This is a genomic window from Sphingomonas yantingensis (assembly GCF_014199325.1).
Lineage (GTDB): Bacteria > Pseudomonadota > Alphaproteobacteria > Sphingomonadales > Sphingomonadaceae > Sphingomonas > Sphingomonas yantingensis.
Genome location: NZ_JACIJJ010000001.1, coordinates 223,859 through 335,432, shown reverse-complemented (window position 1 = coordinate 335,432; position 111,574 = coordinate 223,859). Strand labels below are relative to the sequence as shown.

112 protein-coding genes and 1 tRNA gene (2 of these 113 cut by a window edge) are annotated in these 111,574 nt (G+C 67.7%); 60 read left to right on the top strand and 53 right to left on the bottom strand.

What is annotated here, in order from left to right:
- The 5 genes in view from FHR19_RS01655 to FHR19_RS01635 are tightly spaced (each overlapping or abutting the next) and all read left to right on the top strand, a layout consistent with a single transcriptional unit that may run on beyond the window.
- Positions 1-362: the 3' portion of a hypothetical protein gene (locus FHR19_RS01655; RefSeq protein ID WP_184023594.1), read on the top strand. It extends 271 nt beyond the left edge of the window; the window shows 362 of its 633 coding nt (coding positions 272-633); its start codon lies beyond the left edge, outside the window; its stop codon occupies positions 360-362.
- Positions 359-1,156: a hypothetical protein gene (locus FHR19_RS01650; RefSeq protein ID WP_184023592.1), complete on the top strand. Its 798-nt coding sequence runs from the start codon at positions 359-361 to the stop codon at positions 1,154-1,156. Before FHR19_RS01655 ends, FHR19_RS01650 begins: the two co-directional genes overlap by 4 nt.
- On the top strand, positions 1,153-1,743 hold the full coding sequence (locus FHR19_RS01645; protein ID WP_184023590.1) for a hypothetical protein: 591 nt from the start codon (positions 1,153-1,155) through the stop codon (positions 1,741-1,743). Before FHR19_RS01650 ends, FHR19_RS01645 begins: the two co-directional genes overlap by 4 nt.
- Positions 1,740-2,408, top strand: a complete 669-nt coding sequence (locus FHR19_RS01640; protein ID WP_184023588.1) for a hypothetical protein — start codon at positions 1,740-1,742, stop codon at positions 2,406-2,408. Before FHR19_RS01645 ends, FHR19_RS01640 begins: the two co-directional genes overlap by 4 nt.
- A complete protein-coding gene (locus FHR19_RS01635; protein WP_184023586.1) occupies positions 2,408-2,848 on the top strand; it encodes a DUF6950 family protein in 441 nt (146 codons plus the stop codon). The genes FHR19_RS01640 and FHR19_RS01635 overlap by 1 nt, the downstream gene beginning before the upstream one ends.
- A gap of 6 nt (positions 2,849-2,854) precedes the next feature.
- On the opposite strand, the gene FHR19_RS01630 is transcribed toward FHR19_RS01635, so the two are convergent.
- Positions 2,855-3,190 carry a hypothetical protein gene (locus tag FHR19_RS01630; RefSeq protein WP_246359247.1) on the bottom strand — a complete coding sequence of 112 codons (336 nt, stop codon included), beginning with the start codon at positions 3,188-3,190 and terminating at the stop codon, positions 2,855-2,857.
- Between the two features lie 55 nt (positions 3,191-3,245).
- On the opposite strand from FHR19_RS01630, the gene FHR19_RS01625 reads away from it, so the two are divergent.
- The 10 genes from FHR19_RS01625 to FHR19_RS01580 all read left to right on the top strand — a co-directional run bounded on the left by FHR19_RS01625 (position 3,246) and on the right by FHR19_RS01580 (position 15,794).
- Entirely contained in the window at positions 3,246-6,080 is a 2,835-nt protein-coding gene (locus FHR19_RS01625; RefSeq protein WP_184023585.1) for a gp53-like domain-containing protein, read from the top strand.
- Positions 6,070-6,624: a hypothetical protein gene (locus FHR19_RS01620; protein ID WP_184023584.1), complete on the top strand. Its 555-nt coding sequence runs from the start codon at positions 6,070-6,072 to the stop codon at positions 6,622-6,624. The genes FHR19_RS01625 and FHR19_RS01620 overlap by 11 nt, the downstream gene beginning before the upstream one ends.
- On the top strand, positions 6,621-9,065 hold the full coding sequence (locus FHR19_RS17935; protein ID WP_184023583.1) for a cellulase family glycosylhydrolase: 2,445 nt from the start codon (positions 6,621-6,623) through the stop codon (positions 9,063-9,065). Before FHR19_RS01620 ends, FHR19_RS17935 begins: the two co-directional genes overlap by 4 nt.
- 1,155 nt (positions 9,066-10,220) lie before the next feature.
- Positions 10,221-10,757 carry a hypothetical protein gene (locus tag FHR19_RS01610; RefSeq protein WP_184023581.1) on the top strand — a complete coding sequence of 179 codons (537 nt, stop codon included), beginning with the start codon at positions 10,221-10,223 and terminating at the stop codon, positions 10,755-10,757.
- Positions 10,745-11,146, top strand: coding sequence for a hypothetical protein (locus FHR19_RS01605; protein WP_184023579.1), 402 nt, complete (start codon positions 10,745-10,747; stop codon positions 11,144-11,146). The genes FHR19_RS01610 and FHR19_RS01605 overlap by 13 nt, the downstream gene beginning before the upstream one ends.
- A 19-nt stretch (positions 11,147-11,165) precedes the next feature.
- On the top strand, positions 11,166-11,693 hold the full coding sequence (locus FHR19_RS01600; RefSeq protein ID WP_184023577.1) for a TIGR02594 family protein: 528 nt from the start codon (positions 11,166-11,168) through the stop codon (positions 11,691-11,693).
- Positions 11,690-12,121 carry a hypothetical protein gene (locus FHR19_RS01595; RefSeq protein WP_184023575.1) on the top strand — a complete coding sequence of 144 codons (432 nt, stop codon included), beginning with the start codon at positions 11,690-11,692 and terminating at the stop codon, positions 12,119-12,121. The genes FHR19_RS01600 and FHR19_RS01595 overlap by 4 nt, the downstream gene beginning before the upstream one ends.
- A 138-nt stretch (positions 12,122-12,259) precedes the next feature.
- Entirely contained in the window at positions 12,260-12,739 is a 480-nt protein-coding gene (locus tag FHR19_RS01590; protein WP_184023573.1) for a hypothetical protein, read from the top strand.
- Entirely contained in the window at positions 12,739-14,853 is a 2,115-nt protein-coding gene (locus FHR19_RS01585; RefSeq protein ID WP_184023571.1) for a hypothetical protein, read from the top strand. Before FHR19_RS01590 ends, FHR19_RS01585 begins: the two co-directional genes overlap by 1 nt.
- A gap of 11 nt (positions 14,854-14,864) precedes the next feature.
- Entirely contained in the window at positions 14,865-15,794 is a 930-nt protein-coding gene (locus tag FHR19_RS01580; protein WP_184023569.1) for a hypothetical protein, read from the top strand.
- On the opposite strand, the gene FHR19_RS01575 is transcribed toward FHR19_RS01580, so the two are convergent.
- From FHR19_RS01575 to FHR19_RS01565, 3 genes are all read right to left on the bottom strand, one after another.
- Positions 15,791-16,549, bottom strand: coding sequence for a class I SAM-dependent methyltransferase (locus FHR19_RS01575; protein ID WP_184023568.1), 759 nt, complete (start codon positions 16,547-16,549; stop codon positions 15,791-15,793). The genes FHR19_RS01580 and FHR19_RS01575 overlap by 4 nt on opposite strands.
- Before the next feature lie 330 nt (positions 16,550-16,879).
- Entirely contained in the window at positions 16,880-17,158 is a 279-nt protein-coding gene (locus FHR19_RS01570) for a hypothetical protein (protein ID WP_184023566.1), read from the bottom strand.
- Positions 17,155-17,391 (bottom strand): hypothetical protein, encoded by a 237-nt coding sequence (locus FHR19_RS01565; RefSeq protein WP_343053120.1) that lies wholly within the window; start codon positions 17,389-17,391, stop codon positions 17,155-17,157. The genes FHR19_RS01570 and FHR19_RS01565 overlap by 4 nt, the downstream gene beginning before the upstream one ends.
- A 172-nt stretch (positions 17,392-17,563) precedes the next feature.
- Between FHR19_RS01565 and FHR19_RS01560 the strand changes: the two genes are divergently transcribed.
- Entirely contained in the window at positions 17,564-17,767 is a 204-nt protein-coding gene (locus tag FHR19_RS01560) for a hypothetical protein (protein ID WP_184023564.1), read from the top strand.
- 506 nt (positions 17,768-18,273) lie between these two features.
- Positions 18,274-18,669, top strand: coding sequence for a hypothetical protein (locus FHR19_RS01555; RefSeq protein WP_184023562.1), 396 nt, complete (start codon positions 18,274-18,276; stop codon positions 18,667-18,669).
- A gap of 185 nt (positions 18,670-18,854) precedes the next feature.
- Here the strand turns inward: FHR19_RS01555 and FHR19_RS01550 are convergent, their stop codons facing one another.
- Positions 18,855-19,763 carry a hypothetical protein gene (locus FHR19_RS01550; protein ID WP_184023560.1) on the bottom strand — a complete coding sequence of 303 codons (909 nt, stop codon included), beginning with the start codon at positions 19,761-19,763 and terminating at the stop codon, positions 18,855-18,857.
- 1,099 nt (positions 19,764-20,862) lie between these two features.
- On the opposite strand from FHR19_RS01550, the gene FHR19_RS01545 reads away from it, so the two are divergent.
- Entirely contained in the window at positions 20,863-21,309 is a 447-nt protein-coding gene (locus tag FHR19_RS01545) for a hypothetical protein (protein WP_184023558.1), read from the top strand.
- Here FHR19_RS01545 and FHR19_RS01540 read toward each other — a convergent pair.
- From FHR19_RS01540 to FHR19_RS01530, 3 genes are all read right to left on the bottom strand, one after another.
- Entirely contained in the window at positions 21,291-21,818 is a 528-nt protein-coding gene (locus FHR19_RS01540; RefSeq protein ID WP_184023556.1) for a hypothetical protein, read from the bottom strand. The two genes, FHR19_RS01545 and FHR19_RS01540, sit on opposite strands and share 19 nt — an antisense overlap.
- Before the next feature lie 133 nt (positions 21,819-21,951).
- Positions 21,952-22,779: a hypothetical protein gene (locus tag FHR19_RS01535; protein ID WP_184023554.1), complete on the bottom strand. Its 828-nt coding sequence runs from the start codon at positions 22,777-22,779 to the stop codon at positions 21,952-21,954.
- Positions 22,776-23,408: a hypothetical protein gene (locus FHR19_RS01530; RefSeq protein WP_184023553.1), complete on the bottom strand. Its 633-nt coding sequence runs from the start codon at positions 23,406-23,408 to the stop codon at positions 22,776-22,778. The genes FHR19_RS01535 and FHR19_RS01530 overlap by 4 nt, the downstream gene beginning before the upstream one ends.
- A 190-nt stretch (positions 23,409-23,598) precedes the next feature.
- Between FHR19_RS01530 and FHR19_RS01525 the strand changes: the two genes are divergently transcribed.
- Positions 23,599-25,185, top strand: coding sequence for a hypothetical protein (locus tag FHR19_RS01525; RefSeq protein ID WP_184023552.1), 1,587 nt, complete (start codon positions 23,599-23,601; stop codon positions 25,183-25,185).
- A 102-nt stretch (positions 25,186-25,287) separates the two neighbouring features.
- Here the strand turns inward: FHR19_RS01525 and FHR19_RS01520 are convergent, their stop codons facing one another.
- Entirely contained in the window at positions 25,288-26,514 is a 1,227-nt protein-coding gene (locus FHR19_RS01520) for a DEAD/DEAH box helicase (RefSeq protein WP_184023551.1), read from the bottom strand.
- Positions 26,515-26,801: 287 nt separating this feature from the next.
- On the opposite strand from FHR19_RS01520, the gene FHR19_RS01515 reads away from it, so the two are divergent.
- Positions 26,802-27,323, top strand: a complete 522-nt coding sequence (locus tag FHR19_RS01515) for a restriction endonuclease (RefSeq protein WP_184023550.1) — start codon at positions 26,802-26,804, stop codon at positions 27,321-27,323.
- A 140-nt stretch (positions 27,324-27,463) separates the two neighbouring features.
- Here the strand turns inward: FHR19_RS01515 and FHR19_RS01510 are convergent, their stop codons facing one another.
- Genes FHR19_RS01510 through FHR19_RS01500 form a run of 3 tightly spaced genes read right to left on the bottom strand, consistent with a single transcriptional unit; the run spans position 27,464 to position 32,564 of the window.
- Positions 27,464-28,162, bottom strand: coding sequence for a VIT1/CCC1 transporter family protein (locus FHR19_RS01510; protein ID WP_184023549.1), 699 nt, complete (start codon positions 28,160-28,162; stop codon positions 27,464-27,466).
- The gene (locus FHR19_RS01505; protein ID WP_184023547.1) at positions 28,159-31,317 is read right to left on the bottom strand and encodes an efflux RND transporter permease subunit; all 3,159 of its coding nucleotides are present in this window, start codon (positions 31,315-31,317) and stop codon (positions 28,159-28,161) included. The genes FHR19_RS01510 and FHR19_RS01505 overlap by 4 nt, the downstream gene beginning before the upstream one ends.
- Positions 31,314-32,564, bottom strand: coding sequence for a TolC family protein (locus tag FHR19_RS01500; RefSeq protein ID WP_184023545.1), 1,251 nt, complete (start codon positions 32,562-32,564; stop codon positions 31,314-31,316). The genes FHR19_RS01505 and FHR19_RS01500 overlap by 4 nt, the downstream gene beginning before the upstream one ends.
- Positions 32,565-32,689: 125 nt before the next feature.
- On the opposite strand from FHR19_RS01500, the gene FHR19_RS01495 reads away from it, so the two are divergent.
- Positions 32,690-33,367 carry a response regulator transcription factor gene (locus FHR19_RS01495; RefSeq protein WP_184023543.1) on the top strand — a complete coding sequence of 226 codons (678 nt, stop codon included), beginning with the start codon at positions 32,690-32,692 and terminating at the stop codon, positions 33,365-33,367.
- Positions 33,345-34,700 (top strand): sensor histidine kinase, encoded by a 1,356-nt coding sequence (locus tag FHR19_RS01490; protein WP_184023541.1) that lies wholly within the window; start codon positions 33,345-33,347, stop codon positions 34,698-34,700. The genes FHR19_RS01495 and FHR19_RS01490 overlap by 23 nt, the downstream gene beginning before the upstream one ends.
- Here FHR19_RS01490 and FHR19_RS01485 read toward each other — a convergent pair.
- Positions 34,697-35,167: a group I truncated hemoglobin gene (locus tag FHR19_RS01485; protein ID WP_184023539.1), complete on the bottom strand. Its 471-nt coding sequence runs from the start codon at positions 35,165-35,167 to the stop codon at positions 34,697-34,699. The genes FHR19_RS01490 and FHR19_RS01485 overlap by 4 nt on opposite strands.
- Positions 35,167-36,045: a DUF3034 family protein gene (locus tag FHR19_RS01480; RefSeq protein ID WP_184023537.1), complete on the bottom strand. Its 879-nt coding sequence runs from the start codon at positions 36,043-36,045 to the stop codon at positions 35,167-35,169. Before FHR19_RS01480 ends, FHR19_RS01485 begins: the two co-directional genes overlap by 1 nt.
- Before the next feature lie 105 nt (positions 36,046-36,150).
- Here FHR19_RS01480 and FHR19_RS01475 point away from each other — a divergent pair, with 105 nt between their 5' ends.
- Together FHR19_RS01475 and FHR19_RS01470 are read left to right on the top strand one after the other, a co-directional pair.
- Positions 36,151-36,753, top strand: coding sequence for a cupredoxin domain-containing protein (locus tag FHR19_RS01475; RefSeq protein ID WP_184023535.1), 603 nt, complete (start codon positions 36,151-36,153; stop codon positions 36,751-36,753).
- 4 nt (positions 36,754-36,757) lie between these two features.
- Positions 36,758-39,043: a putative bifunctional diguanylate cyclase/phosphodiesterase gene (locus FHR19_RS01470; RefSeq protein WP_184023533.1), complete on the top strand. Its 2,286-nt coding sequence runs from the start codon at positions 36,758-36,760 to the stop codon at positions 39,041-39,043.
- A gap of 195 nt (positions 39,044-39,238) precedes the next feature.
- Here FHR19_RS01470 and FHR19_RS01465 read toward each other — a convergent pair whose 3' ends face one another.
- The 3 genes from FHR19_RS01465 to FHR19_RS01455 form a co-directional block, all read right to left on the bottom strand.
- The gene (locus FHR19_RS01465; RefSeq protein ID WP_184023531.1) at positions 39,239-40,000 is read right to left on the bottom strand and encodes an ABC transporter permease; all 762 of its coding nucleotides are present in this window, start codon (positions 39,998-40,000) and stop codon (positions 39,239-39,241) included.
- Positions 39,997-40,932, bottom strand: a complete 936-nt coding sequence (locus tag FHR19_RS01460; protein ID WP_184023529.1) for an ATP-binding cassette domain-containing protein — start codon at positions 40,930-40,932, stop codon at positions 39,997-39,999. Before FHR19_RS01460 ends, FHR19_RS01465 begins: the two co-directional genes overlap by 4 nt.
- 78 nt (positions 40,933-41,010) lie before the next feature.
- On the bottom strand, positions 41,011-42,372 hold the full coding sequence (locus tag FHR19_RS01455) for an MATE family efflux transporter (RefSeq protein ID WP_246359246.1): 1,362 nt from the start codon (positions 42,370-42,372) through the stop codon (positions 41,011-41,013).
- A 127-nt stretch (positions 42,373-42,499) separates the two neighbouring features.
- Between FHR19_RS01455 and FHR19_RS01450 the strand changes: the two genes are divergently transcribed.
- Positions 42,500-42,586: transfer RNA gene (locus FHR19_RS01450), tRNA-Leu, on the top strand.
- Positions 42,587-42,811: 225 nt separating this feature from the next.
- Here FHR19_RS01450 and FHR19_RS01445 read toward each other — a convergent pair.
- The 5 genes from FHR19_RS01445 to FHR19_RS01425 form a co-directional block, all read right to left on the bottom strand.
- A complete protein-coding gene (locus FHR19_RS01445) occupies positions 42,812-44,158 on the bottom strand; it encodes a glycoside hydrolase family 27 protein (protein ID WP_425505918.1) in 1,347 nt (448 codons plus the stop codon).
- A gap of 61 nt (positions 44,159-44,219) precedes the next feature.
- The gene (locus FHR19_RS01440; RefSeq protein WP_184023525.1) at positions 44,220-46,073 is read right to left on the bottom strand and encodes a CocE/NonD family hydrolase; all 1,854 of its coding nucleotides are present in this window, start codon (positions 46,071-46,073) and stop codon (positions 44,220-44,222) included.
- A 167-nt stretch (positions 46,074-46,240) separates the two neighbouring features.
- Positions 46,241-46,903: a calcium-binding protein gene (locus FHR19_RS01435; protein ID WP_184023523.1), complete on the bottom strand. Its 663-nt coding sequence runs from the start codon at positions 46,901-46,903 to the stop codon at positions 46,241-46,243.
- Positions 46,904-47,201: 298 nt separating this feature from the next.
- A complete protein-coding gene (locus FHR19_RS01430; RefSeq protein WP_184023521.1) occupies positions 47,202-47,762 on the bottom strand; it encodes a DUF3617 family protein in 561 nt (186 codons plus the stop codon).
- Positions 47,759-49,105: a M20 metallopeptidase family protein gene (locus tag FHR19_RS01425; RefSeq protein ID WP_184023519.1), complete on the bottom strand. Its 1,347-nt coding sequence runs from the start codon at positions 49,103-49,105 to the stop codon at positions 47,759-47,761. The genes FHR19_RS01430 and FHR19_RS01425 overlap by 4 nt, the downstream gene beginning before the upstream one ends.
- A 96-nt stretch (positions 49,106-49,201) precedes the next feature.
- On the opposite strand from FHR19_RS01425, the gene FHR19_RS01420 reads away from it, so the two are divergent.
- A complete protein-coding gene (locus tag FHR19_RS01420; RefSeq protein WP_184023517.1) occupies positions 49,202-50,236 on the top strand; it encodes a bifunctional transcriptional activator/DNA repair enzyme AdaA in 1,035 nt (344 codons plus the stop codon).
- On the opposite strand, the gene FHR19_RS01415 is transcribed toward FHR19_RS01420, so the two are convergent.
- From FHR19_RS01415 to FHR19_RS01400, 4 genes are all read right to left on the bottom strand, one after another.
- Positions 50,233-51,753, bottom strand: a complete 1,521-nt coding sequence (locus tag FHR19_RS01415; protein WP_184023515.1) for a hypothetical protein — start codon at positions 51,751-51,753, stop codon at positions 50,233-50,235. The two genes, FHR19_RS01420 and FHR19_RS01415, sit on opposite strands and share 4 nt — an antisense overlap.
- 63 nt (positions 51,754-51,816) lie before the next feature.
- Positions 51,817-53,346, bottom strand: coding sequence for a S1C family serine protease (locus tag FHR19_RS01410; RefSeq protein ID WP_343053118.1), 1,530 nt, complete (start codon positions 53,344-53,346; stop codon positions 51,817-51,819).
- 58 nt (positions 53,347-53,404) lie between these two features.
- Positions 53,405-55,576: a primosomal protein N' gene (locus FHR19_RS01405; RefSeq protein ID WP_184023513.1), complete on the bottom strand. Its 2,172-nt coding sequence runs from the start codon at positions 55,574-55,576 to the stop codon at positions 53,405-53,407.
- A gap of 37 nt (positions 55,577-55,613) precedes the next feature.
- Positions 55,614-57,050 (bottom strand): sensor domain-containing diguanylate cyclase, encoded by a 1,437-nt coding sequence (locus tag FHR19_RS01400; RefSeq protein WP_184023511.1) that lies wholly within the window; start codon positions 57,048-57,050, stop codon positions 55,614-55,616.
- Positions 57,051-57,163: 113 nt separating this feature from the next.
- On the opposite strand from FHR19_RS01400, the gene fsa reads away from it, so the two are divergent.
- Positions 57,164-57,817, top strand: a complete 654-nt coding sequence (fsa, locus tag FHR19_RS01395) for a fructose-6-phosphate aldolase (RefSeq protein WP_184023509.1) — start codon at positions 57,164-57,166, stop codon at positions 57,815-57,817.
- A 54-nt stretch (positions 57,818-57,871) separates the two neighbouring features.
- Here fsa and FHR19_RS01390 read toward each other — a convergent pair whose 3' ends face one another.
- The 8 genes from FHR19_RS01390 to FHR19_RS01355 all read right to left on the bottom strand — a co-directional run bounded on the left by FHR19_RS01390 (position 57,872) and on the right by FHR19_RS01355 (position 62,555).
- Entirely contained in the window at positions 57,872-58,279 is a 408-nt protein-coding gene (locus FHR19_RS01390) for a hypothetical protein (RefSeq protein ID WP_184023507.1), read from the bottom strand.
- Positions 58,280-58,374: 95 nt separating this feature from the next.
- Positions 58,375-58,770 (bottom strand): hypothetical protein, encoded by a 396-nt coding sequence (locus FHR19_RS01385; RefSeq protein ID WP_184023506.1) that lies wholly within the window; start codon positions 58,768-58,770, stop codon positions 58,375-58,377.
- Positions 58,771-58,779: 9 nt separating this feature from the next.
- Positions 58,780-59,199 carry a hypothetical protein gene (locus FHR19_RS01380; protein WP_184023505.1) on the bottom strand — a complete coding sequence of 140 codons (420 nt, stop codon included), beginning with the start codon at positions 59,197-59,199 and terminating at the stop codon, positions 58,780-58,782.
- Between the two features lie 88 nt (positions 59,200-59,287).
- A complete protein-coding gene (locus FHR19_RS01375; protein WP_184023504.1) occupies positions 59,288-60,064 on the bottom strand; it encodes a crotonase/enoyl-CoA hydratase family protein in 777 nt (258 codons plus the stop codon).
- A 20-nt stretch (positions 60,065-60,084) separates the two neighbouring features.
- A complete protein-coding gene (locus FHR19_RS01370) occupies positions 60,085-60,693 on the bottom strand; it encodes a winged helix-turn-helix domain-containing protein (protein ID WP_184023502.1) in 609 nt (202 codons plus the stop codon).
- Positions 60,694-60,715: 22 nt separating this feature from the next.
- The gene (locus FHR19_RS01365) at positions 60,716-61,615 is read right to left on the bottom strand and encodes a transposase (protein WP_184023500.1); all 900 of its coding nucleotides are present in this window, start codon (positions 61,613-61,615) and stop codon (positions 60,716-60,718) included.
- A complete protein-coding gene (locus tag FHR19_RS01360) occupies positions 61,603-62,403 on the bottom strand; it encodes a hypothetical protein (RefSeq protein WP_184023498.1) in 801 nt (266 codons plus the stop codon). Before FHR19_RS01360 ends, FHR19_RS01365 begins: the two co-directional genes overlap by 13 nt.
- 14 nt (positions 62,404-62,417) lie before the next feature.
- Complete coding sequence (locus tag FHR19_RS01355) at positions 62,418-62,555, bottom strand: hypothetical protein (RefSeq protein WP_184023496.1); 138 nt, start codon at positions 62,553-62,555, stop codon at positions 62,418-62,420.
- Between the two features lie 124 nt (positions 62,556-62,679).
- On the opposite strand from FHR19_RS01355, the gene FHR19_RS01350 reads away from it, so the two are divergent.
- On the top strand, positions 62,680-63,111 hold the full coding sequence (locus tag FHR19_RS01350) for a PaaI family thioesterase (RefSeq protein WP_184023494.1): 432 nt from the start codon (positions 62,680-62,682) through the stop codon (positions 63,109-63,111).
- Positions 63,108-63,485, top strand: a complete 378-nt coding sequence (locus FHR19_RS01345; RefSeq protein WP_184023492.1) for a PaaI family thioesterase — start codon at positions 63,108-63,110, stop codon at positions 63,483-63,485. Before FHR19_RS01350 ends, FHR19_RS01345 begins: the two co-directional genes overlap by 4 nt.
- Positions 63,486-63,532: 47 nt before the next feature.
- Here the strand turns inward: FHR19_RS01345 and FHR19_RS01340 are convergent, their stop codons facing one another.
- Complete coding sequence (locus FHR19_RS01340; protein ID WP_184023490.1) at positions 63,533-64,702, bottom strand: PQQ-dependent sugar dehydrogenase; 1,170 nt, start codon at positions 64,700-64,702, stop codon at positions 63,533-63,535.
- Positions 64,703-64,904: 202 nt separating this feature from the next.
- Here FHR19_RS01340 and rimP point away from each other — a divergent pair, with 202 nt between their 5' ends.
- From rimP to rbfA, 5 genes are read left to right on the top strand one after another with little or no spacing between them, the layout of a single operon-like run.
- Complete coding sequence (gene rimP / locus FHR19_RS01335; RefSeq protein ID WP_184023488.1) at positions 64,905-65,444, top strand: ribosome maturation protein RimP; 540 nt, start codon at positions 64,905-64,907, stop codon at positions 65,442-65,444.
- A gap of 9 nt (positions 65,445-65,453) precedes the next feature.
- Positions 65,454-67,079, top strand: coding sequence for a transcription termination factor NusA (gene nusA, locus FHR19_RS01330; protein ID WP_184023486.1), 1,626 nt, complete (start codon positions 65,454-65,456; stop codon positions 67,077-67,079).
- Between the two features lie 57 nt (positions 67,080-67,136).
- Entirely contained in the window at positions 67,137-67,892 is a 756-nt protein-coding gene (locus FHR19_RS01325) for a DUF448 domain-containing protein (protein ID WP_184023485.1), read from the top strand.
- Entirely contained in the window at positions 67,889-70,639 is a 2,751-nt protein-coding gene (infB, locus tag FHR19_RS01320; RefSeq protein WP_184023484.1) for a translation initiation factor IF-2, read from the top strand. The genes FHR19_RS01325 and infB overlap by 4 nt, the downstream gene beginning before the upstream one ends.
- 22 nt (positions 70,640-70,661) lie before the next feature.
- Positions 70,662-71,078, top strand: coding sequence for a 30S ribosome-binding factor RbfA (gene rbfA, locus FHR19_RS01315; RefSeq protein WP_184023483.1), 417 nt, complete (start codon positions 70,662-70,664; stop codon positions 71,076-71,078).
- On the opposite strand, the gene FHR19_RS01310 is transcribed toward rbfA, so the two are convergent.
- On the bottom strand, positions 71,063-71,620 hold the full coding sequence (locus tag FHR19_RS01310) for a YceI family protein (protein ID WP_184023482.1): 558 nt from the start codon (positions 71,618-71,620) through the stop codon (positions 71,063-71,065). The genes rbfA and FHR19_RS01310 overlap by 16 nt on opposite strands.
- Before the next feature lie 55 nt (positions 71,621-71,675).
- Here FHR19_RS01310 and FHR19_RS01305 point away from each other — a divergent pair, with 55 nt between their 5' ends.
- The gene (locus tag FHR19_RS01305; RefSeq protein WP_184023481.1) at positions 71,676-72,260 is read left to right on the top strand and encodes a thymidine kinase; all 585 of its coding nucleotides are present in this window, start codon (positions 71,676-71,678) and stop codon (positions 72,258-72,260) included.
- On the opposite strand, the gene FHR19_RS01300 is transcribed toward FHR19_RS01305, so the two are convergent.
- A complete protein-coding gene (locus FHR19_RS01300; protein WP_184023480.1) occupies positions 72,257-73,105 on the bottom strand; it encodes a hypothetical protein in 849 nt (282 codons plus the stop codon). The genes FHR19_RS01305 and FHR19_RS01300 overlap by 4 nt on opposite strands.
- Before the next feature lie 188 nt (positions 73,106-73,293).
- Here FHR19_RS01300 and truB point away from each other — a divergent pair, with 188 nt between their 5' ends.
- From truB to FHR19_RS01275, 5 genes are all read left to right on the top strand, one after another.
- On the top strand, positions 73,294-74,184 hold the full coding sequence (gene truB / locus FHR19_RS01295; RefSeq protein WP_184023479.1) for a tRNA pseudouridine(55) synthase TruB: 891 nt from the start codon (positions 73,294-73,296) through the stop codon (positions 74,182-74,184).
- A gap of 22 nt (positions 74,185-74,206) precedes the next feature.
- Positions 74,207-74,476 carry a 30S ribosomal protein S15 gene (gene rpsO / locus FHR19_RS01290; protein WP_184023477.1) on the top strand — a complete coding sequence of 90 codons (270 nt, stop codon included), beginning with the start codon at positions 74,207-74,209 and terminating at the stop codon, positions 74,474-74,476.
- A 224-nt stretch (positions 74,477-74,700) separates the two neighbouring features.
- Entirely contained in the window at positions 74,701-77,031 is a 2,331-nt protein-coding gene (gene pnp / locus FHR19_RS01285; RefSeq protein WP_184023475.1) for a polyribonucleotide nucleotidyltransferase, read from the top strand.
- Positions 77,032-77,158: 127 nt separating this feature from the next.
- Positions 77,159-78,169 (top strand): histidine kinase dimerization/phosphoacceptor domain -containing protein, encoded by a 1,011-nt coding sequence (locus FHR19_RS01280; protein ID WP_184023473.1) that lies wholly within the window; start codon positions 77,159-77,161, stop codon positions 78,167-78,169.
- A gap of 75 nt (positions 78,170-78,244) precedes the next feature.
- Positions 78,245-78,607 (top strand): DUF4440 domain-containing protein, encoded by a 363-nt coding sequence (locus tag FHR19_RS01275; RefSeq protein ID WP_184023471.1) that lies wholly within the window; start codon positions 78,245-78,247, stop codon positions 78,605-78,607.
- A gap of 4 nt (positions 78,608-78,611) precedes the next feature.
- Here the strand turns inward: FHR19_RS01275 and FHR19_RS01270 are convergent, their stop codons facing one another.
- Positions 78,612-79,790 carry an MBL fold metallo-hydrolase gene (locus tag FHR19_RS01270; RefSeq protein WP_184023469.1) on the bottom strand — a complete coding sequence of 393 codons (1,179 nt, stop codon included), beginning with the start codon at positions 79,788-79,790 and terminating at the stop codon, positions 78,612-78,614.
- A gap of 123 nt (positions 79,791-79,913) precedes the next feature.
- Here FHR19_RS01270 and gor point away from each other — a divergent pair, with 123 nt between their 5' ends.
- Together gor and era are read left to right on the top strand one after the other, a co-directional pair.
- Positions 79,914-81,263: a glutathione-disulfide reductase gene (gene gor, locus FHR19_RS01265; protein ID WP_184023467.1), complete on the top strand. Its 1,350-nt coding sequence runs from the start codon at positions 79,914-79,916 to the stop codon at positions 81,261-81,263.
- Positions 81,264-81,307: 44 nt separating this feature from the next.
- On the top strand, positions 81,308-82,216 hold the full coding sequence (era, locus tag FHR19_RS01260; protein WP_184023465.1) for a GTPase Era: 909 nt from the start codon (positions 81,308-81,310) through the stop codon (positions 82,214-82,216).
- A gap of 54 nt (positions 82,217-82,270) precedes the next feature.
- On the opposite strand, the gene FHR19_RS01255 is transcribed toward era, so the two are convergent.
- From FHR19_RS01255 to FHR19_RS01245, 3 genes are read right to left on the bottom strand one after another with little or no spacing between them, the layout of a single operon-like run.
- On the bottom strand, positions 82,271-82,984 hold the full coding sequence (locus FHR19_RS01255) for an NAD-dependent deacylase (RefSeq protein WP_184023463.1): 714 nt from the start codon (positions 82,982-82,984) through the stop codon (positions 82,271-82,273).
- Positions 82,965-83,597, bottom strand: coding sequence for a hypothetical protein (locus FHR19_RS01250; RefSeq protein ID WP_184023461.1), 633 nt, complete (start codon positions 83,595-83,597; stop codon positions 82,965-82,967). The genes FHR19_RS01255 and FHR19_RS01250 overlap by 20 nt, the downstream gene beginning before the upstream one ends.
- Positions 83,598-84,074, bottom strand: coding sequence for a winged helix-turn-helix transcriptional regulator (locus FHR19_RS01245; protein WP_184023459.1), 477 nt, complete (start codon positions 84,072-84,074; stop codon positions 83,598-83,600). It lies immediately after the preceding gene.
- A gap of 138 nt (positions 84,075-84,212) precedes the next feature.
- On the opposite strand from FHR19_RS01245, the gene FHR19_RS01240 reads away from it, so the two are divergent.
- From FHR19_RS01240 to FHR19_RS01220, 5 genes are all read left to right on the top strand, one after another.
- Positions 84,213-84,509 (top strand): CC_3452 family protein, encoded by a 297-nt coding sequence (locus FHR19_RS01240; protein ID WP_184023457.1) that lies wholly within the window; start codon positions 84,213-84,215, stop codon positions 84,507-84,509.
- 98 nt (positions 84,510-84,607) lie between these two features.
- Entirely contained in the window at positions 84,608-86,695 is a 2,088-nt protein-coding gene (locus FHR19_RS01235; protein ID WP_184023455.1) for a RelA/SpoT family protein, read from the top strand.
- A gap of 59 nt (positions 86,696-86,754) precedes the next feature.
- The gene (locus FHR19_RS01230) at positions 86,755-87,267 is read left to right on the top strand and encodes a DUF2306 domain-containing protein (RefSeq protein WP_184023453.1); all 513 of its coding nucleotides are present in this window, start codon (positions 86,755-86,757) and stop codon (positions 87,265-87,267) included.
- A 41-nt stretch (positions 87,268-87,308) separates the two neighbouring features.
- Positions 87,309-87,689 carry an acyl-CoA thioesterase gene (locus tag FHR19_RS01225; RefSeq protein ID WP_184023451.1) on the top strand — a complete coding sequence of 127 codons (381 nt, stop codon included), beginning with the start codon at positions 87,309-87,311 and terminating at the stop codon, positions 87,687-87,689.
- 64 nt (positions 87,690-87,753) lie between these two features.
- Positions 87,754-88,068, top strand: coding sequence for a hypothetical protein (locus tag FHR19_RS01220; RefSeq protein ID WP_184023449.1), 315 nt, complete (start codon positions 87,754-87,756; stop codon positions 88,066-88,068).
- An 11-nt stretch (positions 88,069-88,079) separates the two neighbouring features.
- On the opposite strand, the gene FHR19_RS01215 is transcribed toward FHR19_RS01220, so the two are convergent.
- The 4 genes from FHR19_RS01215 to FHR19_RS01200 all read right to left on the bottom strand — a co-directional run bounded on the left by FHR19_RS01215 (position 88,080) and on the right by FHR19_RS01200 (position 90,859).
- The gene (locus FHR19_RS01215) at positions 88,080-88,601 is read right to left on the bottom strand and encodes a hypothetical protein (RefSeq protein WP_184023447.1); all 522 of its coding nucleotides are present in this window, start codon (positions 88,599-88,601) and stop codon (positions 88,080-88,082) included.
- A gap of 85 nt (positions 88,602-88,686) precedes the next feature.
- The gene (locus tag FHR19_RS01210) at positions 88,687-89,142 is read right to left on the bottom strand and encodes a GNAT family N-acetyltransferase (RefSeq protein WP_184023445.1); all 456 of its coding nucleotides are present in this window, start codon (positions 89,140-89,142) and stop codon (positions 88,687-88,689) included.
- Positions 89,142-90,254 carry a M14 family metallopeptidase gene (locus FHR19_RS01205; protein ID WP_184023443.1) on the bottom strand — a complete coding sequence of 371 codons (1,113 nt, stop codon included), beginning with the start codon at positions 90,252-90,254 and terminating at the stop codon, positions 89,142-89,144. Before FHR19_RS01205 ends, FHR19_RS01210 begins: the two co-directional genes overlap by 1 nt.
- Positions 90,251-90,859, bottom strand: coding sequence for a DUF4136 domain-containing protein (locus FHR19_RS01200; protein ID WP_184023441.1), 609 nt, complete (start codon positions 90,857-90,859; stop codon positions 90,251-90,253). The genes FHR19_RS01205 and FHR19_RS01200 overlap by 4 nt, the downstream gene beginning before the upstream one ends.
- 192 nt (positions 90,860-91,051) lie before the next feature.
- Here FHR19_RS01200 and ykgO point away from each other — a divergent pair, with 192 nt between their 5' ends.
- The 3 genes from ykgO to FHR19_RS01185 are packed head-to-tail and all read left to right on the top strand — an operon-like array spanning position 91,052 to position 93,486.
- A complete protein-coding gene (gene ykgO, locus FHR19_RS01195) occupies positions 91,052-91,177 on the top strand; it encodes a type B 50S ribosomal protein L36 (RefSeq protein WP_066575973.1) in 126 nt (41 codons plus the stop codon).
- A 41-nt stretch (positions 91,178-91,218) separates the two neighbouring features.
- Entirely contained in the window at positions 91,219-91,833 is a 615-nt protein-coding gene (locus FHR19_RS01190) for an HAD family hydrolase (RefSeq protein ID WP_184023439.1), read from the top strand.
- 42 nt (positions 91,834-91,875) lie between these two features.
- On the top strand, positions 91,876-93,486 hold the full coding sequence (locus FHR19_RS01185; protein ID WP_184023437.1) for an alkaline phosphatase family protein: 1,611 nt from the start codon (positions 91,876-91,878) through the stop codon (positions 93,484-93,486).
- A gap of 56 nt (positions 93,487-93,542) precedes the next feature.
- Here the strand turns inward: FHR19_RS01185 and pyk are convergent, their stop codons facing one another.
- Entirely contained in the window at positions 93,543-95,006 is a 1,464-nt protein-coding gene (gene pyk / locus FHR19_RS01180; protein ID WP_184023435.1) for a pyruvate kinase, read from the bottom strand.
- An 81-nt stretch (positions 95,007-95,087) separates the two neighbouring features.
- Between pyk and FHR19_RS01175 the strand changes: the two genes are divergently transcribed.
- A complete protein-coding gene (locus FHR19_RS01175; RefSeq protein ID WP_184023433.1) occupies positions 95,088-95,456 on the top strand; it encodes a DUF1244 domain-containing protein in 369 nt (122 codons plus the stop codon).
- Positions 95,457-95,463: 7 nt separating this feature from the next.
- Here the strand turns inward: FHR19_RS01175 and glmM are convergent, their stop codons facing one another.
- Complete coding sequence (gene glmM, locus FHR19_RS01170; RefSeq protein ID WP_184023431.1) at positions 95,464-96,804, bottom strand: phosphoglucosamine mutase; 1,341 nt, start codon at positions 96,802-96,804, stop codon at positions 95,464-95,466.
- Between the two features lie 84 nt (positions 96,805-96,888).
- On the opposite strand from glmM, the gene FHR19_RS01165 reads away from it, so the two are divergent.
- Positions 96,889-98,142: a dicarboxylate/amino acid:cation symporter gene (locus FHR19_RS01165; protein ID WP_343053116.1), complete on the top strand. Its 1,254-nt coding sequence runs from the start codon at positions 96,889-96,891 to the stop codon at positions 98,140-98,142.
- 39 nt (positions 98,143-98,181) lie between these two features.
- Here the strand turns inward: FHR19_RS01165 and FHR19_RS01160 are convergent, their stop codons facing one another.
- On the bottom strand, positions 98,182-99,117 hold the full coding sequence (locus tag FHR19_RS01160; protein ID WP_184023427.1) for an L-threonylcarbamoyladenylate synthase: 936 nt from the start codon (positions 99,115-99,117) through the stop codon (positions 98,182-98,184).
- 46 nt (positions 99,118-99,163) lie between these two features.
- Between FHR19_RS01160 and FHR19_RS01155 the strand changes: the two genes are divergently transcribed.
- From FHR19_RS01155 to aguB, 3 genes are all read left to right on the top strand, one after another.
- The gene (locus tag FHR19_RS01155; RefSeq protein ID WP_184023425.1) at positions 99,164-100,876 is read left to right on the top strand and encodes an acyl-CoA dehydrogenase family protein; all 1,713 of its coding nucleotides are present in this window, start codon (positions 99,164-99,166) and stop codon (positions 100,874-100,876) included.
- Between the two features lie 83 nt (positions 100,877-100,959).
- The gene (locus FHR19_RS01150; RefSeq protein ID WP_184023423.1) at positions 100,960-101,937 is read left to right on the top strand and encodes an agmatine deiminase family protein; all 978 of its coding nucleotides are present in this window, start codon (positions 100,960-100,962) and stop codon (positions 101,935-101,937) included.
- A complete protein-coding gene (gene aguB, locus FHR19_RS01145; protein WP_184023421.1) occupies positions 101,934-102,782 on the top strand; it encodes an N-carbamoylputrescine amidase in 849 nt (282 codons plus the stop codon). Before FHR19_RS01150 ends, aguB begins: the two co-directional genes overlap by 4 nt.
- Positions 102,783-102,966: 184 nt before the next feature.
- Here the strand turns inward: aguB and holA are convergent, their stop codons facing one another.
- From holA to FHR19_RS01125, 4 genes are read right to left on the bottom strand one after another with little or no spacing between them, the layout of a single operon-like run.
- Positions 102,967-103,983, bottom strand: a complete 1,017-nt coding sequence (gene holA / locus FHR19_RS01140; protein WP_184023419.1) for a DNA polymerase III subunit delta — start codon at positions 103,981-103,983, stop codon at positions 102,967-102,969.
- Complete coding sequence (lptE, locus tag FHR19_RS01135; RefSeq protein ID WP_425505916.1) at positions 103,980-104,486, bottom strand: LPS assembly lipoprotein LptE; 507 nt, start codon at positions 104,484-104,486, stop codon at positions 103,980-103,982. Before lptE ends, holA begins: the two co-directional genes overlap by 4 nt.
- Complete coding sequence (gene leuS / locus FHR19_RS01130) at positions 104,483-107,128, bottom strand: leucine--tRNA ligase (protein ID WP_184023417.1); 2,646 nt, start codon at positions 107,126-107,128, stop codon at positions 104,483-104,485. Before leuS ends, lptE begins: the two co-directional genes overlap by 4 nt.
- 54 nt (positions 107,129-107,182) lie before the next feature.
- Positions 107,183-107,608: a DUF3576 domain-containing protein gene (locus tag FHR19_RS01125; protein ID WP_184023416.1), complete on the bottom strand. Its 426-nt coding sequence runs from the start codon at positions 107,606-107,608 to the stop codon at positions 107,183-107,185.
- A 199-nt stretch (positions 107,609-107,807) separates the two neighbouring features.
- Here FHR19_RS01125 and FHR19_RS01120 point away from each other — a divergent pair, with 199 nt between their 5' ends.
- Positions 107,808-108,527 carry a hypothetical protein gene (locus FHR19_RS01120; protein ID WP_246359245.1) on the top strand — a complete coding sequence of 240 codons (720 nt, stop codon included), beginning with the start codon at positions 107,808-107,810 and terminating at the stop codon, positions 108,525-108,527.
- On the opposite strand, the gene FHR19_RS01115 is transcribed toward FHR19_RS01120, so the two are convergent.
- Entirely contained in the window at positions 108,524-109,051 is a 528-nt protein-coding gene (locus FHR19_RS01115; protein ID WP_184023415.1) for a thiamine phosphate synthase, read from the bottom strand. The two genes, FHR19_RS01120 and FHR19_RS01115, sit on opposite strands and share 4 nt — an antisense overlap.
- A 22-nt stretch (positions 109,052-109,073) precedes the next feature.
- Between FHR19_RS01115 and FHR19_RS01110 the strand changes: the two genes are divergently transcribed.
- The 4 genes in view from FHR19_RS01110 to FHR19_RS01095 are tightly spaced (at most 30 nt apart) and all read left to right on the top strand, a layout consistent with a single transcriptional unit that may run on beyond the window.
- Positions 109,074-109,742, top strand: a complete 669-nt coding sequence (locus FHR19_RS01110) for a YggS family pyridoxal phosphate-dependent enzyme (RefSeq protein WP_184023414.1) — start codon at positions 109,074-109,076, stop codon at positions 109,740-109,742.
- Positions 109,739-110,404, top strand: coding sequence for an HAD family hydrolase (locus FHR19_RS01105; RefSeq protein WP_184023413.1), 666 nt, complete (start codon positions 109,739-109,741; stop codon positions 110,402-110,404). Before FHR19_RS01110 ends, FHR19_RS01105 begins: the two co-directional genes overlap by 4 nt.
- Positions 110,405-110,434: 30 nt before the next feature.
- On the top strand, positions 110,435-110,977 hold the full coding sequence (locus tag FHR19_RS01100; RefSeq protein ID WP_184023412.1) for a PH domain-containing protein: 543 nt from the start codon (positions 110,435-110,437) through the stop codon (positions 110,975-110,977).
- On the top strand, positions 110,977-111,574 hold the 5' portion of the coding sequence (locus FHR19_RS01095) for a DUF2238 domain-containing protein (protein WP_184023411.1). It continues 68 nt past the right edge of the window; only the first 598 of its 666 coding nucleotides appear in the window; its start codon is at positions 110,977-110,979; its stop codon lies off the right edge, out of view. Before FHR19_RS01100 ends, FHR19_RS01095 begins: the two co-directional genes overlap by 1 nt.

Genomic DNA, 111,574 nt, shown 5'->3' with positions numbered 1-111,574 from the left:
CGGTCTTCTCCTCCGCTTATGCGCAGATGGAGGCACGCGCCCGCGCGCTGATGCTGGCGATCGATCCGGTCGCCGCCGCGCAGGACCGCTTCAATGCGGAGATGTCCGAGGCCCGCGCGCTCGTCAGCGGCGGCGTCCTGTCGCTCGACCAGTATGTCGCAAAGCTCCAGCATGAGAAGCAGGCGCTAGATGCGGTGATGGTGGCGAACGGTCGAGCGGCGGGCACATCGCGCCAGATGGCGCAGGCGATGACCGCGGGGCGTACGACGCGAATACCGATGCCGAAAACAGGACGGCCGAAGACCGGCAGAAGGCGGCGGACTATGCGCGCGACTATCTCGCCGATCAGAGCGATCGTATGACGCTGCTCACGCGCGAGCGCGCCCTCGTTGCGGCCAACGACAACGCGCGGGAGCTCGAACTCGAAAAGCTGCGTATCGCGCTCGATCTTCGCCGGCGCTTCCCCGATATGGCCACCGCCGACCTCGACGCTATCCTCCAGACCGTCGAAGGCCAGGCCCAGCTGAACGACGAGATTCGCCGCACCGCTGCCGCGCTCGATGAGGCGCGCCAGTTCGGCATGGACTTCGTTGAGACCGTGCTGTCGCCGCAGACCTGGGAGGATTGGGGGGAAGGCGGAAAGCGCATCCTGTCGATGCTGAAGACCGAGTTCCTGAAGCTTGCGCTGCTGAACCCGATCCGCAACCTGCTCAACGGCAACAGCGACGCACCGACGCTTGGTTCGATCTTCAGCAACATCGCCAAGGTGATCGGCGGCGTCAGCGGCGGGCCGTCGACGCCGATGGCGCGCTCCGGCGAGATCCGCAATATGCTGGGGCTGGCGTCGGGGACCGAATACTGGTCCGGCGGCGCTGCGCTGGTCGGCGAACACGGTCCCGAGATCGCATCGCTGCCGACTGGGACGCGCGTCACCTCCGCCGCTGCCACACGCCGCATGATGAACGAGAGCGCGAGCAAGGTGCAGGTCGAGGTGGTGCCGAACGAGCTTTTCGACGTGCGCGTCCGCACGATCGCCGCTCCCATGGCGCAGGAGGCCGCAGCGATCGGCGCGGCGCGGGGCGCGGCGGGCGGCGCCGAAATGGCCACGAACAACGCCTCAATGCGGTCCGCACGGCGGCTCGGGCGACGCTGGTGAGCGTCACGATCCCCCGTCAACGCATCGCCAGCGCGGCGCTTCGCCCGGTGCTGTTCAGCGGCGAGCAGGAAGGCGTCTTGGGCGGCGTCGACCTGCCCGTCCCACGCATGGGCGACCGGTTCGCGATCGACATCAAAACCGCGCAGCTGCGTCAGGATGACGCTTCGCGCACGCTGATCGCCGCGCTGACCGCTGCGACAACGGACGACGCCATTATCTCGATCGGTCAGCCGGGCGTCAGCGCTGGAGCGTCAAACGGCGTGGTCAGCGGAAACGGCCAGGGTGGGACAAGCCTCGCCATTCGCGGCCTCGTCGCAGGCCAGGTGATTCCAGCGAGCTTCTACTTCAGCGTCATCCATGCCGGTCGGCGTCAGGTCTATATGACGCGAGCGGCTGCCACGGTCAGCAGTGGCGGCACGGTTTCGCTGTCGATCTGGCCGATGCTACGCTTTTTGACGGTCGACGGGGAGATGGTTGAGCTTGTCGATCCGAAGATCGAAGGCAAGCTGAGCGGCTTCGACGCCGGCGCCGCATGGACACGCAATCGCACCGATCCCCTCGGCTTCAGCATCCGCGAGCGGCAATGACCTTTCGGCTCACGCCCCAAATGGCGTCGGCGCTGCGCGCCGGCACCTTCCCGATCGCGCCGCTCGTCGAGATCAAGCTGCCGGGTTACACCCTTCGGCATCTGGTCGGCGCGGGCGAGGTGGCATGGTTCGACGGATCGACCACGCGCACGTTTTCCGGCCGCGACCCTCGGTTCGGCGCGCTCGTTTCTACTGGTGACCTTCGCGACGGTGCTTTGGACGAAGCGCCCGACTGGGATCTGACGTTCGCACCACCGAGCGAGGTAGCTGTAGAAGACCTGACGCTGGCGAGCGCGCAAGGCAGTGAGGTCAGTGCCTTTCTCGGCGTCGTCGATCGTTCGACCGGCATGCTGATCCCCGAGCCGCTGCAGCTTTTCGCCGGCGAGCTAGATGTCGCCCGGCTCCGTATCGGCAAGGGCAGCCGCACGGTCGAATGGCGCTGCGTATCCGCCCTCGAGCGATTTCACGATCAGGAACGCGGCGCGCGCCTGTCAGACGCCTGGCACAAGCTTGTGTGGCCCGGGGAAACCGGCCTCGCCAACATGAGCGGGATCGAAAAGACGTCGTTCTGGGGGGTGGAGAACCCACCCAGCGGCGTTTCCTATGGGGGTGGCGGAGGCGGAGGTGCGCGGCTGTCCGAAGGCCGCTTCGAGAGAGAGTTCTGATGAACGAGATGATCGCGCGCGTGGCCGCTGCGCAGGCGACGCTGGACCAGTGGAAGGGCAAACCCTTCAAACTCGGCCGTGCCGATTGCGTGCGGGTCGCGGCGTCGCACCTGCGCCGCATGGGGCACCGCGTGAAGCTGCCACCCGCGGGGAGCTATGCCACCGCTCGGTCTGCGCTGAAGGCGCTCAAAAATCGCGGTTTCTCGACCCTAGTCGAGGCGATGGACGGCGCGGGGTTCGATCGCATCGCGCCTGCTGCTGCGCTGCCTGGCGATATTGTAGCGCTCCCCGACGATATGGGTATCGGCTGTCTAACTGTTGCCATGTCCAACGGCCGGGTGGCCGGATTTCATCAGGACACAATTGGCCTCGAAGTCCTGCAACCGTCCCAATACGTCGCAGCTTGGAGGGTGTCGCTAGGCGTGAAACCCGGCCGTTGATTGGTATCAGTCCTTGTCCGGCTTAATGCCCACGCACCGCTTCCAAGCGCCGCCAATCGTTCCAAACTTCTTACGATACTCGATCCGGCTTCCCGTACCTTCGGGGAAAACGGCGAAGGCGAGCGACACCGCCCCATATCCGTTCTTGACCAGGACGACTCTGGAGCCGTCGTCGCGGGGCATCGGCACGGTGTTGTTCCGATTGGCCAAGCAAAACGAGACTTCGTCCGCCGACTTGTCGGATTTGAAGACCTGAGTTGGCGCCATCTGCATGACCTCGTTGGTCGATGCGCAGCCGCTCAACAGCACTGCGCCGATCAGCGCCGCTTTGCCTTTCACCATTTGCAGTCCCCCTTCCGCCGAATGACGGACTTCGATCCTACGATAGGATATGCTCTTGGCAAAAGCCCTGAAAACCGCTGCTCTCATCGTCGGCGCCGTGGCATTGGTTGCCACTGGAGTCGGCGCGATTGGCGTCGGCGCCATAGGGCTGACGGCCGCGACGCTTACGACCATCGGAACTATTGCCGGTGTAGCAGCAAGCTTGATGAGCCTTGGCGCCGCGTCACTTGCTGGACGCCCACCACCAGGAACCGTCGCCGGAAACCCGACCAAGTTCACGATCGAGAAGCAGAGCGGCATCCCGTACACCATGGGTCGAACGCTGGTCGGCGGCCGGGTCGCGCACCGCCAGTATTACGGTGCAAAGAACGTCTACGAGAGCTGGGTCAGCATCCTGTCGCTGGGCCCGGTCAAGTCGGTCGGGCCGCTGCTGATCGACAAGCTGACGGCCGTGGCGCTGTCCGGAACGGCGGCGCTCGGCGCATACGCCGGTTACATGTGGCTCGACACGCAGATCGGCGCGACGCCTGAGGCCCGTGCGCTCGCCGGTCCGGCTGGTGCCATTCCCGGCTGGGACCCGACATCGAAGCTCTCAGGCCTCGCCGCCGATCTATGGACGCTGAAGTGGGACAAGGAGGGCAAGGTCTTCCCGACCGGCGTTCCAGTCCGCGGTCGCGTGGTCGAAGGCGTGCTCGTCTACGACCCCCGGCAGGACAGCACCTATCCCGGTGGCTCGGGCGCCTGTCGTCTCGGCGACGAGGAGACCTATGTCTATTCGGAGAACCCCGCCTGCCATGCAGTGACCTGGGCGTTCGGCCGATATCAGAACGATGTTCTGGTCGCCGGGGGCGGGCTGGCCGCTTCGGGCATCGATATGGCGACCTTCGCCGAATGGGCCAACGTCTGCGATGCGAATGGCTGGAAGGTTGGCGGCACCGTGTTCACGGAGGCCGATAACAGCTGGGACGTGCTCCGCATGATCGCCCAGGCGGGCGGCGGCGAGTGCGTGCCAGTCGGCGCGCGGCTGGCGGCGATCTTCTCGGCGCCCCGCGTGTCGATCGGCACGGTGACCTCAAACGACGTCTGCGGCCCGGTCGACGTGCCGGCGACCGCGGCGAGCCGCATCCGACGCAACACCATCATCCCCAAAGTCCGGCTTGAAGCGCAAGGCTGGGAAATGACCCCGCTCGATCCGGTATCGGTGCCTGAATATGTTGCGTTGGACGGCGCAAGCCGCCCTCGCGAACTCGACTTCCCGCTCGTTCAGCAAGCCGACCAAGGCGCGGAACTGGCGCTCTACGCGATGCTCAACGATCGCGAACTCGACGGCATCTCGATCACCGCGAAGATCTACGCGCTCGGCTATCGGCCGGGCGATTGCCTGACGATCGATATTCCCGAGGCGAACCTCATCGGCCGCGATGTGATCCTGCGAGAGCGCGAGATCGATGCGGCCTCTATGGCCGTGACACTCGTCTGCCGTAGCGAGACGGCGGAGAAGCATTCATTTGCTCTAGGGCGTTCCGGCGTCCCGCCACGTACGCCCGACCTGTCGAATCCGGGCGTAGACCTCTCCGCTCCTTCCTCGGCCGATTGGCAACTCGTCGGCGCAACTCTGTCGCGCGATAGCCTGGAAGTCCCCGCCCTCGTTATCACGGGCGCCGCGGATGACCGGGCGCTCGACGCGGTCGTCTTCGACTACCGGCCCTACATCGCAGGTGCAGCTGAAGATGTGAACTGGACCGGCGCGAGCATCGAGCCTGCGACCGTTCGTCGTCGCGACATTCTAGGGGTGCTCGATCGAACCCAGTACGAGGTCGGCATTCGGTATCGCGTTCGAGGATCGCTGTCGCGGCGGCTGGTTCTCGGACCCGTCGAGACATCCGGCAGCGTGGTGACCTATCCCGACGGGACGCCGATCGATGATCTCAAGCCCGCCGAGCCGGGTGCCACCAACGGCAGTCCTAACGGCTCCTATGTCGGTGATCGCCTGGCGGAGGAGGTCAACCGGCTTGCGGACCTGAATGGTCTCAACATTCTCGGCCAGATCCTGCGCGGCGACGCGCTGACCGCGCTGATCGATGCGCGGACGGTGCTCGACGGCAAGCAGGTCGGCGTGGTGATCGGCGAGGTGAAGGCAGCGTCGGAGGCCGCGAACGCGGTCTTCGCGCAGAACTTCGCCTACCTCGGCGCGCGCAACGGCGCCGACAACGGGTGGGTGCTCAACGGCGATTCGATTGAGATCACGGGCGCGGGCTTCGCCTCGCGCAGCCTAACGGCGCTGACCGCCGAGGTCGACGGACACCGCGCCGACATCACCGACATGCAGGAGATCCTGTTCGACCCTAGCGGCGTGACGCTGCGGTCGGTCAACATCCTCGACCTCGATGGCAACATTACCGGCACGGTCAACACGCTCACCGGCGAGCGCAGCGACTATGTGATCTACGCTGAGAACTTTCGGGTAGTGAACCCGAATGGCGGTCAGCCGATCACGCCCTTCCGAATCACGCCTGACGGCACGGTCACGGTCACAACGCTTGCCTATGAGACGCTCGTCCCGCTCTTCGCCGGGACGTACAGCCAGCTCAACCCGGCCGCGGGCTTTCAAAAGTTTCCCGGCGGCTACATCCGCCAGTGGGGCCAGTATCGCCAGCAACTGACGAACGAGGCGGCGGTGCGGATCAACTTCCCGGTGCCGTTCGCGGCGTTGATGGGCGTGTCGGCGATCGCCTTCAACGCCGACAATTCGAGCTTCAAGGACGCCTGGATGCAGTCGACCGGCGATCGCGACGTCGCCGGCGCGACCTTCAAGGCGCAGTCGGCCACCTCGGACAACCGCACGATCGACGGCTTCGATTGGGAGGCTTGGGGGACCTATGCCGATTGAGAACGACGAAGTTGCGGCGCAGCTGCTCGAGTTTCTCGAGCGGCAAGACGCCTTCACGGCGATGCTGGCCGCGTGGTCGAGCGGGATCGCGGGCGGCGGGCCGAACGGCGATGGCCGCTATCCGCTGCCAACCGGCGCGGGCACGACGACGCTGGTGCCGTGCCCGACGCAGTCGGCGTTCGACGCAAGCCTGCTGCGCTTCGAGCGGATCGCGCTCACGACCGGTAACACCATCGTCCTAGGGCCGGAGCACAGTGGCAAGACGCTGCTACTGGCGGGCGTCACCGGCACGTCGAACATCAGCGTGCAGCTGCCGGGCGGGGTGGCGCCTGGATGGTCCTGCCTGCTGATCCAGCAGGGCAGCGGCGGGCCGCGCGTCACGGTGACGATCGGGACGAACAGCAGCGGCGAGAGCGGGTTCCTGCGCTCCCGCGGCAATGTCTTCCGGCTTGCCGATCAATATGCGGTTGCCTCGGTCATCTGCACCGAGCGCACCTCGTCGTTCCGGTCGACGATGGTGCTGGCCGGCGACATCGTCCAGTGACCGTCATTCCGGCAATCCTTGGCGCGGTGCAGCCGAACAAGAAGCATCTGCCGCGCTGGATCATGCGGCGCGACACGCCGCTGCTGACGAGCGAGGGCGACGAAGTGACGCTGTCTCTCGTCGTCAACAATGCGCTGGCGGGCGCGCAGATCATGCTCTGGATGACGGGCGGCGGGTCGCTCGCCTCGACGGGCAACTGGGAGCGGTCCTGGCACGATGTCATCGCCGAGGAGCTCGCCCGCTACGGCTGCACCTATCGCCGCCTGACGAGCGGCACGACGCCGCCGGCGCAGGGCACGCTGTCGGGCCTGCTGACGATCGGCGGCGGATATCAGGGGCAGATCATGCGGTTTACGAACCGCAGCCGCCGAAACCGCCGCACCAACGCGACCAACCCCGACGGGTCGCCCGGCTATCGCGAGATGCAATTCCTCCTCGCCAACCAGGGCGCGGCGGGGACGCCCGAGCGCGAGAAGAACGGCACCGGCCAGATCCTTAGCGGCAACCTCGTGCGCGTGCTCGACACATCGAGAACGCCGACCGGCACGCCGCGCCTCGCGCTGCGCCTGCCGACCGGCCAGACAAGCCTGTTCGATGGCGACAGCTTCCGCGTGGTAATCGAGACCGCGAACATCATCCCCGGCACCAAGCTGAAGCTCTACCCCGCCGGCGACGGCCGCCGCGCGCTGTCGCCGTCGTTTCGGCCGGGTTTCAAGGATGCGGGCGAAGCGGCGGGGTGCGACGTCTTCCTGCCGCGCTATGACCCGGCCAACCCGGCCGACTATTACGACGGTTGCGAGATCACCTTCACCGAGCGGTATGACGACGCGACCCCGGTGACGATCGACTTCACGCTGCTCGCCAACGGTCCCGAGGAAGGCTCGCGCGAGCTGTTCATCATCTCGCAGTTGACCGCCGAAGGCGATGCGGCCGAGTTCGACGAAGTGCGCGCGCGCGGCGATTGGGCGAGCGGCACCGCCTACCGGCAAGGCGACTGGGTTACCTATCTCGTTGACGGCGGGCGCTACATCTACACGAGCGAGACGGCGTCGAGCGGCAACGCGCCGACCGACGCGAGCCGGTGGCGGCCGTACATCACGACGCAGACCAGCAGCCTCAACCTCAGCTTCACGATCAAGGCCCGCCCGCCGCGATACTGGGAGCTGCGCGCGACCGTCGCCGGCGGCGTCGTCACCTATGCGATCCACGTGCCCATCGGTGCCGCGGGCGACAGCGTCGCCTTCGCCTCGACCGGCGCGCCGGCGGGCTTCGACGCGGCGATCGCGGCGGCGCTGGGCGCGGCAGCGACGATGACTGGCGGGCGGCTTATCGCGGCGGATGGCGGCGAGATCATCTTCACGGTGCCGCTGTCGGGCGCCGGCAAGCATGTGCTGCGGATCAGCGACCCTGAAGGTACGTCGCCGATCGTCATCTCGGATGCATGCGCCTATCTGACGCCGCCCGTCGTCGCGGCGACCCCGGCCAAGCAGTTCGGCGTCAACCTGGCCGGCGCCGAGTTCACGCCCGCGCAGATCCCCGGCACGCTGGGCACGCACTACGTCTACGCCGGCCAGACCGAGATGGATTATTACTGGGCGAAGGGCGTCCGCATCATCCGCCTGCCGGTGAAGTGGGAGCGCATCCAGCCCGACCTGTACGGGCCGCTGGGCGGCGCGAACGACGATATCGGCCGCACTGATGGCGTGATCGACTATTGGGAGGGGCTGGGCGGGACGGTCATCCTTGATGTCCACAATTACATGAGCCGAAAGGACGCCGGGAAAGTCGCCTACGACAACCCGGCAGCGCCGACCGCGGCGCTGGTCGACCTGTGGGAGCGGCTCGCCAATCGCTACGCGAGCCGCGCGGTCTGGTTCGACATCATGAACGAGCCGAGCGGCGATCGGCAGAACGCCGGCCGCGTGGCTGATGTCATGCAGTGCGTGACCAACGCGATCCGCGCGCGGACCGATGCGGCCAACCTGATCCTCGTCGAAGGCCAGCGCTATTCATCGGCGCAGTTCTGGGTCTCGCTCGGCCAGGCGGCGGCGTTCGACCGGTTCTACGATCCCGCGGGCAACTTCGCCTTCTCGCCGCACAGCTATGTCGACGCCGACGCTAGCGGCACGAGCGGCCTGTGTGTCACCGGATCCTCGCGCCTGATCGCGATCACCGCCTGGGCGCGCGAGCGCGGGTTCAAGCTGTTCCTCGGTGAGGTGGCGGGCGGCGATCCGGCGCGCGCCGACCAAGCCACCTGCGGCCCGATCATGGCGCAGGTCTACAGCTACATCCGGGACAACCCCGAATGGATTGGCGTCACCGCCTGGGGCGGCGGACGCTTCTGGGGACGGGATTACATTTTCCGCCTCGACCCGCTGAATTACGCGACCGGGCCGAACAGTGGGCAGTTCGAGATGCTAACGCCATACCTTGTCGCCTGACGCGGCATCATTGTGGAAATTGCCACAACTCGATGCCCAACGGGGCAAGAAAGCGTGCGAGCAAAAAAGCGCTGCGAACTTCAACGCTGCTCTAGTGGCCTCCAACGCCCCGCCGCCGCATCGGTGATTGCGGCGGGTTAATGGCTCAACGAATCAGGTGAAGAGCGGAACGAGAATTGCGCCCCAGATAAGAGCTGAAATCGGCATGGCGACCAATATGCCACGCATCGGCCGATCGCCGTTCGAACCTATAATCACCTGCAACGTCATCTCTCCATCGATGTCATTTTTTTACAATTAACCCTCGCGTCCGATAGCAAGTCAACACGAAAGACGTGAGCGATGAAGCGAGCGGGTTTCGGTGCGGCGGTTGGGGTCCTGTGGTTGGTCGCTCGCTGTCACGACCTCCGGTCTGCGATCCTGCCGACGAACAGCAGCGAGACGCCGTTCGAACCGTGCCGTCCCTAAACCCGGCTGTCGGTATGACGACGGCGCACTGATGTGGACGCTTCGACCGCCACCCTAGCCGCCAAGGTCATCGTAATTTCGCAGTCCGTGCCGCCGCCGTTTGCAAAAAGACATCGCTGACTTGTCGCGGTTAATATGCGGGTGATGACCGCGACCCCGTAAAAGCGACGAGCGCTCCGATGGCGGGATTACATCTTCCGCCTCGACCCGCTGAATTACCTGACAGGGCCGGACAGCGGACAGTTCGCGATGCTCGCACCGTACCTTCAGTAGGGGTGCGGCGGCTCCATGGAGAGGGGGGGAGCAGCCGCCGCACCGGAGACGCTGACAGGTCCGATGGAGACACCTCTCTGTAGCTCGTCATTGGTTAACAATCGGAGAAGGTTATGACCGGAATGTCCGTTCGGTCACTACCGCTTGGCGCGGCGGACGCTTTTGGGGGCGGGATTACATCTTCCGCCTCAACCCGCCGAATTACGTGACAGGGCCGGACACCGGCCAATACGCGACGCTCGCGCCATTCGTCACAGGCTAAAACTGGGCGGTGCACCGCCCAAGGGGTGTCCTGTTCGACGACTCGATAAGTACCACAGTCCCTTGGTCCATTCTACTAATGGAGATCAGCGTGACAGACGTTATTCGTTTGGCCGGCGTCGCTTCGGCGCCACGTGACACCCGCATATTTCTATGAGCGCCGCCAACAGCATAGCTGCACAGGCGGTCATCAATTCACCGCCGTCCTTCGCCCCGGCGAGCTTCAACAACGATCCCAGCCTCTTTCTTTTCAACCTGTTCCTCATGACTGGCGCCTTCTTCATCGGCGTCATGATGGTGGGGCGGCAGGGGTCGAGGATTTGGCAACAGCGGCTTTTCGATCACCCGCTCGACCCGGTGTCGGTTTATCGGGCGATCACGCTGTTTGCCGGCATCGGCCTGACACTGCGATGCGGGGCCGAAGCGCTGCACCTGTGGAGCTGGGACCAGAAGACCCCGGACATCGTCGCGCGCGCGCTGATGGCCAAGCGCTGGCTCGATCCGATCGCAGTGATGTGCGGCATGGTCTGGATGTCGCTGGTCGTGCTGGGCGAGCCCGGCCTCGAGCACCAGCTGCGCAAGGCCCCCATGCCGGTCGACATGTGGTCGCGCTGGCCAGTGATGTTGCGTGCGCTTGTGGTTCTAGCCCTGAGCTTTGCGGCAGCGCTGATCGCGGTATGCCTCCGGTGAGGCTCTTGGCCGCGGCGGGGGCGGCGGCCACGATCCCCGTAGCGACGCAGCCGGTCACCTGGGATTTCCTCGGCTATCCCTATCAGCCCGGCCCTGTCTTCATCTCCATCATCGCGGTCGCGATCACCCGCGCGATCGTGTTTCTCCAGACCAAGGGGCGGCGGCAGATTCTGCTCGACGTCCTGATCTCGACCCTATGCGCGCTCGTGGCGGCGCTGTGGACGCAGGCGCACGAGCTGGGCCTGCTCGCCGCCGGGGTGACCGGCATCGGCATCGCCGCGATCGGCATCGGCATCATCAGCATGGCCAAGGGGCAAGTCGGCGCAGCCATCCGCACCGGGGCGCAGGCGATGCTGAAAGCACTGGCGGGACCGCCGAACCCGCCCTGATCCAACGAAAGGAACGATCATGACGACCGAGCCGGCGTGGCTGACGGCCGCGCGGGCGAAGCTTGGCACGCGTGAAGCGCCGGGCGTCGCCAACAATCCGACGATCCTTGGCTGGGCGAAACGGCTCGGCGTGAAGGTTCTGGGGATCGCCTACAACGCCGACAGCGTGCCGTGGTGCGGGCTCTTCGTCGCGTGGTGCCTGTCCGACGCTGGGTTCGATCTCGCCGCCGATGGCTTGCACCGGATGCGGGTCGCGGTTCGTGCCAGCGCCTGGGCGACGTGGGGGAGCAACCTCGCCCGCGATCGCCTCGCGCCGGGCGCCATCCTCGTCTTTGAACGGCCCGGCGGTGGCCATGTCGGCTTCTACGTGGGCGAAGACACGGCCGCCTATCACGTGCTCGGCGGCAATCAGGGCGACAGCGTGACGGTGACGCGCATCGCCAAGGCGCGGCTCGTCGCCTCGCGCTGGCCCAAGGGGGTGCCGGTGATCGGCGCGCCGGTGCGCCTCGCCACCAGCGGCAAGCCACTGTCGAGTACCGAGGCGTGACGTGGGCGGCCGCCGGCGGGCTGCTCCGCCGCTTTTGGTGGGCCATCCCGCTGGCCGCGATGGTCGCGGCCGTGCTGCTCACGCGCGAGCGCCTTGCCGATGTAAGGCAGACGCTCGCCAACGAGCGGCAGGTATGGACCGAGGCGGTGCGCAAGGCCGAGCAGGCGAAGCTCGACGCCGAGCGGCGCTACGCCGTCCAGACCGCCCAGGCGGCGACCGCCTTTGCCGACCGCCTGTCCGCCCGCGAGCCGATCATCGTCCGCTCCACCAACACCGTGAGGGAATATGCTCAGACTGATGCCGGCCGGGCTGTGTGCCTTGGCGCTGACCGCGTGCGCGGGATCGACGATCTCGACGCCGCCCTCCTTGCCGCAGATCCCGCCGCCGCCCGTGCAGGCGAAGGCGCGATGCCTGCCGACCCCCGTTGAGCGGCAGGCCGACGGCGGCGCGACCAGCGCCCAGGCCGAAGCCGCGATCCGGCAGGGGCGGATCGACCTCGCCGCATGTGATGCCCGCCGCCAGCTCGCCGTCGACGCTTGGCCCAAGTGAACGCTGAAAGGACCGACATGAAGCAAATCCTCCTATGGGATCCGCGTCTGCCAGATGCCGCGCCCCGTCGTCTGACTGTTGACGATCGGATCGCATCTGCCGCGGTACGCGCTGGCGTTGCCGCTCCGGTCGATCAGCGCGATTTTGCTGAACTGTCGGCTGGCGGGCCACTTGCCGCAGGCGATCCGGTGGAGATGACCCTTCAGGTCGGCGTCGTGCCGCGCATGGTGCGAGTGATGTTGCCGAGCGCCGTCGCCGCGATCGCCGAGCAATTCGCGCTCGCGGCTAGTGTGCGTCGCCCTATCGGCGGTGGCACCCCCACGCCGACACCGACGCCGACGATCTACGCAGGCGCACCCGCTGGCACCGACGCGGGCGCGTTCTCCGGCTCGGTCGGCTCGCCTGCATACGCCGACCGCCCGCTGACCGGCGACGGCTACACCTCGCAGTTCTTCACCGCGTCAGGCGGTCGCCTGCTGGTCGGGAGTGACTTCTGATGACGACGCTCAGCACAACCGGCCGCGTTCGGCAGGCCGATTACAGCGACCTCTCGCGGCTGTTCACCGACGCCGGAAAGACGACGCCGGCAACGGCAGTCGGCCAGACCATCCTCGGCGCAACGGCGCTTGGCGGCGAGAACATTACACCCGGAACCGGGATGCAGGTTGCGAAGATCGGCGAGAAGTTCGCGGTCCTTTCGACCTCGACCGGATCAATGGTGTTCGACGGCGCCGCGGGCTACCTGACGGGCAGCGACCTGCCCGAAACCTCCCACATCGTCTATTACCTTCAGACGGTCGCGAACGGCACGAACCAGCGTCCGTGGAAGGCGACCGGCAGCGGGAACAGCGACGTATCGCTGCGCGCGGCGGTGGGCGTCGCAACTGTTGCCGACAAGCGCGCAGGCAGCGGCGAAGCGGCGATGAACGTCAACATCGGCAACGCGCCGACGTTGACGCGTGAGGTCGTCTCAATCCGCAATAACGGTGTGACGCTCGACGTTTGGCGCAACGGGGTGAAGGTTGCGACGGGCGCGGCGCGTAACACCGCTTCGATCACCGCAATGAGCACACTCGCGACGAACGTTGGCGCGGGGATCATCGTTGGCGAGGTCGCTTTCTACAGCATCGCGCAGAGCGATGCCGACTTTGATGCCGATCACGCCGCGCTGGTCGCGTCGTGGCCGCAGCCCGTTGCCGTGCCGGTCATCACGATCGACAACCAGGACTCGATCCGGGGGCTGTCCGCGCGTGCCGCGACCTATCCCGTAGCGGGCACGCTCGCCAACATCACCGGCACCCCTGCCAGCCTGCACGCCCGCGTCCTTCGCGTGGCTGACGGCACCACGGCCAAGGCGCTCACCAATACCGGCGCGGCATTCTCGGGTCTCAGCTTCACCGGCGGTTCGGTGACGAACATCCCGGCCGGCGGGCCGTACACGATGCAGTACGAGGTCCGCGATGCAGGCGGGACCGTGCTGCATACGATCAACGGTGGCATCGACTTCATGGTCGGGTTCGTTGTCTGGAACTTCGCGTCGTCGTCGACTGGCGTGCGGATGGGCGAGGAAGACGTCGGCTCTGCGAGCAACATGGCGCTGCTCAACGCGAACCTCAGCCCGCTGTGGCGAGCCAACGGTCAGTTCGGTGCGGGCTATCGCGCGCTCCACGCCGCGCTGTCCCCGATCACCGGCGAGCCAACCATCGTCGTCAACACCGGGATCGGCGGCACGGTGCTTGCGAACTGGGAGGGCGACGCCGACGCGGCGCCGGGCACGCCCGTCGCCAGCAACCGCCCGTTCCAGCTCACGATCAACACCTTCGCCACTACCGCCGCTAAGCCCGATCTTGGATTGTTCGGTGCGGGCGCGAACGACACGTTCAAGCCCTATGACAGCGCGCAGGCCAGCGTCGTGCGCAGCCGCAACCTGCATCAGACCAAGATCCAGAAGGTCTTCCAGAAGTTCCTGACGCTGATCGGTCGCCCGGATGTGCCGGTCATCGTCATGGGTACGAACAACCGCGTCGCCGATGCCTCGAACGAAGCGTCCCCGGACGGTAACACCCGCCCGACGATGACGCGAGGCGCGGAGATCGCCTGGTCGCGATCTGTGCCGCAAGGCCGCTATGTCGGCGTCATGGATCTGCCGCTGGTCAGCGGCGACATCCACTTGACGCAGTTCGGCCACGAAGAACTCGGGCGGCGCATCGCAGGGGCGTATCAGAGCATCTTGGCGGGGCAGCGGTTCATGCCGCGCATCACGACCGCGACGTTCGTCCCGGGCGGTGCTGAGGTCACGGTCCAGCATTCGTCGGGCAACGACCTGAATGCGCAGCCGACGAACGGCTATTCGGGCTTTGTGGTTCGAGATGAGACGCGGGCGATCGTGCCGCTGACCGGCCCGGTCACCAAGCCGTCGGCGACTGCGGTCATGGTCCCCTTTGCGCGTGACCCAGCCAAGGCATACACGATCGCCCATCAGCCCGGCACGCGAACGCTGCCGCAAGCCGACATGCTGAAGGACAACAACGGCCTTCCCGTCGAACCAACCATCACTGCTGTCGGCGAGGTGCTGGTCGGCAGCCAGCGCGTCAACGTGTCGAACGTCTAGGAGCAACGCCAATGGCACTCTCACCGATCATCGTGGCCGAGCCTTTCGACGACCGAGACGGCGACGGCCGAATCATCTTCGGCACGCTCAACCGCAAGAAGTACGGCGTCAGCGAGGCGTTTTATCAGGGCCAGAACGCGGCCGGCGAGTACATCTACTGGCCCAAGGGCTACACGCCTGTTGTCGCGCCCCCGCCGCCGCCTGCACCTCCGCCGCCCCCGCCGCCTGCAACGCCCGGAACGGCCACGCTGGCGAACGGGGAAGCCTTCCTGCAATCCGACACGCTGACGGTTGGGTTCAATGCGTTCGGAGGCATCGGCACGGTCTACGCGGCCCCTGAGGGCTTTCGCACCGACACGGCGACCGGCTTGAAGCGCGTCGGCCTCTACCGTCCGCCGCTCGACGACGCGATCCTTCAGGGCCGTGCGATCGAGGGGTTCGTTATCGAGGCGAGCGGTGCGCGCGCGGCCAACATGCAGCTCACCGGCTTCTCTCAGATCAAGGGCGCCTTCGTCGATCCGACGCACTGGCAGGGCTCCTTCAATGGACTGCACATCGATCAGGTGGTGACGCTCGATGGCGACCGGCTCGTCTTCGCGGTGACGCTGTCCAACCGCAGCGGGAAGGCGATTACTGGCTTGCGCTACGCCCGGGCTTTCGATCCTGACCAGTCCGACCGATATCTGACGACGAACAAGGTCATCGCGCCGGGTGCGGTCGAAAGCACGCTCGACGGCGGCGGCAAGATCACGCTGCGCACTGATGCCGCCAGCGCTTATGTAGCAATCACCGCATACAACACTGCCTCCGTCATCGGCAGAGCGCGCCCCCTCGGTCACTCGAAGACGGCAGATGAGGTCGTGCAGCTAGTTATCCCGTGTGCAGATTTGCCAGCTGGCGGGTCGGTAACAACAACAATCGAGATAATCACCTCAGCTTAGGCCCCATATCTGATCTTCGCCACGCTAGGATAAAAACGTCGAGCGAGCCGCACGGCCAATCGCCGTCCTGTCGATGGCTTCAACGCCCTATCAAGACCCGCGATGCCATTTTTGCGCCGTATCTTCTGGCCGCGGCCATGTCGCGCAATCGCGCCGACGCATAAACTCCAGTGGCCCTGCGGGTGGGGATACAGGTCGATATTGCAACGAACGACCTCGTAGCCGGCCTCTTGCAGGAGGTTTGTCAGGCTTTCCGGCGTGAAAAAATTGACGTGCGTCACCGGCTCTGATTCCGCCGGCAGCTGATCAAACACTTCATAGGGGACCTCTACGTACATCGCGCCGTCATCGGCTAGAGACCGACGCAGCTCCATTAAGCACTGCAGCGGCGAGCCGAGGTGCTCAACGACGTGGCTGCACACGATCGCGTCAAATGTCTGATCAACCGGAATGTCCTTTTCTGTAGTCGCGATCTTGGTCACGCCGGCGATCGGGCGATCGGCATAGTCTACTAGGGCGCAAACAAAATCGCGTTCTACAAATTCTTTTAATAGGCGGCCGTCTCCGCCACCGAAATCCATCACGCGAGTGGCGCCGTGCGGCATATGCTTAGACAGCATTTTATACACTCTGCGAGCGCGCAATGCCGTTCGCTCAAGGTCCTCGGACTTACTCGGCGTGGCGTCCCCCATGCCACCGATGAACGCATATTTCTCTGAAATTTCGGCATCGGATGGTCGTGGCTCGTAGATCATCAGGCCGCAGTCCACGCACCCGACGAACTCGAATGCGGCCTCGTTTGTCCCAGGCTTCCAAACGTCGAAGAGGATAGTGAGAGCGGTTCGCTTCCAGCCTTTCGCATGCTCGATACTATCCCGGCGATACGTTCGGTGCCCGTAGCGTTTGACCTTTCTGACGCCGCAGGTTGGACAAGGCGGGATGCTTTGCACAGGCGCTTCTCCGAGTCGTTAGGCTGAATAAACTCCTTCAACAAACTATAGGCAAATGGATTCTTCGACACTTAATAAACATGGAAAGGCCGATACAGTCTGGCACCAATGAAACTATTGGCGGCTATTTTGTCATTACAGGGGCATCGGCTCGCGCCACCATGGCAGAGCCGGCGCGCTCTTGACCTTAGGAGGCATGATCACGCCGAAGAGGCGGGCATCGGTGCCGAGGAAGTCCGCGATGGTTCGAGCGTCCCGGTCGGACAGCAGGGCAGGGACGCCCTCGCGGATATGCCGGCCGATGTAACCATCACCTCGGCCGATAGCGCGCGAGCACATCGTGTGGCTGCAATCGAGCGCCCGGGCGGCGGCGTCGAGATTGGCGCGCGCTTCGGCCGAGGTCACGATCCTCATAGCGAAAGCCAGTCCATCTCGGCATCCTCGAGCGCCTCGAGCATGTCCGGGTCGGCCCCCAGCTGACCCATGCGCAGGCGGACGGCCTCGACGTCGCCATCCTTTGGGAAGGCGCGGTCTGCCCGGGCGGCATCGGCGAGGCCGTCGATCCAGTCTCCGCGGCTGCGCTGGACGAGCAGCCAACGGCCGAACGGCTCGCTCTTGGGCGCATAGCGGTTGGATTGAGCGGTCACGGCAATCTCCTGTGGGCGAATCGTTAGCAACCGATATAGCCTGTTCGCGCTATGTTCCAAATGTGCCACGACGCCCGCCATGAGTGCGAACTCTCGATTTGAGACGTGGAGTGATGCCGCGCGAAAGGGGGCGAACCTCGCCGTCGGCTGTAGCGGCTGCGATCGACGCGCGGTGATCGACGGCAAGTGGCTCGACCGGAAGTTCTTCGTGCATCGCTGGGACAATCGGATGGCGATGCTGTCGCAGCGGATCCGCTGCGGCCGGTGTGGCGCGCGGCCGGACCTGGTTCGGGTGACGCATCAGCGGCCGACGCTCGTGCTACCGCCGCAGGACGAGGCGGAGTGGCGGAAGCTGGTGGCGCGGCTGCGACGCTAACGTACAGATTTGAACACGACCGTGGCGCCGATTTGCGGTGGCTATCGCTTCTTTATGCACCCTTCGCTTGGGCCGTTTGCAGTCATGGCCGCTTCTCCTGTGACGGATCGTTTCCATAGGGCAACCGAAGAAAGGCAGGTCGAGGGTTATTCCCGCGGATCGCGGCTCTGCCGCGGAGGTGATAGATCGCTTGCAAGCGGTCGACGCCGATCGCTTTTTGCAGCTTGACGATTTCGTCTTCTGTCGGCGTCAATGCGTCCTCCGCAGTGAGCGGCCCGCCTAAGGGGCCGAGACTGGTGGCCTCACGCATACGCCACGACAGTGGCCAAAGGTGCCCAAAGGGTCATTCAACGCCGAATTGGACCGAGACCTCTCGACGTCACTTCGCGCCGACGGGGGATTGCTAAGACACAATGAGCCCGTGGAGATGCTCGTACACTCCCAATTTGGAGTCAATCAACTTCAGACCGCTCGCATATGCGAATGCACGAGCTGGATGTCGGCGAATGGGACTGATGCCATTGCCCAGCTGGTGGCTAAAGAGGCAGGCGGAAGCGGACGTGGTGTCAGCCGCGTCGAACGGAATACTCGGCGCGAATTATGAGATGTCTTCGACGATGGGAGCCCTGCCTACAAAAGGGCATCTGAATGCCACTTTCCAAATGCGCATGCTAAATCTATTAACCCTGTTCAGGGGGGGGGAAGGCCCGTCCGGTCTTCGAGAGGGTGTGGAAATGGCCTTTGCTGTCGCGCTTCAGCTGCTGTCGCTGATTGCGATCTTCGGTCTGGTGGTGTCGCTCAAGCTCGCGCAACGTCGGATTCGCGTTCTTGAAATTGCCATCCGCGACACGCGGTCCTCGGACCAAAATAACTACTTTCGCGGGTCGCCTCAGTCGATCTGAGCAAAGGGCCGGTGCCCACATCCTGGTAAGATGGAAGCCCTTCAGAAATCGCAACTTAAGCTAAGCGGCCTATCGTTACCGCTTTAGCGAAGTATGGATTTAGAGGGCGCGTGTTGCACTCGTCGTAAATGCAGAGATGATAGGTGGTTTCGGGCGAAGCTGACGCGAAGGTCAGCTCCGCCCGACTAGAAGGAGTAGGACGACATAATGAGCAGCCCACTTTGTTCCTGCCTTTTAAAGCGCACCTCTTCTTCCAGGCCCGGCAAGGGCATGTTTTCGAGAATACCGTCGCCAAGCGTTTGAACGTTGAGGTCGTAAAGGACACCAACTCCGATATTAAAGCTATCGGTACCTGTACCCGATCTCCGAAGGCCGACCATTACACCAGCTCCGATGGCGTCGATTATGGCCTCGGCACCTCCAGGCTGAAGCGCAATGAACGGCCCAACACCCCAATTCTTCTCTGTGGCTGTATTCTCAAAGCCGAAAAACCTCTTAACTCCACCAATATTCGTTGGAGTAAAAAGGAAATGAGATTCGAGAACGAAGCGAGCGCGCACATTCTCGGTTCTGTTAACCCTGACTATGCCATCGACAACTGAAGCGTCTGAAACTCGTCCGTTACTACCCAGATCATAGCTAAAGGCTACACCGACACCAAAGTTAATTCCCCCAAAAGTCTGTTTTCCAGTCGTATTTGCTCGAATGCCCTCTTGAGTCCAAGGCTTCACTTCCACAACTTTTGTGCCATCTGGCTTTTCAGTCGTAGTCGTAACGGTACCGGGCGAGGGCTGACTTTGCTGAATTAAGGCGGCGGGGGCTGTGACACCGGGCTGAGTGGGGGGTGCTCCGCTGATGCTCGCGAGATAAATTCTAGCCTGATCGGCCTTCGCTTTGGCTGCCGTCTCCGCGGCAATCGCAGCATTTGCCTCCGCGAGCTTGCTGGCGGCGAGTTCCTTTTGCAGCTCCGCCATTTGACGCTCAATTTCAGCGGCTGGCCTAGGGCTTGTAGGCGCGGTCTGCGCCACACAAACGGACGGCATGATCATCGCGGCCAAGGAAAAGCAAAATGCTCTACCGGTATAGGCTGTCATATTTGTGCCCCCAATTCGCTTGAACGCACATGCAACAAATACTTGCCTCGCGTTGACCATGTCACCATCGCCTCGCGGAGTCTTGGAGAAATATGCCATTAGATTCCGCGCACTGAGCAGACGGGTGCGGAAAGCGCGCTCAAGGGTCCGGTGCCGCTCCGGTGAAAATCGCCAATGTTTCGCTTTTGTTCGTTATTCGTTCACGATAGTGGTGATGTCACGGGCGTTAAAAAACCTAGATCAAACCTAGGCTCCCTTTCCCTCCGAAGGCAGAGGCCAGGGGTTCGAATCCCTTCGGGTGCGCCAGTTTTCTTGTGATTTTGACGAGCTCACATTCGGCCCTGCGGCAGTTATGTGGTCGTAACCTGTCTCGCCCGCACCGGGCGACCCCATCGTAGCACCCCGGACTTCCCCAGCCGGCTGCATCTGACGGGGCCGTAAACGATCGTGGCAGAGGTTAAGCCGCCTCAGCACCAGGTCGTGTCAGATCTGAGCGCAACCCGTTGCCGGCGGCTCTCCTCGACGCTCCTCGCATCGGCGATGCTTCGTCGAATCGTTCGGGAGCCCCTTTCCGCCGCCGAAACTTGCCGGCTCGACGTAGCCGGAGGTTGCCGCCTCCGAGTGGTGCAGCTTCTTATCAAAGCGCCGATGGAGCAAGTCGCTGCAACCAGCGCAGTAGCCGCGCTGGGCCAGCGCAACGGAGCGCTCGGATGCCCAAATCGCTAGGTCAACTCTTCGATGAATATGGTGTCCGAGACGCTTGGCACCGGGCGGCCGTTCGCGTCGGCTAGCTGACATTCGAACACGCCATCAGCCTCCACTGCCATGACGACCAAGACATCACCGGGAAAGAAAACCGGAGGCACCCCCGGCATGATCTCCGAATATCCTCCAAAGTTTACGATCTGCCTAGGCAACCCAACCACGTCATATCCCCTTACACCTTAGTCCGAATCAATATAGCAGCCTTGCACTGGCATGAAAACCCCGTCTGCTTACGAGTAGTAGTCGCCTACTTATCTAACAGAGTTCCGTAAGTTCTTTTGCATGATTCGTTTCTTTATGGAAGGTTTTCCTTTCGAATTAACGGGAGCCGAGCGTGTACCACGGATCGACGGATGAAATTGGGACGCTGATCGAGCGAATTTTGGGAGGGGACGGGACCTCGAAGGGCTTCAAAGACATGCGCGATCGAACGGCTTATGTGTTTGTGACCGGCACACACCCATCGCATCTGCGCCAAACGTGGACGCAAATCCTCAGTCGCGTCAGTCGCATGTCCGCAAGCGCGACCGCGCTAGATGGACGCCCCGCCAGCCTTCAGGTGGATCAGCGCGTCGTCGCGAAGCTCGATCTGGCGAACCATCCAATGGTGACGAAGGTTCGCGAATACGTCGCCAGAGGCTACAGGATCACCATCTCCCTCGGCCCCAACGAGCGTAAGCCTTACACCAAGATCTACCTCTCTCGGGGAACCGGCGATGCCACAAACCTCGTCACCGTTCAGATCGACGGGTCAGTACTCGATCATTGGAGGCGAAAATAAGCGCCAGGCGTTGACCCGAGTATTGCATCCTCAGAGCCTGTCACCTGCGCACCCCGGAGCCTGAACGCGTCCAGAGCCTCGTCGGCGGTTGCAACGCGTTGCAGCGCGGAGGTCTTCCAGGCGTCGACGCCGTACCAGCGGGCCCACTCCCCCGCCACCCCTTCGATCGTCTTCCGCATCTTGCTGAGCCGCGTGCGATCGGCGGTCATTAGGTCCCGGAGGATGGCATCTGCACGATGCTGGGCAAACTCTGCCGGGACGAATACCTCCGCGCCGCCATCCGCAAGCCGGAACCAGTAGCCAAGGAACTTGAACGGCTGCGAGATCGGCTTGGGAGGTGCCGCCCGCAGAAGAAAGGGGCCAGCGGCAGAAGACGCGAACGCCTTCTGCAAGAGGTCCACGATGGCGCCTGCCTGCTCCCGGTCCACGAATATGCCGAGGTTGTCGGAATAGGTGTGAAGGTTGTGGCCATACGCATGCAGCAGCGGCCCGCCGGGGAGATCAGCCAAACCCCGTAGAACCTCTGCCACCACGTACTCGCCCACGAGTGCAGACAGCGCCGACCCCTGCGGAATACGGTGGCCAAGGCATGATTGTGATAGCCGACGACGAAGAGCTCGAATGGCCGAAGCGCGTATGCGGTCACGACGTCTTCCTCTTCGACCGCCAGTCGGCGGCATAGGCTGTCCATGCGGTATCCTCGCGGGCCGTGGCCTCGCGATCATACCGCTCCAGATCCCCTTGTAGGATTTGCAGGCGCGCCCAAGAAGCGCCCCCCGCATCGACCGCTTCGTAGAGCGTGTCGGCATTGCTCGCGCCGGTGAGCGCCGGGCGTAGCGCGGCCAGTTCCTTCGCGATCGCTGCGACCTCGCGCTCGATAGGCAGCGCGTCGCCGAGCCGATGGGCGTGGCCGTTGCGATCGACCCAGCCGAACCAGCCGCCATCGACCTGACCGCCGCGTGCAAAGCGCGGTTGCGCGTCGAGCCACGCCTTGGCCTCGCCCCGCGTGGCCGTGCCCGGCGGCGCGATGCGCGACGCGCAGACAGCAATCGCCTGGCGCTGGTGCGCGGTCATGGGCTCAGCGAGCCGCCGGGCGCGCATCTCGGGCGCGTCGTTGGTGACGGCCATGAGCCGGGCGTGCTCGCGGTGCAGTTCCACGACCAGCAGCACGTCAGCGATCATCCCCGGCAGTTCTTCGATCCGCGCGGCGAGGTTCATTGCGTCGCCCCGGATGATCGCTATGGCGTGCTCGTTCCAGCGAGCGAGGTCGGCCCGCAGCTGCTCGAGCCGGGGCCGGAGCCGACCGATCGCGGTGCGAGCCGGGTCACGCAGCATGCGATCCGGATTGTCGAGGAGGGCGACATAGCCGTCCATCTCCCGGGCGACCTCCGCCACCTCGGCCTCGATCCTCGCGGGGCTGTCGAGCTCGTGCCGCTGACCGTCGCGGTCGGTCCACACGAACGCGGTCACGCCACGAACTCGCGATAGTTTAGGTTGGCGCCGTGCGCCTCCAGCCAGTCGGCGGCATCGCCGCGCGACAGGTGCCCCGGCACGTCGATCCCGCGCAGGCGGCAGGTGACACGGATCAGCCAGCGCTGATTGCGCGTCATTCCCTCTTCCCGCCACGCGCCTTCCAGGCGATATTCCTCGTTGCGCGCGAGCCACTCGGCACGATCGGCGTCATAGGCGACCAGCCGGCGACGCCAGGTCTCGTACAGCCCACGCGCCGAGAGATCGCGGTCGTGACGGTCGATCATCATCACAATCGCTTGGCCGAACGACACCGATGGCTCGGTGTCGATCAACTCGTCCATGTCGGACCAGACCTGGTCCGCCCAGAACGCCAGCAGCCCGGCGAGCGCATCGGCGTCGATCGCCGACAGGCCGTGGTTCACCAGCACGCCGCCGAGTGCGATCTTGTTGTGCACCTCGGTCGGCTCGGCAACCACGGTCTTGTAGCGCGGTGCGACTAGCGCACGGCGGCGTTCGGCGATCGCAGCCCGATCCTCGTCCAACCGCGCGAGATCGGCGTCGGCCTTCTCCAGGACGCGGTCGATGTCCGGCTGGCCATCGGCATTTTCGTAAATTCGCGAATCCATGACGCTTCTCCTTGGGAAGCGGCGTGATCGCGCGATTCGGCCAGTTATCCTTTCCGAACCTAGCTTCGGAAAGGATCGGCGATGTGAGGGAGCTAAGGTTGGGGGGCTGAAGTTTGGCGCAAGAAATGTTTCACCGATGGCGAAACCCTCGACCTCCTCCCGGGCTTCTCGAAACGCCCCCCAACGCAGGGTGCATCGCTACATCGATGCGCTGTTCACGGATGATTTCGGCCGCCAGTCGAAGCTGACTACCAGCAGCGCCAACGGCTTCATGCGGATGCGCTATTACTCGCGCCGCACCGCTGAGGCAGGCGTGTCGCAACGGGTGGTGTTGTATTGCTTCAACGGTGCCGAGCTCGATCCAGACGGCAACCCCTATGTCGCGACCAACATCGGTATGACGATCGACGAGGCTTTGTGCGGATTTGACCATCTCGAGCAGGTCAACTGGGCGGCGCAGAAGAACGCCAAGCTGTTGATGCACGGCATACTGGCGGTCGATCATCGCCAGTCTCCGGACGAGATGATGACTTGCGGCGTCCGCTGGGCAGAGGAGACGCTTGGCCGGTTCGACCTGCCTTATCTGGTAACGCTCCACGCACCGCCGCCGGACGGCGACCAGCGCAACTGGCACCTGCACGTCCTGTGGTCGTTCCGGCCGATGGTCCGCACCGGCGACCACGAATGGTATGTCGGCGAGATGCTGCGCACCGACCTCGACAATCCCAAGGCCATGAAGCTGTTCCGTGAGATGTATGCGAGCGTCATGACCGAAATGTCGTTCGAGGCCGGTCAGGACCAGGTCTGGACCGCGAAGAGCAATGCCGACCGCGGCCTGCCGCACGAGCCGCAGGTCCATCTCGGCGGTGCAAGGACGAACCAGGCGCGCAGCGGCGAATATGTCGCCGAGAACGAGGAGAACCACGAGCGCGTCATGCGCTCTAAGGCTGCTGTGATCGACGATGCGCTACGTCATGCCGACGAGGCACTGGCAAAGGCGCAGGAGGCCGCACGCGCCATCGCCGCGCGGTTCGCCCGCTTGCCGGCGCTACCCCTACCGGTCCCGGAGCGGGTCGTTGCCGCCACAATGGCCATCGAGGCTGCGGTGGTTCCCAAGCTACTGCCGCTATCGACGACGGCGGTTGTCGTGCCGAAAATACCGCCGGTCAGAATCAGGCCATCACAGATCGCCGGATCGATCGAGCAGCAACAGCGAACGTTACCGCAGCGTCCCTTGATCGAGGTCGTCGCGATGGCCCAACCGCAGCCGATTTCACGCCCGGCGCGAATGGAAATCGGAAATTTGCGAATCCGCTTGCCGCGATTGGCGGGAGCATCGATCCAGCCCCTTGCGACGGTGCCGGTCGCACCGGCAAGGGCGCACATTTCCGCACCGCCTAGCTTGATAGCGCGTGTCCCGCCTCGTGCCGCGCGCGCCACGGAGCTAACCGCGCCGCCGCCAACGATGGCACGGGCGATCATCCCGCAGTTGCCCGCACTTGCGCCGCGGCGGCTGCCGAACTTCGCCGACACCACCATCATCGATCTGGCCATCACCCGCAGCGACGAAGCGCGGAAGCGTGACGAGGAACGCCGCAAGCGTGAGGACGCGGCCATCGCGCGCATCGCACGCGAAGCGAGGGCGGCAGCGGCGGCCCAGGCCGCGATCCAGCGGCAGGCGCTGGATGACAGCGCCGCATCGGCAAAACCACGCAAACATGCCTGGCAGCGCGCGCGTCAACAGCGCGAACAAAGCACAGAGGCGATGAATTGGTGATCTCATGTGCTCGCATGTGACCAGCGTGGAAAAGCCGCATCGGCGGCGTTCCTGTGATCGGGAAGGGTTGAGAGGAAAAGCCTCGCTGCCGCTCGGTCGATCCTAACAGGAGCATCGACCATGACGCACATCACCGGCGCCGCCTCGGTAGAGGCGGCGCTTTCCACATGCGCGCGCGATCCGGATACCAACCAGCGCATTGCGGGGCGACACGGTCGTACAACGCTCGCAGCGGATCCACTGCGTGTCGGGATCCATATCGAGCGCGACTTTGGAACCAAGCACGTAGAAGTCGCCCGTAGCGCCCGGCGAAAACACATCGCGTAGGACGGGCGTCACGATTTTCGCAAAGTCGCCTTTCAGCCATTGCTTCAGCCCGCGCTCTTCGAGGAGCGTGGTGAATTTGCGCGAGAATTTGCCCGTCCAAGGCCGGACGCCCGACGAACCACGCGCACCCTCGACATTGATCGGGGTGTGCTGGAGCTTGATCCCGTGCTTCTTAAGCGCCTGCCACAGCCAGAGCTGGACCAAGGCGCTACGCGCGTCCTCTTCACTAAGCCCGGCGATCGTGGGGACGGTGACGCCCTCGGTGAGCTTACCCGGCCAGCGGCCCTTCTCGCGCAGCGTCTCGACTAGCTTCTGGTCCTTTTCACTGCCGCCGCGCGCCGCATCTTCGATCGTGAGATAGTAGTCGAGCGTCTTCAGCCGCTGCTGATCGCGCTTGCTGTTACGGAAGCCTGGATAGAGCGTCCGGCCAGTATAGCGGCCGAACTTGGCCGGGCGGCCGCCTGCATCCTTGAACGCTTTACGGACCGCGCCTGAACCAAACAGGTTGCGCAGGCGCCCCAACTGATCATTGACCAGCGCGTTCATCGGATACAGCAGCAGAGCGCGCACGGCGCGGGTCTCGAACTGCTTCGGCCGGTCGAGCGCCTCCTCCGCCAATCGCGCAAGAACCGGCAACAGAAAGCTCTCGGTCTTGCCCGAACCGGTGCCTGTCGTGACGACGATGCCGCTGCCGGCCGCGTCAGCGCGGGTCGTCAACTCGAGCGCCTGCGCTTGATGTTCATAGGGCGGGTTGAATAGCAGGTCCTCGCTTCTGTCGGCGAGCGCCGTCAGGAACGCGCCAACCCCAGCGGGCAAATCAAGATCCTGATACCGCCGCTTGCCCTCATAGCTCGGCGTACTCTCGATATAGGGGGTCTGTGCGATGCCGTCACCGGTCAGCAACGTCCGCCTGAGCGCCACCACCTTCGGGTCCGACAGATGGTAGGTCGCCTCGATATAAGAGGCGAGCGCCTCGCGCATGTGATTGATTTCGGTGCGCACGACGATGACCTCCCAATCACCCGCATCTCTACGGGCGTCCCCAGCGAGACCTTACCGGAATAGCCAACACGTTCAATTAGCTACAGCTTGCAACGGCCACGTTTGCTGTGCCTGCCCGTCGCGCCCTGGGCGCTCGAGCGAAGTTTCGCCTTCACCTCATGCGGAGGCCGTCACCTGAAACGACGGACAGGAACCGCAGATTGCAAGCATTACGAAGCATCAGGGGAACTTCCTGCTGAGGCTCGCCTCCAGTCATGGGAGAGTGTTTGATCGTGAGAAAAGCTAATATGCGCTCGAAGAACCGAGGAAAGCGCGGCAAGGAGTGGGCGAATTACGAGGAGGTCGCCAGGTATGTGCTTCAGCAGCTTGGCAAGAGGTTCGGCCTCGCCGAAGTCGAGGGGAAGCAGAAGGTGTCAGGGCGGCAGTCCGGAACTGAGTGGGAGATAGACGCTAAGGGCGTCCGGGAGGCCGACAGTTCGATCATTCTTGTGGAATGCCGACGCTGCAAGCGCCGCTTGAACCAAGAGGCCTTGGCTGCGGTCGCGTATCAGATCATCGACTCCGGCGCTGCTGGAGGCATCACCGTGAGTCCGCTGCCCTTTCAAAAGGGTGCCGTCAAGGTCGCGAAGGCAGGGAGGATCGAGCACGTGCAGCTCAGGCCAGAAAGCACACGCGAGCAGTGGATCGCAGAGATTGGAAAGGTCACCCATATCGGGATCACCGAAACCGTCGGTGTAACTATGCATGACTCTTTTCAGATTACCGTCCTAGACGGTGAGGGCAATGTAGTGGAACGGCGCGCGGACTAGACCTTAAGCGCGCTTTTGGTCGGTGCGACGACGCAGGCGACGTCGCCGACTGCCGCATTCCAGGCTCAGCGGTCGAACTGGATCGAAATTTCCCAATGATCTGAGTGCCCATCTTTGTCATGCCGGGCGCGCCATTTTTCCTAGATCAACACCCCGCTCACCCGCCCCAGCAGCCCGGTCAGCGCCATTGCCGCGCAGCCGAGGATAGTGACGCGCAGCACCGCGCGCACGACCGGCGATCCGCCCGCCCGCGCGCCGATCGCGCCGAGGATCGCGAGCATCAGCACTGCCGCCACGAACACCGCGGCCACCGCCGTCTCACGCGGCACGATCGCGGCGACCGCGACGGGGACGATCGCCCCGGTCGCGAACGCCGCGGCCGACGCAAGCGCGGCTAGGACGGGGTTCGCCCCGCCCTCGTCCGCCAGGCCCAGTTCGTCGCGGCGATGCGCGCCGAGGGCGTCGTGCGTCATCATCTGCTGCGCCACCTGTCCCGCCAGCGCCGGCTCGACCCCGCGCGCGACATAGATAGCGGCAAGCTCCGCCGTCTCCGCCTCTGGCGCGCGGGCAAGCTCGGCGGCCTCGCGGGCGAGGTCGGCATTCTCGGTATCGGCCTGCGAGCTCACCGACACATATTCGCCCGCCGCCATCGACAGCGCGCCGCCGACGAGCGACGCGATGCCGGCGAGCAGCACCGTCTGCGCACTCGCGCCCGGCGATGCGGCGACGCCTACGATCAGGCTGGCGGTCGAGATGATACCGTCGTTCGCGCCCAGCACTGCGGCGCGCAGCCAGCCGACGCGGTGGATCAGGTGATGCTCGCCGTGCCCTGCCCTCATTCGCCCGTCTCCTTGCGCGCCGCGCGCCGCTCGACCCAATGATACAGGCTTGGCAGCAGCAGCAGCGTCAATATCGTCGAGGTGATGATGCCGCCGATGACGACGGTGGCAAGCGGTCGTTGCACTTCGGCGCCCGCGCCGCTGGCGATCGCCATCGGGATGAAGCCGACCGAGGCGACGAGTGCGGTGGACAGGACGGGACGCAGGCGATCGTGCGCGCCGCGCCGGACAGCCTCGTCCACCTCGAGCGGCTCGCCCTCCCGCCCGTCGCGCAGGGAATTGATATGGTCGATGAGGACGAGGCCGTTGAGCATCGCGATGCCCGACAGCGCGATGAACCCGATCGCCGCGGTGATCGAGAACGGCATGCCGCGCAGCCACAGCGCCAGCACGCCGCCCGTCACCGCGAACGGGATGCCGGTATAGACGATCGCCGCATCGCGCACGCTGCCGAGCGCGGCGAAGACCAGCGCGAAGATGAGGATCAGCGCCGCGGGCACGACGATCGTCAGACGCTTCTGCGCGGCTTCCAGCTGGTGATACTGCCCGCCGAACTCGATGCGATACCCCTTGGGCAGCTTCACCTGCTGCTGGATCGCGGTCCGCGCCTTGTCGACATAGCCGGCCAGGTCACTGGTCGACAGGTTGACCATCAGCGCCGCGCGCCGGTTGGTGTCGTCGTGCAGGATCGGCTCGACGATCCGCTCCTGGCGCAGCCGCGCGACGCGCGACAGCGGGACCATGCCGTACTCGCCGACGCGCAGCGGCAGCGCGAGGATGGCGGACGGATCGGCGCGCAGGCTCTCCGGCATGCGGATCACGATCGCGTGGCGCGCGGGGCCGTGCGGGATGAAGCCCACCTCCGCCCCCGCGAGCGCATCGCGGATCGCGTTGTTCACTTCCTGCGTGCCGAGGCCGAGGCGAAGGAGCGCGGGATGGTCGAGCTCGACGACGATGCTCTTGGGCCGGCCGGACGTCTCGAACTCCACCCCTTCGGTCCCCGGCAGCTTCTCGAGCACGGCCTTCGCCTTTGCCGCCGCGCGTTCGAGCGTGTCGTAATCGTCGCCATAGATCTTGACCGCCACGTCAGCGCGCACGCCCTCCAGCATCTCGTTGAAGCGCATCTCGATCGGCTGGGCGAACTCGAAATTCTGCTTGGCGTAGACGCGCTTGGCGACCTTCTCGATCCCGGCGATCAGCTCGTCCTTGGTTCGCGGCGCGCCGTCGCCGGTCGGCCAGTCCTTTTCGGGGCCGTAGAAGATGTAGAGGTCGTTCTGCTCGGGCGGCATCGGGTCGGTCGCGACCTCGCTGGTGCCGATCCGCGAAAAGGTGTGCGTGACCTGCGGATAGGCGCGGCGGATCGCGCGCTCGGTCGCCTGCTCGATCGACAGGCTCTGTTCCAGCGACATGCCGACGGGGCGATAGACCATCGCGGTGATCGCGCCTTCGTCGAGCTGCGGCGTGAACTGCGATCCCAATGTGCGGAACACCATGAACGTACCCGCCAGCAGCGCGATCGCGGCAAGGACGAGGAGCGCCGGATGCCGGATCGCCCCGTTCAGGGCGGGGGTATAGACGCGCTCGGCCACGCCGACGAAGCCGCCTTTGTGCTTAGCGTCGTCCTTGGCGGGTGCGCGCAGCAACCAGGCGGACAGCGCGGGGACGACGGTGAAGGTCCAGATGAGGCCCGCGATGATCGCCAGCATCACCGCCTGCGCCATCGGCTGGAACAGCTTGCCCTCCACCCCGCCGAGGCTGAGGACGGGGACATAGACGAGCGCAATGATCGCGATGCCGAACAGCGTCGGGCGCGCAACCATCCGCGCCGCCTCCGCCACGATCTCGCGCCGTTCGTCGGCGGTCAGATCCTCGCCCTTCTCGCGCCGTCGCTGGCCGAGCAGGCGCAGGCTGTTCTCCACGACGACGATCGCCCCGTCTACGATCAACCCGAAATCGAGCGCGCCGAGGCTCATCAGGTTGCCCGACACGCCCAGCGCGTGCATGCCGCCCGTCGTCACGAGGAAGGCGAGCGGGATGACGAGCGCGACGATCAGCGCCGCGCGCCAGTTGCCCATCACGAACAACAGGACCAGCGCGACGAGCAGCGCGCCCTCGCCCAGATTCTTTTCGACGGTCTGGATCGTGCGATCGACCAGGTTGGCGCGGCTGTACTGGCGGTCGATCACCATGCCCTTGGGCAGCGCCGCCTCGATCGCCGGCAGCGCATCCTCGACGCGCATCGCGACCTCGCGGCTGTTCTGGCCGACAAGCATCATCACCGTGCCGAGCACCGTCTCGCGCCCGTTCTGCGTCGCGGCCCCCTGCCGCGGGGCAGCGCCGGTGGTGACGGTGGCGAGGTCGCGGACCGTCAGCGGCAGGATGCCGCCGGCGAACTTGACGGGGATCGCGGCGATCGCCTCGGCACTCGTCACTCGCGCCTCGGTGCGGACGGTGAAGCGCTCGGCCCCACGCCGGATGATGCCGCCGCCGGCATTCTCGACGTTTTTGCTAACCGCCTCGGCCAGCTCGCCGGCGGTGACGCCGTGCATCGTCAGGCGGACGGGATCGGGCTCGACGACGAACTGCTCTTCCAGCCCGCCGTTGGAATTGACGTCGGCGACCCCGGCCACCGCGCGCAGCATCGGGCGCACGGTATATTCCTGCGCTTCGTACAGCTCCATCAACTGGCGCTGGGCGCTCATCCCCGGCGGCGGCCGCTTCCATTCGAGCGTGTAGTAATAGATTTCGCCGAGGCCCGTGGTGATCGGCGCCAGCTGCGGCGTGCTGCCCGGCGGCAACTGGTTCTGCACCGCGGTCAGCCGCTCGGTGACAAGCTGCCGCGCCTTCAGCTGGTCGGTGCCGTCCTTGTAGAGGAGCGTCACCTGGCTGAGCCCCGTCTTGGTGAGCGAGCGCGTCTGGTCGAGGCCGGGTTGCCCACCCATCGCCCGCTCGATCGGCAGCGTCACCAGCCGCTCGATCTCCTCGGGGGCGAGCGCGGGGACCGCGGTGTTGATCTGGACCTGCACCCCGGTGATGTCGGGGATCGCATCGATCTGAAGCGTCGTGAACGACCACAGGCCGACCGCGGCAACCAGCGCGGTGACGAGCGCGACCGCGAGGCGGTTGCGCGTGACGAGATCGAGCCAGGCCTTCATCGCGTCAGCGGATTGCCGCCGTTGAGCGCGCGCAGCTTCAAGAGCGCCTCGATCGCCTCGCGCCGGGTGTCGAGCACCGCGTTGACCGCATCGACATAGGATTGCTGGATCTGCGTGTAGGTCGTCAGCGGGATCGCGCCGAGCCGATAGTTGCGGTCGGCATCGGCCGCCGCCTCGGCAAAGCGCTTGGGCGAATTGCCGTCCCATTTGGTGAGGGCATCGCGCTTCGCCTCGTACTGCGCGGCCTGGTCGAACACGTCGCGGGCGATACGGCGCTCGGCGGCGACGTGCGTCGCGTTCGCCTGCGCCTGCTTGCCCTGTTCGGCGGCGACATCGCCCGCCTGCCGGTTCCAGAGCGGCAGCGTGGTCTGAAGCCGCACGCCGTAATTGGTCTCGCGAATGTCGGAACGGGCGCGGTCATAATAGGGGCCGACGGCGACGGTCGGCAGGCGCGATTTGCGGGCAAGGTCGACGCGCAGGCCCTGCTGCTCGAACTGCGCGCGCAGCGACTGGAGCTCGAAATTGTTGGCCGTCGCGCGCGCCGCCAGCGCCCCGCCGGGCGGCAGGTCGGGCAGGCTCATGTCGGGCCGGACGATGCGGATGCGCGCGGCGAACGGCGCGCCGCGTAGCTGGTTGAGCTCATAGAGGATCGAATTCGCCTCTGCATCCGCCGTCGCGGCGCTGCGCTCGGCACTGATCGCGCTCGCCTGTAGCGAGGCGGCTTCCAGTTGCGGCGAGGGACCGGCGGGGTCGCGCGCGACGATGATGCGGGCGAGCGTGCGCATCCGCGCCGCCACCTCCCGCGCCGCCGCCGCCTTCTCGTCCGCCGCGAACAGCCCGTAGCCGAGCGACCGAGCGCGCGCCGCCAGCGTCGCATCGAACTGCTGGAGGCCGAGCTTGGCCAGACCCACCTGCCGCTCGGCGATCGCGCGGCGAAGCGCGATGCGGCCGCCGAACTCGATCGGCTGGACGACCGAAACGGCATAGGTCATCCCCTCGCCCGCCAGGTTGCCGCTGACCGGATCGGTCGCGCGCCGCTCACCGAACTCGACCGTTGCTTCGGGATCGGCCCAGCGGCCCGCCGCGTCGCGCTGCACGCCTGCGGTCTCGATCTGGCGCTGATAGAATTGCCGCTCGGGGTTGTTGGCGATCACGTCGGCGACCAGCGCATCGAGCGAGATCGCCCCTTGCTGCGCCGCCGCCGGCGATGCGACCATGACCAAGCCGGCAAGCCAGAACGTCCGCATCATCCTCTCCGAAAGCCTGCCGCCTGCCTAACGTGGGTTTTCGAGGGCCGTCGACTAAATCCGCGTTCAGAGTCTGAACGCCTATTCAGTTGACGCATCCCGCCCGGCGGCGCGACACCCGGCCCATGACGCGCATCCTGCTCATCGAGGACGACGACGGCACGGCGGACGAGATCCTGCTCGAACTCGCCGCCTCTGGCTATGAGGCGGAGCGTGCGGGCAACCTTGCGCTGGCGGGCGAGCGGGCGCGCGCGGCGGCGTTCGACCTCCTCGTCCTCGACCGGCAATTGCCCGATGGCGAGGGGCTGGCACTGCTCGCCGACCTGCGCGCCGAGGGGCGGCGGACGCCCGCATTGGTGCTGAGTGCGCTCGGCAGTCTCGACGACCGGGTGCGCGGCCTTCGCGCGGGCGGCGACGACTATCTGCCCAAGCCGTTCGCACTGGTCGAGCTGATCGCCCGGATCGAGGCGCTGCTGCGCCGCCCCGACGACAGTCGGGAAACGCGGCTGATCGCCGGGCCGCTCGACCTCGACCTGCTGACCGGACAGGCGACGCGCGGCGGCCGGCAGCTCGACCTGTTGCCGCGCGAATTGAAGCTGCTCGACTATATGGTCCGGCGTGCGGGCAGCATCGTCACTCGCTCGATGCTGCTGCGTGACGTCTGGGGCTACAGCTTCGAGCCGAACAGCAACGTCGTCGACGTGCATATGGGGCGCCTGCGCCGCAAGGTGGATGGCGAGGGGGAAGCGCCGCTCATCCGCAACGTCCGGGGCCAGGGCTATGTCCTCGATCCTGCCGGCTGATCCGCGCGCGCGGGCGACGTGGCGCTGGGGCGGCGCGCTGGCGGCGATCCTGATCGTCCAGTCGCTGCTGCTCGCCGCGGTGTTCTGGGCGCTCGCCAACGGCAGCCACCGGCGCGCGATCGAACATGCGCTGACCGACGACTGCACCTTCTTCGCGCTGACCCCGCCGGTGGAGCGCGCCGACGAACTGCGCGAGCGGCTGTCGCGCGACATTCACCGCGACCATTTTCTTGGCCTGTTCGACGGCCGTGGCCGGCTGATCGCGGGCAATGTCGCGCGCCTACCCGCGGGGCCCACGGCCGGATCGTTCGTGACCACCGTGATCCCCACCCAGCTTCCCGGCAAGACCAGCGACGAGGCGCGGGTGACGATCTGCCGGCTTCCGGGCGACATGACGCTGCTGTCGGGCGTCGACCTCGACGATACGGAGGCGTCGCTGGCGCTCGTCTGGCAGTCGCTGCTGCTCGCGCTGATCCCCGGCCTCGGTCTTGCCATCGTGTTCGGCCTCGTCGCCGGGCGGCGTGCGGCGCGGCAAGTGGATGCGGTTCGCGACCTCACGCGCCGGATCGTCGCGGGCGACCTTCGCCAACGGCTGCCCGTGGGCAGCGATCCCGACAGCTTCGGGATGCTGTGCGCGCACATCAACACGATGCTCGACCGGCTGGAGGCGCTGGTGGCGGAGGTGCGCGGGATCGGCGACGATATCGCGCACCAGATGCGCACGCCGCTCACCCGCCTGCGCGCACGCCTCGACCGCAGCCTGCGCGATGCCCGCGACCCGGCGGCGTTCGCCGAGGCGGCGGAGGGGGCGCTGGAAGAGGTCGATGCGCTGCTCGGCGTCGTCGCCGCGCTGCTGCGGCTGCGCGAGATGGAGGATCACGCCCGCCGCAGCCGCTTCGCCCCCGTCGATCTGGCGCGGCTGGTCGACGATGCCTGCGACCTTCACCGCCCGCTGGCGGAGGATCGCGGGCTGGTGCTCGATTGCGCGATTTCCCCCGCCCCGCCGGTCGAGGGGGACGCCAGCCTGTTGATGGAGGCGATCGCCAACCTCATCGACAATGCGATGAAGTTCGGCCCGCCGGGCGGCCGCGTCGGCATCGAACTGATCCCACATGCCGATGGCGGCACGATCCGCGTGAGCGACAGCGGCACCGGCATCCCGCCCGCCGAGCGCGCGGCGGTGACGCAGCGTTTCTATCGCGGGCGGCGGCAGGTGGAGGGCGCCGGCCTCGGCCTCAGCCTCGTCAAGGCGATTGCCGACCTGCACGGCTTCGAGCTTCGCTTCGCCGAGGGGCGGAGCGCCGTCGAACTCGTCTGTCGGACGCCTCGTTAGCGTTCGACCACGTCGCGGCGCATCGGCGCCAGCTTGGCGAGGAAGCGGTTCTGCGCGGCGAAGGGCACATGCTCGGCCGCCATCGCCGCCTGTAGATTCTCGACCAGCCGGTTCATGTCGCCCTGCTGCACGCCCATGTCCTTGTGCGCGGTGCGCATGTCGCGGCCGGTATAGGTGCAGCCGGCGTTGAGGATGTAGCAGAACTGCTCGAACAGGACGCGGCGCAGGCGCACCTGATCCTGGTTCGTGAAGATCTCGCCGATCCGCCGGTCGGCGAAATTGGCGGTGACGAAGTGATCGACGATCCGCCGGATCCCGTCCTGCCCGCCGAACGCGCGCGCCATGCCCTCGCCGGCAAACGGCGTGGCACCGGCATTGGCGGGATCGACCTTGTAGGGTTCGACCGGCTGCTCCTGGGCGGCGACCTGAGGTGTCATCAGCATGGCCATCGCGGTAAAGGCGAACATTAGAAACTTCCCTGAAGCTGGAACAGGACGCCGCGCTGGTCCTTAACCGTCGCGACCGACCCCAGATCGGCATAGGCGACCGTCGCGGTCAGGTTGCGGTTGAGGGCATAGGCGGCGAACGCGTCGAACCAGTCGTCCTCGCGCGCGATGCCAAGATTGTCGGGCTTCGAGCGAAACTCGCCGCCCACCGCGAAGCGGCGCGACACCTGATAGGCGAGCGATCCCTCGGGATGGACCGTCCGCGCATCGCGCTTGTCTCCGCCGAAGCCCAACAGGCCGTTCTGGTTCGCCTTGGTCGCGCGCAAGGTCACGTTGGCGAGCAGCGACCAGCGCAGGAACAGCTTGGTGGCCGAGACATAGAGGTCGGCGCCCTCCGACTGCTGCGCCCCCACCGCGCGGACGATCGGGGCGTCGAGACTCTTCTTGTACTGCAAGCCCGCGGCGATCGCCGGCATCCATTCGCTGCCATAGACGAGGTCGCCGGCGAGCTTGACCTTCGCGCCCCAGATGTCCTGGTCGAACTTGTAGTCGTTGCCGAGGCCCAGCGCGCCGCCGACCCAGTTGGTATCGAACCGCTGGCGGGCATAGGACAGCTCGACCCGATCCCACGCACCGACCGAGATGCCCGCGACCTGGAAATCATAGTCCTTGAACTCGGCGACGGTCGCACTCGCCTGCACGCCGATCCCGTCACGCGTCGCATTGCCCGCAATCACCGCCCACGGGGTCAGCCCGCCGCCCGCGGCCCCCTCAATGCTACCGATACCATTTGTCAGCAACAACTTACCCGGTTCGGCGAGCTGTTGAGCCCCTGCGGAGGTAGCGATGCACAGGACGCCGGCCGTGGCGGCGATCCTGATCCGAAGCGGTGCGGTCATGCCGCCCGACTAACCGGTGTTGGTTAAAAACCCGTTCAAACGTCACTGAAGGCCCGCTTTTACGACGTTTACTGACATTTGATATTTTGCGCCGATACGGACGCGATGAAACCTTTCGTCGTCGCCGCCCTGCTCCTTTCCGTCGCCGTCCCAGCCCATGCGGGCGACGTCGGCATTCGCGTGGTCGACGCGGCCGGTACGCCGATCCCCGATGCGGTAGTGACGATCCATCCGGCCGCGGGCGCTCCCGCCGGACGGATCCGCTTCCCGTGGAAGCTGGCGATGGTGCAGAAGGACATCAGCTTCAATCCCTCGACGCTGATCGTCCCCGTGGGCGCGACGGTGCCCTTCCCCAACGAGGATAAGGTGCGCCACCACGTCTACAGCTTCTCGAAACCCGCCCGGTTCGAAATCAAGCTGTTCGGCCGCGACGAGACGCGCAGCTATACCTTTCGCACCCCCGGCGCGGTCGCGCTGGGCTGCAACATCCACGATCGCATGTCGGGGTTCATCAAGGTCGTCGATACGCCGTTTGCGATGAAGACCGGCGCCGACGGCCTGTCGACGATCCGGTCGGTGACGGGGGGGCGCGCACGCCTGACCGTCTGGCATCCACGCCTTCGCGCCCGTGACAACGAAGTGAGCTTCGACATCGACGTGCCGGCGAGCGGCGACCTTGCCAAGCGCATCCAGGTCGCGCTTCGCTGACCCGATGCGCCGCGCGATCACTCTCTTGCGCCGCGGGCAGGCGGTGGTCCGCGGGTCGCTCACGACCAAGCTGACGCTGTTCTATGCCGGCCTGTTCGCGCTGGCCGCCGCGCTGATCCTGCTCGGCGCGAAGATCGGCATCACCGCCTATGCCGAGCGGATGGTGGCAAGCGAAATGGACGCCGGCGCGCAGGTCTTCGACCGCGTGGCGACGATGCGCTATGCCCAGCTTCGCGATGCGGGCCGCGTCCTTGCCGCCGATTTCGGCTTTCGCAGCGCCGCCGCCACCAGCGACGCGCCGACGCTGGCCTCTGCGCTCGATTCGCTCAAGGGCCGGCTGAAGCTCGACCAGGCGTTCTTCGTCGGCACCGACGGCAGCGTGACGGGCTTTGCCGGCGCACTGTCGGCGACGGATGCGGAGGCGCTGCGCGCCGCGCTCGACCGCGGCGCCGATGCCGGCGTGTTGCGGCTGGGCGATGCGCGCTTCAACGCCGCCGCCGCGCGCGTCGATGCCCCGGTGACGATCGGCTGGCTGGTGCTCGCCAACCGGCTCGACCATGGCGAGATGGCCGCGCTGTCGAAGCTGTCGGCGATCGACCTTGCCCCCCGCATCGTCGATGGCCGCACCGTCCGCCCCGGTGACGAGGCGATCGTCGACGGTCAGCGGACGCTGAACCGTGCGGTGCGCATCGCGTCTTTCCGGGCCGACGATCCGCAGACGCTGCTCCTGACCTACAGCATGACGCGTGCGCTGGCCGATTACATGCCCATGCTTTGGCTGCTTCTGGCCTGCGGCATCGTCGGGGTGGGTCTTGCTGCGGCGGGAAGCTGGCTGCTCGCCCGGCGGCTGACGCTGCCGATCCGCGCGCTCGATGCCGCCGCGCGCAAGGTGGCGGAGGGCAATTACGCGCAGGTGCCTGTCGAGACCCGCGACGAGCTCGGCAACCTTGCCGCCACGTTCAATCGCATGGTCGACGACATCGGCGAGCGCGAGCGGCAGATCACGCACATGGCGCTGCACGATGCGCTGACGGGCCTCGCCAATCGAACGCTGCTCGACGATCATCTGGCCCGCGCGTTGGCGCAAGGATCGGAGCGGCGACAGGCGCTGTTCTGCCTCGACCTCGACAATTTCAAGGCGGTCAACGACACGCTCGGCCACCCGACCGGCGACGCGCTGCTCTGCGTCATCGCCGAACGGCTGCGCGGGTTCGCGGGCGACGGCCTGGTCGCGCGGCTCGGCGGCGACGAGTTCGCGATGCTCGTCGACGACGCGCACCGCTCGTTCAACCGCAGCGCCGCCGAACTCGTCCAGCTTGTCGCCCGGCCCTGTACCGTCAACGGCCACCGCATCGTCCCTGGTACCAGCGTCGGCATCGCCATCCTGGGCGCCGACGGGCCCGACCCGGTCGAACTGTCGAAGAACGCCGACCTCGCCCTCTATCGCGCCAAGCAGGAGGGGCGCGGCGGTTTCCGCTTCTTCGAGCCGCGCATGGATGCCGAGGCGCAGAAGCGGCGGCAGATGGAGCTCGACCTTCACGACGCGATCCGGCTGGGCCAGCTGTCGCTGATGTTCCAGCCACTGTTCGACCTGTCGGCGGGCCGCATTTCCGCGTTCGAGGCGCTGCTGCGCTGGCACCATCCGGTCCGCGGCCTCGTCTCGCCGGTCGACTTCATCCCGCTGGCCGAGGATACCGGACTCATCATTCCGATCGGCGAGTGGGTGATCCGCGAGGCGTGCCGCGTTGCGCGCACCTGGCCCCAGCATGTGCGGATCGCCGTCAACGTCTCGCCCGTGCAGTTCGGCCATGTCGGGCTGAAAAGCGTGATCCTTCAGGCGCTCGCCGAGACGGGCCTCGCCCCGAACCGCCTCGAGCTCGAGATCACCGAAAGCCTGTTCATCGAGAACCCGGAAGCGACGCTCGCCTCGCTGCACAGTCTGCGGGCGCTCGGCGTGCGCGTCGCGCTCGACGATTTCGGCACCGGCTATTCCTCGCTCAGCTATCTGCGCAGCTTCCCGTTCGACAAGATCAAGATCGACCGCAGCTTCATCATCGATCTGTTGAACTCGAAGGGAGCGACCGCGATCATCAAGTCGATCACGACGCTGGCCGAGGCACTGGGCATGGAAACCACCGCCGAAGGGGTGGAGAGTGCCGGCCAGCTCGACATCCTGCGACAGCAGGGATGCAGCCACATCCAGGGCTATTATTTCAGCCGCCCGATTGTGGAAACCGCGGTGACCGAGATGCTCGCCAGCGACGACTTGGCGCTGCGCGCTGCCGGCTGACCCGAAAAACGGCGACTTTAGCGCACCCTAAGGAGTGATGGCGGAACGCCGCGCCATACCGCTATTACGAAATGGCTCGGGGGAGATACGTCTGCGGCGCCACGCACTCCCGGTAGTCGCAGACGGAATCGGCATCGTCGCCCGCGTTCAGGGTCGCTCCTCGCGGGTGACGATGCCGACAACCGACCGGGCCGCTTAGGCCTTCAGCCGATACCCGGTCTTCAACATCCAGGCGACGATGCCAGTGCAGATCACGAGGAAGCCCAGCGTCGCGCCCAGGCTGACCGCCACATCCACGTCGCCGCGCCCGAAGAAGCTCCAGCGAAAACCGCTAACCAGATAGACGACCGGGTTGAACAGGCTGACCGTCCGCCACGGCGCGGGCAGCATGTCGATCGAATAGAAGGCGCCGCCAAGGAAGGTGAGCGGCGTGACGATCAGCGAGGGGACGAGGCTCAACTGCTCGAACCCCTTTGCCCACAGCCCGACGATGAACCCGAACAGGCTGAACGCGACCGAGGTGAGGATCAGGAACGCGACCATCATCACCGGATGCTCGATCTTGAGGTCAACGAAAAAGGCCGAAGTGCCGAGGATGATCGCGCCGATCAGCATCGACTTGGTCGCCGCCGCCCCGACATAGCCGAGGATCAGCTCGGTCGCCGCGACGGGCGCCGACAGAACCTCGTAGATCGTGCCGGCAAAGCGCGGCATGTAGATGCCGAAAGATGCGTTCATCAGGCTCTGCGTCAGCAGGCTCAGCATGACGAGGCCGGGGACGATGAACGCGCCGTACGGCACGCCGTCCACCTCCTGGATGCGGCTGCCGATCGCGCCACCGAAGACGATGAAATAGAGCGCGGTGGTGATGACGGGGGTAACGATGCTCCCCCAGAAAGTGCGCCCGAAGCGCGTCATCTCGAACCGATAGATCGCCCAGACGCCGGGAAGATTCATGCTGCCTGCTCCGGCCGGTGGACGAGGTCGACGAAGATGTCCTCGAGGCTCGATTTCGAGGTGTCGAGGTCCTTGAACTGGATGCCGAGCTCCGAAACCTTGCGCAGCAGCGAGGGGATGCCCGTCCGCTCGGCCTGTGCGTCGAAGACGTAGCGCAATTTATGCCCCTCGTCGGCGAGGGTCAGGTCCCATTCGGCGAGCTCGGGCGGCACCACGCTCATCGGCTCGACCAGCGAAATGTCCATCTCGCGCTTGCCGAGCTTCTTCATCAGCGCGGTCTTTTCCTCGACCAGCAGCAATTCGCCGCGATTGATGACGCCGACGCGGTCGGCCATCTCCTCGGCCTCTTCGATATAGTGCGTCGTCAGGATGATCGTCGTGCCCGCCTCGCGCAGGCGGTGGACGAGCTTCCACATGTCGCGGCGCAGTTCCACGTCGACGCCCGCGGTGGGCTCGTCGAGGAAGAGCAGGTCGGGTTCGTGCGCCAGCGCCTTGGCGATCAGCACGCGGCGCTTCATGCCGCCCGACAGCTCCATGATCTTGGCGTCGCGCTTGTCCCAGAGCGACAGGTCCTTGAGCACCTGTTCGACCAGCGCATCATCGCGGCGGCGCCCGAACAGCCCGCGCGAGAAGCGCACGGTCGAGATCACCTTCTCGAACATGTCGGTCGACAGTTCCTGCGGCACCAGCCCGATCCGCCGCCGCGCCTCGCGGAAATCGCGCGCGACGTCGTGCCCGTCGAAGGTTATGGTGCCCGACGACGGCACGACCAGGCCGCAGACGATGCCGATCATCGTCGTCTTGCCCGCGCCGTTGGGGCCGAGCAGCGCGAAGATCTCGCCCTTGTTGATCGACAGGTCGACCGACTTCAGCGCCTGATGCCCGCTGGCATAGGTCTTGGTGACGCCCGAGAGCGTCAGGATCGGTTGCACGTCGGCCGCCCCTTTTCGTTGTTGCCCGGCAGGTAAGTGGCGGGGCTTATCGCCACAAGGGGTTAGGGGCTCCGAGGGTCAGGCCGGCTGGCGCAGCCGCCCGTTCGCGCGCCCGCTGACCCACCAGAGCCGCGCGCCATTAAACAGCGCCGCCGCGACCATCCCCGCGCCCGATGCCCAGACCAGTCCGGCCGGCCCTGCCCCCACATGGATCAGCCACCAGCCGAGCCCGCCGGTCACGACGAAGAACGCCGCGATCCCGTTGAGCCCCGCGGCGACCTGATCGCCGAGCGAGCGCAGCGCATAGACGAAGACGACCTGAAGCCCGTCGAACAGGATGAACGGCGCCCAGCGCAGCAGCATTGCCGCGGCGATGGCATGGACGGCGGGGGCGGAGGGGAAGACCGAGACGATCGGACCGATGCCGATCAGGATGACGAGCGCCATCAATCCGGTGCCGAGCGCGGCGAGCCCCGCGGCGATCGCGGCCCGCCGCCATGCCTCGTCCGGGCGCCCCTCTCCCACCGCATTGCCGACCCGCACCCCCGCCGCCGAGCCGAGCCCGAGCGCAAAGCCGAAGGTGACGTTGTGCACCGAAAACACGATCTGGAACGCGTGCGCCGTCGCCTCCCCCAATTGCGTCGACAGCGCGATCAGGATCGAGAAGCCGGCAAGCTCCAGGCCCGACGCGAGCGCCGGCACCGCCCCGAACGACAGGAGCGCGGTGACGCCCGACCATCGGAAATCGGTGAGCGTCCGCACCCCGCGCTCGGCGGCGCGCGGCAGCGTCCAGGCGGCATAGAGCATCGCCGCCGCGCCGAAGGCCGAGGCGATCGCCGTCGCCGACGCCGCCCCTACCGCGCCGAACGCCGGCAACCCGAACTGCCCCGTTGCGAGCACCCACGCGAGGACGCCGTTGAGCGGTAGCACCGACAGCTGCACCACCATCACCCGCCGCGGCCGGCTGACGCCCTCGAGGAAGAAGCTCGCCGCGATCGAGAGGAGCTGGAACGGATAGGCACAGGCCATCACCCGCACCACCGCCGCCGCCGCGGGCGCAAGATCGGGCGCGACGCCGACGAAGCGCAGCAAGGGTTCGGCAAAGGCGAACAGGATGCCTCCGCTCGCGATGCCGAGCATCAGGCCGAGCACCAGCCCCTCGTGCAGCACGCGGCCGGTCTCGCGCAGGTCCCCCGCCCCGTCGGCGCGCGACACCATGACGATGACGCCCGACAGCCAGCCGAGCACGACGACGATGCCGATATAGGTGAGCGCCCGGCTCGCCCCCAGCGCCGCGACCTCGTGCGTGCCCGTCAACCCGACGACGATCACGTCAGTGAGGTGCAGGATCGTCCAGTTGAGGCTGGTCAGCATCACCGGCCATGCGAGCGCGAGGATGCGGCGTGCCTCATCGGACAGGGGGGATCGGGCGGGCTGCATCGCCGCCGGCTCTAGGCTGCGTCGCTCCAACGGGCAAATCGAGAAGAAAGCGTGTTGCAAGGGTCCGGGGACGCTGCTAGGGGCACCCGCCTACCGGCCGCCGGGTCCTCTTGGCGGTATGACACGTGCGGTCGTGGCGGAACTGGTAGACGCGCAACGTTGAGGTCGTTGTGGGCGAAAGCCCGTGGAAGTTCGAGTCTTCTCGACCGCACCAAGTCCCGATCAGATGCAGACCCCGAGGGTGCGATCTGATCGGGGATTTCCCGCGCCGGGCAAATCACCCCTCGATTATTTCGCCAGCGCTTGCTCGCAGGAACCTCTTCGTAACCCCGGACCTGTTCCGGGGTCCACCCAGCCGCGAACGCTGCCGATAGCGCCTCGAGCGGAAACGATCGCCGCACGGTGGACCCCGGAACAAGTCCGGGGTGACGAGGAAGCCTCAGCCCAGCCGCAGCAGCTCGGCCCCATGCGGCGCGACCGTGCGCGCGATCCGGCGCTCTGCACGGCCCGCATCCCTGCCCGCCCACAGGTCGCGCACCGACACGCGCGGCGGCAGGCCGAGTTGGTCGAGCACGATCCCCACGTCCTTCGGCTTGTCGGTGGTGTTGAACAGCGCGACGTAGCGCCCCGCGCCGGTTTCGGGCCGGGCGGACCAGATGCGCGTCCCGTCCTCGACGAAGTGCGGCCGGTTGTCGGTCGAGGCCTGATTGACCGCCAGCGCTTCGCGATTGGTGAGCAGCGCCAGCGTGGGCGCATCGAGGTGGCGAAGGTCGCCGCCCATGATGAGCGGCGAGCGGGCGATCGACCACAAGGTCATCACCGTCCGCTGCTCGGCAGGCGTGAACTTGGTATCGCGCTGGCCGAGCGCGAGGCGACCGAGCGGCAGCATGTCGGCATCGGGCCAGCCGCCCGGCCGGCGCGCGTCGTTCCAGTTCTCCAGCCGGGTGAACTGCGCCTCGAGCAGCGGCCACTCGTCCCAGAAATCGTCGGAGATGCGCCACATCTGCGCGAAACGACGCACGTGGTCGGCCCGCGCGACGGGCGTCTCGCCCGGCGACAGGCTCAGCATCATCGGCCGGCCGGTGCGCCGGATCGCGAGATGCGCCGCCTCGATCTCTGCCGCATGCGCGTCATAGGGGCGGCTCATGTCGTCCATCTTGACGAAATCGACGCCCCAGCCGGCGTAGAGCGCGAACACGCTATCATAATAGGCCTGCGCCCCCCGTCGCTTCATGTCGACGCCGACCATGTCGGGATTCCACGGGCAGATGCTGGTCGTGTCGGCGATATCCTTCGCCCGGACGTTCGTGCCGAGGATGGGCAGGTTGCGCTCCACTGCCAGCCGCGGGATGCCGCGCATCAGGTGGATGCCGAACTTCATCCCCAGCCGATGCACCTCGGCCGCGAGCGGCGCGAAGCCCCTGCCGCCCGCGCTCGACGGAAAGCGGTTGGGTGCGGGCAGCAGCCGGCCATGCCCGTCCATCGTCGGCACCGGCGTCTTGTTATAGGCATAGCTCGACGCCTCGGGCTCGTACCACTGGATGTCGACGGTGAAGATGTCGTAGCCGAAGGGCAGCAGCCGCTTCGCCATGATCGCCGCGGTCTCACGCGCCTCTGCCTCGGTGATCGTCGTGGCGAAGCTGTTCCAGCTGTTCCAGCCCATCGGCGGGCGCGGCGCGAGGACCGGCGCGGGCGGGGTCTGCCCGCGAAGCGGGGCGGCCGCCGCACTCGCCGCGCCCAGTGCCATCACGCCGCGCCGGCTCAGTTCCGGTCCCGTCATTGCCATCCTCCCGATCGTTTATTTGTCGGTGTAATAGCATGACGGGGCCGCGTCGGCGCAACCCGGCTTAGCGCATGACGGGCAGCACGATCCGCGAGCCCGCGCACACGCGCTGCGTCGCGCGCTTGAAGTCGCCGGGGGCGGCCTTGGCGATGTTGGGGACGAAAGTCTGCGGATTGCGGTCGATGACCGGGAACCAGCTCGACTGGACCTGCACCATGATGCGGTGGCCCTTCCTGAATACATGGTCGTGTTCGCGCAGGTCCACGTCCCAGCTTCGCACCTGATCGGGTACCAGCGGCTTGGCCTTTTCGTATCCGTCCAGCCAGCGACCGCGCCGCACCTCCATCGCGATCGGCAGCTGATAGCCGTTGAGCGACTTCGCATAATCGCCGGGCTTCATCGGCCGCGGCAGCTTTTCGGTGTCGTCGGGCAGCACGTCGATCAGCTTGACCACGAAATCGCTGTCGGTTCCGCTGGTGGAAGCCATCAGCATCGCCTTGAGCGACCCCGTGACGGTGAAGTCTGCGTCCAGTGGCGCGCTGACATAGCTCAGCACGTCGGGCCGCCCGCCGAGGAAGCGCTGGTCGTCCGCCTCCCACCACGGCCAGTCTCGCGATCCCCAGGTCGAGGAGATCGGGCGGCGGCGATAGGGGACCGGTGCGGCGGGGTCGGACACATAATCGCGGCACGCCTCCCCCGCCGTGGGCGCATCGAAGCTGACCGTGCCGTCGGCGCGCAGATAAAGGCTGGTCGGCTTGGCGGCGGCGGGCGGCCATTGCGGATAGTCGCGCCACTGCCAGCTTCCCGACTGGAACATCCGCGCCTCATAGGTCGGACGCGTGCCCTTGCCATGCAGCCAATAGGCAAAGAACGGCGCCTCCACGTCGCGGCGGAACGCGGTGCCGCTGTCGGTACCGATCGGGACCGGCCCGACCTTGTCGCTGGGCCCGCGCCAGCTGCCGTGGTTCCAGGGGCCCGCGACGATCGTGTTGAGCTTATTCGGGTCGTCGCGCTCCAGCTTCTGATAGATGCGCCAGGGGCCGTACGGATCCTCCTGGTCCCAGAAGCCCGCGACCGACAGCGTCGCCACGCCTGCGCGGCCGAGCGCGTCGGTCCATCGCTGCGCCTGCCACCCGGCGTCGTAATCGGGCCGCTCGACCATCGCGGTCATGATCGGCGACACGCCCTTGAACCACGCCTTCTCGATATTGCCGAGCGTCCCCTGTTTCAGGAACCAGTCATAGGTGTCGAACTGGTCGTAGCCGGGAAAGTCGTCGTTCGTCTTCGAATGCTGGAGCAGGTACAGCCAGTCGGTCGCATAGGTGAGCCGCGCCGCGCCGAAGCGATGCAAGTCGTCGTTCATCCACCAGTCGTTCCACCCCGCCTGCGGACTGACGGCCTTGAGCGCCGGATGCGGCTTCGTCAGCGCCACCGCCGCGGCATAGCCGGGATAGGACACGCCCCACATGCCCACCTTCCCGTTGTTGGCGGGCACGTTCTTCACGAGCCAGTCGATCGTGTCATAGGCGTCGGTGGCGTCGTCGACCGCCTTCGATCCCTTGGGGGCGATCGCCATCGACATGGTGAACTTGCCCTCCGAGCCGAACCGCCCGCGCATGTTCTGATAGACCATGATGTAGCCGTCGCGGGCGAGAAAACTCTGGTCGGGCGGCGTCTCCGCCGGCGCCTCGTCCGGGATGCCATAGGGGCTGCGTTCGAGCAGGATCGGCAGCGGGCCTTTCCGGTCGAGCGGCCGGATAACAACGGTCTCCAGCCGTACCCCGTCGCGCATCGGGATCATCGTCTTGGTGTAGCTATAGGCGGGCGAACGCGCGGCAACCGGCTGCGCCTGACGCGCGAAAGCAGCGGGTGCGACGGCGGCAAGCGCCAGGGCGAGCGCGAGAAGCGGGCGGTGCATGACTGACAGATCAGCCGAAACCGGGGCGCTTGTCGAGGCTCAGCGAATTACCTCACATCGGACATCCACTCAACACCAGCAGGGCTGCGCGAATTGCCGCGAAGCAGTCAACCCAATCGGGTCAGCGTGAGGTGGCCTGAGACTAGCCAAGCCACCTCACCCTAGAGTCAGATAAACTCGATACCGCCGTTGTAACCGAGCGACGAGAGATACGATTCATACTGATCGGCGCTGAAGGTCTGGTTCTTTATGACGTCCATCAGCGTGACTTCGTAAGTGAACGACTTCGCCCCATCATTGACCTGCAGGGTCAAGGTGAGGTCATACACCCGCGCATCGTTAAACAGGCTGCGCCCGTTCATGCTCTGCTCGGGAAGGAAGGCTGCAGTCGCGTCGATGATCGTCGCCCCGTTCCAGATCTTCAGGGTGTCGCCGAGCGCTAGGTTGAAATCGGTGATATAGTCGTGATCACCAACGGTCGCGAACTTGGAAAACTCGAAGACATCCGCACCGGCGCCGCCGAAAAGATAATCCGACCCTTGACCGCCGATAAGCAAATCGTTTCCGGTCGAACCGATGATGACATCGTCGCCCCGCTTTGAATCATATTTCGTATCGCCGCCCGCGCCACTGACGGTGCCGACGCCCTGCGTCGAGGTGCCATCGCCGCCGACAAACACATCCTCATAATAGGCCATTTTCAAATCCTCAAAAACGATCAAGCCGCAGGTACGAAGCGAACCCATGCCCGGGTTCGGGTTCTTCGCCTGGTTAACCAACTCTTTACCAAGAAATTCCAGTGTCGATTTTCTGGATTGTTGCGGCGACATGATCGCGCGCCTTTCACCGCGTCGGTAAGGCGGTGCGTCTGCCGTCGAAAAAGCAGATCAGGCATGATCGTGTGAACCGGGCTGTCCGATCGCGGTTTGCGCAACCAAAAGACGAACCCGGGTCGTAAAGAGCCGGGTCGTGTGAGGCCGGCACGGTGCCCGTTTCCGCTGTCGGCGGATCGGCGGTCAACCGCTTTGCTGCGGTCCAAGCGGACGTTCGTTTATCCCCACGGCAACGGGAAGCCCAAGGAAAGCGTTCCCGCCCGAAGCAAAGGTCAGGAAGCTGAGGATCGGCTCCTCACGCACAATCCCCCGTCCGCTCACCCGTCACCCGCGAGCGCATCTTCATCGCCTGTGCCGCGCCCGGCCCCGCTGCCTCGATCCGGTTCTCCAGCTCGAAGCGCCGCTTGTCGAACGTCCCCGTCATCGCGATCTTCGCCGCGCCTGCACCGCTGCCGTCGCCCGCGCAGGTCATCGCCGCGTCAACCTTGCCGTCCTTCATCGTGAAGCGGTCGAAGCGGCAATTGCCCGACTTGCCGGCGAACAGGTCCTCGTTGGGGTTCGCCGCCTGCTCCGGCGTCATACAGCTCGAGACGGTCGATTTCTGGAGCATCCGGCGCTTCATCTCGCCGGCCATCTGGGGCGGCAGGCCGGGGATGTCGGCCTCCAGCACCTCGATCGTCGTGCGCCACTGGCCGGGGTCGAAGCGCATCGCCGCGCCCGCCGCCTTGGTCTGCGCCTGAACCTCCGCCACGCTGGCGTTGGTCACGTCGATCTCGCCGGTCTTGCCTGCGCTTTCGTTCGTGCTCTGCCCCCCGCAACCCGAAAGCGCGAGGGCGATCAGCACCAGCCGCTTCACGAGCCCGCGCTCCCGCCCGAACCCGGCTTCATCAGGTCGAGGAGTGCGGCGGTCATCGCGATCGTGCCGGTGACGATCGCGGGCTCGGGCGCGATCTTGAACAGCGGCGAGTGGTGCGAGGGGACCGGCGGGCCGCCCCTGGCCGCGGCGTCGATCACCGCCTGCGGCGTGCCGCCGACCGCGAAATAATAGCCCTTCACGCTGGTATCCGGCTGGATCAGATAGGCGAAGTCCTCCGCCCCCATGCCCTTCTGCTCGAACGGGACCACTTTGGCGGCGCCCAGCGTCTCGACCATCACCCCGTTCAGCCGCCGGGCGAGCGCGGCGTCGTTGATCGTCGTCGGCGTTCCCTCGACCACCGTCACCACGGGCATCTTGTCGGCGGGCATGCCGTTCAGTTCGCCCACACCCTTCGCCACCCGCCGAATGCCGGCGATCAGGCGTGCGCGCTCCTCCTCGTCATTGGCGCGCACCGTCACCTGGAGCTTGGCCTCGTCGGAGATGATGTTGTGCTTGAGGCCCGAATGGAACGAGCCCACGGTGATGACGCCGGGCTTCAGCGGCTGCTGCTCGCGGCTGATGAGGCCCTGCAGCGCGATGACGAGCTGCGAGGCCATGTAGACCGGGTCCTTGCCCATGTGCGGGCTTGCGCCGTGCGCACCGATCCCGGGGACGGTGATATCGACCGAATCGGAAGAGGAATACTGGATCCCCTCCGCCGCCGACACTTTCCCGGCGGCCAGTTCCGATGACACGTGGAAAGCGAGCGCCGCCTGCGGCTTGGGAAACCGCTTGTAGAGACCGTCCTTGACCATCGCCGCGGCGCCGCCGACGCGTTCTTCGGCGGGCTGGACGATGAAGACGACGGTGCCCTTCCACCGGTCCTTGAGCGCGGCCATGCGGCGGGCGGTACCGACCATCGAGGTGATGTGCGTGTCGTGGCCGCAGGCGTGCATCACCGGCGCCTCGACCCCGTCCACCCCGACCTGCCGCACCTTCGAGGCGTTGGCGAGCCCCGACTTCTCCTCGACCGGCAGGCCGTCCATGTCGGCGCGGACGAGAATGACGGGGCCGTCGCCGTTCTTCAGCACACCGACGACGCCGGTGCCGCCGACATTCTCGGTCACCTGCATCCCCGGCACCTTGCGCAGTTCGGCGGCCATGCGCGCGGCGGTCTTCGTTTCCTTGAACGAGAGTTCGGGATTGCGGTGGAACCAGTCGAACATCGCCGCCAGCTCCGCCTTGTAATCGGCGCGGACGGCGGCGGCGTAATCGGGCTCGGCGGCGGCGACCGGCGCGGCGATCGACAGCGCGGCAGCGGCGGCAAGGAACAGGTGACGCATCTAGAACTCCCCCATTTTTCGGGAGCCTAGGCGCGGGGACGGTTTGACCGCAAGCGGCGGGATGCGGGCGCGCGCGCGGCAAGCTATGCCGGCATCATGGAAATCGACGAACAGGCGGCCTGGGATGCCTTCGAGCAACGTGACCGCGGCGCCGACGATCGCTTCGTCGTCGCGGTGACGACGACGCGCATCTATTGCCGCCCCTCCTGCCCCGCCCGCCGTCCGAAGCGCGAGCATGTCCGCTTCCTCGCCGACGGCGATGCGGCGCGCGACGAGGGCTATCGCGCGTGCCTGCGCTGTCGCCCCGACGAGGCGGCGCGGGATCGTGAGGGGGTGGCCAAGGCGCTGGCGCTGATCGAGGCGGCGGAGGCACCGCCATCGCTGGACGAACTGGCGGCAGCGGCGGGCTATGCGCCGCATCATTTCCACCGGCTGTTCAAGCGCGCGCTGGGCGTGACGCCCGCCGCCTATATCCGGGGTCTGCGCGCGGGCCGAGCGGCGGCGGCATTGAGCGAGGAGGGACAGGTGACCGAGGCGATCTACAAGGCGGGTTATTCCGGCCCCTCGCGCTTCTATGAGGAGAATGCCGGCCGGCTCGGCATGGCGCCCAGCGTCTGGGCGCGCGGCGGCGAGGGGGCGGTGATCCGCTGGACGATCGCCCCCACCTCGCTCGGCCCGATGCTGGTCGCCGCGACCGACAAGGGCCTGTGCCGCGTGTCGTTCGACGAGGACGAAACCGCGCTCGCCGCCCGCTTCCCCCGGGCCGCGATCGAGCCCGGCGGCGACGCGCTCGCCGATCTGGCCGCGCGCGTGGTGGCGGAGGTGGAGACGCCCGGCCGCGACCCCGACCTGCCGCTCGACGTGGCGGGGACGGCCTTCCAGGAAGCGATATGGCAGGCGCTCCGCCGCATCCCGGCGGGCGGCACGATGAGCTATGCCGAGCTCGCCGCCGAGGTCGGCCGTCCCGGCGCCGTTCGTGCCGCCGGGTCAGCGTGCGGGGCGAACAACGTCGCGGTGGTCATTCCTTGTCACCGCGTGACGCGCAGCGACGGGACGATGGGCGGCTATGCCTATGGCCTCGATCGCAAGCGGGCCTTGCGATTGCGCGAGGGCGTCGTCGACCGGCCCTAACGGTCGCCTTCCGCTTCCTTTTCCCCGGGAGTGCCCGATCTCGTCAGCGCCGCGCGCGCCGGTTCCGGGCCGGCATCGAGCGCGGCGAGCAATTCGGCCGCGCGCGGCATCCGCGCATGGGGGTCGAAGGCGAGCGGTGCCACCGTCATCCGCGCCGCCTTGAAATCGCCGCGCTCGATATAGGCCATCGTCGCCAGCATCCGCGCACGCCGGTCCTCCGGCGCCAGGCCATGGGCATAGATGAGCGCGTCCTTCACCGCTTTCGGCGGCGCCTGTCCGAACATCTCGAAGCTGTCGTAGATGCGCAGCATCGGGCGCGGATCGTCGGGATCAAGGCGATTGGCGCGCGATAGCGGCGCCCGCACCGCCTTGATCGCCGCCTCGTTAGGCTTGCCCTGCGCGCGCAGCAGCGCCGCCTGCGCCATGCCGAGATAGAGATAGCCGTCGCGGTTCTTCGGATCGGCCGCGATCGAGCGCCCTGCCGCCGCCGCCGATTCGGCGAAATTGCCCGCGTCATACTCCGCCTCGGCCAGTACCGCCTGGGCAAAGCCGTGCGCGGGATAGGGGGCGGCGGCGCGGCGGACCGCAGGCAGCAGCGCCAACGCCGCCTTGCGGTTGACGCCGCGGGTCGAGGCGATGTGCACGTCCATCACCGCCGCCTCGCCCGCATCGAGCGTTCGCACGGTGACGGGCGCCACCTTCAATTTGTCGGCACCGATCCTCAGCCCGGTAAAGCGGCCGCGCATATAGGCGCCGAGTTCGCGATCGAGCTTCTTGAGGTCGCCGAAGGCGACGCGGCCGGCGGCTTCGTTGTCCTGCCCCGCGTTCAGCGCCTTCAGATAGGCGCCAAGCTGCGTCCGCCGCGCCTCGTTGAAGGTCAGATAATGCGTCAGCAGCCAACCGCGCGCATACATCGCCGCGATCCGCGCCTCGTCATTGCCCGCAGAGGTCTGCTCGAACAGCTTGTCGATCGGCAGCGGCGGCCCGTTGAACAGACTGTAGGCGCGATACTGCGCGGGCGCGCCGAAATCGACGCTGCCATCATCGCCGAAGGTCGCGGTCGCGTGGAACTCGGCAAACCCCTCGACGAACCAGGCGGGGAACGCCGCGCTGAAGTTCCGGAACATGAAATGGTGCGTATATTCGTGCAGCAGCACCTGTTGCGGCTTGATCTGTTGGTTGGTCGCGGGCGATCGCGGCACGAACGCCACCGACCCGCCGGCACGCGGGATATAGAAGCCGGCGACCTGCTTGCGCCCGATCAGCCGCTCGACATCGCCCGTGTCGTCCAAGAGATAGACCGTCAGCCGGTTCGCCGGCCCCGGATCATTCCCCTCGATCCCGCGCAGCACGCGCAAGGCGGCATCGAAGCGTTCGAGCTGATCGGCGAGCTTGCGGGCGGCCTCCGCCTTTCCCTCGGTCAGGACGCGGACGTTGCGGCCGCTTGCCTCATACCAGTCGGCATGGGCGACCCCGATCGCCAGCCACGCCGCCACCAATCCCGCCAACCAACGCATCCGCCATTCCCCGAACCCATGCGGGAACAAGGCTAACCTGCGATAATGCTGGCGAAAAGCCCCCTATGCGGCGGGCTTGCAGCGATAGACGAGCCTTTCGTTGGGCAGCGAAGGAAGCGCGGCGCGGATCGCCGATTGCTGGCCGGCCAGCGCCGCACGCGCGGCCTGATCAGCGCTACATTGCTTGAGCTGCACTTCCTTGCGCAACGCCCGTGCCTGGCTCATCTGCGCAGCCGACAGCAGGAAGCGGGTGTTGGTGTAGGTCCGGCTCGCCGGATCGAACTCGAGCAGCGAGACGGTCTGCTCGGCATCGGGGACGAGGATGCGCGCCCAGCGCCGTCCCGCCTCGGCATATTGCGTGCGCCCGTTGACGCAGCCGTCGCGGCCCCAGTCGAGCGCCACGTCGTCGGTCGCCGACACGGTGACGCGGCTGCGCGCCGGGTCGATGGTGCAGACGAGATTGCCGATCGCGGCACGCGGATCGGCGCCCGCGGTCGTCGGCGACGCGGCGGGAGCGGCGCTCCGCGCCCGCGCCGCGGCCCGCTCGGGATCGAAGGCGGGGCGCAGCAGGAAAACGAGGATCGCCGCCAGCATCAGCGCCGCGCCGCCGCCGCCCGCCCACATCGCCTCTCGCTGCTTGTTGCGCTGATAAAGCAGGCCCGCGCCGCCCACCGCCAACGCACCGACGACCAGCAGCAGCGCGGCGATCCCGAGGAAGTTCTCGCGCGTCCGCTCGTTCGCGTCGCGCGCGTCCTCGATCGCCTGCGCGCGGACAGCGGCGGCCTTCTCCGCCGCGTCGCGCGCGGCGGCGGCATCGGCGGCGGCGGTGCGCGCGTCGGCGTCGCGCTCGCTCGCCAGTTGCGCCTCGATGCTGGTGCACGGGGTACCGACGCTCGTCACCCCCTGTCCCGCCTCACGCAGGAAGGCGAGCAACTCGGCGTCGGCGATCGCGAAGCCGAAGCCCGCATCGCCGTCGTCGGCGCGGGTGATCGCCGAATTGACGCCGATGACGCGCCCGCACCGGTCGAGCAGCGGCCCGCCCGAATTGCCGCGCGCGATGCCGGCGGTGTGGAGCAGCACCTGCGTCCCGCTGAGCGTCCTGAGCCCGGCGTAATTGCCCTGCGTCCTGACCGGGGTCAGCGGCCGGATGAAGTCGGCGGCCGACCGCGCGACGGCCAGGTCGACATTGCCCGGATAGCCGAGCGACACCAGCGCCTCCCCATCCTCGACCGGGCCGGAATAGAGCGCGAGCGGCGGCAGGCGCACCTCGCCGAACTCGATGAGGGCGAGATCGCGGGCTGGATCGACGGCGATCAGCCGGCCCTGCACCGACCGCTCGCCCTCGCTCGGCACTACGCCGATGACGACGTTATCGGGATATTGCGCAGCGAGCTCGACGACATGCGCATTGGTGACGACGCGGTTGGGCGAGACGGCGAAGCCCGAGCCATGGCCGAAGCCCACCACCTCCTCGCCGTCCATCGCCACGGTGACGATCCGCACCACCCCGCGCGCCGCCGCCGAGATATCATCGGCCCGGGCTGGCGCGGTACCGATCAGCAGCATCGCGAGGAAAAGGAAGAAACGCGTCAAGGCGATGCTCCGTCGTTTGGCGCGGCCTCAATCCGCCACCGCGCCGCCGGGTTCAAGCTCAAACGAAGCTGTAGGGATCCACATCGACCGCGACGCGCACCTTGGCGGGCCAGTCGACGCCGCTTAGCCAGTCGCGGATTGCTTCCTGCACCGGAAACACGCGGCGGGCGTGGACGAGCAGGCGGAAGCGGTGGCGACCGCGCAGCATCGACAGCGGAGCCGGCGCGGGGCCGAACACGTCCATCCCCTCCACCCGCGGCGCGGCGCGGCCGATCGCGCGCGCGGCGTCGTGCGCGGCGTCCCGGTCCTCGCTCGACACGATGATCGCCGCGAACCGGCCGAAGGGGGGCGCGTCGGCATCCTGCCGCGCCTCGGTCTCCGCCGCGTAGAAACTCTCGGCATCGCCGCTGACCAGCGCCTGCATGACGGGCGCGGCGGGGTCGTGCGTCTGGATATAGACGTGACCGGGCTTGTCCCCGCGCCCCGCACGGCCCGCCACCTGCATGATCTGCTGAAAGCTGCGCTCGGCCGCGCGCAGGTCACCGCCCGAAAGGCCCAGGTCCGCGTCGATCACGCCGACCAGCGTCAGGTCGGGGAAATGATAGCCCTTGGTGATGAGCTGCGTGCCCACCACGATGTCGATCTCGCGATGCTCCATCCTTGCCACGAACTCGGCGGCCTTGGCGGGGGACCAGATCGTGTCGCTGGTGACGATGGCGATGCGCGCGTCGGGCCAGAGCGCCGCCGCCTCGTCAGCGATCCGCTCGACGCCGGGGCCACAGGCAACGAGGCTCTCCTCCTCCTTGCACTCCGGACAGGCGCGAGGGGTCGGCATGACGTGGCCGCAATGGTGACAGGCGAGGCGGCGGATCAGCCGGTGCTCGACCATCCAGGCGGTGCAGTTGGGGCACTGGAACCGATGCCCGCACGTCCGGCATAATGTCAGCGGCGCGTAACCGCGGCGGTTGAGGAACAGGAGCGCCTGCTCCCCCCGCCCCAGCGTATCGTCGATCGCGCGGGTCAGCGTCGGCGCGATCCAGCGCCCGCGCGGCGGCGGGTCGCGAAGCAGGTCGATCGCTTGAATCGCCGGCATCTGCGCCGCGCCGTACCGGCCGGGCAGCTTCAGTTCGGCATATCGGCCGAGCGCGACCTGGTGCCGCGTCTCGATCGCCGGCGTCGCGGTGGCGAGGACGACCGGGCACCCCTCGAACATCCCCCGCATCACCGCGACGTCGCGGGCATGGTAATGGACGCCGTCCTCCTGCTTGAAGCTGGTCTCGTGCGCCTCGTCGACGACGATCAGGCCGAGCTTGGGATAGGGGAGGAACAGGGCGGAGCGGGCGCCGACCACGACCTTCGCGTCGCCGCTGGCGATCGCGCGCCACGCGCGGCGGCGCTGCGACTGGCGAAGGCCTGAATGCCAGGCCACCGGCTCGCACCCGAAGCGGGCGTGGAACCGCTTGAGAAAAGGTTCGGTCAGCGCGATTTCGGGCAGCAGGACGAGCGTTTGGCGACCCGCCTCGATCGCCTCCGCCACCGCCTCGAAATAGGTCTCGGTTTTGCCGGAGCCCGTGACGCCGTCGAGCAGGAAGGGCTGGAACGCCGCCCCCGCCACCGCCGCGCGCAGCGTCGCCGATACCGCGGCCTGCTCCGCCGACAGCGCGGGCGGCGCATGGTCGGGGTCGGGCGCAGGATAGGGCAGGTCGATATCGACCTCGATCGCCTCGATCGCCCCGGCCTTCACCAGCCCACGGATCACCGCGTCGCTGACGTCGGCGATCGTCGCCAGCTCGCGCACCAGCCCCTGCCGGTCGCCGATCCGCTCCAGCGCCTGTGCGCGTTGCGGCGTCAGCCGGTTGGGGACATGGCCGGTCGCGCGATATTCGGTCGCGAGTTTCGCGCCCTCCAGCGCCGAACTCGACGGCAGCGCCATGCGGACGACCGACGCGAGCGGGCTGAGATAATAATCCGCGGTCCATTCGATCAGCCGGCGCAGCGGCGCCGGCAGCGGCGGCACGTCGGCGACGCCGAGCAGATTGCGGAGGCGATTGTCACCCACCTCCTCCGCCGACAGGCGATCCGCGTCCCACGCGACGCCGAGCAACTGGCGCGGGCCGAGCGGCGCGACGACGACCGACCCCGGCTCCACCGGCATCCGCGCGGGGACGCGGTAGTCGAGCGGGCCGAGCGCCGAATTCATCACGATCACACGGGCACGCTCACCGGGCATGGCGCCGAGATAGCGGCTCGGCCCGGTAAAGAAAGGGTCAGGCGTTCGCGGCTCGCGCCGTCCCGCGCCGTTCGCGCTTGGCCTCATAAAGCGCGGTGTCGGCGGCATGGATCAGATCGCGTGGGTTGGTCATGCCCGGCGCGAACGCGGCCCAGCCGATCGTCCCGCCGACGCGCACGCTGCGCTCACCGAGCGGGATCGGCCGCGCGAACAGGTCGAGCAGCCGCGCGATCCGCGCGCCGATATCGCGTGTGGCGGCGCCCTCGAGCACCAGCGCGAACTCGTCGCCGCCCAGACGCGCGGGGAAGCTGTCGGTCAGCCACTCGCCGCGCAGCCGCCGGCCGTGCGCGCGCAGCACATCGTCGCCCGCCATATGACCATGGCCGTCGTTCACTGCCTTAAATCCGTCGAGGTCGATGAGAACCAGGGTAAGCGCGCTGTCGCCGCCCCGCGCGCGCCCGATCGCGGCCTCCAGTCGCTGATCGAACGCCGCGCGATTGGCGATACCGGTCAGCGCATCGACATGCGCGCTGCGCCGCAGATCCTGCTCGAGAAGATACCGCGCGGTCACGTCCTGGAACACGCCCGTCACGGCGACGCTGCGCCCATCCTCGCGCTCGACTTCACCCAGCCCGCGCACGCGCAGACGGCGGCCCTTGGCGGTGTCGAAGTCGACCTCGAAATCGAACGGCTCGCCAGTTTCCAGCGAGTGGGCGAGCGCCGCGCTGACGATCGCGCGCGCCGTAGCGGGATAGAAATCCAGCGCGTTGGCGAGGTTGGGCTCGAAATCGTCGCCCACCTCGTGGATGCGGCGCACGCCGTCGCTCCATTCGACGGTTTCGCTCGCCGGATCGAAGCTCCACGCGCCGATCATCGCCATCCGCTCGGCCTGTCGGAACACGCGGTCCTTGCGTGCCAGCACGGTCGCCTGATCGTGCGTCCGCTGCGCCAGTGCCAGCGCCTCGCGCGCGGCGGCGCGGGCATCGATCAGCGCCTCGGCCAGCTTGCCCAGCCGCAGCAGCGCGGTGCGCTGGTCCTCGCTCAGGTCGCGCGGCTCGTTGTCGAGCACGCACAGCGCGCCGACCCGCGCCTGCTGGCCCGAAGAGCGGACATGAATGGGAACCCCGGCATAGAAACGGAAGCGCGGCCCCTCGCGCACGAGCAGGCTGTCCGCGAAACGCCGGTCGTGCCGTGCGTCGGGCACCACCATCACCCCGTCCTGTCGAATCGTCTGATCGCAAAAGGTGACGCCACGCGGCACCGGCGTCCGGTCCATGTTGAAGCTGGCGAGAAGATGCTGGTCGCGCGAATCGATCAGCGAGATCGACGCCATCGGCGTGCCGATCAGCCGAGCGGCAAACTCGGTCAGCGCGTCGAGGTCGAGTTCGGGCGCCGCGCCGATCAGGCCCAGCGCATCGAGCACCTCGAGCCGGCGCGCTTCATCGGGGAGCGGGGGAACGTCGATCGGCTTCATGCGGCGATCGGTAACCGATGCCGGTTAACGGCGCCTCAAGACGGTTCGCTCTGTACGCACGCCCGCCCAGCCGATAGAGGCGCGCCATCCCTTTAAAATGCGAGGCCGGGCCGATGAAATTCTTCGCTGATACCGCTAACGTCGATGACATCCGCGAGCTGGCCGAAGCCGGGCTGCTGGACGGCGTCACGACCAACCCGTCGCTGATCGCCAAGGCGGGCCGCGACTTCATCGAAGTGACGCGCGAGATCTGCGGGATCGTCGAGGGGCCGGTGTCGGCCGAAGTGGTCGCGCTCGACCATGAAGGGATGATGCGCGAGGCCGAGATCCTGCGCCGGATCGGCGACAACGTCGCGGTCAAGGTGCCGCTGACGATCGACGGGCTCAAGACGTGCAAGGCGCTGACCGACGACGGCACGATGGTCAACGTGACGCTCTGCTTCTCGGCAAATCAGGCGCTGCTCGCGGCCAAGGCGGGGGCGACCTTCGTCTCGCCGTTCGTCGGCCGCCACGACGACAACGGCTTCGACGGGATGCAGCTGATCGGCGACATCCGGCTGATCTACGACAACTACGCCTTCGACACCGAGATTCTGGTGGCGAGCGTCCGTCACCCGATCCACGTCCTCGAAGCCGCGAAGATCGGCGCCGACGTGATGACCGCGCCGCCGTCGGTCATCAAGCAGCTCGTCAAGCACCCGCTGACCGACAAGGGGATCGAGGGCTTCCTCGCCGACTGGGCCAAGACCGGCCAGAAGATCGGCTGATACCGAATGCGCCCCTGCCGCGTGCCGGGGCGCGTTACGGCCGCGCGGGGTGGATCAGGCGGTGACGCCGTCGGTACAACGAACGGTCACGCCCTTGGCCGTCACCAGTGCCTTCTCGCCAGGCTTCGCCTCCACGCGGCCGTCGCCCTTGTTGCTCGACACGGTCAGCACCATCGGGCGGTCGACGACGCAGCGATATTCGCCCCTCGTCATGCTGCACGCGCTTTTCAGCGCCCGGGCATCGTCATCGGTCGGCGTGCCCACCGATTCGACGCCGAATCCGATCGAACCGGAACCGCCGACCAGGGCCGCCTTGAGTCCCGACACCAGTCGCCCCTGATACAGACCGGCCTTGCTGGTGGGGCTAAGGCCGATCTGCGGTGCCAGCCGCGCACAAAAGCTCGGCCCTGCCTGCTGCGCAGCCGCTCCGCCGCCTGCCACCAACGCTGCGATCGCCGCCATTGCCGCCTTCATTCCTCGCTCCCGTTCAGATTTTCGAAGACGGAGGGCTAGACCCGATAAAAGACGATCCGGTTACAAGGACTTGGCGCGGGGCGTCAGGTTGGCAGTCCGACCGACTGCATCCACGCGACCGCCTCGTCATGATCGGTGAAGACGCGGCAATTGGGCGCGTTCAGATAACGCTCGATCTGCATCTTGGTCAGGATCGAGCCGGCGATCGCCGCGATCGGTGCGCTCGTCAGTTGCAGCGCGCGCGGCATCATCGCTGCCAACTGGTCCACCACGCCCGCGGGCTGGACCGGCGCATCGCTCACGTCGGCAAGCGTGTAGAAGGCGCCGTGGCGCAGCCGCAGGATCACCCCTTGCGCCAGCAGGTCCGCCGCGAACTTCGCAGCCAGCCCCGCGGACCAGAACCCCGTCGCGGTGATCCGCAACATGCGGTCGGCTGGGTCGTGTCGGATCGAATAATCGGCCTTGGTATCGGTCTGCATGAGGGGGTCCTAAGCGTCGATCTGGGGGGTCAGCGCGGCGAGCGCGGGCAAGAGGACGGTCTGCTCGCGGCGGCCGCGATCCTCGATCCTGCGCATCAGCGCGGCGGAGGCGGCGCAATAGCCGCGCCAGTCCGCGCCGATCCGATCAGGCGTCCAGGAGGTGACGTGAAGGCTGGCCGCCGCGCGTAACGTCGAAAGGTCGATGTCGAGCGCGTCGAGCGCGTCGGCGATTCCCGCGATCCCGGTCCCAAGCAGCGCGGGATACACCGTCTGCTTCAGGAACCGCGACCGATCCATGCTCGCCGCCATCAGCTGGTGGCGCGCCCGCGCGAGTTCTGCCATCTCGGGCGCGGGTGCGCGGCAAAGCTCGCGCATCGCCGCGACCCTCAGCCGCAATCGCTCGTAATGCTGGTCCAGTACTTCGATCATGCCGTCCGATCCGTGATCGGTGCGACCTAGGCGCGCTTGCCTGACGACCGCTTAATCGCCTGCGATCGGTATGCTTTCGCGCGCCGCGTCAGTCACGAAAGACGGGTGCGCGGCGGGTAAGGTTGGCGGCCACCGCCTCCATCTGATTGTGACTGCCGATCAGCTTGCCCTGCTCGCTCGCCTCGGCCGCCAAGATCGCGGCAGCGTCGCCCTCGATCCCCGCCAGCCGCTTCGCCGCGCGGATCGCATGCGGGTTGCGGTCGGCGATGGTGCGCGCCAGCGCCCGCGCCTCGGCCAGCGGATCGTCGGCGAGCCGCGTGACGAAGCCGAGCGCCGCGGCCTCTTCGGCCCCGAACTCGCGCGCGGTATAGATGCACTCGCGCAGCACGTCGTCGCGAACCAGCCCGCGCCACAGCGCGTAGCCCGCCATGTCGGGGACGATGCCCCATTTCAGCTCCATCACGCTCAAGCGCGAATCGGGCGCGGCGATGCGGATATCCGCGCCGCTCGCGATCTGAAGGCCACCGCCGAACACGACGCCGTGCAACGCCGCGATGACGGGCATCGGCAGCGCCCGCCAGCCCCAGGCGACATGCTGATAGAGGTTCGCGATCCCCTGGCGCCGCTCGGCCAGCCCGCTCAGATCGCCCGCCGCCGCCATGCTCGCCATGTCGAGCCCCGCACAGAAGCCGCGCCCCTCACCCGACAGGACGACGGCGCGCACCTCGCGCGCCTCGCCCAGCCGATCGATCGTGTCGGCGATCGCGGCGAACATCGCCGGGTCGAGCGCGTTGAGCTTGTCGGGGCGCGCCAGCCGCACCTCGGCCACGCCGTCCTCGATCGTCATCGTCACGCGCTCGGTCATCGCATCCTCCGCCGCAATGCCTAAGCGGGCGACAGGCGATAGCCAAGCCCGCGATCGGTGCGCAGCATCGGCGCCGCACCCGGCGGATCGAGTTCGGCGCGCAGCCGCGCGACATGGACCTGCACGACGTTCGTGCCGGGATCGAAGCCGAGCCGCCAGATCGCCCGCAACAGTTCGGCGCGCGGCACCGGCCGACCGGCGTGGCGCGCGAGATAGGCGAGCAGCGCATATTCGCGGGGGCGAAGGTGCAGCGACCGTCCGCCCCGCACGGCCGTCCGCGCGATCCGGTCGAGCGACAGGTCGCCGATCGTGACGCGCCCCGCAACGCTGCGCAGCCGCGCGGCCAGCCGGGCGGCGATCTCCGCCGGGGCGGCATCCGCGCACACCGCCTCGTCCGCGCCGGCGTCGAGCGCCTCGATCACGCGGTCGGGGCGATCGACCAGCAGCATCAGCGGGCCGGTCCAGCCGGTCTCCCGCACCTGCGCAACGATCGCCCGCGGCGCGGCGAGGCTTGAGAGCATCACCGCATCGACCGCCTCCGCCAGCGGCGCCAGCGCGAGCAGGCCCCGCGCCGCAAGCGCGGCGGCAAGCGCGGGGCTCGGCGGGTCACAGGCTATGCGGGCGAGCATCACGCCTGCAAATTACAGGTCTTCACGCCGGATCGGTTCGAACCTGATCCAGATTGGTCGCGATGGCGTGCGCGTGGGCGGCAAGCATCCGATCGGCGGCGACGTCGGGCTTCGCCAGCAGCGGACGCGCCATGCCGGGGGCGATCCGCTCGAGCGTTCGCCACGCCGCGATCCTGACCCGGGGATCGCGATGACCCCGCCCGAACGCCTCGACCAGGTCGAGGCCCTCGCCCAGTGCCGCCGCGAGGTCGAGCAGCAACGCCGCCGGCATCACTGCGAGCGCGCCAGCCACGCATCCGCGGTCGATGTCGTACCGATACTGGCCCCGCCACGATGCGGCATCGTCCCGCACCAGCAGGTTGACCGATACCGACAATGCCGTCGGCGGCGCCTGCGCATGGATGTCGCGATAGGCGCGATAGAGCCGGACATCGCCGGGCGCGAGGCGATGCCGGCCAAGCGAGACGAGCGCAGCGGGCTCGCCGGCGATCCCCGCATGCGGCGCGGCCAGCGTCCACTCGTCGCTCAAATAGCCCGGTCCCGCATGGCCACAGGTGAGGAACGCGAAATCATGGTCGTGCGCCGTCCCGTAGAAGAACGCCGCCGGTCCGCTGTCGGCGAGCATCCTCTCGTCGGCCCCGGGCCAGAAGGCGGCGCGCAGCACGAACCGGCGACCGGGCGGGGCAAGCAGCAACGCCTGCGCGCCATAGCCGCCATTGTCCGCCGCACCCCCGCCACTCGCCAGCACGCGTTCGGCGACGCGTGCGACAAGCCCGCGATCGGCCGACAGCGCGGCCAGGTCCTCGGCCAGCGACGCGAGCCCCGCCTCGTCCCGCGGATCGACGCCCGACGCCTCGGCGCGCGACAGGCATTCGTCGGCGTCGAGTGCGCCGAACGGCGCGGCGGGGATCAGGCGGGACATGCCAGCATCCCCTGCGCCGCCAGGGCCGCGGCCCGCACTTCGGGATGCGGATCGGCGACGGCCATTCGCGCCAGCGTCGGCGCCGCCCCGCGCGCATCCTGCGCCAGCCAGTGCCGCATCGCCGCCCAGCGCACGAAGAAGGCGGGATGGGCGCTCGCCGCCGCCAGCCCCCCGGTCCCGCCGCCGAGCGCGCCGAGCACCTCGACCAGCATCGCCGCCTGCGCCGCGTCACCCTCGGCGGCGGCCGCCCGGCGCAATTGCCCGCCGGGAAGCGCATAGTCGCGCAGCAGCGGCGCGGCATCGACAGCCAGCGTCAGTGTCAGCAGGATCAGACCGCCCTCGGCCGGCACGAACCGGTGCGCCTCGCGCCGTCCGTCGATCGCGAGGGCGCTGCCGCAGGTCACGTCCACCGATCGCCGCGGGCCCAGCGGCGATGCGGTCGCCGCGCTGAAATCGGCCCCGACGACGCCCGCTTCCCACCGATCGAGGCGCCCACGTCCACCGAGCACACGAACGAACGACTGCCGTCCACCCGCAATGACGCCGCCCGGCGGCTCGCCCCCCGGCCGCAGCGTGGTCACCGCGAGGACGAGGTCGGCGCGCCGCTCGATCATCAGCGTCGCGCGATCGCCCGCCACCCGCCCGGCCAGCGGCCAAGCCGCATCGGGCCGGGCAAGCAGCGGCGAAAGGACCGCCGCCGCCCAGTCGCCATCGGCGACCAGCGCGGCGGCGACGGCCGGGTCGCCCGCCAGGTCGAGCGCCGCCATCGCCGCGCCCGACCGCCACATGGCGACGGGATCGCTCAGCGCCCGCCCCCCGTCATCGCGACGATATAGACATAGATGTCGTCGCCCTGCCGCTCGGCCGCGGGGATCGCGGCGGGATCGCCGACACGCGTGGCAAGGCTGGGCAGGCGGTCGAGTGGAAAGCTGGTCGGCATCGGTCATCCCCTTGTCTGCGCCGCCAGTTCGGCGGCTGTCAGAGGATCGCGCGGGATGCGCCGCGAACGCAGTTAATTCACTGTAACCTTGGCGGCTCACCCCGCTTGCGCTTTAAGGGCGGCAATGGCCCCCATCCCCTTCCATCCCGAACAGTTCCTGACCCGCACGCAGGCGCATCATGGCGGCATCCTCGGCATCGGCTACCGCGCGCACGGCCCCGACTGGGCCGAGCTCGACCTGCCTTGGAAGCCCGAGCTCGTCGGCGACGAAACCAGCGGCGTGCTCGCCTCCGGGCCGATCGTGGCGCTGATGGACATGGCGACCAGCGTCGCGGTGTGGATGAAGCGCGGCGGCTTCGTGCCGCACGCCACGCTCGACCTGCGCGTCGATTACCTCCGTCCGGCACGCTCGGGCGAGACGGTGATCGGCCGCGGCGAATGCTATCGGCTGACGCGCGCGATCGCGTTCGTGCGGGGGATCGCGCACGACGGCGATCCGGACGATCCGGTCGCGCACGTCGCCGGCACCTTTATGTCCACGGGTCTAAAGCCATGAGCCTGCCACCCTATGCCCGGCTGCTCGGCCTGCGCATCGAGCCCAACGAAGAAGGCGCGCCGGTCCTCGTCATGCCGTTCGGGGACAAGGTGATGGGCCGCCCCGGCTTCGTCCATGGCGGCGCGATCGGCGGGTTGGTCGAGATGGCGGCGGTGGCGGCGCTCCGCCACGCGCTCGGCGACGAGGGCGCGACGATCAAGCCGATCAACCTCACCACCGATTTCATGCGCGGCGGTAAGGACGGCGACACGCGCGCGGCGGGGCATGTCGTCCGCCTCGGCACGCGCATCGCCAATGTCGAGGCGTTCGCCTGGCAGGAAGACCGCAACCGCCCGATCGCGGCGGCGCGGATCAACTTCCTGCTGGCGCGGTAGGCGCGCCGCCCGCAACCTTGGGCTCCCGCTTCCGCGGGAGCACTGGATCAACCCTTCGGCGTCAGCTTGAGCAGCCGCCCGCCCTCGCCGTCCTCGAGGACGTAGAGCGCGCCGTCCGGCCCCTGCTCGACCTCGCGGATGCGGCGGCCCATCGGGAACTGGTCGCCCTTGGTCGCGCTGGTGCCGTTCACGTCGACACGGACCAGCGATTCGCTCGACAGTCCGCCGATGAACAGATCGCCCTTCCACTGCGGGAACGCGTTGCCGGTATAGACGATCAGCCCGCCGGGCGAGATCACCGGGTTCCACGACACCTTCGGCGCCTCGAGATCGGGCCGCGTCTTGTGATCGGGAATGTCGCGCCCGTCATAGTGGTCGCCGTCCGAGACGATCGGATAGCCATAATTTCGGCCGGGCAGGATGAGGTTGACTTCGTCACCGCCCTTCGGCCCCATTTCCTGCTCCCACAGGTTGCCGGACTGGTCGAAGGCGAGGCCGAGCAGGTTGCGGTGGCCGTACGACCAGACCGCGGGGTGGAAGCCCTTCTGCGTGAGCCCAGGATCGCCCGCCGGCTTGCCGTCGAGCGTGAGGCGAAGCACCTTGCCCAGCGTCGCCTTGGGGTCCTGCGCCGGATCGAACTTCTGCCGCTCGCCATTGGTGAAGAACAGATACTGGCCATCGGGCGAGAAGGCGATGCGACCCGAATAATGGCCGTCACCCGACACGAACGGCGTCGCGCGGAACAGCTCGGTCACGTTGTCGAGCTTGGCCGAACCGCCGCTCTCGGCCAGCGTGCCGCGCATCAGCACAACGCCCTTGCCGCCCGACCCCGCCATCGACGCGGAGAAATAGACCTGCCGGTTCTGCGCGAAGCCGGGGGCGAGGACGACGTCCATCAGCCCACCCTGCCCCGCGCCATCGACCGCGGGGATGCCGGCGACCGGCGTCTTGGTCTTCCCGTCGGCGCTGACGAGCAGCATCTGCCCCGCCTTTTGCGTCACCAACATCCGCGCGTCGGGCAGGAAGGTCATCGCCCAGGGCGCGTCGAACGTCGCCACCGCCGCGGTCTGGAACGGCACGCCGCCGCTCGTCGCACCCGGCGTCGGGGTGGGCGTCGCGTTCTGGCTGGGGGCGGGCGACGGGGCCGATGGCGCGGCGCCGTCGTTGCAGGCGATCAGCGCGGTCGCGGCGACCGCAAGGGCAAGGGGGGCACGCATGGTCGGTCTCTCCCGGCAAATATGTCGTTTGGCGAACCAGTAGCATGGCGGCCGGTTCCGCCAAGCCCCGGTTCCGGGACGGCTTGTGTGTGTCAGCCAACGCGCGTATACGGCCCCTTGTTCTCGACATTGGTGACATTGCCGGGGTCGGGGCCGAAAGGCTCCGGCGCGATACCCGCTTGTCTGCCCATCGGAGTTTGATTTGACCGACCTTGCTCGCCTGACCGACCTGATCAAACCCGAAGCCAAGGCGCTCGGGCTGTCGCTGGTGCGCGTCAAGTTCTTCGGCGGGCGGTCGGACCCGACGCTTCAGGTGATGGCCGAGCGGCCTGACACGCGCCAGCTGGTGATCGAGGATTGCGCCGAGCTGTCGCGCCGCATCTCTGACCGGCTGGACGCGCTGGAGGCCGAGGGCAAGGACCCGATCGAGGGGGCCTACCGGCTCGAGGTGTCGTCGCCCGGCATCGACCGGCCGCTGACGCGCCTCAACGACTTCGCCGACTGGGCGGGCCATGAGGCGCGCCTGACGCTGACCGAGCCGGTCGAGGGGCGCAAGCAGCTGACCGGCGACCTCGTCGGGGTCGAGGGGACCGCGGTCACGATCGACGTGCGCAAGCATGCGCGCATGGCCGTCGACTTCGCCCAGATCGCCGACGCAAAATTGCTGCTCACCGATCGGCTGATCGCCGCGACGCAGCCGCTCTCGGTCGAGGGCGCCGACAAGATTCTCACGGAAGGGTAACAGACGAAGATGGCCAACGCCGTTTCCGCCAATCGGGCCGAGCTGATCGCGATCGCCGATTCGGTCGCCAAGGAAAAGCTGATCGACCGCGCCATCGTCATCGAGGCGATGGAAGAGGCGATCCAGCGCGCCGCCAAGAACCGCTACGGCGCCGAGATGGACATCCGCGCCAAGCTCGATGCCGGCTCCGGCGATCTTCGCCTGTGGCGCGTGGTCGAGGTGGTCGAGGAAGTCGACGACCTCTACAAGCAGGTCGACCTTAAGGGCGCGCAGAAGCTGAAGAAGGATGCAGCCCTCGGCGACTTTCTCGTCGATCCGCTGCCGCCGATCGAGTTCGGCCGCATCCAGGCGCAGGCTTCGAAGCAGATCATCTTCCAGAAGGTTCGCGACGCCGAGCGCGAGCGCCAGCACGAGGAGTTCAAGGACCGCGTCGGCGAGATCATCACCGGCGTCGTCAAGCGCGTCGAGTTCGGCCATGTCGTCGTCGACCTCGGCCGCGCCGAGGGCGTCATCCGCCGCGACCAGCAGATCCCGCGCGAAGTCGTCCGCGTCGGCGACCGCGTGCGCAGCCTGATCCTGTCGGTGCGCCGCGAGAATCGCGGGCCGCAGATCTTCCTTAGCCGTGCGCACCCCGACTTCATGAAGAAGCTGTTCGCGCAGGAAGTCCCTGAGATCTACGACGGCATCATCGAGATCAAGGCCGCTGCCCGCGATCCGGGTTCGCGCGCCAAGATCGGCGTCATCAGCCGCGACTCGTCGATCGACCCGGTCGGCGCGTGCGTCGGCATGAAGGGCAGCCGTGTGCAGGCCGTCGTGCAAGAGATGCAGGGCGAGAAGATCGACATCATCCCCTGGTCGCCCGACACCGCGACCTTCGTCGTCAACGCGCTCCAGCCGGCGAACGTCGCGCGCGTGGTGATCGACGAGGAGGACGACCGGATCGAGGTGGTGGTCCCCGACGATCAGCTTTCGCTCGCCATCGGCCGCCGCGGCCAGAATGTCCGCCTTGCCAGCCAGCTGACGGGCAAGGGCATCGACATCCTGACCGAGACCGACGCCAGCGAGAAGCGCCAGGCCGACTTCGTCCGCAATTCGGAGACGTTCCAGAACGAGCTCGATGTCGACGAGACGCTGGCGCAGCTCCTGGTGGCCGAGGGCTTCTCGGAGCTCGAGGAAGTGGCGTACGTGGAGCTCGACGAGCTGGCGAGCATCGAGGGCTTCGACGACGAACTGGCGCAGGAGCTTCAGAGCCGTGCGCAGGAAGCGCTGGAGCGCCGCGAGGATGCCGCGCGCGAGGAACGTCGCGCGCTCGGCGTCGAGGACGATCTGGCGACGATGCCCTATCTGACCGAGGCGATGCTCGTCACGCTGGGCAAGGCGGGCATCAAGACGCTCGACGACCTCGCCGACCTCGCCACCGACGAATTGGTCGAGAAGCGTCGCGCGGAACCCCGCCGCCGCGGCGAGGACGCGCCGCGCAAGCCCGAGAACAAGGGCGGTATCCTCGGCGAGTACGGCCTATCCGACGAGCAGGGCAACGAGATCATCATGGCCGCCCGCGCGCACTGGTTCGAGGACGAAGCAGCGCCTGCGGCAGAGGTCGAGGAGGACGCAAATGCGGACTCCTCACAATGAGCGCGCTTTCGCACCGTTGACTGCGGTATCGCGCCTCTCCGCTAAGGAGGGGCCGCGATGAACGACCGCAGCTGTATCCTGTCGCGGGGGACCGGCCCGCGCGAGGGGCTCGTGCGCCTGGCGCTCGGCTGCGACGGCCAAATCCATCCCGACGTGCGCGCCAAGGCCCCCGGCCGCGGCGCGTGGATCGGCGTGGACAAGCCGGCGCTCGAGGCCGCGATCGCCAAGGGCCGCCTTCGCGGTGCCCTGTCGCGCGCGTTCAAGACAGGCGACATCACCGTCCCCGCCGATCTGGCCGACCGGATCGCCGATGCGCTGCAACGCGCGACGCTCGACCGGCTGGGGCTGGAGGCGAAGGCCGGGACGCTCCTGACCGGCGGCGAGCGGATCGAGGAAGCTGCCCGGCTGGGCCGGCTGCACCGCCTGTATCACGCGGCCGACGCCGGCGGTGACGGCGTGCGCAAGCTCGCACAAGCCTGGCGAGTCGGCCGCGATGCCGAGGGGTCGGGGCTGACCGGGGTGGTATTGCCGATCCCGCGCACCATATTGTCGTTGGCACTGGGCCGCGAAAATGTGGTACATATCGGTCTCACCGACGCCAGAGCAGCGAAGCGGGTGAGCGAAACGCTCGACCGCTGGCTGCATTTTATCGGACCTGAACCCACCGCCCAGCCTTGCGAAACCGGCTCGCAGGGCGCATCGACCGCAACCACGGTCCTGCGCGGAACTGCCGGCCACGACGCCCCGGTGAAAGCCGGAACGAATGGCCCGGCCGACGCCGGAACGAATGAAGGACTTCGAGTACCCGAATGAGCGATACGGACAACGACAAGCCGAAGCTGGGCGCGCGCGCGCCGCTGGGCCTCAAGCGCACGGTCGAGACGGGCAAGGTGAAGCAGAGCTTCAGCCATGGCCGCTCGAACACCGTCGTGGTCGAGGTGAAGCGCCGGCGCATGATCGGCCGTCCGGGCGAGGACACGGGTGCGCCTGTCCAGGAGGCGGCGCCGGCCGCTCCTGCCCCCGCCGCTTCGGCCCCGCCGCCGCCGCCGCCCCCCGTGCGTCGCCCGCCGACGAACGAGACCCCGCACGAGCGCCAGGCACGCCTGCTGCGCGAGGCTGAGGAGCAGCGCATGAGCGCGCTCGAGGACGCGCGTCGCCGTGACGAGCGTCTGCGCGCCGAAGCCGCCGAGGCCGAAGTCCGCCGCCAGGCCGAGAAGGCCGAGGCAGAGGCAGCCGAGCGCGCCGCCGCTGCCGCCGCCGAAGCCGAAGCGGCCAAGCCCGCGCCGGCACCCGAGCCCGCGCCCGCCCCCGCCCCGCAGCCCGAGTTCGAGGTCGCAAAGGCGGCCGAGCCTGCGCCTGCCCCCGCCAAGGCCGAGCCTGCCGTGCCCGTGGCCCCGCCCGCGCCGCCGCAGCCGGTGACGCTCCAGCTCGATCCGGGCCTGCCCGCGCCGCGCCGGTTCAGCCCCGTCGCGCGCCCGGAAATCCCGCGTCCCCAGCCCAAGCCCGAGCCGAAGCAGGAGGCGCCCGCCGCCGCCGCCGCACCGGCCGGCGGTCAGGCACAGGCGCCGCGCGCGACGCCCGGCGGCACCGGCGCGGCGACCCCGCGCCGCGATGCGCCGCCGGCGCGTCCCGCGCCTTCGCGCGACCGCAAGGGCGACGACCGCCGCCAGTCGGGCAAGCTCACGGTCAACCGTGCGCTCAACGAAGATGGCGGCGCGCGTGCCCGCAGCCTCGCCGCGCTCAAGCGTGCGCGTGAAAAGGAACGCCGCGGCCATGGCGGCCCGCGCGAGCCGCAGGCCAAGCAGGTCCGCGACGTCAAGGTGCCCGAGGCGATTACCGTCCAGGAGCTCGCCAACCGCATGGCCGAGCGCGGCGCCGACCTCGTCAAGTCGCTGTTCAAGATGGGCATGCCCGTCACGCTGACGCAGACGATCGACCAGGATACCGCCGAGCTGCTCGTCACCGAGTTCGGGCACAACATCAAGCGCGTGTCCGACAGCGACATCGACATCCAGCTCGACACGACCGAGGACGATGACGGCGCGCTGAGCCCACGTCCGCCGGTGGTCACGATCATGGGCCATGTCGATCACGGCAAGACGTCGCTGCTCGATGCCCTTCGCGGCACCGACGTGGTGCGCGGCGAGGCGGGCGGCATCACCCAGCATATCGGCGCCTATCAGGTGACGCAGAAGGACAAGTCGAAGATCACCTTCCTCGACACGCCCGGCCACGAGGCGTTCACCGAGATGCGTGCCCGCGGCGCCAACGTGACCGACATCGTCGTGCTCGTCGTCGCCGCCGACGACGGCCTGATGCCGCAGACGGTCGAGGCCATCAATCACACCCGCGCGGCGGGCGTGCCGATGATCGTCGCGATCAACAAGATCGACAAGCACGAGGCCAATGCCCAGAAGATCCGCGAGCGGCTTCTGAGCGAGGAAGTCGTGGTCGAGGAAATGGGCGGCGAGACGCAGGACGTCGAGGTGTCGGCGCTCAAGAAGATCGGTCTCGACGACCTGATCGAGAAGATCCAGCTCCAGGCCGAACTGCTCGAACTGCGCGCCAACCCGGATCGCGCGGCCGAGGGCACGGTGATCGAGGCCAAGCTCGACAAGGGCCGCGGTCCGGTCGCGACGGTGCTCGTCAGCCGCGGCACGCTCAGGGTCGGCGACGTGTTCGTCGCCGGCGCCGAGAGCGGCAAGGTCCGCGCGCTGGTCAACGACAAGGGCCAGCAGGTCAAGGAAGCCGGTCCGTCGACCCCGGTCGAGGTGCTGGGCCTGTCGGGCGTGCCGATGGCCGGCGATCCGGTGCAGGTCGTCGAGAACGAGGCGCGCGCCCGCGAGGTCGCGGCCTATCGCCAGTCGGTCCTGACGCAGAAGCGCACGACCAACGCGCCCGCCAGCCTCGAGAGCATGTTCTCGGCGCTATCGGCGAAGAAGGCGATCGAATATCCGCTGGTGGTCAAGGCCGACACGCAAGGGTCGGTCGAGGCGATTGTCGCCGCGATCAACAAGATCTCGACCGACGAGATCCGCGCGCGCGTTCTCCATTCGGGCGTCGGCGGCATCACCGAGAGCGACGTGAACGTGGCCGCGGCCTCGGGCGCGCCGATCATCGGCTTCAACGTGCGTCCCAATGCCAAGGCGCGCGAGATCGCCGAGCGGAACAAGGTCGCGTTCAAATATTACGACGTGATCTACGACCTGACCGACGAGATCCGCGCCGGCATGGCGGGCGAGCTCGGGCCGGAGGCGTTCGAGACGGTCGTCGGCCGCGCCGAAATCCGCGAGGTCTTCTCGGCGGGCAAGCACGGCAAGGCGGCGGGTCTGCTCGTCACCGAAGGTGTCATTCGGAAAGCGCTCAAGGCCCGCATCACGCGCGCCGACGTCATCATCTACCAGGGCGAGATCGCGTCGCTGCGCCGCTTCAAGGACGATGTGGCCGAAGTGCGCGCAGGCCTCGAATGCGGCGTGACGTTCAGCCAGAACTTCACCGACATCAAGGCCGGCGACTATCTCGAAACCTTCGAGGTGGAGATGCGCGAGCGGACGCTCTGAGCGTCCGTTTCGCGAGGGTCTGATGGCACGCCAGCAGGATAGTTCGCCCGAGGGCCGCTCGGTCCGGCTGCTGCGCGTGGGCGAGCAGGTTCGTCATGTCCTGTCCGACGTGCTGATGCGCGGCGACGTTCATGACGACGTGCTCGCCGCGCACAGCGTCAGCGTGACCGAGGTGCGGATGTCGCCCGACCTTCGCCACGCGACGGTGTTCATCAAGCCGCTGCTGGGCGCGGACGAGGCGGCGGTGCTCAAGGCGCTGCGCACCAACACCGCCTATCTCCAGCGCGAGGTGGCGGGGCGCATCAACCTGAAATACGCTGCCAAGCTCAAGTTCCTGGTCGACGAGAGCTTCGACGAGGGCGACCGCATCGACGCGCTGCTGCGCTCGCCCAAGGTCGCGCGCGACCTCGAGGATGAGGGCGATCAACCCGAAGGCTGAAGGTCGGCCTCAATGGCGATGCGCACCCGCCCCCCGACGATCAGCGGATAGGCGGTCATCCCGAAGTCCCGGCGATCGATCTCGGTCACGGCGGACACATGAAAGGCACCGCCCGCCGCCAGCGTTTCGATCGGCCTCGAGAACCGCACGTAGAGCCTCGCTGGCCGGCCGACTCCGCGCGCGATCACGCTCCCCTCAATGGTGCCCGCCGCCGACCCGGTGGCGCGTAGACCCGACCCGACGAAGCGCACGATCGGATGGCGCGCGACATCGAAGAAATCCTCGCCCTTCAACCGCCGCTCGGTCACGCTGTCGGGCGCGACCAGCGCCGCGGCGTCCAGCCGTACGTCGAGGCGAACGTCGTCGCCGACCACATCGGCGGAGCCTTCAACTTTCGGGAAGCGCGCGGTCTTCCTGGCAAAGCCGAAAAAGCTGACCGTGGCCGTGACGAGACTGTGAGCGGGGTCGATCGCCAGCCGCCGGTCGGGCACCGCGAATAACAGGCAGAGCATAGCGATCAGGCCAGCCATCGCCGCGATCATGCGCCCGCCCCTGCGCCTTCGCAATCGGGGACCGCGCTGCTAGGGCGGTGTCCGCATGGCCAAGCTCTATTTCTACTACGCCTCGATGAATGCGGGTAAATCGACCACGCTGCTCCAGGCCGACTTCAACTATCGTGAGCGGGGGCTGCACACGATGCTGTTCACCGCCGCGCTCGACGACCGCGCGGGGGCGGGGCGGATCGGGTCGCGCATCGGGCTCGGTGCCGATGCCACCGCGTTCGACGCGGCGACCGACCTCTTCGCCGTCGTCATGGCGGAGCACGCGCACCGCACCGTCGGCTGCGTGCTAATCGACGAGGCGCAGTTCCTGTCGGCCGCGCAGGTCGATCAGCTCGCCGCGCTGGCGGACAAGGCGGACATTCCCGTCCTCACCTACGGCCTGCGCACCGATTTCCGCGGGGCGTTGTTCGAGGGCGCGGCGCGACTGCTCGCGATCGCGGATTCGCTGACCGAGCTCAAGTCGATCTGTCCCTGCGGGCGCAAGGCGACGATGAACCTGCGCGTCGACGCCGACGGCAATGCGGTGCGCGAGGGCGCGCAGACCGAGATCGGCGGCAACGACCGCTACGTCGCGCTCTGCCGCCGCCACTTTACCGAGGCGATGGAAGCCGCGGCCTAGCGCCACATCCGCGCGATCAGCCGCTCCCCCTCCGGATCGTACGCGGCCAGGTCGGCGCGGGTGAACGGGAAGAAGTCGTTGCGGCTGAAATACGCCTCGGTCAGTTCGGCGAAATATTCGGCGGCGTTGGTCCGGGCATAGGCATCGACGGTCGAGCCGTCATGGCGCCTGACCGCGAGATAGCCTCCGCTCTCCATTGCCCTCCGATAGGTCGCCTCGATCACCGCGCGATCGGCATCGGGCAGTCGGAAGAAATAGGCGTGCGCCAGCTCGTGCAGGATCGATGCGGGCTGCACCCGCGCGGTTTCGATGAACATCGCCGCATCGGACACCTCGATCCCGCGGGCCATCTCGACGGTGCGCCCGTGCGCGACGAGCCAACCCGGATCGGGGTGGTACATGCCCCCCGGCCCCGAATGGTCAAGGAGGAAGATCGGCGTGCCTCTCACCTGCGCCAGCGCAGCGGCGGGCAGGACCGCCTCGACCTCGTCCAGCATGTGCATGATCGTCGCGAGGGCCGCCCGCGCCGGCTCGCGCCTCGGGCGAAGCGCGATGTCGGCAAAGACCTTCCATCCGGGCGGTGCGGCGACGCGCCGATAGCGGCTGGTGCCCACATAGGTGCCGTTCAGCACCCCGTCGATCCGCACCCGGCGGCGACAGCGACCGGCGGGATCGACCAGTTCGAACATATGGCCGGGATAGGTGTCGAGCGCCAGGAACCCGCCCGGTGCGATTATCCCCTGATCGACCGCCCTGCCCGCCCGGTCGATCCAACGCACGCGCAGCGGCACCGTGCCGCCGTTCTGGAACGCGTGCTGCGCGCGCTCCCCATTTGGCCGGTCCACGGTTGCCGGCGCCGCCCCCCCCGCATCCGGTCGACGAAGCGGCCAGGGCAAGCGCCGTCAGCGCGGTCGCGATCATCATCCGTCTCCCATGGCCCGATGCCCGTCTTCGGCAGCGATTGCGGCGGCTTGAGGGCGCAGGCGCACGCGCGACTGGCGCTCGCCCGCGCCAGCGACTAAGCGCGCGCGCCATGCATGGCTGGATCATCCTCGACAAACCGCTCGGCCTCGGCTCGACGCAGGGCGTGAGCGCCGTCAAGCGCGCGCTGCGCCAGGGCGGCTACGGCAAGGCGAAGGTGGGGCATGGCGGCACGCTCGACCCGCTGGCGACCGGCGTGCTGCCGATCGCGGTGGGGGAGGCGACGAAACTCGCCGGGCGGATGCTCGACAGCGATAAGGTGTACGACTTCGCCGTCACCTTCGGGACCGAAACCGGCACGCTGGATGCCGAGGGCAGCGTCGTGGCGACCAGCGAAGCCCGCCCGGACGCCGCCGCAATCGAAGCGGCCCTGCCGCGTTTCACCGGCCCGATCGACCAGGTGCCGCCCGCCTATTCGGCGCTTAAGGTGGACGGCGAACGCGCGTACGACCTCGCGCGGGCAGGCGAGACGTTTAAGCTGGCAACGCGCGCCGTCACGATCCATTCGCTGGAACTGACGCCGCCCGGCGATGGCCCGGTCGAGGCCGCTACCTTCACCGCCCATGTGTCCAAGGGCACCTATATCCGCAGCTTGGCGCGCGATATCGCATACGCCCTCGGCACCGTCGGCCATGTGACGATGCTCCGCCGGACGAAGGCGGGTCCGTTCGGGCTGGATCAGGCGATTTCGCTGGACATTCTGGGCCAAGCCGCTAGTTCGCGCACGCTTGAGAACCACATTCTGCCGCTGAGGGCGGGGCTGGACGACATCCCGGCTCTATCTCTCGAACCCGGTCAGGCAGGATCGCTCCGTCAGGGGCGGGTGCTGACCGGATCTGCTGCCGACGATGGCCAGTATTTCGCGCTGGACGGGGAAATCCCGGTCGCGCTGGTCGAGGTGACGGACGGAAACGTCCGCGTCGTACGGGGCTTCAACCTGTGAAACGATGTCGAGGACAAGAAACATGACGATCACTGCCGAGCGCAAGGAAGCGCTGATCCAGGACAACGCCCGCAACAGCGGCGACACGGGCAGCCCCGAGGTCCAGATCGCGATCCTGACCGAGCGTATCTCGAACCTGACCGAGCACTTCAAGACGCACGCCAAGGACAACCATTCGCGTCGCGGCCTGCTGATGCTGGTCAACAAGCGTCGCAGCCTTCTCGACTATCTGAAGAAGAAGGATGCGGACCGCTATACCGCGCTGATCGCGAAGCTCGGTCTTCGCAAGTGACACGAAGGGGCGGCCCGGCTGGGTCGCCCCTTTTGCCATCCGGGCACCGACCCGGTTTCCAGCAAGTACCGGCGCGAATGCGCCGCGACCCAGCGGCTGGAGCTGGACCCCGGCAACGCCGGGGTACGTGACGGGACAGGGCAATCCGGCCCGATCCCATGAGCCGCAATCGGCTCGAATACAGGCCCCGGTCCGCATCTGGCGGCCGGTGTGAAGGAAATCAGATGTTCGATCACAAGAAAGTGGAAGTCGAGTGGGGCGGAAAGACCCTCACCCTCGAAACGGGCAAGGTCGCCCGCCAGGCTGACGGCGCGGTCATCGCGACGCTCGGCGAGACCGTCGTCCTGTGCGCCGTGACGGCCGCCAAGACGGTCAAGGAAGGGCAGGATTTCTTCCCGCTCACCGTCCATTACCAGGAGAAGTTCTCGGCCGCGGGTCGCATCCCCGGCGGCTTCTTCAAGCGCGAGCGCGGCGCGACCGAGAAGGAGACCCTGGTCTCGCGTCTCATCGACCGCCCGATCCGCCCCCTCTTCCCCGAGGGTTTCTACAACGAGATCAACGCGATCGCGCAGGTCCTCTCCTATGACGGCGAGAACGAGCCCGACATCCTCGCGATGGTCGCCGCGTCCGCAGCCCTGACCTTGTCGGGCGTGCCGTTCATGGGCCCGATCGCCGCCGCGCGCGTCGGCTACAACGATGGCGAGTACATCCTCAACCCGACCGACAAGCAGGTCGCCGAGGGCGAGCTCGACCTCGTCGTCGCGGGCACGCACGACGCGGTGATGATGGTCGAATCGGAGGCCAAGGAGCTGTCCGAGGACGTCATGCTCGGCGCCGTCATGTTCGCGCACCGCTCGATGCAGCCGGTCATCGACGCGATCATCAAGCTCGCCGAGCAGGCCGCCAAGGAGCCCTGGGACCTGAAGCCGGTCGAGGATCAGGCCGCGCAGAAGGCCAAGCTCAAGGATCTGATCGGCGCGGACCTGAAGGCCGCGTACAAGCTCACCAACAAGTCCGAGCGTCAGAACGCGATCAACGTCGCCCGCACCAAGGCGCGCGAGGCGTTCGCCGACCTCAAGGACAGCGATCCCGCCCAGTATCTGGGCGTGCTCAAGCTGGTGAAGAAACTCGAGGCCGAGATCGTCCGCACGGCCATCCTCAAGGAAGGCATCCGCATCGACGGCCGCGACCTCAAGACCGTTCGCCCGATCGTCGCGGAAGCGCACTTCCTGCCGCGTTCGCACGGTTCGGCGCTGTTCACCCGCGGCGAGACGCAGACGATCGCGACCTGTACGCTCGGCACCAAGGACGCCGAGCAGATGATCGACGGTCTGGGCGGCCTCAGCTACCAGAACTTCATGCTGCACTATAACTTCCCGCCCTATTCGGTCGGCGAAGTGGGCCGCTTCGGTGCGCCGGGTCGCCGCGAAGTGGGGCACGGCAAGCTCGCCTGGCGCGCGCTGCACCCCGTGCTGCCGACCAAGGACGAGTTCCCGTACACGATCCGCGTCACCAGCGACATCACCGAGTCGAACGGATCGTCGTCGATGGCGACCGTCTGCGGCGGCAGCCTTGCGATGATGGATGCCGGCGTGCCGTTGAAGCGCGCGGTGTCGGGCATCGCCATGGGCCTGATCCTGGAGGGCGACGAGTTCGCGGTCCTGTCGGACATCCTGGGCGACGAGGATCACCTCGGCGACATGGACTTCAAGGTCGCCGGCACGTCCGAGGGCATCACCACGATGCAGATGGACATCAAGATCGCCGGCATCACCGAGGAGATCTTCACCGCGGCGCTGCGCCAGGCCAAGGAAGGCCGCGCGCACATCCTGGGCGAGATGGCCAAGGCGCTCGGCGAGACGCGCAGCGAGCTGTCGGCGCACGCGCCGCGGATCGAGACGCTCACGATCGACAAGTCGAAGATCCGCGACGTCATCGGCACCGGCGGCAAGGTCATCCGCGAGATCGTGGCGACCACGGGTGCCAAGGTCGACATTGACGACGACGGCGTCATCAAGGTGAGCTCGTCGGATCACTCGCAGATCGAGGCGGCGATCGCCTGGATCAAGGGGATCGTCGAGGAGGCCGAGGTCGGCAAGGTCTATAACGGCAAGGTCGTCAATCTCGTCGACTTCGGCGCGTTCGTGAACTTCATGGGCGGCAAGGACGGTCTCGTCCACGTCTCCGAGATCCGCAACGAGCGGGTCGAGAAGGTCGGCGACGTCCTGAAGGAAGGCCAGGAGGTCAAGGTCAAGGTCCTCGAGATCGACCCGCGCGGCAAGGTTCGCCTGTCGATGCGCGTCGTCGATCAGGAGACCGGCGCCGAGCTCGAGGACACGCGGCCCGCGCGCGAGCCGCGCGGCGACCGTGGCCCCCGCCGCGAGGGCGGTGACCGCGGCGATCGCGGTCCGCGCCGTGACGGCGGCGACCGCGGTGACCGCGGCGGCGATCGCGGCCCCCGCCGCGACCGCGGCCCGCGCCGCGAGCGCTCGGAAGGCGGCAAGGACGAGGGCGGCGAGAATATCGGTCTGCCTTCGTTCATCACCGAAGACTGATAGGGGGCAGCCCCCGAAATGAGGGAGGGGTGCGGTCCTTTGACCGTGCCCCTCCTTTTTTAATGAATACAACTGGTTCCGGCTTTAGGTTACGGCACCGAAACGCTGGCGAGGATAGTTTCCCCAAGTGACGAATGCGCAGGACCGGATCTGGATCGAGCGGCTGCCGCTGGCGGCGGGCCGGCCCGTGCTCGGCTTCGGCGTCACGACGCTCTTGATCCTCGCCGCCTTTGCGCTGCGCTGGGTCGCCGATCCCTATCTGCCGGGCGGCTTTCCGTTCGTCACCTTCTTCCCCGCGGTCATCCTCGCCTCGGCGTTGTTCGGCGCGCGATGCGGTGCCTATGCGGGCCTCGTCTGCGGGCTGCTTGCCTGGTACTTCTTCGTCGATCCGAAGATGAGTTTCGCCATCCGCTCGGACACGCTCCTGGCGATGGCGTTTTACCTGCTCGTCGTCGTCACCGACGTTTTCATCATCCACTGGATGCAACGCGCCAACGCCAAGCTGGCGCGTGAGCGGGAATTGAGCCGCGTCCTCGCCGACACGCGCGAACTCCTGTTCCGCGAGCTTCAGCATCGCGTCTCCAACAATCTTCAGGTCGCTGCGGGCCTTATTTCGCTTCAGAAGCGGCGGATCGACGATGCCGACGCTCGGGCTGCGCTCGACGAGGCCTCCCGGCGGCTCGCATTGATCGGGCGGATCAGCCGCCAGCTTTACGATGCCGGCGGCGCGGCGCGGCGGATGCGTGAATTCCTCGAGCCGCTTTGCCACGACGTGATCGAGGCGAGCGGCCGCACGGGCATCCGCTGCCACGTGATGGTCGAGGAGGACGCGACGCTCAGCCCCGACGCCGCCATCCCGCTGGCGCTGATCGTCGCCGAATCGATGGCCAATGCGATCGAGCACGGCTTCGCCGACCGCGAGCATGGCGTGATCGAGGTCGAGCTGTCGCGCGACGGCGCGCAGTCGCTCAGGATCGAGGTGCGTGACGACGGCCACGGCCTGCCCGAAGGATTCGACATCGACGGCTCGGGCAGCCTGGGCCTTAGCATCGCGCGCACGCTAGCCGCGCAACTGAGCGGCACGTTCGAGCTGGTCGCGGGACGTGGCACCACCGCGCGGCTTCTCCTGCCCGCCTAAGGGCTTTGGCCCGTGCGCCGGAACCGCGTGACCGTTCCGACCGCTTCATCCGCCTGACCAATCGGGAGAAGCGAGATGGATGACGACCGCGTCTGGGCGTTCGAGGAAAGCCTGTGGACAGCCGATGCCGAGCATTATCGCGAGTCGATCGATGACGAATGCGTGATGGTCGTTCCCGCCCCGCCCTTCGTCATGACCGGCGCGCAGGCGGTCGAGGCGGTCGCCAACACCCCGCGCTGGTCGAAGGTCGCCTTCTCCGACCAGCAGATCATGCGCCCGCAGGAGGGGCTGATCGTCATCGGCTACACCGTGGATGCCGAAAAAGACGGCGGCGAGAAGTACGAGGCGCATTGCACCTCCACCTATCGTCGGCTGGAGCACGAGGTCTGGAAGGTCGTCCAGCACCAGCAGACGCCGCCGCTGAAGATGGGCGGCTGACCGCCTAGCGCAGCGCCCGCACCACCGGCGTGCGGGCGCAGCTTGCCAGCTGCGCCTCGTCCAGCGGCGACGGCGCGGCAGATAGCGGTGGCACATCGAACGGCCGCCCGACCTCGCGTCGCCCAAACCGATCCGCCGGCGCGGCTGCACACCGCATCAGCCGGTCGAGCATCGCCGGCGGCGTTTCGCGGGCCTCCGCCGACAGTTTGAACGTGCCCCAATGGATCGGCATCGCCGTGGGTCTGCCCAGCCGGTCCCAGACGCGCACCGCCTCGTGCGGGCCGATATGACTGCCCGTCGCCATCTCGCCCGGCTGGAAGCGAAACGCGCCGATCGGGATCAGCGCCAACCGGATCTGCCCGATCGCCGCCGCCTCTCGCGGCCATTCGCCGTCGCCGAACCCGGTATCGCCCGCGAAGAACAGGTTGCCGCCGGGCAGCTCGATCACGAACGCGGACCACAGCGCGCGATTGCGGTCGGCGAACCAGCGGCTGCCCCAATGGTGGTTGCGCACGACATGCACGCGAGCGCCCCGCACGCCTGATGCGTGGCCCCAGTCGAGTTCGGTCGCCTCGATCCCCGCCGACCGTAGGATCGCGCCGTTGCCAAGGCTGGTGACGATCGCCGGCCGATCGCGATCCCACAGCCGCTTGAGCGTCGCCAGATCGAGATGGTCATAGTGATTGTGGCTGACGACGATCAGGTCGATCCTGGGCAGGTCGGCAAGTGCGATCCCCGGCGCCGTCGTCCGCTTCGGCCCGAACCCGAACGGCCCCGCCCGCTCGGCCCAGACCGGATCGGTGAGGATGTTGAGCCCCGGCGTCTGGACGAGCACGCTGGCATGACCGACCCAGGTCGCCCGCATCGGCGGGGCCGCGCCGCGCGCGGGCGGGAGGATCAGCTCGGCCCTCGTCGTCGGCCGCACCGCCACGCTCGCCGGCCACGCCGCCTCGCCCTCGCCGGTCAGCCGCCGCCAGAAGAAGCCCGCACGATTGCCGCCGCCGGGGACGCGTGCGGTGTCGTCGCCGTCGGGGTTGAAGAATCGCTCGCCGTCGAAATGGCCGCTCCCGGTTCCTCGATAATAGATGCGGTCGAGAAACGCGGGGACGATCGACGCGGCCAGGCACGCCGCGACCACGACCCAAAGCAGCACGCCCACCGTCCATTTCGTCGCGCGCGCCATCGTCCCTCCACTCACTTGTGCCCCTTACGTCCGCGGCGCCCTCGCGGTTCCGGTGCGAAAGCCTTTGTCCCCGGCCCCGCCCCACCCTATCTGGCGGCAAGCATATGTGAAGGAGCGCGCGCGTTGGCCCAGTACGACTATGACCTGTTCGTGATCGGCGCGGGCTCCGGCGGCACGCGCGCGGCGCGCGTGGCGGCGGCTTACGGCGCGAAGGTGGCGGTGGCGGAGGAATACCGCGTCGGCGGCACCTGCGTCATCCGCGGCTGCGTGCCCAAGAAGCTGCTCGTCTACGGCGCGCACTTCGCCGAGGATCTGCGCGATGCGCGCCATTTCGGCTGGGACGTGCCGCCCGACTGCGCATTCACCTGGGAGCGGCTGCGCGACAACGTGCTGGCCGAGGTCGACCGGATCAACAAGGCATACACGCAGACGATCGAATCGAGCGGGGCGGAGATCATCCTCGAGCGCGCGACGATCGCCGGGCCGCACGACGTCAAGCTCGCCAGCGGCCGCACCGTCACCACCGAGCGCATCCTGATCGCCACCGGCGCGACGCCGCAGGTCCCCTCCTGCCCCGGCCACGAGCACGGCTTCACCTCGAACGAGGCGTTCCATCTGGACGCCATCCCCGAGCGCATCCTGATTGCCGGCGCCGGCTATATCGCCAACGAGTTTGCCGGCGTGTTCCACCAGCTCGGTAGCCACGTCATGCTCATCAACCGAAGCGACGTGATCCTGCGCGGCTATGACGAGCAGGTGCGCGACCGGCTGCTCCAGATCTCGACCGCCAAGGGGATCGAGTTCCGCATGAACGCCGAGTTCCGGGGCATCGAGAAGCAGGCGGACGGCTGCCTCAAGGTATCGATGACCAACCACCCCGACGTGACCGTCGACGCGGTGATGTTCGCCACGGGCCGCGTGCCGAACACCGGCGGGCTGGGGCTGGAGAACGCGGGCGTCGAATGGGACGACAAGGGTGCGATTCGGGTGGACGGACAAAACCGCACCACCTGCGACAGCATCTTCGCAGTCGGCGACGTCACCAACCGCGTCCAGCTGACGCCGGTTGCGATCCGCGAGGGACAGGCGTTCGCCGACACCTTTTACGGCAACAAGCCGACCACCGTCGATTACGACTGCATCCCAAGCGCCGTCTTCAGCCACCCGCCGATCGCCGGCGTCGGCCTGACCGAAACGCAGGCGCGCCAGAAGCACGGGTCGGTCAAGGTCTATCACTCCGACTTCCGCCCGATGAAGAACGTGCTGGCCGGTCGCAACGAGCGCGCGCTCTACAAGATGGTGTGCGACGCTGACTCGGACAAAATCCTCGGCATCCACATGATCGGTCCTGACGCGCCGGAAATCCTCCAGGCCGCCGCCGTTGCGGTGAAGGCCGGGCTGACCAAGGCGGCGTTCGACGCGACGGTGGCGCTGCACCCGACGATGGCCGAGGAACTGGTGCTGTTGAAGTGAGCGCGGGCATGGCGGTCTGCGCGTCCTTGCGCTAACGGCCGCACATGACCGAAACTCAAGAATCGACCCGCTGCGGCCTTGTCGCCGTGGTGGGGGCGCCCAATGCGGGCAAGTCGACGCTCGTCAATGCACTCGTCGGCCAGAAGGTCGCGATCGTCAGCCCCAAGGCGCAGACGACGCGCGTCCGCCTGATGGGCATCGCGATCGAGGACCAGACCCAGCTCCTGCTCGTCGACACCCCCGGCCTGTTCGACCCGAAGCGCCGGCTCGACCGCGCGATGGTGTCGGCGGCGTGGGAGGGGGCCGAGGGCGCCGACGCGATCGCGCTGGTCGTCGATGCCAAGGGGGGCTTGCCCGAAAAGGTGCTGAGCATCGTCGACCGGCTCGCCGCGCGATCGGAACCCAAGATCCTGATCCTCAACAAGGTCGATCTGGCCGACAAGCCGCGCTTGCTCAACCACGCCCAGCGGCTCAACGAGCGGCTGGCGTTCGACGAGATCTTCTTCGTCTCGGCCACCAGCGGCGACGGGATTCCCGAGCTCAAGACCGCGCTGGCGGGGCGAATGCCCGAGGGGCCCTGGCACTTCCCCGAGGATCAGGTGAGCGACGCCACCGACCGGATGATGGCCGCCGAAGTGACGCGCGAGCAGCTCTACCTCCAGCTTCATGCCGAGCTCCCCTATGCCAGCGCGGTCGAGACCGAACGCTATTCGGAGCGCGAAGACGGGTCGGTCGAGATCCACCAGCAGATCCTCGTCGAACGCGACACCCAGCGCGCGATCGTGCTGGGCAAGGGCGGCGCGCGGATCAAGGATATCGGCGCCAAGGCGCGCGCCGAGCTGTCGCGGATCATGGGGGTGCCGGTGCACCTCTACCTCCACGTCAAGGTGAAGCCCGGCTGGGACGAGGATCGCGGCCTCTATCGCGACATCGGGCTGGACTGGGTGGAGTGACCCACCCGGTTGTCCGTTCGTCGTCCCGGACTTGATCCGGGATGACGTTCAGGATCACCCGGCCAGCAACCCCGCCACCCATTCCGGCACCAGCACGCTCGCCGGCCCCATCCGGCTTTCCTCGAACAGGAAGCTCCCCTGCGACGGCTCGAGGTTGATCTCCAGCGTCGCTGCCCCCCAGTGCCTCGCCGTCTGCACGAACCCGGCGGCGGGATAGACCGCGCCCGACGTGCCGATCGACACGAACAGGTCGCACGACGATAAAGCCGCCTCGATCCGGTCCATGTCGTAGGGCATCTCGCCGAAGAACACGATGTCGGGGCGGAGCGCCGGCGCACCGCACGCCCCGCACACGCTCCCCGGCGGCAACGCGTCGGCCCACTCGGCCCGCGCCCCGCACGCGGCACACAGCGCCGACTTCAGCTCGCCATGCATGTGCAGCAGCCGCGTCGCCCCCGCCCGCTCGTGCAGGTCGTCGACATTCTGCGTGACGATCAGCAGCTCGCCCGGCCATTCGGCATCCAGCCGCGCCAGCGCCCGATGCGCGGCATTCGGCTCGACGGTCGAAAGCGCCGCGCGGCGCAGGTCGTAGAAGCGGTGCACGAGCGCCGGATCGCGCGCCAGCGCCTCGGGCGTGCACACGTCCTCGACGCGGTGCCCCTCCCACAAACCGCCCGGCCCGCGGAACGTGGCAATGCCGCTCTCGGCAGAAATGCCTGCGCCGGTGAGAACGAGAATGTTGGGATAGTCAGGTGAAGGAACAGTCATAATAGTCGCCCCAGAGCCGGCGGCAGGACACTAGATCGCCGCCGAACAGCCTCGTGATCCGGTCGGGCGCCCGAAACCGGCCACTTGCATCGAAGCCATCGGCCTTCATCATTTCGCCCGTCGGATCGAAGACGATCCCCGACCAGTTGTCGAGCATTCCTTCCGGATTGAAGGCGACACGAAGTGGTGGCCCGCGATCGACGGCAAGCCTGACGCCGAACTTGCGTTCGATCCGCTCGACCTGATCCGGGTGGCGACGCAGCTCGCTGATGATGGTTCGATACGTGCGCGTGTTGATCGCGAGGCGTGTCAACGAACCAGCCGATGCACCGAGGGCAAGCACGGGCCAACTCGATCCGACCACCAGGCACGCAATTGCAAGCGTCGCGCCGCCACGTTTGACGCGCAATTGCCACCGATCCTTCGAAACGGCATCCCAGACGAGCGAGGCGCCGATGCCCGCCAGCAGGATCAATGCCGTCGCCGGCAAAATGAGCAGGAACAGGACAATCCCCCAGCCAGCGTTCCAGCTGTTGACGAAGCCAACCGTGAAGACAACCGGCAGTACCAGCGCGATCAGCTTCGCGCGCGATCGCAGGATCGCCCCCTCCACCTACTCCGCCGCCTTCGCGTCCTCGACTTCTTCCGGCAGCGCCCAGAGCAGGTCCTGCGTCGTCAGCGGACGGCCGTCGTGGCTCATCACGCGGACGGGGGCGACCGGGCGGTGGTCCTGGGCGTCGACCAGTACGGGGGAAATGGTGCCCGTCATCTCGTATTTCTCGCCCCATTGGCGCAGTGCGACGAGCGTCGGCAGCAGGTCCTTGCCCTTGTCGGTCAGGCGGTATTCGACCTTGCGCCGATCGTCGTCGCACGGTCGTCGCTGGAGGATGCCGTGGTCGACCAAGCGCCCCAGCCGGTTGGCGAGGATGTTGCGCGCGATGCCGAGCTCGCCCTGGAACTCCTCGAAATGCCGGAACCCGTTGAAGCTGGCGCGCAGGATCAGGAACGACCAGCGTTCGCCCATCGCCTCCAGCGCGGCGGGGAGGCTGCAGTTCATCGCCAGCTGGCGCAGCGGTTCGCGCAATCCCATTCGTCGATCCTAGAGCAAATGCGGTGACAGGCAACCGCGGGTACTTTTTGCAGAGCAGCATAGGTTGCGACTTGCAACCTTAGAAGCCGGCTTGTAGGTTGCAAATCGCAACCCGCTTTCCGGACAGGAGCCCTCCCCATGCTGCGCTTTTTCGCCCCGCTTGCCCTGAGCCTCGTCGTCGCCAGCCCGGCCATGGCCGAGGGTTATTACAGCGCTGTCCCGACGACCGCGCCGGCCAAGGCGTCGATCGTGACGCGCAGCACGGTCTGGAAGTGCGCCGACGGCGCCTGCACCGCGGCCAAGGCCGGGTCGCGCGACGCGATCATGTGCGAGCTGCTCGTCCGCGAAGTCGGCCCGGTCAGCCGCTTCGCCGCCGCGGGCACCGATTTCGACGCCGCCGCGCTCGAAAAGTGCAACGCCCGCGCCAAGGGCTAAAGGTTTCGTGACATTTGCGCCGCTCCTCGCCGCTGCAGTGCGGCGGGAAGCGGTCAAATGCGTTGCAATTGCGCACGCTCTGACCCCACATTAGGGCTGTGCTGAGGCAATATGAACTGGTCGACCGGGTCCTGAGCTACGACCCCGACGCGGACGAGGCGCTGCTCAACCGCGCCTATGTCTTCTCCATGCACGCGCATGGCAGCCAGAAGCGCGCGAACGGCGACCCCTATTTCAGCCACCCGATCGAGGTGGCGGGCATCCTGACCGACCTTCGCCTCGACGACGAGACGATCGCGACCGCCATCCTCCATGACACGATCGAGGATACCGTCGCGACGCCGGAGGAGATCCAGTCGAAGTTCGGCACCTCCGTCGCGCGACTGGTCGATGGCGTGACCAAGCTGTCGAAGATCGAGGCGCAGAGCGAGAGCGAGCGCGCGGCCGAAAACCTGCGCAAGTTCCTGCTCGCCATGTCCGACGACATCCGCGTGCTGCTCGTGAAGCTTGCCGATCGCCTCCACAACATGCGCACGCTCAAGTTCATCCCGAAGCCCGAGAAGCGGCGGCGGATCGCGCGCGAGACGATGGATATCTACGCCCCGCTCGCCGAGCGGATCGGCATGTACGAGTTCATGAAGGAGATGCAGACGCTCGCCTTCCGCGAGCTCGAGCCCGAGGCGTATGAATCGATCACCCGCCGGCTGGAATCGATGCAGGACGGGGACGGTGCCCGCATCGACAAGATCGGCGACAATATCCGCCAGCTGCTGAGCCGCGCGGGAATCGATGCCGAAGTGACGGGTCGCGAGAAGCACCCCTATTCGATCTGGAAGAAGATGTCGGAGCGGCACGTCAGCCTCGAGCAGCTGTCTGACATCATGGCGTTCCGCGCGATCGTGAAGAGCGAGGAGGAGTGTTACCGCGCGCTGGGCGTGATCCACCGCAAGTGGCCGCTCGTCCCCGGCCGGTTCAAGGATTACATCTCGACGCCCAAGCGCAACGGATACCGGTCGCTGCACACCAGCGTCATCCATGCCGGCGACAACCGCATCGAGATTCAGATCCGGACCGAGGGAATGCACGCACAGGCCGAATACGGCCTCGCCGCGCACTGGGCCTACAAGCAGAAGGAAGTGCGCCCGGACACGCAGGTGCGCTGGATCCAGGACCTGGTCGAGATCCTCGACACCGCCGAAAGCCCCGAGGAACTGCTCGAGCATACGCGGATGGCGATGTACCAGGATCGCATCTTCGCCTTCACCCCGCGCGGCGAGCTCGTCCAGCTGCCCAAGGGGGCGACGCCGATCGACTTCGCCTATGACGTGCACACCGACCTCGGCAACCAGGCGGTGGGCGCGAAGATCAACGGCCGTGTCGTGCCGCTTCGCACCGAGATCGAGAATGGCGACCAGGTCCAGATCCTGCGGTCCAAGGCACAGACGCCGCAGCCCAACTGGCTCAACTTCGCGATCACGGGCAAGGCGCGCGCCGCGATCCGCCGCCACCTTCGCCTGAAAGAACGGGACGAGGGGATCGCGCTGGGTCGCAAGCTCTACGACGATATCGTCGCGCGCCTGCCGGTGCCGCTGAGTGCCGAGGCGCTCGGCGATGCGCTCCGCCGCCTGCATCTGGCGGACGAGGCGGCGCTGATGATCGCGATCGCGCACCAGCAGTTGACCGATGCGCAGGTGATGGAAGCGCTGATGCCCGGCTCGACCGAGGGGGCCGACACCGCGATGCCGCCGCAGCGTCAGGCGATCTCGATCCTCGGCCTCACCCCAGGCGTCGCGTTCGACCTTGCCGAATGCTGCCGGCCGATTCCCGGCGACCGTATCGTCGGCGTGCGCCGCCCGGGCCAGCCGATCCAGGTCCACGGCATCGCCTGTCCGATGCTGGCCGAGACCGAGGATGCCGACTGGGTCGACCTCGCTTGGGGCGACAAGGCCGAGGGCGGCACCGCGCGCGTCGCGGTCACGCTCAAGAACGAGCCCGGTGCGCTCGGTGCGATCGCGACGATCATCGGCGCGCACAAGGCAAACATCCTCGGCCTGCGGCTCGACAACCGGGACACCACCTTCCACACCAACACGATCGACTTGGAGGTGCGCGACGCGGCGCACCTGACCAAACTGCTCGCCTCGCTGCGTGCCGCCGATGCGGTGAGCGCGGCAGAGCGCGGCTGACCCCGCTTGGCGGCGGCCCCGCCCCGTGGCAGCATCGCCGCGGGGATCGGGGGATCGACATGGCGACGACGGCAGTTTCGACCGGCAGGCGGACCGACATGCGGCGGGTCGATGCGTTCGAGCGGTTTCTGGCGATCGGCGCGGCGCTGCTGCTCGCGGTCGTTCTCGTCGCGCTGTTTCGCGGGCGCGCGCAGTGGCACCTGATCGGCCCCGGTATCTGGCTGCATCTGGCAACGATCCTGGCGGCGCTGGCGCTGACGCCGGTCATGCTGCTTCGCCCGCGCGGCGACTGGCTGCATCGCCGGCTCGGCTATGTCTGGGTCGCGGCGATGGCGGGGACCGCGCTCATCAGCTTCACGATCCGCAACACCAATCATGGCGGGCTGAGCCTCATCCACATCCTGTCGGCATGGACGCTGATCCAGGTGCCGCTGATCGTCTGGACCGCGCGCAACCACCAGCATGTCCGGCATCGCAGCGCGGTGCGCGGCATGGTGTTCGGCGCGCTTTTGATCGCAGGCTTCTTCACCTTTCCGTTCGGGCGGCTGCTCGGTACGTGGCTGCTCGCCTGAAACCAATTGACATGAGTGTCAGTTAGGCGCAGCCTAATACAATGCACCATCACGAAGTCAGCATCGCCCCGGGCGACATCGATCACATGGGGCATGTGAACAACGCGGTGTACCTGAACTGGGTACAGGACGCGGTTGTCGCCTATTGGGAAAAGGTCGCGCCGGCAGAGGCTGTGGCCGGCCACCTGTGGGTCGCGCTCAAGCACGAGATCACCTATCGCCGCCCCGCCTTCCTCGACGATACGGTCGTCGCGACGGTGATCGCCGAGCAGGTCGAGGGCGCGCGCGCGATGTTCACGACGCTGATCCAGCGCGGCGAGGACGTGCTGGTCGAGGTGAAGTCGAGCTGGTGCGCGCTCGACACCGACACGCGCCGTCCGGTTCGCGTCGCCAAGGACCTAGTGCGCCGCTTCCTCGGCTGAGGCCGCCTTCGTTTCGACACGAACCATCGTCAGCATCGCCGGGTCCGCGTGAGGGAGCCCGTCGATGCTGAGCCTGCTGATCCTCGGCATCCAGACCGCCGGCGGCCCGTCAGCGCGTCAGGACGTTCTGCGCGTCCCGATCCAGAAGGGTTGCACGCCCGGCGGGACGGGTGACGATATCGTCGTGTGCGGCCGGACCGACCCCGCCCAGTACCGGCTCAAGCCGCTGCCCGACCGCTACGAACGGCCGAACAGCCCGCCGCGCGCGAAGCTCAAGCTGTCCGAGCGCGAGAAGCTGGGCGTCGAGGTCGAACAGGGTAGCGATGCGCAGGGCGGCGCGATCAACCGGGCGATGGTGCGCTACAAGCTCAAATTCTGACCCCTGCGGTGTCAGCGTCGCTTCAACCGGATTTCGAAGCCCGCATCGCCGCGCAGCACCGCATCGCCGCCCCGCGGAATCGCCAAGCGGTCGGAGACGCTGACCGACCGCTGCGCATAGCCGCCGTCGCAACTGCCGTCGCCCGGCCGCTCCCATACCGCGCGGACCATGAAGACCGTCGTGTCGGCGGGCCCACGCATCGCGTTGATATTGAGCGAGATCGACTTGGTCTCGCCGCGCTCTGCCCAAGCGATTTCGCAATCCTGGCCGGGCGCGTTTCGCTCTCGATGTTCGAACGATGCGGAAGCGACATCCGACACGCGCAGCGCCCCGCGCCACAGGCGCTGGCCGGCACCCGAGATTTCGACGTCGAAAACGGCGACGTCCGTGGGTCGCCGGGCCGGCCGAGGGAAAGGATAGCCGTTCGCCACCGCTCCCCTGACAATCGGCGGTGGCGAAGAAGGCGGCGCGGGCGGCGCCGAAATCGGCACGGGCACGGTCGATTGTGCGACGACGAACAGGAATGGTGTCATTCGGCAACTCCCCAGCAGGTTGCGGCGTAACGCGCCTGCGCGAAGCGAGGATGAAAGAGCGTGGTTAGACCGGCCCTAACCGGAATCAGATCGCGCAAGCCATGTAGCGGTTGAAATCGGTCGCCTCGTAATCGCCGAACGGCTCGCACGGCTTGAACCCGTGGCGCAGATAGAGCGCTGCCGCCGCGTCGAAAGCGGGGCCGGTGCCGGTCTCGAGATGGACGCGCGTCATCCCCGCCGCCCGCGCATGCTCGATCAGGTGCGTCAGGATCGTCGAGGCGACCCCGCGGCGCAGCGCCGATGCCGCGGTCCGCATCGATTTCAGTTCGCCCTCGCCGCCGCCCAGCGCCTTGAGCGCGCCGCAGCCGAGCAGCGTGTCGCCCTCCCACGCGGTCACGAACGTCACTTCCGGCGCCGCGAGCGCCGACAGGTCGAGGAAATGCGTCATGTCCTTGGGTGAGGCGGCGAGCATCCCCGCGAAATGTTCGTGGAGCAGCGCGACGACCGCCGGATGCTCCAGCCGGCCGTCGCGAAGCTCCATCAGATGACGTCCGCCAGCACCTTGAGGCAGGCGCGCGCCAGCGCCTTCGACCGGTCGGGCGACCAGCCCTCGACCGGATCGGGCGAGGGATCGTGATCCTTGAACGGCATTTCCAGCGTCATCGAGACCGCGCCGAACCGCTCGGCAAGCTGGTTGGTCGACATGGCCAGGTTGGCGCGGCCCGCCGGTGCCTTGTCGTACCCCTGCTCGGTCTGGAACAGCGGCGTCGCCTCGGCCAGACGGCGCTGATAGTCGTAGAAGCGCTCGCCGTGCGCGTCGGTCCAGGACGGGATGCCCTCGTATCCAGCAAGGAAATTGGCCGGGATCGCCTCGTCCCCATGCACGTCGATCGCCCAGTCGACGCCGGTCGCGTCCATCGCATCGCGGACGCACAGCACCTCGGGCGAACGCTCGGCGCTCGGCGAATGCCATTCGCGATTGAGGTTCACGCCCGCGGCATTGGTGCGCAGGTGCCCGCGCCGCGACCCGTCGGGGTTCATGTTGGGGACGAGGTGGATCGTCGCCTTTTCGCGCAACGTGACCGCGACCGGATCGTCGGCATCGGTCAGCGCCTCCAGCGCGCCTTCCATGAACCACTCGGCCATCGATTCGCCCGGATGCTGGCGGGCATAGATCCACACCTGCTTGGTCCCGGTGCCGAGGTCGAAGCAGTCGATCGCCTGCCCGTCGAGCGAATGGCCAAGCGTGCGGTGCGACACCCCCTCCGCCCCGGCGATCCGCGCGATCAGGTCCTGATGCCGCTCCATCGAATAGGGCGCGAAATAGGCGAACCAGACCACGTCCTGCTCGATCGCGTGGCTGAAGGTCAGCACGCCGTCGTTATAGGTCGAGGCGCCCACCATTGCCCAGTGCGCGCGGTCGCCCGACACGCGCGGGCGATAACCCGGCCAGCCGAACGCGTACGCCGCCCCGCCGGCATTCAGCAGCCGAAAGGTCAGCGTTCGCCCCTTCGCACCCGAGACGCGAAAGTGGAACCACTGGTAGAAGTCCGACCCCGCATCGCGGCGGATGTTGAGGTCGACACGGTCGCCGTCGATGGCGACCAGCTCGATATTGCCGCTGTCGAAGGCGGCGTTCACGTCGATGGTCATGGGACGGTCGTAGTGAAACCCGACTGGCCGGGAAAGTCCCGGAACAGCGCATTGGCGATCCGGCCGGCCTCGAACGCGGCATCGTCGGCATTGGCGGGCGCCATGCCGCTGGTGCGCGCGGTGCCTTCCCAGACGACGGTCTGGTCGGTGCGGCGACGAATCTTCACCGTCAGCGCGTTGCCGATGACCGGGCGGGTCGATCCGCCGAACTCGGTGGAGACTCCGCCGCCGACACCGCCGCCGCGGAACCCGCCGGTACCGCCGCCCAGGCCGATTCCGAATCGCGGGCCGACCCGCCGTTCGCCCACCTGCGCGCGATCGACGCTCACCTCGACCAGATAGATCGACGGCGCGCCGTCGGCCACGCGCGTGAAGCCGAGCCGGGTCAGTTCGTCGCCGACCGCGCCGACGACCGTCTCATAGTCGCTCGACAGGCCGGTCGCGCCGCGCGCGGCGTCGCGGTCGACCGCGAAGCTGCCGACCGCGATCGGCGTGCCCAGATTGTAGCGAATCACCTCGACCGGCCCGCGCCGCGCACCGCCCGTCGTACAGGCACTGGCGAAAAGCGCCGGAAGCATCAAAAGGGCAAGCGAACGACGACGCATGACGGACTTCCTTCCTTCGCACCGGGGCGAACGAAGCCCGGCAGCGGGATCGTAACGCGCCTGTATCGCTTTGGCTTCCGCCAAAAGCGTATCGGGCGCATTCGGGCGTTACGCCTTGACGCGGGCACCCCCCACCGCTAGGCGGCGCCTTCGCTTTTTTCCGCGCAAATCTGGATACGAATCGAGCCGGTCATGAAGATCGTCAACAGCCTCAAGTCGCTTAAGGGTCGTCATCGCGACAATCGCGTGATCCGCCGCCGTGGCCGCGTCTACGTCATCAACAAGACGCAGCGCCGTTTCAAGGCACGCCAGGGCTGATTGCCCCAGGATCGAAGCAGATCGTCGGGGATCGCCGCACCATGCGTCCGCATGCGGTCATCTTCGACATCGGCAACGTCCTGTTCCACTGGGACCCCCGGTTCCTGTACGAGCGCCTGATCGACGACGATCGGGCGCTCGACGCGTTCGTGCGCGACGTGGTTACGCACGACTGGCATTTCCAGCATGACGCTGGCCGCGACTTCGCCGATACGTCGGCGGAGCTTGCCGCGCTGCACCCGGAGCAGGCCGAGTTGATCGCCGCCTGGGGCCCGCGCTTCAACGAAAGCATCGGCGGGCCGGTGGCGGGGATGCACGAGATCGTCGAACAGCTCGACGACGTCGGCGTGCCGTTGTTCGCGATCACCAATTTCAGCCACGAGTTCTGGCCGCCGTTCCGCAGCGAATGGCCGGACCTGTTCGACCGCTTCCGCGACGTGGTCGTGTCGGGCGAGGAACGGCTGGTGAAGCCCGATCCCGCCATCTACCGCCTCGCGCTCGCCCGCTTCGGGCTGGCGCCCGGTGAGGCGGTGTTCGTCGACGACAATCCCGCCAATGTCGATGCCGCCAATGCGCTCGGCATCCATGCGCATCTGTTCCGCGATGCGCCGACGTTCCGCGCCTTCCTAGCCGAAGACGCGCTGATCGCGGCCTGATCGCCGCGAAAGCGTCATGATTCGGCGCAATGGGACCGAACCATGATCCGTACGCTCCTGACCGCCGCCGCCGCACTCGCCCTCGCCGCCCCCGCCCTTGCGCAAGAAGCGCCGCGGCCGGTACCCAAGCTCGTCGTCATGATCTCCGCCGATCAGTTCTCGACCGACCTGTTCGAGCAGTACCGCCCCTATTACCGCGCGGGGCTGAAGCGGCTGTCGGACGGCGTCGTCTTCCCCAACGGCTATCAGAGCCATGCCGCGACCGAGACGTGTCCCGGCCACTCGACGCTGATGACCGGCGACCGGCCCGCGCGCACCGGCATCATCGCCAATAGCTGGACGACGTTCAAAGGCCCGCGGCCGGGCGAGATCTACTGCGCCGAGGACGAGTCGAAGGGCACGTACAAGGATTACGTCCCCAGCGACCTGCACCTGCGCGTGCCGACGCTGGGCGAGCGGATGAAGGCGCGCGATCCGAACACGCGCACCGTCTCGATCGCGGGCAAGGATCGCGCGGCGATCATGATGGGCGGCCACCGGATGGACGCGATCTGGTTCTGGCGCGACGGCAAGGGCTATGTCTCGACGCTGAAGGTCGCCCCGCCTCCTGCGGTCGTCGCCGCGAACGAGGCTGCGCGCGCCGCGATCGCCGCCCCCGCCGCCCCCAAGCCGCTCCCCGATTTCTGCGCCGGCTTCGCGAACGCGGTAAAGGTCGGCGACAAGTCGATGGGCGACGGCCGGTTCGAACGGCCCGCAGGGCAGGAGGCGCTGTGGAAGGCGTCGCCCGACTTCGACGCCTCGATCGCCGCACTCGCCGCGCGGATGGTCGCGGACATGAAGCTCGGCCGCGGGCGCGGCACCGACGTGCTGACCGTGGGGCTGTCGGCGAACGACTATGTCGGCCATCGCTATGGCACCGAGGGGTCGGAGATGTGCATACAGGTCGCCGCGCTCGACCAGACCGTGGGCACGCTGCTCGACGCGCTCGATGCGACCGGCGTCGATTATGTCGTCGGCTTCTCGGCCGATCATGGCGGCAACGACCTGCCCGAGCGCGAGCGTGAACGCGGCGTGCCTTCGGCCGCGCGTGTCGATCCGGCGCTGGCGCCCGAGGCGCTGGGCAAGCGGATCGCGGGCGAGCTTGGCTGGACCGGCGGGCAGCTGCTCTACGGCTCGCTCAACGGCGATGTGTGGCTGGTGCCCGAGCTGACCGGCGAATGGCGCACCCGCGTCCGCGATGCAGCGATCGCCGCGTGGCACGCCTCGCCGCAGGTGGCCGAGGTGCTGACCGCGGACGAGGTGCGCGCGCTACCCTCGCCTACCGGCTCGCCCGATACCTGGACCGTCGCGCAGCGCCAGCGCGCGGCGTACGATGCCGAGCGGTCGGGCGACCTGTTCGTGTTCCTGAAGCACGGCATCACGCCGATCCAGGCCGGCGCGACGCATGGCAGCCCGTGGGATTACGACCGCCGCGTGCCGATCCTGTTCTGGCGAAAGGGCCTCGCCCATTTCGAGCAGCCGCTGGCGGTCGAAACGGTGGACATCATGCCGAGCTTCGCCGCGCTGGTCGGCCTGCCGCTCAAGCCCGGCGATGTGGACGGTCGCTGCCTCGATCTCGACGCCGGCGCGGGGGATAGCTGCGCGCCGCGCTGAAACGAAAACGGGCGCGACCACCGGCCGCGCCCGCTTCGTCATGACTGGGCGTGAACTCACCCCTCGTGGCTGTAGTTCTTCAGTTCGTCGCCGATGATCTGTGTGACGTGCAGCACGTTGGTCGACCCCGGCACACCGAACGGCACGCCCGCGCAAACGACGACACGCTCGCCGCCCTTGGCAAGACCGTGGCGCAGCGCCATGCGCTTGGCCTTGGCCACCATCTCCTCGAACGAGGCGACGTCGCGCGTCTGGACCGCGTGGACGCCCCAGAGGAGGCCCAGCCGCCGCGCGGTCTGCGCGCGCGGGGTGAGGACGAGGATCGGCACCGACGGCCGCTCGCGCGCGATGCGGCGTGCGGTCGAGCCCGACATGGTGAAGCAGATGATCGCGCTGGCGCTCGCGGTATTGGCGATCGTCTTGGCCGCGGCGGCGAGCGCGTCGGCGGTCGTCGGGTCGGGCGTCGTCACGGTGAAGTGGACGCGGTCGCCATGCGCCGGGTCCCGCTCGACCGCATTGGCGATGGCGTCCATCATCCCGACCGATTCGGCGGGCCAGGCACCCGCCGCGCTTTCGGCCGACAGCATGATCGCGTCGGCACCGTCATAGACCGCGGTGGCGACGTCGGACACCTCGGCGCGGGTCGGCGTCGGCGCGGTAATCATTGATTCGAGCATCTGCGTCGCGACGATGACGGGGCGACCGAGCCGGCGCGCGGTCTCGACGATCCGCTTCTGGAGCGGCGGCACCGACTGCGGCGGCAGTTCGACGCCCAGATCGCCGCGCGCGACCATCACGCCGTCGCACTGCTCGACGATCTCGTCGAGACGCGCGACCGCGCTCGGCTTCTCGATCTTGGCGAGGAGCGCGGCCTTGCCCTGGATGAGCTTGCGCGCGTCGGCCAGATCCTCGGGCCGCTGGACGAACGACAGCGCGATCCAGTCGCACCCCTGCTCGACCGCAAAGGCGAGGTCGCTGATATCCTTTTCGGTGAGTGCCGCCATCGGCAGCACGACGTCGGGGACGTTCAGCCCTTTCGAGTTGGACAGTGCGCCGCCCACCTCGACCACCGTCTCGATCCGGTCGTCGCCGTGATCGGTGACGCGCAGCACGAGCTTGCCGTCGTCGAGGAGCAGGCGCGCATCGCGGGCGATCGCGGCGAAGATCTCGCGGTGCGGGAGTTCGACGCGGGTCGAATCGCCGGGCTCGGGCGAGCGGTCGAGGACGAAGGTCTGGCCGGGTTCGAGGATCACGCGCCCGTCGGCGAACTTGCCGACGCGCAGCTTCGGCCCCTGAAGATCGGCGAGGATCGTCGTCGGGCGGCGATATTCCGCCTCCATCGCGCGGATCGCCTCGATCACCGGGATCTTCGATGCCTGATCGCCGTGGCTCATGTTGATGCGGAACGCATCGGCGCCGCGCTCGAACAGCGTCGCGATCATCTCGGGCGTGCTGCTCGCCGGGCCCAGCGTCGCAAGGACGCGTACCTTGCGCGAACGGGGCGGCATGGCCTTGGTCATAATGAAATCGGCTCCTCGGCTTGTCCGGCGCGGTTCGTAGCCGATATTGGCCCCCGATCAACCATGCATAGGATTGCGTAAATGGCCGCCATTGACGAACTCGACGATCAGGTCGCCGCCGCGGCGTTCCGCCGGCTCGTCCGCCTCCTCCAGCACCGCACCGACGCGCAGAATGTCGACCTGATGGGGCTGGCCGGTTTCTGCCGCAACTGCCTGGGCGACTGGGTGGCCGAGGCGGGGGGCATGACCAAGGATGCGGGCCGCGAGATCGTCTACGGCGCGCCCTATGCCGAGTGGAAGGCGAAGCACCAGGCCGCCGCCAGCCCGGCGCAGATCGCTCGCATGAACGAAAGCGTCGCGAAGAACCCCCGCGAGGACGACGCGCTCGACGAGGCGCTGGAGGACACCTTCCCCGCCAGCGACCCGCCGGCGATGACCGAGCCGAAATAAGCCGCGGTCAGGCGGCCGCGCGGACCGCGTCGCAAATGCGGTCGACGGTCGCCTCGACCTGCTTCGCGTCGTCGCCCTCCGCCATCACGCGGATCACCGGCTCGGTACCCGAGGGGCGGATGAGCAGGCGGCCCTTGCCGGCCAGTTCGGACTCGGCCGCGGCGATCACCTCGATCACGCTCGATCCCTCCAGCGGCTTGGCGCCGCGGTCGTAACGCACGTTCTTGAGCACCTGCGGTACGCGGTCGAAATGGTGGAGCACTTCGCTCGCCGGGGCGCCCGCACGCACCACCTCGGCCAGGATCTGGAGCGAGGCGACCAGGCCGTCGCCCGTCGTGCCATAGTCGGCAAGGATGATGTGCCCCGACTGCTCGCCGCCGACATTGTAGCCGCGCGAGCGCATCGTCTCGAGCACGTAGCGGTCGCCGACCTTGGTGCGGATGAGCTCCAGCCCCTCCTTCGCCAACCGCCGCTCGAGGCCCAGGTTCGACATCACCGTCGCGACGAGCCCGCCGCCATTGAGCCGCCCGCGCCGCGCCCAACCGAGTGCGATCGTCGCCATCAACTGGTCGCCATCGACGATCGCACCATTCTGATCGACGACGATCAGCCGGTCGGCATCGCCGTCCAACGCAATGCCGATATCGGCGCCCGAGGCGACGACGGTTTCCTGAAGCACTCCAGGTGCGGTCGATCCGACGCCGGCGTTGATGTTCCGGCCGTCCGGCCCGACCCCGATCGCCACGACTTCCGCACCCAGCTCCCACAGGGCCGATGGCGCGACCTGATAGGCAGCGCCATTGGCGCAATCGACGACGATCTTGAGGCCGTCCAGCCGCAGATCCTCGGGGAAGGTCGACTTGGCGAAATGAATGTAGCGGCCTTGCGCGTCCTCGATCCGCTTGGCGCGCCCGATCTCGGCCGAGGGGACGAGGGGGACGGTCCCGTCGATCAGCGCCTCAATCGCTTCCTCGTCCGCGTCGGACAGCTTGTAGCCGTCGGGGCCGAACAGCTTGATGCCATTGTCGGCATAAGGGTTATGGCTAGCGGAGATCATGACGCCCAGGTCCGCGCGCATAGACCGCGTCAGCATGGCGACCGCCGGCGTCGGCATCGGCCCCACCAGCACCACGTCCATCCCCACCGCGGTGAAGCCCGCGACCAGCGCGTTCTCGAGCATATAACCCGACAGGCGCGTGTCCTTGCCGATGACGACGCGATGCTTGTGATCGCCGCGCAGGAAATGCGCGCCCGCCGCCATGCCGACGCGCATCGCCATTTCGGCGGTCATCGGCGACAGGTTGGTCGCGCCGCGAATGCCGTCGGTGCCGAAATATTTTCTTGCCATCACGCGTTCCCGCTACACCTTGCACCAGATTTGTCGGTCGCCTGATAGCGCGGCCTTTTGGGAAGGGCGAGTATGTCGCAGCCGATGCGGATTCTGTTGGCGCTGGTCGCGGGCATCGCCGCGGGCGTGGCGCTGGCGGCATGGCGCCCCGACGCGGCGATCGCCGGCACCTCGGTCGCGCAGCCGATCGGGACGATGTGGCTGAATGCGCTGCGCATGACCATCGTGCCGCTGGTGGTGGCGCTGCTCGTCACCGGCGTCGCCGCCACCGCGCGCGCAGCGCGGGCGAGCAAGCTTGCCGGCCGGGCGATCGCGGTGTTCCTCATCTGCCTGTGGAGTTCGTCGGCGCTCGGCGCGCTGTTCACGCTCACGCTGCTCGACTTCTTTCCGCTGGGGGCGGAGGCGGGCAATGCGCTGAAGGCGAGCTTCGCCGGCGCCGCGCCGGTGGGGCCGGTGCCGCCCTTTTCCGACTTCTTGATCGCGATGGTGCCGACCAACCCGGTCGCGGCGGCGGCGGAGGATGCGTTCCTGCCGCTCATCGTCTTCACCGTCACCTTCGCCTTCGCGCTCACCCGCCTGCCACAGGAGCCGCGCGAACTCCTCAGCCGCTTCTTTCAGGCGATCGCCGACGCGATGCTGGTGATGATTACCTGGGTGCTGTGGCTGGCGCCGATCGGCGTCTTCGCGCTCGCCTATGTCGTCGGGGCCAAGGCGGGGACTGCGGCGTTCGGTGCGCTCGTCCATTACGTCGCGATCGTTGCGGGGACGGGCATCCTCGTCTGGCTGCTCGCCTATCCCACCGCGATGATCGCGGGCCGGGTGCCGCTGCGCCAGTTCCTGCGCGCGATCGGGCCGAGCCAGGCAGTGGCCATCAGCACGCAGTCGAGCCTCGCCTCGCTCCCCGCGATGTTGCGGGGGGCGGAGGCGCTGAACCTGCCCGTCGCCGCGTCGGGCGTCGTGCTGCCGCTGGCGGTTGCGATCTTTCGCTTCACCGGGCCCGCCATGAACATCTCGGTCGCACTCTATGTGGCGCACGTGTTCGGCATCCGGCTGGGGCCGGAGCAGATCGCGATCGGCATCGCCGCCGCCGCGATCACGACGCTGGGCGCGGTCAGCCTGCCCGGCACGATCAGCTTCGTCTCCTCGATCGCGCCGATCGCGCTCGCCATGGGCGTGCCGATTGAGCCCCTGGCGCTCTTGGTCGCGGTCGAGACGCTGCCCGACATTATCCGCACGCTAGGCAACGTGACGATGGACGTGGCGGTGACGAGCGTGGTGACGCGTGGCCAGGCCGAAGGGCTGGGCCGGACCGAGGCGGACGCGATTCTGGAGGGGTGAAGTTCAAGCCCCTCCCTGGGAGGGAGGGGAGCGGTCTGGTCAGAACGCCGCCCGCTGCAGCCGGTCGTTGATCGCCTCGCCCAGCCCCGTATAGGGCACCGGCGCCACCGCGATCGCCGCGGCGTTGCTGGCATCGGCGCGGTGGAGCGCGTCGAACAAACGGGACGCTGCTTCCACAAGATCGCCGCTCGCCGACAGCGTATCGTCGCCCTCGACTGCGCCGAAACCGATCAGCCACTCGCCCGACCGCCGTTCGGTCGCGTCCAGCCGCACGGGCTTGCCCGGCGCATAGTGGCTGGAAAGCTGGCCCGGCGCGGTGATTGCGCCGCCCTCCGGCCCGCGCGCGAAGCCCAGCTGCTCGGCGGTGATCGGCCCCGGCCGCAGGATCAGCCCCCGCGCCGGATCGACGATCGTCGATTCGATCCCCGCCGGCGTCGCCCCGTCGTCGAGGATCAGCTCGATCCTGCCATCAAGGCTCGCGAGCACATGGCTTGCCCGCGTCGGGCTGATCCCGCCGCTGGCGTTCGCGGACGGCGCGGCCAGCGGCCGGCCGCACGCCTTGAGCAGCGCCTGCATCGCCCGGTGCGCGGGCACCCGCACCGCCACCGTATCTAGTCCCGCCGTCGCCAGCGCCGCTACCGCGCTCCCATCGGCCAGCGGTAGGACCAGCGTCAGCGGCCCCGGCCACCATCGCGCCGCCAACGCCAGCGCCGCGTCGTCGAATCGCGCGACGGCGCGTGCGGCGTCGAGATCGGGCACATGCACGATCAGCGGATTGAAGCTCGGCCGGCCCTTTGCCGCATAGATGCCGGCGACCGCCCGCGAATCGGTCGCGTCCGCTGCCAGCCCGTATACCGTCTCGGTCGGCACCGCGACGCAGCCGCCGCGCGCGATCACCGCCGCCGCCGCCTCGATCGCGCCGGGCGTGCCGTAGCGTAAGGACCGTGTCCCAAGGGGCGGGTTTGTCGGCAGCATCCGAAACCCGCTATATCGCGCGCAAAATCGCCACAAGAGAGGACCGATGAGCTTCACCCCCGCCATCGCCGAGCAGCGCTTCGTGCTCGACCATATCGCCCGCATTGGCGAGCTCGCCGCCAGCGACCGCTTTGCCGAGGCGACGCCCGACACCGTCGAGGCGGTGCTGGAGGGCGTCGGCGCGTTTGCCGCGGGCGAATGGGCGCCGCTCGACCGCGCCGGCGATACCGTGGGCGCACAGCTTCGCGACAACGGCGTCGTGATGCCCGAGGGCTTCGGTGCGGCCTATCGCGACTATGTCGAGGGCGGCTGGGGCACGGTGGGATCGCCGACCGAGCATGGCGGCATGGGCATGCCCTTCGTGCTGGCAAGCGCGGTGCTGGAGACGCTGGGGACCGCGAACATGGGCTTCGCGCTCTGCCCGACGCTGACGGTCGGCGCGATCGAGGCGCTGATGCATCACGGCAGCGCCGAGCAGCAGGCGGCGTATCTGCCGCACCTGTCGACCGGCGAATGGACCGGCACGATGAACCTGACCGAGTCGCAGGCGGGCAGCGACGTGGGGGCGCTGCGCACCCGCGCCGAGCCGCTGGGTGACGGCCGCTTCTCGATCACGGGCACCAAGATCTACATCAGCTTCGGCGATCACGACCTGGCCGAGCAGATCGTCCACCTTGTCCTCGCGCGCTTGCCCGGCGCGCCGGCGGGGACGCGCGGCCTCAGCCTGTTCCTCGTCCCCAAATACCGGCTTGATGCCGACGGCAAGCCCGGCGACTTCAACGACGTGCGCGTCGTGTCGATCGAACACAAGATGGGCCTCCATGCCTCGCCCACCTGCGTCCTGTCGTTCGGCGACAACGGCGACTGCGTGGGCGAACTGATCGGCCATGAGGGCGGCGGGATCGCGGCGATGTTCACGATGATGAACAATGCGCGCCTCAATGTCGGGCTTCAGGGCGTGCAGGTGGCCGAGCGGGCGACGCAGCGCGCCGTCGCCTATGCCCTCGACCGCGTGCAGGGCGCGCGCGGCGGTGCGAACGTTGCGATCATCGAGCATCCCGACGTCCGCCGGATGCTGCTTCGCATGAAGGCGCAGACGCAGGCGGCGCGCGCGCTCGTCTATCTGGCGGCGAGCGAGGGCGACCGCGCGACGCTGGGCGACAGGGAAGCCAAGAAGCGCCTCGACCTGCTCACCCCGCTTGCCAAGGCGCACGGCACCGACATCGGCAACGAGGTCGCCAGCCTCGGCATCCAGGTGCATGGCGGCATGGGCTATGTCGAGGAGACGGGCGCCGCGCAGCATTTCCGCGACGCGCGCATCACGCCGATCTATGAAGGGACCAACGGCATCCAGGCCGCCGATCTGGTCGGGCGCAAGCTGTCGATGGACAATGGCGGCGTGTTCCTTGGCCATATCGCGGCGATGCGCGAGGAGGCGAAGGACGCCGGCCTCACCGCGCTGATCGACGCGTGCGAGGACGTGGGCCGCGGGCTGATGACCGCCGATGCGGACGACCGGCTCGCCGCCTCCTATCCCTTCCTCACCATGCTGTCGGTCGCGACCTGTGGCTGGCTGATGGAGCGGCAGGGACGCGTCGCAGCAGGCGCAGAAGGCGACCCAAACTTCCTCGCGCAGAAGCAGGCCGCCGCCCGCTTCTATGTCGAGCAGGTGGTGCCCGAGGCGCTGGGGCTGAAGGCCGCGGCGACCGCACGGGCCGACGTCCTCTACTCGATCCCGGCGGCTGCCTTCGCCGCCTGATCGCCACGTTCAGGCTTTATTGACCGCGATTCTCGGGCGGGTGGGTGTTCCGCTTGTCCGAGAATCGCACTAGATCGCGGCGCATGACCCTGCCGCCGCCGCCCGAATGGGCCGATCACGAGGCCGTGCTGATCGGCTTCCCCAGCCACCCCGACGTGTGGGGTCCGCCGCTCGAGGGCGCGCGGGCCGAAACGCTCGCCTTCGCCAATGCCATCGCCGACGAGGGGCGCGGCGAGCGCGTCCTCCTCGTCTGTGCCGATGGCGAGGCGGCGCGCGCGGCGATGACGCGGATCGGCAAGGGCGTCGAGATCCTGACCGCCGCGTTCGGCGACGTGTGGCTGCGCGATACCGCCGCGATCGTGACCGGCGACGGCACCGCGCGCGCGTTCCGCTTCAACGGCTGGGGCGGCAAGTACGACTTTCCCGGGGACGAGGATGTCGGCGCGCGCCTCGCCCGCCGACGGCATATCGAGTTCGAGTTGTGCGACTGGGTGCTGGAGGGCGGCTCGATCGACGGCGACGGCACCGGCCTCGTCGTCACGACCGAGCAGTGCCTCCTGAACCGCAACCGCAATCCCGGCCTGTCGAAGGCGCGGGCCGAGGATTGGCTGTACCGCGACCTCGGCTACGACCGGGTGCTGTGGCTGGGCGACGGCCTCGTCAACGATCACACCGACGGGCATGTCGACAATCTCGCGCGGTTCGTCGGCCCCAACCGCCTCGCCATCCCCGAGCCCGAAGAGAACGACCCCAACTGGCTGATCTATCAGGACGCCGCCCGCCGCGCCGAGGCGATGGGGGTCGAGGTCGTCCGCATCCCCTCTCCTGGCCGCGTGCTGGTCGATGACGAGGTCGTGCCCGCGAGCTACATGAACTTTTACATCGGCAACACCGTCGTCGCGGTGCCGACCTATGGCCAGCCCAATGATGCGAAAGCCGTCGCGGCGGTGCAGGCACAGTTCCCCGGTCGCCGCGCAGTGGGCCTGCGCGCCGACCACATCCTGACCGGCGGCGGCAGCTTCCACTGCATCAGCCAGCAATTGCCGAGGATCGCCGCATGACCGAAGTCACCGTCGCGGCGATGCAACTCGCCTTCACCCGCGACCTGGACGCCAACATCGCCGCCGTCAGCGAGCTGGTGCGCGAGGCGAAGGGCCGCGGCGCGCAGGTCGTGCTGCCGCCCGAATTGTTCGAGGGCGAATATTTCTGCCGCACCGAGGAAGAGGAATGGTTCGCCACGGCCCGGCCGGTGGACGAACATCCCGCGGTGCTCGCCATGCAGAAGCTGGCGGACGAGCTCGACCTCTACATCCCGACCAGCTTCTTCGAGGCGGACGGGCCGCACCACTATAACTCGCTGGCGATGATCGCGCCCGGCGGGCGGATCGAGGGCGTCTATCGCAAGAGCCACATTCCCGACGGGCCGGGCTATGAGGAGAAGTTCTATTTCCGCCCCGGCAATACCGGGTTCAAGGTGTGGGGCGGGCCGGGCGCGAAGCTGGGCGTCGGCATCTGCTGGGACCAATGGTATCCCGAAACCGCGCGGGCGATGATGCTGATGGGGGCGGAGCTGCTCTTCTACCCCACCGCGATCGGCGCGGAGCCGCACGACCCGACGCTCGACACGCGGCACATGTGGCGGCGCGCAATGCTGGGGCATGCGGTAGCGAACATCGTGCCCGTCATCGCCTCGAACCGGATCGGCAACGAGCATGGCCAGGTCTTCTACGGCCACAGCTTCATCTGCGACGAGTTCGGCGAGATGATCGCCGAATTCGGTGCGGAGGAAACCGGCGTGCTGACCGCGACGCTCGACCTCGCGCGCGTGAAGAAGAATCGCGCGGGGATGGGCTTCTTTCGCGACCGACGGCCGGAGCTTTATCGGCGGCTGGTCGAGGATGTTTGACGGGTCGAGGCGCGGAAGCCCCGCGAGGCCGGCTTAGCCCCGGGGTCCCGCAGCCTTTCGCGGGTCAAGAAGAGGAAGAAGAAGCGGGATCCCGGATCAAGCCCGGGATGACGTGTGAGGGGAGCGTCACCTTCCGACCATAGGCCGTCACCCCGGACTTGCTCCGGGGTCCCGCTTCTTTCTTCTATCCCAACCGCTGCCCCATCCGCGCGATCGCCAGCCCTTCGACCTCCGCCAGGATCGCGCCCGCATTCCCCGGCGCGACGATCGCCCGTTCGGCGGTCCGCACCCGCTCCACCGCGCGGGCGAGCTGGGCCGCGTTCCAGCGTTGCAGCGCGCGGATCGTTGCCGCTTCCTCCTTCCAGAACACCCGGTGGCGCTTGACCACGACCGCCGCGGCGTCGCCGCTTTCCACCTCGCGCCGCATGTCCGCGAGCGCGATGAGGCGCTTGGCAAGCTGGCGCAGCGTCGGGATCGCCAGATTATCCTCGGCGATCGCCGCGAGTTCCACGCCCGCGGTGACGGGATCGCCGCCGACCACCGCCTCGATCGCCGCGCCCATCGCGCTTTCGTCGAGGACCGCACCCACCGCGTCGAACACCTCAGGCCCGCAGTCGGCGGGCCGCTCGGGCGCGGCGTCGAGATACAGGGCGAGCTTCTCGACCTCCCGCACCATCACCGCGCGGTCGCCGCCCGTCGCCGCCACCAGCCGCTCGGCACAACCGCCGCCGAGGCGCAGCCCATGCTCGCGCGCGATCTGTGCGGCGAGGCGCGCCGCATCCGCCCCCTCGGGCACGTAGAAGGCGGCGGCGGCGGCGTTGTTCGCTGCCTCGACCAGCTTCACGAGCTTGCCGGTCTTGCGCACCGACGGCGCAATCGCGACCACCGGATTGCCCGCGCGCTCGGCGTTCAAGAGCAGCGTGACGGCCTCCAGGCTCTCCTCGCCCATGCCGGTCACACGGATGAAGCGCTTGTCGCCGAACAACGACATCGAGGCCGCCTCGTCGGCCAGCCGGCCGGGGTTGGCCTTGAGCATCGCCCCGTCCATGTCGACGCGCTCCACGCCCTCGCCCAGCGCGCGCTGCAGCACCGCGGCGAGTTCACCCGTCCCCGATTCGTCGGGGCCGTAGAGGAGATACAGGCGCGTCCCCTCGTCGGGCTTTTCGAGCCGCGCCCGCATCTGCGCAGGCTTGAGGTTCATTTCCCGTCCTGGGAACGCTGTGCGTAGAGCGCGATGCGCGCGACGATGCGGTCGGCGACGATGCCCGACAGGCGTTCGAGCGCCGATTGCTCGGCGGCGATCGTCGCATATTCGCTGCTGACGACGTCGATGCCCGCATCCGACCCCGCGGTCGCGTCGAGCACGACGCCGCCGGTCGCGGCATCGACGAGCTGATAGCGCGCGCGCAGCGTCCGCCGCTCGCGCGTGATCGTGTCGTTGCGCCGGACGCCCAGCCCGATGATCTCGTCATCGAGCGTCACCTGAAGCCGATAGCGCGCGCCGCCCTGCCCCTCGCCGTTCGACAGCCGATCGCGCAGCGCATTGGCGACCAGCCAGCCATTCTGCCCGGCGATCGGCGCAACCTCGACCGCGTTCAGCGTCTGGCGCACCGCCCCGTCCGGCCCGCCGCCATAGAGCGGGCGAAGCGCACAGCCACTCGTCAGCGTGGCCGCAAGGGCGAGCAGGACAGCGGCGCGGATCACGCGACGAGGTTCACGAGTCGGTCGGGCACGACGATCACCTTTCGTGGGGTCTTGCCCTCCAGCATGCGCACCACGTTCTCGGATGCAAGCGCCGCGGCCTCCACATCCTCGCGCGGGGCGCCCTTGGGCATGACGAGCGTATCGCGCAGCTTGCCGTTGACCTGGATCGCGATCGTCACCTCGTCCTCGACCAGCATCGCCGGATCGACCTCGGGCCACGGCGCGTCGGCGATCAGGCCGCTTTCGCCCCACGCCGCCCACGCCTCCTCGGCGATGTGCGGGCACATCGGCGCGGCGATGCGCGCGAGCGCACGGATCGCGGCGGTGCGATCGGCGGACGGTGCCGCCTTCTCGATCGCGCCGACGAGCTCGTAGAGCTTGGCGACCGACTTGTTGAACGCCAGCGCCTCGACATCCTCGGCGACGCCGGCGATCGTCTTGTGCAGTTTCCGCCGCAGCGCGACGTCCTCGCCCGCATCGGTCGCGTCAGCGGTGAACAGCCGCCACAGCCGCTGGACGAAGCGCCACGCGCCTTCGATCCCCGCCTCCGACCATTGCAGGTCGCGCTCGGGCGGGCTGTCGGACAGCATAAACCAGCGGACGGCATCGGCGCCGTACTGGTCGACGATCGGGCCGGGATCGACGGTGTTCTTCTTCGACTTCGACATCTTCTCGACGCGGCCGCGCTCAACCGCTTCGACGATAATGTCTTCAGAATCAGCAAACTCGCGTTCGAGTGCCGGACTTCTCAACGAACCATCGCTCAGATGCTCGACCTCATCCGGAGCAAGCCAGCGTCGAGAGTAGACCGTTTTCTCCGGAAAACGCTCATGCGCCTCAATACCGCTTAGGCCGAGTGGCGCGATCTCTTCCAAGAATGATGAATCGAAGGACTTCAAGCGACCTGAATATGTCTCGTGCGTCACCATGCCTTGGGTGAACAGCCCGGCGAACGGCTCCTTCACGTCGATGAGGCCGATGTGGGACAGCGCGCGCGTCCAGAAGCGCGCGTAGAGCAGGTGCAGGATCGCATGCTCGACCCCGCCGATATATTGCTGGACGGGCAGCCACTGCTCGGCGACTGCGCGGTCGAAGGGCTTGTCGCCGGGCTGGCTGGCGAAGCGGATGAAGTACCAGCTCGAATCGACGAAGGTGTCGAGCGTGTCGGTCTCCCGCCGCGCGGGCTTGCCGCACGCGGGGCAATCGACATGCTTCCACGTCGCGTGGCGGTCGAGCGGGTTGCCGGGCACGTCGAACGTCACGTCCTCGGGCAGCTCCACCGGCAATTGCTCGCGCGGCACGGGGACCGCGCCGCAATCCTCGCAATGGATGATCGGGATCGGCGTGCCCCAGTAACGCTGGCGGCTGACGCCCCAGTCGCGCAGGCGCCAGACGGTGGTGCCGCGGCCCCAGCCCTCGCCCTCGGCCCGCGCGATGACGGCGGCCTTGGCGGCTTCCACGTCCATCCCGTCGAGGAAGGCGGAGTTCACCAGCACGCCGGGGCCGGTATAGGCCTCGTCGCTAACGAACACCGGGTCGGTCTTGTCGCCCTCGGCGACGACGCGCGGCACGGGCAGGCCGTACTTCCGCGCAAAGTCGAGGTCGCGCTGATCGTGCGCGGGCACGCCCATCACCGCGCCGGTGCCGTATTCCATCAGCACGAAGTTCGCGATGTAGACGGGCAGCGTCCGCTCGCCGTCGAACGGATGCGCGACGGTCCAGCCGGTGTCGAAGCCCAGCTTCTCCGCCGTCTCAAGCTCCGCCGCGGTCGTGCCGCCCTGCTTGCACTTCTCGATGAAGGCGGCGGCGTCGGCATTGCCCGCCGCCAGTGCCTGCGCGACCGGGTGATCGGCGGCGACCGCGACGAAGCTGGCGCCGAAGATCGTGTCGGGCCGCGTCGAATAGACCTCGATCGCGGTGTCGAACGGCGCGACGGGCTGGAAGCGGAACTGCAGGCCGACCGACTTTCCGATCCAGTTCTCCTGCATCAGCCGCACCTTGTCGGGCCAATGCTCCAGCGTGCCGAGACCATCCAGCAGCTCGTCGGCGAACTGCGTGATCTTCAGAAACCACTGGTTGAGCTTGCGCTTCTCCACCGGCGCGCCCGATCGCCAGCCGCGGCCGTCGATCACCTGCTCGTTGGCGAGCACGGTCATGTCGACCGGGTCCCAGTTCACCGCCGATTCGCGGCGATAGACGAGGCCGGCGGCGAGCAGGTCGAGAAATAGCGCCTGCTCATGCCCGTAATATTCCGGGTCGCAGGTCGCAAACTCGCGCGTCCAGTCGAGCGCGAAGCCGAGCCGCTTCAGCTGTGCCTTCATCGCGGCGATGTTGTCGTAGGTCCAGGCGCCGGGATGCACCTTGCGCTCCATCGCCGCATTCTCGGCCGGCATGCCGAACGCGTCCCACCCCATCGGGTGCAGGACCTCGAAGCCCTTCATGCGCCGGAACCGGGCGAGTACGTCGCCCATCGTGTAGTTCCGCACATGCCCCATGTGGATCTTGCCCGAGGGGTAGGGGAACATCTCGAGCACATAGCTCTTGGGCTTGGGCGAATCGTCCTGCGCGGCGAAGGTCGCGCGCTCGTCCCAAACGGCCTGCCACGCGGCATCGGCCTTCAGCGCGTTGAAACGCTGGTTCATGCTCTAAACTCCGTCGAAAGCCGGCGCGCGACCGGCGCCGACCGGACCTTCAAATCAGCCGGCCACCGCGCCGCGGCGCATGTCGCGGGCGCGGGTCAGGATGATGTCCTCGAGCTTCTGGACCGTCGCGGCCTGAACCGGCGCGGCGACCCACTGGCCGGTCTGGTTGACCTCGCGCTGGGCGGTGACGCGCAGCGCATCGGCGCGCAGGTCCTGGTCGAGGATCGTCACCGTGACCTTCATCCGCTCGCCCGGCGTATTCGGGTTCACGTACCAGTCGGTCACGATCACGCCGCCGTTCGAATCGGTCTGAAGCAGCGGCATGAAGCTCAGCGTCTCGAGGCTGGCGCGCCACAGATAGCTGTTGACGCCGATCGTCGTGATCTGGCTGGCGGCGAGGTCGCGCGGACGATCGCCCTTGCCGCCGCAGGCAGCGAGCGCGAACACGAGCGGAAGGGCTAGGGCCAGGCGGCGCGACATCGGCGAAGTCCTCGAGATAAGCGAATACCGGCTCTCTATAGGCGCTACCGTGGGCGGAGCAAGCGATGGCGCGGCGGTGCGATTGTGGACCCCGTGCAACACTCCGTCTAAATCGCCCGACCCTGTGGAACGCCGCGCGCGAACCATGGTAATGGCTTCGAACGAAATAGAGGGGATTCGCGTGACGTTGCGGACAGCCATGATCGGGCTTGGTGCGGGGGTGCTTGCCACCACTGCGCTCGCGCTCGTTCCGGCGTCTGGTGCGCCCCGCCCCGACGAACTGCGATTCGCGCGCCGTGGCCAGGCTGCGGCCGGTGGCCGTTCGGGCATCGGCTCGTTCACGCCCGCCGCCGCCGACCCGCGCCTCGCCGCCGCCCTGTCGCGCAGCGGGCTGTCGGCGACGGGCTTCCGCTTCACCCCGTCGGAGCAGCAGAGCAAGCGTCAGGATGTGACCGTCGCGGTCCGCGCCCGCACCGCCCGCGGGGGCGAGGCGCTGCGCACCGCCAGCGTGACGATCCCGACCGTCGCCGCCGCCAGCATGCAGCCGATCGCCTACAACCTCGGCATGTCGGTGGGCTGGAAGCGGTTTGCCGTGTCGGGCGACGTCTCGCGCGTCGATCTCGGCACGCTGCCCGGCAGCCGCGAGGCGGTCGACCTCGGCGTCAGCTATACCGGCAAGCGCCTGAGCGGCCGTGTCCAGGCGCGTGCCGACAAGCCGACTGGCAGCGAGCCGCGCCTCGTTGCCGACGCGCCCAGCTATTCGGTCGACCTCGGCACTTCCTACTCGCTCACGCGCAACTTCGACGTGACCGCGGGCGTCCGCTACCGCGCCGATGAAGAGCGGCTGCGCATGCCGCAACTGACCGACACCCGCCGCGACAGCCAGGCGGTGTATGTAGGAACGGCCTTCCGCTTCTAACCGCGGGACAGGCCGTCGATCGCGGCCCATCCATGCAGCCTCAGCCCGCGCAGCCGTGTGAACGCCCTCGCGTCCATGCCGCCGAGCGCGATCGCGGGCGAAGTCGCGCCGCGCAACATGAGGCCCAGCCGCACCGGTCCGAGCGTCCGCGCGCCCGGATGCGAGCGCGTGGGGAATACCGGCGAGACAAAGATCAGGTCGGCGCCAACCCGGCGCGCGGCGATCATCTCCTTCCGGTCGTGCACCGAGGCAGTGCGCAGCCTCAGCCCTCGCCCGTTATGCACGCCCATCTCGCCGCGCATCGCTATCCGCCCCGCTCGGACCAGTACCAGCCGCCGCCGCTTCGCCACCGCCAGCACCGCCGCGAATCGGGCGCGCCGTTCAGGCAGCGGCGTCGCATAGTCGCGAAAGATCACACCCGACCCATGCGGCAACGCCGCCAGCGCCGCCCACAGCCCCTCGCCCAACCGCTCGTCGGTCATCAGCCATAGCCGGGGCAGCGTCGAAGGGTGGCGGGCACGCATCCGGGCCCCTATAGCGCGCGCGATGAGTCACGACGATGCCGCCGCCCGCCTGACCGCCATTCAGGCCGAGATTGCCCGCGCCGCCGCCACCGCGAGCCGCAAGCCCGACGAGGTGACGCTGATCGCCGTCTCCAAGACGCACGACGCCGACGCGATCCGCCCGCTGATCGCCGCCGGCCAGCGCCATTTCGGCGAAAACCGGGTGCAGGAGGCGGAGGGCAAATGGCCCGCGCTGCGCGAGGAGACGCCCGGCATCGTCCTCCACCTCGTTGGCCAGCTCCAGTCGAACAAGGCCGAGGCGGCGGTGGCGCTGTTCGACGCGATCCATTCGGTCGACCGCCCCAGCCTCGTCACCGCGCTGGCGAAGGCGATGGACAAGACCGATCGCCGCCCCGCCTGCTTCGTTCAGGTCAATATCGGTGACGAGGAGCAAAAGGGCGGCTGCGCGGTCGCCGACCTGCCGGCACTGCTGGCCGAGGCGAGGACCGCCGGCCTGCGCATCGCGGGCCTGATGGCGGTGCCCCCGCTGGAGGTCGAACCCGCCCCCTATTTCGCGCTGCTCGCCAGGCTGGCGCGCGACCATGGGCTGGGCGGGCTCAGCATGGGCATGTCGGGCGACTATCCGACCGCAGTCACGATCGGCGCGACGCATGTCCGCGTCGGCACTGCGCTGTTCGGGGGCCGGGCATGAAGTTCTCGGGGCTGATCTTCGACTTCGACGGCGTGCTCGTCGAAAGCGAATATGAGGGCAATCGCCACCTTGCCGAATACCTGACCGGCATCGGCCATCCGCACAGCCCGGCCGAAGCGATGCGGCATTATATGGGCCTGTCCGGCCGCGCCTTCATCGACGCGATCGAGGGGCGGATCGGCCGCCCGCTGCCGGACGGATTCCACGCCGAGCGGGAGGTCGAGAACGAGCGCGTGCTGCAGGGCGGCATCGGCGAGGTCGCAGGCGCGATCGCCTTCGTCCGGTCGCTGCCGCCCGAACTCCCGCGCGCGATCGCCTCGTCCTCGTCGGTCCACTGGATCCGAACGCATCTGCGCCATCTGGGGCTGGAGGATGCGTTCGGCGATCATGTCTATTCGGGCAAGGAGCATGTCGCGCGCGGCAAGCCGGCGCCCGACCTCTATCTCCACGCCGCAGCGGCGATCGGCGTGCCGATCGAGGATTGCGCGATCCTGGAGGATTCGCCGGTCGGCGCGACCGGGGCGGTCGCTTCGGGCGGGTACGTCATCGGCCTGTGCGCGGGCACGCACTGCCCGCCCGATCACGCCGCAGTGCTGCGCGCGATCGGCGTACAGGCCATCGCCGCCGACTTTGGCGAGGTCGCGCGCGCGATCGGGCTTTGATACGATCCCCCTGAAAAACAGGGGGATGCGATGGACGAGACGACCGCCGGCGAGCCATCGGTCCTGATGCGGGGCGAATTCAGCCCCAAGCTGCGCCTCTACATGCTCGCCTATTGGGGGTTGCCGTTCGTCGCGTCGGTCATCGGCCTGCCGCTCCTGCCGCTATGGCTGATCTTCGGGCCGCTCTGGACGCGCCGCTATCTCGCATCGCTCCGCTGCGACCTGACGGAGCGGAGCGTCGTCATCGCGCGCGGCGTCCTGTTTCGCCGCGAAATGACGATCCCGCTGGACAAGATCCAGGACATCTCGATCCGTGAGGGGCCGCTGCTCGCCGCGTTCGGCATCCTTCAGCTCAGGATCGAAACTGCGGGCCAGAGCAATGCCGCGACGGGCAAGTCGGATGCCGACCTCATCGGCCTCGTCAACGCGCGGGCGGTCCGCGACCGAATCCTTCGACAGCGCGACGCGCTCGATGCCCGCGATGCCGGACCACCGCCCATCGATGCGCAGACCGCCTTGCTGACCGAAATTCGCGACGTGCTGCTCCGGCTCGAATCGAGACTCGACGCCTGATGCGCGGCGGTCGATCCGCGATCGGGAGCGACATCCCGTTGATCCTCGTCACCGGCGGCTGGGGGGCGGCGCTGCTCGCGTCAGGCTGGCATCCGTTCGATCGCGCGACATGGTGGATGGAGGTCGCGCCCGTCCTGATCGCGCTGCCGGTCCTCTGGGCGACTCGGCGGCGCTTCCCGCTGACGCCGCTCGCGCTCGGGCTGATCTTCTTCCACGGGCTCGTGCTGATGCTGGGCGGTGCCTGCAGCTACGCGCGCGTGCCCGCGGGGTTTGCGGTGCAGGACTGGCTGGGCCTCGCACGCAATCCCTATGACCGGTTCGGTCATCTGGTGCAGGGTTTCGTGCCCGCGATCGTGCTGCGCGAGCTTCTGGTGCGGGCGGGCGGGCTTCAGCCCGGGCGGCTGCTGACGGTGCTCGTCATCGCCTGCTGCCTGGCGGTCAGCGCGGCCTATGAACTCGTCGAGTTCGCTGCCGCCGCGATGCTGGGACAGGGGGCAGACGAGTTTCTGGGGACGCAGGGCGATCCCTGGGACACCCAATGGGACATGCTGATGTGCCTGACGGGCGCGGTCGCCGCGACGCTGACGCTGTCCCGTA

Coding starts and splice junctions, on each gene's coding strand:
- FHR19_RS01650 (WP_184023592.1), top strand. CDS start 359: ATGACGCTGCTCACGCGCGAGCGCGCCCTCGTTGCGGCCAACGACAAC.
- FHR19_RS01640 (WP_184023588.1), top strand. CDS start 1,740: ATGACCTTTCGGCTCACGCCCCAAATGGCGTCGGCGCTGCGCGCCGGC.
- FHR19_RS01635 (WP_184023586.1), top strand. CDS start 2,408: ATGAACGAGATGATCGCGCGCGTGGCCGCTGCGCAGGCGACGCTGGAC.
- FHR19_RS01630 (WP_246359247.1), bottom strand. CDS start 3,190: ATGGTGAAAGGCAAAGCGGCGCTGATCGGCGCAGTGCTGTTGAGCGGC.
- FHR19_RS01620 (WP_184023584.1), top strand. CDS start 6,070: ATGCCGATTGAGAACGACGAAGTTGCGGCGCAGCTGCTCGAGTTTCTC.
- FHR19_RS01610 (WP_184023581.1), top strand. CDS start 10,221: ATGAGCGCCGCCAACAGCATAGCTGCACAGGCGGTCATCAATTCACCG.
- FHR19_RS01605 (WP_184023579.1), top strand. CDS start 10,745: ATGCCTCCGGTGAGGCTCTTGGCCGCGGCGGGGGCGGCGGCCACGATC.
- FHR19_RS01600 (WP_184023577.1), top strand. CDS start 11,166: ATGACGACCGAGCCGGCGTGGCTGACGGCCGCGCGGGCGAAGCTTGGC.
- FHR19_RS01590 (WP_184023573.1), top strand. CDS start 12,260: ATGAAGCAAATCCTCCTATGGGATCCGCGTCTGCCAGATGCCGCGCCC.
- FHR19_RS01585 (WP_184023571.1), top strand. CDS start 12,739: ATGACGACGCTCAGCACAACCGGCCGCGTTCGGCAGGCCGATTACAGC.
- FHR19_RS01580 (WP_184023569.1), top strand. CDS start 14,865: ATGGCACTCTCACCGATCATCGTGGCCGAGCCTTTCGACGACCGAGAC.
- FHR19_RS01575 (WP_184023568.1), bottom strand. CDS start 16,549: ATGATCTACGAGCCACGACCATCCGATGCCGAAATTTCAGAGAAATAT.
- FHR19_RS01570 (WP_184023566.1), bottom strand. CDS start 17,158: ATGAGGATCGTGACCTCGGCCGAAGCGCGCGCCAATCTCGACGCCGCC.
- FHR19_RS01555 (WP_184023562.1), top strand. CDS start 18,274: ATGGGACTGATGCCATTGCCCAGCTGGTGGCTAAAGAGGCAGGCGGAA.
- FHR19_RS01550 (WP_184023560.1), bottom strand. CDS start 19,763: ATGACAGCCTATACCGGTAGAGCATTTTGCTTTTCCTTGGCCGCGATG.
- FHR19_RS01530 (WP_184023553.1), bottom strand. CDS start 23,408: ATGGATTCGCGAATTTACGAAAATGCCGATGGCCAGCCGGACATCGAC.
- FHR19_RS01515 (WP_184023550.1), top strand. CDS start 26,802: ATGCGCTCGAAGAACCGAGGAAAGCGCGGCAAGGAGTGGGCGAATTAC.
- FHR19_RS01510 (WP_184023549.1), bottom strand. CDS start 28,162: ATGAGGGCAGGGCACGGCGAGCATCACCTGATCCACCGCGTCGGCTGG.
- FHR19_RS01505 (WP_184023547.1), bottom strand. CDS start 31,317: ATGAAGGCCTGGCTCGATCTCGTCACGCGCAACCGCCTCGCGGTCGCG.
- FHR19_RS01500 (WP_184023545.1), bottom strand. CDS start 32,564: ATGCGGACGTTCTGGCTTGCCGGCTTGGTCATGGTCGCATCGCCGGCG.
- FHR19_RS01495 (WP_184023543.1), top strand. CDS start 32,690: ATGACGCGCATCCTGCTCATCGAGGACGACGACGGCACGGCGGACGAG.
- FHR19_RS01490 (WP_184023541.1), top strand. CDS start 33,345: ATGTCCTCGATCCTGCCGGCTGATCCGCGCGCGCGGGCGACGTGGCGC.
- FHR19_RS01485 (WP_184023539.1), bottom strand. CDS start 35,167: ATGTTCGCCTTTACCGCGATGGCCATGCTGATGACACCTCAGGTCGCC.
- FHR19_RS01480 (WP_184023537.1), bottom strand. CDS start 36,045: ATGACCGCACCGCTTCGGATCAGGATCGCCGCCACGGCCGGCGTCCTG.
- FHR19_RS01475 (WP_184023535.1), top strand. CDS start 36,151: ATGAAACCTTTCGTCGTCGCCGCCCTGCTCCTTTCCGTCGCCGTCCCA.
- FHR19_RS01470 (WP_184023533.1), top strand. CDS start 36,758: ATGCGCCGCGCGATCACTCTCTTGCGCCGCGGGCAGGCGGTGGTCCGC.
- FHR19_RS01465 (WP_184023531.1), bottom strand. CDS start 40,000: ATGAATCTTCCCGGCGTCTGGGCGATCTATCGGTTCGAGATGACGCGC.
- FHR19_RS01455 (WP_246359246.1), bottom strand. CDS start 42,372: ATGCAGCCCGCCCGATCCCCCCTGTCCGATGAGGCACGCCGCATCCTC.
- FHR19_RS01445 (WP_425505918.1), bottom strand. CDS start 44,158: ATGGCAATGACGGGACCGGAACTGAGCCGGCGCGGCGTGATGGCACTG.
- FHR19_RS01440 (WP_184023525.1), bottom strand. CDS start 46,073: ATGCACCGCCCGCTTCTCGCGCTCGCCCTGGCGCTTGCCGCCGTCGCA.
- FHR19_RS01435 (WP_184023523.1), bottom strand. CDS start 46,903: ATGTCGCCGCAACAATCCAGAAAATCGACACTGGAATTTCTTGGTAAA.
- FHR19_RS01425 (WP_184023519.1), bottom strand. CDS start 49,105: ATGCGTCACCTGTTCCTTGCCGCCGCTGCCGCGCTGTCGATCGCCGCG.
- FHR19_RS01420 (WP_184023517.1), top strand. CDS start 49,202: ATGGAAATCGACGAACAGGCGGCCTGGGATGCCTTCGAGCAACGTGAC.
- FHR19_RS01415 (WP_184023515.1), bottom strand. CDS start 51,753: ATGCGTTGGTTGGCGGGATTGGTGGCGGCGTGGCTGGCGATCGGGGTC.
- FHR19_RS01405 (WP_184023513.1), bottom strand. CDS start 55,576: ATGCCCGGTGAGCGTGCCCGTGTGATCGTGATGAATTCGGCGCTCGGC.
- FHR19_RS01400 (WP_184023511.1), bottom strand. CDS start 57,050: ATGAAGCCGATCGACGTTCCCCCGCTCCCCGATGAAGCGCGCCGGCTC.
- fsa (WP_184023509.1), top strand. CDS start 57,164: ATGAAATTCTTCGCTGATACCGCTAACGTCGATGACATCCGCGAGCTG.
- FHR19_RS01390 (WP_184023507.1), bottom strand. CDS start 58,279: ATGGCGGCGATCGCAGCGTTGGTGGCAGGCGGCGGAGCGGCTGCGCAG.
- FHR19_RS01385 (WP_184023506.1), bottom strand. CDS start 58,770: ATGCAGACCGATACCAAGGCCGATTATTCGATCCGACACGACCCAGCC.
- FHR19_RS01380 (WP_184023505.1), bottom strand. CDS start 59,199: ATGATCGAAGTACTGGACCAGCATTACGAGCGATTGCGGCTGAGGGTC.
- FHR19_RS01375 (WP_184023504.1), bottom strand. CDS start 60,064: ATGACCGAGCGCGTGACGATGACGATCGAGGACGGCGTGGCCGAGGTG.
- FHR19_RS01370 (WP_184023502.1), bottom strand. CDS start 60,693: ATGCTCGCCCGCATAGCCTGTGACCCGCCGAGCCCCGCGCTTGCCGCC.
- FHR19_RS01365 (WP_184023500.1), bottom strand. CDS start 61,615: ATGTCCCGCCTGATCCCCGCCGCGCCGTTCGGCGCACTCGACGCCGAC.
- FHR19_RS01360 (WP_184023498.1), bottom strand. CDS start 62,403: ATGTGGCGGTCGGGCGCGGCGATGGCGGCGCTCGACCTGGCGGGCGAC.
- FHR19_RS01355 (WP_184023496.1), bottom strand. CDS start 62,555: ATGCCGACCAGCTTTCCACTCGACCGCCTGCCCAGCCTTGCCACGCGT.
- FHR19_RS01350 (WP_184023494.1), top strand. CDS start 62,680: ATGGCCCCCATCCCCTTCCATCCCGAACAGTTCCTGACCCGCACGCAG.
- FHR19_RS01345 (WP_184023492.1), top strand. CDS start 63,108: ATGAGCCTGCCACCCTATGCCCGGCTGCTCGGCCTGCGCATCGAGCCC.
- FHR19_RS01340 (WP_184023490.1), bottom strand. CDS start 64,702: ATGCGTGCCCCCCTTGCCCTTGCGGTCGCCGCGACCGCGCTGATCGCC.
- nusA (WP_184023486.1), top strand. CDS start 65,454: ATGGCCAACGCCGTTTCCGCCAATCGGGCCGAGCTGATCGCGATCGCC.
- FHR19_RS01325 (WP_184023485.1), top strand. CDS start 67,137: ATGAACGACCGCAGCTGTATCCTGTCGCGGGGGACCGGCCCGCGCGAG.
- infB (WP_184023484.1), top strand. CDS start 67,889: ATGAGCGATACGGACAACGACAAGCCGAAGCTGGGCGCGCGCGCGCCG.
- rbfA (WP_184023483.1), top strand. CDS start 70,662: ATGGCACGCCAGCAGGATAGTTCGCCCGAGGGCCGCTCGGTCCGGCTG.
- FHR19_RS01310 (WP_184023482.1), bottom strand. CDS start 71,620: ATGATCGCGGCGATGGCTGGCCTGATCGCTATGCTCTGCCTGTTATTC.
- FHR19_RS01305 (WP_184023481.1), top strand. CDS start 71,676: ATGGCCAAGCTCTATTTCTACTACGCCTCGATGAATGCGGGTAAATCG.
- truB (WP_184023479.1), top strand. CDS start 73,294: ATGCATGGCTGGATCATCCTCGACAAACCGCTCGGCCTCGGCTCGACG.
- rpsO (WP_184023477.1), top strand. CDS start 74,207: ATGACGATCACTGCCGAGCGCAAGGAAGCGCTGATCCAGGACAACGCC.
- pnp (WP_184023475.1), top strand. CDS start 74,701: ATGTTCGATCACAAGAAAGTGGAAGTCGAGTGGGGCGGAAAGACCCTC.
- FHR19_RS01275 (WP_184023471.1), top strand. CDS start 78,245: ATGGATGACGACCGCGTCTGGGCGTTCGAGGAAAGCCTGTGGACAGCC.
- FHR19_RS01270 (WP_184023469.1), bottom strand. CDS start 79,790: ATGGCGCGCGCGACGAAATGGACGGTGGGCGTGCTGCTTTGGGTCGTG.
- era (WP_184023465.1), top strand. CDS start 81,308: ATGACCGAAACTCAAGAATCGACCCGCTGCGGCCTTGTCGCCGTGGTG.
- FHR19_RS01255 (WP_184023463.1), bottom strand. CDS start 82,984: ATGACTGTTCCTTCACCTGACTATCCCAACATTCTCGTTCTCACCGGC.
- FHR19_RS01245 (WP_184023459.1), bottom strand. CDS start 84,074: ATGGGATTGCGCGAACCGCTGCGCCAGCTGGCGATGAACTGCAGCCTC.
- FHR19_RS01240 (WP_184023457.1), top strand. CDS start 84,213: ATGCTGCGCTTTTTCGCCCCGCTTGCCCTGAGCCTCGTCGTCGCCAGC.
- FHR19_RS01230 (WP_184023453.1), top strand. CDS start 86,755: ATGGCGACGACGGCAGTTTCGACCGGCAGGCGGACCGACATGCGGCGG.
- FHR19_RS01225 (WP_184023451.1), top strand. CDS start 87,309: ATGCACCATCACGAAGTCAGCATCGCCCCGGGCGACATCGATCACATG.
- FHR19_RS01220 (WP_184023449.1), top strand. CDS start 87,754: ATGCTGAGCCTGCTGATCCTCGGCATCCAGACCGCCGGCGGCCCGTCA.
- FHR19_RS01215 (WP_184023447.1), bottom strand. CDS start 88,601: ATGACACCATTCCTGTTCGTCGTCGCACAATCGACCGTGCCCGTGCCG.
- FHR19_RS01210 (WP_184023445.1), bottom strand. CDS start 89,142: ATGGAGCTTCGCGACGGCCGGCTGGAGCATCCGGCGGTCGTCGCGCTG.
- FHR19_RS01205 (WP_184023443.1), bottom strand. CDS start 90,254: ATGACCATCGACGTGAACGCCGCCTTCGACAGCGGCAATATCGAGCTG.
- FHR19_RS01200 (WP_184023441.1), bottom strand. CDS start 90,859: ATGCGTCGTCGTTCGCTTGCCCTTTTGATGCTTCCGGCGCTTTTCGCC.
- ykgO (WP_066575973.1), top strand. CDS start 91,052: ATGAAGATCGTCAACAGCCTCAAGTCGCTTAAGGGTCGTCATCGCGAC.
- FHR19_RS01190 (WP_184023439.1), top strand. CDS start 91,219: ATGCGTCCGCATGCGGTCATCTTCGACATCGGCAACGTCCTGTTCCAC.
- FHR19_RS01185 (WP_184023437.1), top strand. CDS start 91,876: ATGATCCGTACGCTCCTGACCGCCGCCGCCGCACTCGCCCTCGCCGCC.
- pyk (WP_184023435.1), bottom strand. CDS start 95,006: ATGACCAAGGCCATGCCGCCCCGTTCGCGCAAGGTACGCGTCCTTGCG.
- FHR19_RS01175 (WP_184023433.1), top strand. CDS start 95,088: ATGGCCGCCATTGACGAACTCGACGATCAGGTCGCCGCCGCGGCGTTC.
- glmM (WP_184023431.1), bottom strand. CDS start 96,804: ATGGCAAGAAAATATTTCGGCACCGACGGCATTCGCGGCGCGACCAAC.
- FHR19_RS01165 (WP_343053116.1), top strand. CDS start 96,889: ATGCGGATTCTGTTGGCGCTGGTCGCGGGCATCGCCGCGGGCGTGGCG.
- FHR19_RS01160 (WP_184023427.1), bottom strand. CDS start 99,117: ATGCTGCCGACAAACCCGCCCCTTGGGACACGGTCCTTACGCTACGGC.
- FHR19_RS01155 (WP_184023425.1), top strand. CDS start 99,164: ATGAGCTTCACCCCCGCCATCGCCGAGCAGCGCTTCGTGCTCGACCAT.
- FHR19_RS01150 (WP_184023423.1), top strand. CDS start 100,960: ATGACCCTGCCGCCGCCGCCCGAATGGGCCGATCACGAGGCCGTGCTG.
- aguB (WP_184023421.1), top strand. CDS start 101,934: ATGACCGAAGTCACCGTCGCGGCGATGCAACTCGCCTTCACCCGCGAC.
- holA (WP_184023419.1), bottom strand. CDS start 103,983: ATGAACCTCAAGCCTGCGCAGATGCGGGCGCGGCTCGAAAAGCCCGAC.
- leuS (WP_184023417.1), bottom strand. CDS start 107,128: ATGAACCAGCGTTTCAACGCGCTGAAGGCCGATGCCGCGTGGCAGGCC.
- FHR19_RS01125 (WP_184023416.1), bottom strand. CDS start 107,608: ATGTCGCGCCGCCTGGCCCTAGCCCTTCCGCTCGTGTTCGCGCTCGCT.
- FHR19_RS01120 (WP_246359245.1), top strand. CDS start 107,808: ATGATCGGGCTTGGTGCGGGGGTGCTTGCCACCACTGCGCTCGCGCTC.
- FHR19_RS01115 (WP_184023415.1), bottom strand. CDS start 109,051: ATGCGTGCCCGCCACCCTTCGACGCTGCCCCGGCTATGGCTGATGACC.
- FHR19_RS01110 (WP_184023414.1), top strand. CDS start 109,074: ATGAGTCACGACGATGCCGCCGCCCGCCTGACCGCCATTCAGGCCGAG.
- FHR19_RS01105 (WP_184023413.1), top strand. CDS start 109,739: ATGAAGTTCTCGGGGCTGATCTTCGACTTCGACGGCGTGCTCGTCGAA.
- FHR19_RS01100 (WP_184023412.1), top strand. CDS start 110,435: ATGGACGAGACGACCGCCGGCGAGCCATCGGTCCTGATGCGGGGCGAA.